This is a genomic window from Acinetobacter sp. ABJ_C1_1, assembly GCF_044684115.1.
Lineage (GTDB): Bacteria > Pseudomonadota > Gammaproteobacteria > Pseudomonadales > Moraxellaceae > Acinetobacter > Acinetobacter nosocomialis_A.
Window position 1 is genome coordinate 1 of record NZ_JBITPU010000014.1, and the last position, 115,343, is coordinate 115,343.

At 39.3% G+C, this 115,343-nt stretch carries 117 protein-coding genes, 3 tRNA genes and 3 pseudogenes (1 of these 123 running past the window's edge); 42 read left to right on the forward strand and 81 right to left on the reverse strand.

Annotated elements, in window-relative coordinates; all coding sequences use genetic code 11:
• Window positions 1-1,735: pseudogene (locus tag ACG59Z_RS14580) on the forward strand (hypothetical protein); the annotation flags it as partial.
• Window positions 1,736-1,790: 55 nt separating this feature from the next.
• Here ACG59Z_RS14580 and ACG59Z_RS14585 read toward each other — a convergent pair.
• The 4 genes from ACG59Z_RS14585 to ACG59Z_RS14600 all read right to left on the reverse strand — a co-directional run bounded on the left by ACG59Z_RS14585 (window position 1,791) and on the right by ACG59Z_RS14600 (window position 2,785).
• Window positions 1,791-2,384 (reverse strand): HAD-IB family hydrolase, encoded by a 594-nt coding sequence (locus ACG59Z_RS14585; protein WP_343568733.1) that lies wholly within the window; start codon window positions 2,382-2,384, stop codon window positions 1,791-1,793.
• A 107-nt stretch (window positions 2,385-2,491) separates the two neighbouring features.
• Window positions 2,492-2,568 (reverse strand) — tRNA-Arg (locus tag ACG59Z_RS14590).
• 39 nt (window positions 2,569-2,607) lie between these two features.
• Window positions 2,608-2,684, reverse strand: a tRNA-Arg gene (locus tag ACG59Z_RS14595).
• Window positions 2,685-2,694: 10 nt separating this feature from the next.
• Window positions 2,695-2,785 (reverse strand) — tRNA-Ser (locus tag ACG59Z_RS14600).
• 261 nt (window positions 2,786-3,046) lie between these two features.
• On the opposite strand from ACG59Z_RS14600, the gene rnr reads away from it, so the two are divergent.
• From rnr to ACG59Z_RS14620, 4 genes are all read left to right on the forward strand, one after another.
• Complete coding sequence (rnr, locus tag ACG59Z_RS14605) at window positions 3,047-5,467, forward strand: ribonuclease R (RefSeq protein ID WP_400199963.1); 2,421 nt, start codon at window positions 3,047-3,049, stop codon at window positions 5,465-5,467.
• 133 nt (window positions 5,468-5,600) lie between these two features.
• Entirely contained in the window at window positions 5,601-7,655 is a 2,055-nt protein-coding gene (locus ACG59Z_RS14610; RefSeq protein ID WP_400199965.1) for a M3 family metallopeptidase, read from the forward strand.
• Window positions 7,656-7,695: 40 nt separating this feature from the next.
• Entirely contained in the window at window positions 7,696-7,905 is a 210-nt protein-coding gene (locus ACG59Z_RS14615) for a YheV family putative zinc ribbon protein (protein ID WP_191001078.1), read from the forward strand.
• 11 nt (window positions 7,906-7,916) lie between these two features.
• The gene (locus tag ACG59Z_RS14620; protein ID WP_400199967.1) at window positions 7,917-8,348 is read left to right on the forward strand and encodes a hypothetical protein; all 432 of its coding nucleotides are present in this window, start codon (window positions 7,917-7,919) and stop codon (window positions 8,346-8,348) included.
• 149 nt (window positions 8,349-8,497) lie between these two features.
• Here the strand turns inward: ACG59Z_RS14620 and ACG59Z_RS14625 are convergent, their stop codons facing one another.
• The 5 genes from ACG59Z_RS14625 to ACG59Z_RS14645 form a co-directional block, all read right to left on the reverse strand.
• Window positions 8,498-10,693: a TRAP transporter large permease subunit gene (locus ACG59Z_RS14625; RefSeq protein ID WP_263614646.1), complete on the reverse strand. Its 2,196-nt coding sequence runs from the start codon at window positions 10,691-10,693 to the stop codon at window positions 8,498-8,500.
• 187 nt (window positions 10,694-10,880) lie between these two features.
• Window positions 10,881-11,447, reverse strand: a complete 567-nt coding sequence (gene rrtA, locus ACG59Z_RS14630) for a rhombosortase (RefSeq protein WP_004711824.1) — start codon at window positions 11,445-11,447, stop codon at window positions 10,881-10,883.
• Window positions 11,448-11,531: 84 nt separating this feature from the next.
• Entirely contained in the window at window positions 11,532-12,617 is a 1,086-nt protein-coding gene (locus ACG59Z_RS14635) for a hypothetical protein (protein WP_400199970.1), read from the reverse strand.
• Window positions 12,618-13,384: 767 nt separating this feature from the next.
• Complete coding sequence (locus tag ACG59Z_RS14640) at window positions 13,385-13,774, reverse strand: hypothetical protein (RefSeq protein WP_400199972.1); 390 nt, start codon at window positions 13,772-13,774, stop codon at window positions 13,385-13,387.
• Window positions 13,775-13,780: 6 nt separating this feature from the next.
• Entirely contained in the window at window positions 13,781-14,038 is a 258-nt protein-coding gene (locus tag ACG59Z_RS14645) for a succinate dehydrogenase assembly factor 2 (protein ID WP_002049719.1), read from the reverse strand.
• Between the two features lie 188 nt (window positions 14,039-14,226).
• Here ACG59Z_RS14645 and ACG59Z_RS14650 point away from each other — a divergent pair, with 188 nt between their 5' ends.
• Complete coding sequence (locus ACG59Z_RS14650) at window positions 14,227-15,399, forward strand: acyl-CoA dehydrogenase family protein (RefSeq protein ID WP_191010510.1); 1,173 nt, start codon at window positions 14,227-14,229, stop codon at window positions 15,397-15,399.
• A 49-nt stretch (window positions 15,400-15,448) separates the two neighbouring features.
• Here the strand turns inward: ACG59Z_RS14650 and ACG59Z_RS14655 are convergent, their stop codons facing one another.
• The 30 genes and pseudogenes from ACG59Z_RS14655 to ACG59Z_RS14800 form a co-directional block, all read right to left on the reverse strand.
• Complete coding sequence (locus ACG59Z_RS14655) at window positions 15,449-16,939, reverse strand: flavin-containing monooxygenase (protein ID WP_400199974.1); 1,491 nt, start codon at window positions 16,937-16,939, stop codon at window positions 15,449-15,451.
• A 181-nt stretch (window positions 16,940-17,120) separates the two neighbouring features.
• On the reverse strand, window positions 17,121-17,498 hold the full coding sequence (gene rplQ, locus ACG59Z_RS14660) for a 50S ribosomal protein L17 (protein ID WP_002049717.1): 378 nt from the start codon (window positions 17,496-17,498) through the stop codon (window positions 17,121-17,123).
• A gap of 18 nt (window positions 17,499-17,516) precedes the next feature.
• Complete coding sequence (locus ACG59Z_RS14665; RefSeq protein WP_004705386.1) at window positions 17,517-18,524, reverse strand: DNA-directed RNA polymerase subunit alpha; 1,008 nt, start codon at window positions 18,522-18,524, stop codon at window positions 17,517-17,519.
• 17 nt (window positions 18,525-18,541) lie between these two features.
• The gene (gene rpsD, locus ACG59Z_RS14670) at window positions 18,542-19,168 is read right to left on the reverse strand and encodes a 30S ribosomal protein S4 (protein ID WP_002049716.1); all 627 of its coding nucleotides are present in this window, start codon (window positions 19,166-19,168) and stop codon (window positions 18,542-18,544) included.
• Window positions 19,169-19,180: 12 nt separating this feature from the next.
• Window positions 19,181-19,567: a 30S ribosomal protein S11 gene (gene rpsK / locus ACG59Z_RS14675; protein WP_001040166.1), complete on the reverse strand. Its 387-nt coding sequence runs from the start codon at window positions 19,565-19,567 to the stop codon at window positions 19,181-19,183.
• Window positions 19,568-19,586: 19 nt separating this feature from the next.
• Complete coding sequence (rpsM, locus tag ACG59Z_RS14680; RefSeq protein ID WP_263614651.1) at window positions 19,587-19,943, reverse strand: 30S ribosomal protein S13; 357 nt, start codon at window positions 19,941-19,943, stop codon at window positions 19,587-19,589.
• Between the two features lie 106 nt (window positions 19,944-20,049).
• Entirely contained in the window at window positions 20,050-20,166 is a 117-nt protein-coding gene (rpmJ, locus tag ACG59Z_RS14685) for a 50S ribosomal protein L36 (RefSeq protein WP_000867907.1), read from the reverse strand.
• Window positions 20,167-20,186: 20 nt separating this feature from the next.
• A complete protein-coding gene (gene secY, locus ACG59Z_RS14690; protein ID WP_191001672.1) occupies window positions 20,187-21,506 on the reverse strand; it encodes a preprotein translocase subunit SecY in 1,320 nt (439 codons plus the stop codon).
• Between the two features lie 45 nt (window positions 21,507-21,551).
• Entirely contained in the window at window positions 21,552-21,992 is a 441-nt protein-coding gene (gene rplO, locus ACG59Z_RS14695; protein ID WP_002049750.1) for a 50S ribosomal protein L15, read from the reverse strand.
• Window positions 21,993-21,995: 3 nt separating this feature from the next.
• Window positions 21,996-22,172, reverse strand: a complete 177-nt coding sequence (gene rpmD, locus ACG59Z_RS14700; RefSeq protein ID WP_000849088.1) for a 50S ribosomal protein L30 — start codon at window positions 22,170-22,172, stop codon at window positions 21,996-21,998.
• A gap of 6 nt (window positions 22,173-22,178) precedes the next feature.
• Window positions 22,179-22,676 (reverse strand): 30S ribosomal protein S5, encoded by a 498-nt coding sequence (rpsE, locus tag ACG59Z_RS14705; protein ID WP_001141025.1) that lies wholly within the window; start codon window positions 22,674-22,676, stop codon window positions 22,179-22,181.
• A gap of 2 nt (window positions 22,677-22,678) precedes the next feature.
• A complete protein-coding gene (gene rplR, locus ACG59Z_RS14710) occupies window positions 22,679-23,029 on the reverse strand; it encodes a 50S ribosomal protein L18 (RefSeq protein WP_002049741.1) in 351 nt (116 codons plus the stop codon).
• 14 nt (window positions 23,030-23,043) lie between these two features.
• Entirely contained in the window at window positions 23,044-23,577 is a 534-nt protein-coding gene (gene rplF, locus ACG59Z_RS14715; RefSeq protein WP_004705382.1) for a 50S ribosomal protein L6, read from the reverse strand.
• Window positions 23,578-23,590: 13 nt separating this feature from the next.
• Complete coding sequence (rpsH, locus tag ACG59Z_RS14720) at window positions 23,591-23,986, reverse strand: 30S ribosomal protein S8 (RefSeq protein WP_002049732.1); 396 nt, start codon at window positions 23,984-23,986, stop codon at window positions 23,591-23,593.
• 11 nt (window positions 23,987-23,997) lie between these two features.
• Window positions 23,998-24,303 (reverse strand): 30S ribosomal protein S14, encoded by a 306-nt coding sequence (rpsN, locus tag ACG59Z_RS14725; RefSeq protein WP_002049689.1) that lies wholly within the window; start codon window positions 24,301-24,303, stop codon window positions 23,998-24,000.
• Between the two features lie 9 nt (window positions 24,304-24,312).
• Entirely contained in the window at window positions 24,313-24,849 is a 537-nt protein-coding gene (rplE, locus tag ACG59Z_RS14730; RefSeq protein WP_044119300.1) for a 50S ribosomal protein L5, read from the reverse strand.
• Between the two features lie 15 nt (window positions 24,850-24,864).
• Entirely contained in the window at window positions 24,865-25,182 is a 318-nt protein-coding gene (rplX, locus tag ACG59Z_RS14735; protein ID WP_002049703.1) for a 50S ribosomal protein L24, read from the reverse strand.
• A 9-nt stretch (window positions 25,183-25,191) separates the two neighbouring features.
• Window positions 25,192-25,560, reverse strand: a complete 369-nt coding sequence (rplN, locus tag ACG59Z_RS14740) for a 50S ribosomal protein L14 (protein WP_001982634.1) — start codon at window positions 25,558-25,560, stop codon at window positions 25,192-25,194.
• Window positions 25,561-25,652: 92 nt separating this feature from the next.
• Window positions 25,653-25,910 carry a 30S ribosomal protein S17 gene (gene rpsQ / locus ACG59Z_RS14745; RefSeq protein WP_001291845.1) on the reverse strand — a complete coding sequence of 86 codons (258 nt, stop codon included), beginning with the start codon at window positions 25,908-25,910 and terminating at the stop codon, window positions 25,653-25,655.
• Complete coding sequence (gene rpmC, locus ACG59Z_RS14750) at window positions 25,907-26,104, reverse strand: 50S ribosomal protein L29 (RefSeq protein WP_000849928.1); 198 nt, start codon at window positions 26,102-26,104, stop codon at window positions 25,907-25,909. The genes rpsQ and rpmC overlap by 4 nt, the downstream gene beginning before the upstream one ends.
• Window positions 26,104-26,517 (reverse strand): 50S ribosomal protein L16, encoded by a 414-nt coding sequence (gene rplP / locus ACG59Z_RS14755; protein ID WP_002049688.1) that lies wholly within the window; start codon window positions 26,515-26,517, stop codon window positions 26,104-26,106. Before rplP ends, rpmC begins: the two co-directional genes overlap by 1 nt.
• Window positions 26,457-27,273, reverse strand: a pseudogene (gene rpsC, locus ACG59Z_RS14760) (30S ribosomal protein S3). The gene rplP and the pseudogene rpsC overlap by 61 nt, the downstream one beginning before the upstream one ends.
• A 1-nt stretch (window position 27,274) precedes the next feature.
• Window positions 27,275-27,604, reverse strand: a complete 330-nt coding sequence (gene rplV / locus ACG59Z_RS14765; RefSeq protein WP_001982638.1) for a 50S ribosomal protein L22 — start codon at window positions 27,602-27,604, stop codon at window positions 27,275-27,277.
• An 11-nt stretch (window positions 27,605-27,615) separates the two neighbouring features.
• The gene (rpsS, locus tag ACG59Z_RS14770; protein WP_001138119.1) at window positions 27,616-27,891 is read right to left on the reverse strand and encodes a 30S ribosomal protein S19; all 276 of its coding nucleotides are present in this window, start codon (window positions 27,889-27,891) and stop codon (window positions 27,616-27,618) included.
• A gap of 13 nt (window positions 27,892-27,904) precedes the next feature.
• Window positions 27,905-28,729, reverse strand: a complete 825-nt coding sequence (rplB, locus tag ACG59Z_RS14775; protein ID WP_002049686.1) for a 50S ribosomal protein L2 — start codon at window positions 28,727-28,729, stop codon at window positions 27,905-27,907.
• A gap of 11 nt (window positions 28,730-28,740) precedes the next feature.
• Window positions 28,741-29,061, reverse strand: a complete 321-nt coding sequence (gene rplW / locus ACG59Z_RS14780) for a 50S ribosomal protein L23 (RefSeq protein ID WP_002049693.1) — start codon at window positions 29,059-29,061, stop codon at window positions 28,741-28,743.
• Window positions 29,058-29,660 (reverse strand): 50S ribosomal protein L4, encoded by a 603-nt coding sequence (gene rplD / locus ACG59Z_RS14785; protein WP_002049755.1) that lies wholly within the window; start codon window positions 29,658-29,660, stop codon window positions 29,058-29,060. Before rplD ends, rplW begins: the two co-directional genes overlap by 4 nt.
• An 11-nt stretch (window positions 29,661-29,671) precedes the next feature.
• The gene (gene rplC / locus ACG59Z_RS14790) at window positions 29,672-30,310 is read right to left on the reverse strand and encodes a 50S ribosomal protein L3 (RefSeq protein WP_263614652.1); all 639 of its coding nucleotides are present in this window, start codon (window positions 30,308-30,310) and stop codon (window positions 29,672-29,674) included.
• Between the two features lie 57 nt (window positions 30,311-30,367).
• Entirely contained in the window at window positions 30,368-30,679 is a 312-nt protein-coding gene (rpsJ, locus tag ACG59Z_RS14795) for a 30S ribosomal protein S10 (RefSeq protein ID WP_000070912.1), read from the reverse strand.
• 252 nt (window positions 30,680-30,931) lie between these two features.
• A complete protein-coding gene (locus tag ACG59Z_RS14800; protein WP_400199992.1) occupies window positions 30,932-31,660 on the reverse strand; it encodes a type 1 glutamine amidotransferase in 729 nt (242 codons plus the stop codon).
• A gap of 168 nt (window positions 31,661-31,828) precedes the next feature.
• On the opposite strand from ACG59Z_RS14800, the gene ACG59Z_RS14805 reads away from it, so the two are divergent.
• From ACG59Z_RS14805 to ACG59Z_RS14835, 7 genes and pseudogenes are all read left to right on the forward strand, one after another.
• On the forward strand, window positions 31,829-33,019 hold the full coding sequence (locus tag ACG59Z_RS14805) for a PLP-dependent transferase (protein ID WP_400199994.1): 1,191 nt from the start codon (window positions 31,829-31,831) through the stop codon (window positions 33,017-33,019).
• A 43-nt stretch (window positions 33,020-33,062) separates the two neighbouring features.
• Window positions 33,063-34,598 carry a helicase HerA-like domain-containing protein gene (locus ACG59Z_RS14810; RefSeq protein ID WP_311069738.1) on the forward strand — a complete coding sequence of 512 codons (1,536 nt, stop codon included), beginning with the start codon at window positions 33,063-33,065 and terminating at the stop codon, window positions 34,596-34,598.
• Between the two features lie 25 nt (window positions 34,599-34,623).
• A pseudogene (locus ACG59Z_RS14815) lies at window positions 34,624-34,742 on the forward strand (hypothetical protein).
• Between the two features lie 2 nt (window positions 34,743-34,744).
• Complete coding sequence (locus ACG59Z_RS14820) at window positions 34,745-35,509, forward strand: globin domain-containing protein (protein WP_263614656.1); 765 nt, start codon at window positions 34,745-34,747, stop codon at window positions 35,507-35,509.
• 85 nt (window positions 35,510-35,594) lie between these two features.
• Complete coding sequence (locus ACG59Z_RS14825) at window positions 35,595-36,032, forward strand: Rrf2 family transcriptional regulator (protein WP_145849729.1); 438 nt, start codon at window positions 35,595-35,597, stop codon at window positions 36,030-36,032.
• Window positions 36,033-36,140: 108 nt separating this feature from the next.
• The gene (gene yihA / locus ACG59Z_RS14830) at window positions 36,141-36,917 is read left to right on the forward strand and encodes a ribosome biogenesis GTP-binding protein YihA/YsxC (protein ID WP_005067265.1); all 777 of its coding nucleotides are present in this window, start codon (window positions 36,141-36,143) and stop codon (window positions 36,915-36,917) included.
• A 123-nt stretch (window positions 36,918-37,040) separates the two neighbouring features.
• Window positions 37,041-37,991 (forward strand): metal-dependent hydrolase, encoded by a 951-nt coding sequence (locus ACG59Z_RS14835; RefSeq protein ID WP_400200000.1) that lies wholly within the window; start codon window positions 37,041-37,043, stop codon window positions 37,989-37,991.
• Window positions 37,992-38,034: 43 nt separating this feature from the next.
• Here ACG59Z_RS14835 and ACG59Z_RS14840 read toward each other — a convergent pair whose 3' ends face one another.
• Both ACG59Z_RS14840 and ACG59Z_RS14845 read right to left on the reverse strand, forming a co-directional pair.
• Entirely contained in the window at window positions 38,035-39,300 is a 1,266-nt protein-coding gene (locus ACG59Z_RS14840) for a dicarboxylate/amino acid:cation symporter (protein ID WP_400200094.1), read from the reverse strand.
• 105 nt (window positions 39,301-39,405) lie between these two features.
• Window positions 39,406-40,278, reverse strand: a complete 873-nt coding sequence (locus tag ACG59Z_RS14845) for an acyl-CoA thioesterase II (RefSeq protein WP_004705360.1) — start codon at window positions 40,276-40,278, stop codon at window positions 39,406-39,408.
• Window positions 40,279-40,553: 275 nt separating this feature from the next.
• On the opposite strand from ACG59Z_RS14845, the gene plsB reads away from it, so the two are divergent.
• Window positions 40,554-43,127, forward strand: a complete 2,574-nt coding sequence (gene plsB, locus ACG59Z_RS14850) for a glycerol-3-phosphate 1-O-acyltransferase PlsB (RefSeq protein WP_400200002.1) — start codon at window positions 40,554-40,556, stop codon at window positions 43,125-43,127.
• Between the two features lie 42 nt (window positions 43,128-43,169).
• On the opposite strand, the gene ACG59Z_RS14855 is transcribed toward plsB, so the two are convergent.
• Together ACG59Z_RS14855 and ACG59Z_RS14860 are read right to left on the reverse strand one after the other, a co-directional pair.
• Window positions 43,170-44,165: a putative solute-binding protein gene (locus ACG59Z_RS14855; RefSeq protein ID WP_400200004.1), complete on the reverse strand. Its 996-nt coding sequence runs from the start codon at window positions 44,163-44,165 to the stop codon at window positions 43,170-43,172.
• A gap of 58 nt (window positions 44,166-44,223) precedes the next feature.
• Window positions 44,224-45,051, reverse strand: a complete 828-nt coding sequence (locus ACG59Z_RS14860) for an NAD(P)H-binding protein (protein ID WP_400200006.1) — start codon at window positions 45,049-45,051, stop codon at window positions 44,224-44,226.
• A gap of 20 nt (window positions 45,052-45,071) precedes the next feature.
• Here ACG59Z_RS14860 and recG point away from each other — a divergent pair, with 20 nt between their 5' ends.
• Both recG and ACG59Z_RS14870 read left to right on the forward strand, forming a co-directional pair.
• A complete protein-coding gene (gene recG / locus ACG59Z_RS14865) occupies window positions 45,072-47,117 on the forward strand; it encodes an ATP-dependent DNA helicase RecG (protein ID WP_400200007.1) in 2,046 nt (681 codons plus the stop codon).
• Window positions 47,110-47,745, forward strand: coding sequence for a ComF family protein (locus ACG59Z_RS14870; RefSeq protein WP_400200009.1), 636 nt, complete (start codon window positions 47,110-47,112; stop codon window positions 47,743-47,745). The genes recG and ACG59Z_RS14870 overlap by 8 nt, the downstream gene beginning before the upstream one ends.
• Window positions 47,746-47,750: 5 nt before the next feature.
• On the opposite strand, the gene ACG59Z_RS14875 is transcribed toward ACG59Z_RS14870, so the two are convergent.
• Complete coding sequence (locus tag ACG59Z_RS14875; RefSeq protein WP_400200010.1) at window positions 47,751-48,149, reverse strand: NUDIX domain-containing protein; 399 nt, start codon at window positions 48,147-48,149, stop codon at window positions 47,751-47,753.
• A 14-nt stretch (window positions 48,150-48,163) separates the two neighbouring features.
• A complete protein-coding gene (locus ACG59Z_RS14880) occupies window positions 48,164-48,745 on the reverse strand; it encodes a TIGR00730 family Rossman fold protein (protein ID WP_263614663.1) in 582 nt (193 codons plus the stop codon).
• Between the two features lie 157 nt (window positions 48,746-48,902).
• Here ACG59Z_RS14880 and ACG59Z_RS14885 point away from each other — a divergent pair, with 157 nt between their 5' ends.
• On the forward strand, window positions 48,903-49,916 hold the full coding sequence (locus ACG59Z_RS14885) for a magnesium and cobalt transport protein CorA (RefSeq protein ID WP_263614664.1): 1,014 nt from the start codon (window positions 48,903-48,905) through the stop codon (window positions 49,914-49,916).
• Between the two features lie 73 nt (window positions 49,917-49,989).
• On the opposite strand, the gene ACG59Z_RS14890 is transcribed toward ACG59Z_RS14885, so the two are convergent.
• The 8 genes from ACG59Z_RS14890 to dxs form a co-directional block, all read right to left on the reverse strand.
• Window positions 49,990-50,277: a lipid asymmetry maintenance protein MlaB gene (locus ACG59Z_RS14890; RefSeq protein ID WP_019457795.1), complete on the reverse strand. Its 288-nt coding sequence runs from the start codon at window positions 50,275-50,277 to the stop codon at window positions 49,990-49,992.
• An 11-nt stretch (window positions 50,278-50,288) separates the two neighbouring features.
• Entirely contained in the window at window positions 50,289-50,930 is a 642-nt protein-coding gene (locus tag ACG59Z_RS14895) for a phospholipid-binding protein MlaC (RefSeq protein WP_400200013.1), read from the reverse strand.
• A gap of 26 nt (window positions 50,931-50,956) precedes the next feature.
• The gene (locus ACG59Z_RS14900) at window positions 50,957-51,643 is read right to left on the reverse strand and encodes an outer membrane lipid asymmetry maintenance protein MlaD (RefSeq protein ID WP_311086489.1); all 687 of its coding nucleotides are present in this window, start codon (window positions 51,641-51,643) and stop codon (window positions 50,957-50,959) included.
• Window positions 51,643-52,419, reverse strand: coding sequence for a lipid asymmetry maintenance ABC transporter permease subunit MlaE (gene mlaE, locus ACG59Z_RS14905; RefSeq protein ID WP_004705340.1), 777 nt, complete (start codon window positions 52,417-52,419; stop codon window positions 51,643-51,645). The genes ACG59Z_RS14900 and mlaE overlap by 1 nt, the downstream gene beginning before the upstream one ends.
• Window positions 52,416-53,234, reverse strand: coding sequence for an ABC transporter ATP-binding protein (locus ACG59Z_RS14910; RefSeq protein ID WP_400200016.1), 819 nt, complete (start codon window positions 53,232-53,234; stop codon window positions 52,416-52,418). The genes mlaE and ACG59Z_RS14910 overlap by 4 nt, the downstream gene beginning before the upstream one ends.
• 404 nt (window positions 53,235-53,638) lie before the next feature.
• Window positions 53,639-55,501, reverse strand: coding sequence for a DEAD/DEAH box helicase (locus ACG59Z_RS14915; RefSeq protein ID WP_311069750.1), 1,863 nt, complete (start codon window positions 55,499-55,501; stop codon window positions 53,639-53,641).
• Between the two features lie 410 nt (window positions 55,502-55,911).
• Window positions 55,912-56,742 carry an inositol monophosphatase family protein gene (locus ACG59Z_RS14920; protein WP_000433617.1) on the reverse strand — a complete coding sequence of 277 codons (831 nt, stop codon included), beginning with the start codon at window positions 56,740-56,742 and terminating at the stop codon, window positions 55,912-55,914.
• A 121-nt stretch (window positions 56,743-56,863) separates the two neighbouring features.
• The gene (gene dxs, locus ACG59Z_RS14925; protein ID WP_400200018.1) at window positions 56,864-58,768 is read right to left on the reverse strand and encodes a 1-deoxy-D-xylulose-5-phosphate synthase; all 1,905 of its coding nucleotides are present in this window, start codon (window positions 58,766-58,768) and stop codon (window positions 56,864-56,866) included.
• 303 nt (window positions 58,769-59,071) lie between these two features.
• Between dxs and ribA the strand changes: the two genes are divergently transcribed.
• The 3 genes from ribA to aroE all read left to right on the forward strand — a co-directional run bounded on the left by ribA (window position 59,072) and on the right by aroE (window position 61,717).
• Window positions 59,072-59,674: a GTP cyclohydrolase II gene (gene ribA / locus ACG59Z_RS14930; protein ID WP_001121170.1), complete on the forward strand. Its 603-nt coding sequence runs from the start codon at window positions 59,072-59,074 to the stop codon at window positions 59,672-59,674.
• Window positions 59,675-59,801: 127 nt separating this feature from the next.
• A complete protein-coding gene (gene hemF / locus ACG59Z_RS14935; RefSeq protein ID WP_004884608.1) occupies window positions 59,802-60,752 on the forward strand; it encodes an oxygen-dependent coproporphyrinogen oxidase in 951 nt (316 codons plus the stop codon).
• A gap of 176 nt (window positions 60,753-60,928) precedes the next feature.
• Window positions 60,929-61,717 carry a shikimate dehydrogenase gene (gene aroE / locus ACG59Z_RS14940; protein ID WP_400200021.1) on the forward strand — a complete coding sequence of 263 codons (789 nt, stop codon included), beginning with the start codon at window positions 60,929-60,931 and terminating at the stop codon, window positions 61,715-61,717.
• 46 nt (window positions 61,718-61,763) lie between these two features.
• Here the strand turns inward: aroE and ACG59Z_RS14945 are convergent, their stop codons facing one another.
• Window positions 61,764-64,112, reverse strand: a complete 2,349-nt coding sequence (locus ACG59Z_RS14945) for a hypothetical protein (protein WP_400200023.1) — start codon at window positions 64,110-64,112, stop codon at window positions 61,764-61,766.
• Window positions 64,113-64,369: 257 nt separating this feature from the next.
• On the opposite strand from ACG59Z_RS14945, the gene ACG59Z_RS14950 reads away from it, so the two are divergent.
• Complete coding sequence (locus tag ACG59Z_RS14950) at window positions 64,370-66,193, forward strand: acyl-CoA dehydrogenase C-terminal domain-containing protein (RefSeq protein ID WP_400200025.1); 1,824 nt, start codon at window positions 64,370-64,372, stop codon at window positions 66,191-66,193.
• Window positions 66,194-66,296: 103 nt separating this feature from the next.
• Here ACG59Z_RS14950 and ACG59Z_RS14955 read toward each other — a convergent pair whose 3' ends face one another.
• Complete coding sequence (locus ACG59Z_RS14955; protein WP_400200026.1) at window positions 66,297-66,953, reverse strand: hypothetical protein; 657 nt, start codon at window positions 66,951-66,953, stop codon at window positions 66,297-66,299.
• Window positions 66,954-67,196: 243 nt separating this feature from the next.
• Here ACG59Z_RS14955 and ACG59Z_RS14960 point away from each other — a divergent pair, with 243 nt between their 5' ends.
• On the forward strand, window positions 67,197-67,451 hold the full coding sequence (locus ACG59Z_RS14960) for a PspC domain-containing protein (protein ID WP_002052345.1): 255 nt from the start codon (window positions 67,197-67,199) through the stop codon (window positions 67,449-67,451).
• Window positions 67,452-67,520: 69 nt separating this feature from the next.
• Here the strand turns inward: ACG59Z_RS14960 and ACG59Z_RS14965 are convergent, their stop codons facing one another.
• From ACG59Z_RS14965 to ACG59Z_RS14980, 4 genes are all read right to left on the reverse strand, one after another.
• Window positions 67,521-68,621: an HPP family protein gene (locus ACG59Z_RS14965; protein ID WP_002117107.1), complete on the reverse strand. Its 1,101-nt coding sequence runs from the start codon at window positions 68,619-68,621 to the stop codon at window positions 67,521-67,523.
• A gap of 132 nt (window positions 68,622-68,753) precedes the next feature.
• On the reverse strand, window positions 68,754-69,551 hold the full coding sequence (locus ACG59Z_RS14970) for a TIGR03915 family putative DNA repair protein (RefSeq protein ID WP_400200030.1): 798 nt from the start codon (window positions 69,549-69,551) through the stop codon (window positions 68,754-68,756).
• 2 nt (window positions 69,552-69,553) lie between these two features.
• A complete protein-coding gene (locus tag ACG59Z_RS14975; RefSeq protein ID WP_151823145.1) occupies window positions 69,554-70,816 on the reverse strand; it encodes a putative DNA modification/repair radical SAM protein in 1,263 nt (420 codons plus the stop codon).
• 109 nt (window positions 70,817-70,925) lie between these two features.
• Window positions 70,926-71,342: a lysozyme inhibitor LprI family protein gene (locus ACG59Z_RS14980; protein WP_400200032.1), complete on the reverse strand. Its 417-nt coding sequence runs from the start codon at window positions 71,340-71,342 to the stop codon at window positions 70,926-70,928.
• 29 nt (window positions 71,343-71,371) lie between these two features.
• Here ACG59Z_RS14980 and ACG59Z_RS14985 point away from each other — a divergent pair, with 29 nt between their 5' ends.
• From ACG59Z_RS14985 to glyS, 3 genes are all read left to right on the forward strand, one after another.
• Complete coding sequence (locus ACG59Z_RS14985; protein WP_104075323.1) at window positions 71,372-71,797, forward strand: hypothetical protein; 426 nt, start codon at window positions 71,372-71,374, stop codon at window positions 71,795-71,797.
• A gap of 89 nt (window positions 71,798-71,886) precedes the next feature.
• Window positions 71,887-72,864: a glycine--tRNA ligase subunit alpha gene (gene glyQ, locus ACG59Z_RS14990; protein WP_002044989.1), complete on the forward strand. Its 978-nt coding sequence runs from the start codon at window positions 71,887-71,889 to the stop codon at window positions 72,862-72,864.
• Window positions 72,864-74,933 (forward strand): glycine--tRNA ligase subunit beta, encoded by a 2,070-nt coding sequence (gene glyS, locus ACG59Z_RS14995; RefSeq protein ID WP_400200036.1) that lies wholly within the window; start codon window positions 72,864-72,866, stop codon window positions 74,931-74,933. Before glyQ ends, glyS begins: the two co-directional genes overlap by 1 nt.
• Window positions 74,934-74,985: 52 nt before the next feature.
• Here glyS and ACG59Z_RS15000 read toward each other — a convergent pair whose 3' ends face one another.
• Both ACG59Z_RS15000 and ACG59Z_RS15005 read right to left on the reverse strand, forming a co-directional pair.
• Complete coding sequence (locus ACG59Z_RS15000; RefSeq protein ID WP_400200038.1) at window positions 74,986-75,270, reverse strand: YciI family protein; 285 nt, start codon at window positions 75,268-75,270, stop codon at window positions 74,986-74,988.
• Between the two features lie 67 nt (window positions 75,271-75,337).
• Window positions 75,338-76,240 carry a DMT family transporter gene (locus tag ACG59Z_RS15005; RefSeq protein ID WP_400200040.1) on the reverse strand — a complete coding sequence of 301 codons (903 nt, stop codon included), beginning with the start codon at window positions 76,238-76,240 and terminating at the stop codon, window positions 75,338-75,340.
• Window positions 76,241-76,348: 108 nt separating this feature from the next.
• On the opposite strand from ACG59Z_RS15005, the gene ACG59Z_RS15010 reads away from it, so the two are divergent.
• On the forward strand, window positions 76,349-77,215 hold the full coding sequence (locus ACG59Z_RS15010; RefSeq protein ID WP_400200041.1) for a LysR family transcriptional regulator: 867 nt from the start codon (window positions 76,349-76,351) through the stop codon (window positions 77,213-77,215).
• A 152-nt stretch (window positions 77,216-77,367) separates the two neighbouring features.
• Here ACG59Z_RS15010 and ACG59Z_RS15015 read toward each other — a convergent pair whose 3' ends face one another.
• The gene (locus ACG59Z_RS15015) at window positions 77,368-79,125 is read right to left on the reverse strand and encodes a DUF262 domain-containing protein (RefSeq protein ID WP_400200043.1); all 1,758 of its coding nucleotides are present in this window, start codon (window positions 79,123-79,125) and stop codon (window positions 77,368-77,370) included.
• Between the two features lie 175 nt (window positions 79,126-79,300).
• Between ACG59Z_RS15015 and ACG59Z_RS15020 the strand changes: the two genes are divergently transcribed.
• Window positions 79,301-79,723, forward strand: a complete 423-nt coding sequence (locus ACG59Z_RS15020) for a hypothetical protein (protein ID WP_400200095.1) — start codon at window positions 79,301-79,303, stop codon at window positions 79,721-79,723.
• A 95-nt stretch (window positions 79,724-79,818) separates the two neighbouring features.
• Window positions 79,819-80,250, forward strand: a complete 432-nt coding sequence (locus ACG59Z_RS15025) for a hypothetical protein (RefSeq protein ID WP_400200045.1) — start codon at window positions 79,819-79,821, stop codon at window positions 80,248-80,250.
• A gap of 100 nt (window positions 80,251-80,350) precedes the next feature.
• Here the strand turns inward: ACG59Z_RS15025 and ACG59Z_RS15030 are convergent, their stop codons facing one another.
• Window positions 80,351-81,682: a S8 family serine peptidase gene (locus ACG59Z_RS15030; protein WP_311069768.1), complete on the reverse strand. Its 1,332-nt coding sequence runs from the start codon at window positions 81,680-81,682 to the stop codon at window positions 80,351-80,353.
• A gap of 35 nt (window positions 81,683-81,717) precedes the next feature.
• Window positions 81,718-82,026, reverse strand: coding sequence for a hypothetical protein (locus ACG59Z_RS15035; RefSeq protein WP_031945722.1), 309 nt, complete (start codon window positions 82,024-82,026; stop codon window positions 81,718-81,720).
• A gap of 581 nt (window positions 82,027-82,607) precedes the next feature.
• Here ACG59Z_RS15035 and ACG59Z_RS15040 point away from each other — a divergent pair.
• Window positions 82,608-83,336 (forward strand): hypothetical protein, encoded by a 729-nt coding sequence (locus ACG59Z_RS15040; RefSeq protein ID WP_400200047.1) that lies wholly within the window; start codon window positions 82,608-82,610, stop codon window positions 83,334-83,336.
• Between the two features lie 57 nt (window positions 83,337-83,393).
• Here the strand turns inward: ACG59Z_RS15040 and astE are convergent, their stop codons facing one another.
• The 8 genes from astE to ACG59Z_RS15080 all read right to left on the reverse strand — a co-directional run bounded on the left by astE (window position 83,394) and on the right by ACG59Z_RS15080 (window position 95,055).
• Window positions 83,394-84,368 (reverse strand): succinylglutamate desuccinylase, encoded by a 975-nt coding sequence (astE, locus tag ACG59Z_RS15045; RefSeq protein WP_400200049.1) that lies wholly within the window; start codon window positions 84,366-84,368, stop codon window positions 83,394-83,396.
• Window positions 84,369-84,380: 12 nt separating this feature from the next.
• Window positions 84,381-85,724: an N-succinylarginine dihydrolase gene (gene astB, locus ACG59Z_RS15050; RefSeq protein WP_400200050.1), complete on the reverse strand. Its 1,344-nt coding sequence runs from the start codon at window positions 85,722-85,724 to the stop codon at window positions 84,381-84,383.
• A gap of 17 nt (window positions 85,725-85,741) precedes the next feature.
• Window positions 85,742-87,211, reverse strand: coding sequence for a succinylglutamate-semialdehyde dehydrogenase (gene astD / locus ACG59Z_RS15055; protein ID WP_400200052.1), 1,470 nt, complete (start codon window positions 87,209-87,211; stop codon window positions 85,742-85,744).
• Window positions 87,211-88,242 carry an arginine N-succinyltransferase gene (astA, locus tag ACG59Z_RS15060; RefSeq protein WP_400200053.1) on the reverse strand — a complete coding sequence of 344 codons (1,032 nt, stop codon included), beginning with the start codon at window positions 88,240-88,242 and terminating at the stop codon, window positions 87,211-87,213. Before astA ends, astD begins: the two co-directional genes overlap by 1 nt.
• An 18-nt stretch (window positions 88,243-88,260) precedes the next feature.
• A complete protein-coding gene (locus tag ACG59Z_RS15065; RefSeq protein WP_151792877.1) occupies window positions 88,261-89,475 on the reverse strand; it encodes an aspartate aminotransferase family protein in 1,215 nt (404 codons plus the stop codon).
• 144 nt (window positions 89,476-89,619) lie between these two features.
• Complete coding sequence (locus ACG59Z_RS15070; RefSeq protein WP_134262440.1) at window positions 89,620-90,894, reverse strand: Glu/Leu/Phe/Val dehydrogenase; 1,275 nt, start codon at window positions 90,892-90,894, stop codon at window positions 89,620-89,622.
• Window positions 90,895-91,930: 1,036 nt separating this feature from the next.
• Window positions 91,931-93,364: an amino acid permease gene (locus ACG59Z_RS15075; RefSeq protein WP_311086502.1), complete on the reverse strand. Its 1,434-nt coding sequence runs from the start codon at window positions 93,362-93,364 to the stop codon at window positions 91,931-91,933.
• 413 nt (window positions 93,365-93,777) lie between these two features.
• Window positions 93,778-95,055 carry a hypothetical protein gene (locus tag ACG59Z_RS15080; protein WP_400200058.1) on the reverse strand — a complete coding sequence of 426 codons (1,278 nt, stop codon included), beginning with the start codon at window positions 95,053-95,055 and terminating at the stop codon, window positions 93,778-93,780.
• A gap of 127 nt (window positions 95,056-95,182) precedes the next feature.
• Between ACG59Z_RS15080 and ACG59Z_RS15085 the strand changes: the two genes are divergently transcribed.
• Window positions 95,183-95,977 carry a class I SAM-dependent methyltransferase gene (locus tag ACG59Z_RS15085; protein ID WP_400200060.1) on the forward strand — a complete coding sequence of 265 codons (795 nt, stop codon included), beginning with the start codon at window positions 95,183-95,185 and terminating at the stop codon, window positions 95,975-95,977.
• 15 nt (window positions 95,978-95,992) lie between these two features.
• Complete coding sequence (locus ACG59Z_RS15090) at window positions 95,993-96,526, forward strand: hypothetical protein (protein ID WP_400200062.1); 534 nt, start codon at window positions 95,993-95,995, stop codon at window positions 96,524-96,526.
• 48 nt (window positions 96,527-96,574) lie between these two features.
• Here the strand turns inward: ACG59Z_RS15090 and ACG59Z_RS15095 are convergent, their stop codons facing one another.
• Both ACG59Z_RS15095 and ACG59Z_RS15100 read right to left on the reverse strand, forming a co-directional pair.
• Complete coding sequence (locus tag ACG59Z_RS15095) at window positions 96,575-97,147, reverse strand: hypothetical protein (protein ID WP_199999870.1); 573 nt, start codon at window positions 97,145-97,147, stop codon at window positions 96,575-96,577.
• Window positions 97,148-97,286: 139 nt separating this feature from the next.
• On the reverse strand, window positions 97,287-97,754 hold the full coding sequence (locus ACG59Z_RS15100) for a Holliday junction resolvase-like protein (RefSeq protein WP_002048811.1): 468 nt from the start codon (window positions 97,752-97,754) through the stop codon (window positions 97,287-97,289).
• A gap of 160 nt (window positions 97,755-97,914) precedes the next feature.
• Here ACG59Z_RS15100 and ACG59Z_RS15105 point away from each other — a divergent pair, with 160 nt between their 5' ends.
• The 4 genes from ACG59Z_RS15105 (at window position 97,915) to yccS (ending at window position 102,841) form a co-directional block, all read left to right on the forward strand.
• Complete coding sequence (locus ACG59Z_RS15105) at window positions 97,915-98,559, forward strand: ParA family protein (RefSeq protein ID WP_400200065.1); 645 nt, start codon at window positions 97,915-97,917, stop codon at window positions 98,557-98,559.
• Between the two features lie 124 nt (window positions 98,560-98,683).
• Window positions 98,684-99,802 carry an AI-2E family transporter gene (locus ACG59Z_RS15110; protein ID WP_263614696.1) on the forward strand — a complete coding sequence of 373 codons (1,119 nt, stop codon included), beginning with the start codon at window positions 98,684-98,686 and terminating at the stop codon, window positions 99,800-99,802.
• Window positions 99,803-99,924: 122 nt separating this feature from the next.
• Window positions 99,925-100,494, forward strand: coding sequence for a superoxide dismutase [Cu-Zn] SodC (gene sodC, locus ACG59Z_RS15115; RefSeq protein WP_396462608.1), 570 nt, complete (start codon window positions 99,925-99,927; stop codon window positions 100,492-100,494).
• A 196-nt stretch (window positions 100,495-100,690) separates the two neighbouring features.
• Entirely contained in the window at window positions 100,691-102,841 is a 2,151-nt protein-coding gene (gene yccS / locus ACG59Z_RS15120) for a YccS family putative transporter (protein WP_400200067.1), read from the forward strand.
• A gap of 37 nt (window positions 102,842-102,878) precedes the next feature.
• On the opposite strand, the gene ACG59Z_RS15125 is transcribed toward yccS, so the two are convergent.
• Window positions 102,879-104,108, reverse strand: coding sequence for an MFS transporter (locus tag ACG59Z_RS15125; RefSeq protein ID WP_400200069.1), 1,230 nt, complete (start codon window positions 104,106-104,108; stop codon window positions 102,879-102,881).
• Between the two features lie 366 nt (window positions 104,109-104,474).
• The gene (locus ACG59Z_RS15130; RefSeq protein ID WP_400200070.1) at window positions 104,475-104,840 is read right to left on the reverse strand and encodes a hypothetical protein; all 366 of its coding nucleotides are present in this window, start codon (window positions 104,838-104,840) and stop codon (window positions 104,475-104,477) included.
• A 224-nt stretch (window positions 104,841-105,064) separates the two neighbouring features.
• On the opposite strand from ACG59Z_RS15130, the gene ACG59Z_RS15135 reads away from it, so the two are divergent.
• Window positions 105,065-105,652 (forward strand): NAD(P)H-dependent oxidoreductase, encoded by a 588-nt coding sequence (locus tag ACG59Z_RS15135; RefSeq protein WP_400200071.1) that lies wholly within the window; start codon window positions 105,065-105,067, stop codon window positions 105,650-105,652.
• 13 nt (window positions 105,653-105,665) lie between these two features.
• Window positions 105,666-105,980, forward strand: coding sequence for a putative quinol monooxygenase (locus ACG59Z_RS15140; RefSeq protein WP_174723203.1), 315 nt, complete (start codon window positions 105,666-105,668; stop codon window positions 105,978-105,980).
• A 46-nt stretch (window positions 105,981-106,026) separates the two neighbouring features.
• Here the strand turns inward: ACG59Z_RS15140 and ACG59Z_RS15145 are convergent, their stop codons facing one another.
• Window positions 106,027-106,395 carry a hypothetical protein gene (locus ACG59Z_RS15145; protein ID WP_400200074.1) on the reverse strand — a complete coding sequence of 123 codons (369 nt, stop codon included), beginning with the start codon at window positions 106,393-106,395 and terminating at the stop codon, window positions 106,027-106,029.
• 186 nt (window positions 106,396-106,581) lie between these two features.
• Here ACG59Z_RS15145 and ACG59Z_RS15150 point away from each other — a divergent pair, with 186 nt between their 5' ends.
• A complete protein-coding gene (locus tag ACG59Z_RS15150; RefSeq protein WP_400200076.1) occupies window positions 106,582-107,370 on the forward strand; it encodes a xanthine permease in 789 nt (262 codons plus the stop codon).
• Between the two features lie 66 nt (window positions 107,371-107,436).
• Here the strand turns inward: ACG59Z_RS15150 and ACG59Z_RS15155 are convergent, their stop codons facing one another.
• Window positions 107,437-108,846, reverse strand: coding sequence for an FAD-binding oxidoreductase (locus ACG59Z_RS15155; protein ID WP_151761640.1), 1,410 nt, complete (start codon window positions 108,844-108,846; stop codon window positions 107,437-107,439).
• A 378-nt stretch (window positions 108,847-109,224) separates the two neighbouring features.
• Here ACG59Z_RS15155 and serA point away from each other — a divergent pair, with 378 nt between their 5' ends.
• From serA to ACG59Z_RS15170, 3 genes are all read left to right on the forward strand, one after another.
• Entirely contained in the window at window positions 109,225-110,457 is a 1,233-nt protein-coding gene (serA, locus tag ACG59Z_RS15160) for a phosphoglycerate dehydrogenase (RefSeq protein WP_002116919.1), read from the forward strand.
• A gap of 98 nt (window positions 110,458-110,555) precedes the next feature.
• Window positions 110,556-111,440, forward strand: a complete 885-nt coding sequence (locus ACG59Z_RS15165) for an EamA family transporter (RefSeq protein ID WP_400200080.1) — start codon at window positions 110,556-110,558, stop codon at window positions 111,438-111,440.
• A gap of 92 nt (window positions 111,441-111,532) precedes the next feature.
• Complete coding sequence (locus ACG59Z_RS15170; RefSeq protein WP_400200082.1) at window positions 111,533-112,396, forward strand: EamA family transporter; 864 nt, start codon at window positions 111,533-111,535, stop codon at window positions 112,394-112,396.
• 7 nt (window positions 112,397-112,403) lie between these two features.
• On the opposite strand, the gene ACG59Z_RS15175 is transcribed toward ACG59Z_RS15170, so the two are convergent.
• From ACG59Z_RS15175 to truB, 3 genes are all read right to left on the reverse strand, one after another.
• Window positions 112,404-112,847, reverse strand: coding sequence for a hemerythrin domain-containing protein (locus ACG59Z_RS15175; protein WP_396520111.1), 444 nt, complete (start codon window positions 112,845-112,847; stop codon window positions 112,404-112,406).
• A 213-nt stretch (window positions 112,848-113,060) separates the two neighbouring features.
• Entirely contained in the window at window positions 113,061-113,837 is a 777-nt protein-coding gene (locus tag ACG59Z_RS15180) for a sulfite exporter TauE/SafE family protein (protein WP_400200084.1), read from the reverse strand.
• A 19-nt stretch (window positions 113,838-113,856) separates the two neighbouring features.
• Window positions 113,857-114,762 (reverse strand): tRNA pseudouridine(55) synthase TruB, encoded by a 906-nt coding sequence (truB, locus tag ACG59Z_RS15185; RefSeq protein WP_311086515.1) that lies wholly within the window; start codon window positions 114,760-114,762, stop codon window positions 113,857-113,859.
• A gap of 153 nt (window positions 114,763-114,915) precedes the next feature.
• Here truB and ACG59Z_RS15190 point away from each other — a divergent pair, with 153 nt between their 5' ends.
• On the forward strand, window positions 114,916-115,343 hold the beginning of the coding sequence (locus tag ACG59Z_RS15190) for a lipase secretion chaperone (protein ID WP_400200086.1). Its footprint extends 607 nt past the window's final position; 428 of the gene's 1,035 nt are visible here — the first part of the coding sequence; it begins with the start codon at window positions 114,916-114,918; its stop codon lies beyond the right edge, outside the window.

The window sequence follows — 115,343 nt, forward strand, 5'->3', positions numbered from 1 at the left end:
TGGCGGCGTAACTGGTGGTAATCCGCTTGGTACTGTTACTGATATTATCGGTGGTGTGACTGGCGGCGTAACTGGTGGTAATCCACTTGGTACTGTTACTGACATCATCGGTGGTGTGACTGGCGGCGTAACTGGTGGTAATCCGCTTGGTACTGTTACTGATATTATCGGTGGTGTGACTGGCGGCGTAACTGGTGGTAATCCACTTGGTACTGTTACTGACATCATCGGTGGTGTGACTGGCGGCATAACTGGTGGTAATCCGCTTGGTACTGTTACTGATATTATCGGTGGCGTGACTGGCGGTATTATTGGTGGTGGTACATCACCTATTTCCCCAGTTGTTGATGTGGTTCAAGGCGGCATCGATGTTCTTCAAGGTGTCGAAAGCCTAAAAACCAGCATTATTAATACAGGTATTAATACTGTTGCAGACACTGTAGTTGGTGTACTTCCTCAAACTGAACACCCTGTTACTGATATTGCTCACCTCGGCACTTTAACTTTCGAAACATCTCGCGACACTGTAAATGGTGCGCTTGAGGTTGTATCTGATTTAGTGGGCGGTAATATCCAAGGCGCTACTGATCATGCAACTGGTATCGTCAACACACTCATTACCAATGGCACAACTGCGACTGGTATTTTAACTGACATTCTTGGCGGTGTGACTGGTGCTATTGGTGGTGTGACTGGTGGCGTAACTGGCGGTAATCCGCTTGGCACAGTGACTGACATCATCGGTGGCGTGACAGGTGGTGTTACTGGCGGTAATCCGCTTGGGACCGTTACTGATATCATCGGTGGCGTGACAGGTGGTGTTACTGGCGGTAATCCGCTTGGGACCGTTACTGATATCATCGGTGGTGTGACTGGCGGCGTAACTGGTGGTAATCCACTTGGCACAGTGACTGACATTATCGGTGGTATAACTGGTGGCGCTACTGGCGGTAATCCACTTGGTACTGTTACTGACATTATCGGTGGTGTAACTGGCGGTATTATTGGTGGTGGCACTTCTCCTATTTCTCCAGTAATTGATGTGGTTCAAGGCGGCATCGATGTTCTTCAAGGTGTCGAAAGCCTAAAAACCAGCATTATTAATACAGGTATTAATACTGTTGCAGACACTGTAGTTGGTGTACTTCCTCAAACTGAACACCCTGTTACTGATATTGCTCACCTCGGCACTTTAACTTTCGAAACATCTCGCGACACTGTAAATGGTGCGCTTGAGGTTGTATCTGATTTAGTGGGCGGTAATATCCAAGGTGCAACTGATCATGCAACTGGTATTGTCAACACGCTCATTACCAATGGCACAACTGCGACTGGTATTTTAACTGACATCCTTGGTGGTGCGACTGGCGCTATTGGTGGTGTGACTGGTGGTGTTGGAGGTGACAGTCCTCTTGGTACTGTTACTGACATTATTGGTGGATTAACTGGTGGTAATCCACTTGGCACAGTGACTGACATCATTGGCGGTGTAACTGGTGGCGCTGCTGGCAGCAACCCTATTGGTGTCGTAACAGATATCGTAGGTAGCTTAACTGGTGGTGTAACTGGTACAGGTGGCACAGACGTTATTTCTAACTTATTAGGTGGAGTAACTGGCGGCAATGTAGGTGGAGTCACTTCTACAGTATCGAGCGTAACAAACACGGTTCATACTCTAGTACCTCAGTCATTACTTACTGACCACTTCTTAGATAATACTTTACATACAGTTTAATAATCTTCAAGAAAGCCACTAATAAAGTGGCTTTCTTTTTAAATATTAATTAATATTAATTCATTTCTTGCCATCTATAATATTTCTTATGTGCTAGCTCTAACATTGCATAATCATTAGGAGTATCACCATAAGCATAAATTGTAGAATACTGGGTTAAATCGTATTTATTTTTTATTCTATTTACTTTTTCTAAATAACCACAATCACCATCAACAAAATTACCAGTTAAAATACCATTATCTATTTCAAGTTGATTACAGATAACGTCCAAATCTAAAGACTGACACCAACTTTCTAAATAAACACCCAATGAAGCGGATACCACAACAACCTGATCTCCTTGCTGTTTATGCCAATGAATACGTTCTAAAGCATTTTCACGAATACAGGCAGGAATTACCGTTTTAGCAAACTCTTGTCCCATATATTTTAGGGAATCTGCATCGTAGCCTATATATCCCACCTGACAGAGCTTAGTTCGTATGGTCTTATCCGTTACCCATCCAAACTTATAGCCTGCAATATAAGGTGCAAGACGAATACCACCTAGTATTTGAGTTTTTCTGCTCAAAGAAAATTTAAGGAACAAACTGAAAGTATCGTTATGGGTGATCGTGCCATCAAAATCAAATAAAGCCAGATTCATTTATCGTTATCTCTAATATAATTAAAAAGTTATAAATTTAAATTTTTTAAAAATTACTAAACAACAGATACAAAAAAACCGCTATAAAAGCGGTTAATTCTTCAAGTTGGTGCGCTCAGAGAGATTCGAACTCCCGACCCCTTAGTTCGTAGCCAAGTGCTCTATCCAGCTGAGCTATGAGCGCGTAACTTGTGTGCCTTTCAGCGATTTGTTCTGTTTTACTTGGTGCGCTCAGAGAGATTCGAACTCCCGACCCCTTAGTTCGTAGCCAAGTGCTCTATCCAGCTGAGCTATGAGCGCATTAAGTAAATGGCGGTGAGAGAGGGATTCGAACCCTCGATACCAGTAATAGGTATGCTTCCTTAGCAGGGAAGTGATTTCAGCCACTCATCCACCTCACCGGAACGAGCCGCCATAATACAAACTAAAACCCTATTGTTCAAGTCATCATACTGAAATTTTCTTATTTTTTCGTTCAATGAATTATTTTTTAAGCAATTTCCTTATTATTTTCGTCTTTTTCGATCAAACGCTTGTTAAGATAGATATTATTTCTTCATTAAAATACAGTAGTGCATAACACATTATTGCAAACCTAAACGTGCAGTTCGGGTCTGCATGGCTTATGCTAAACTTATCTGCCAAGCGTGAAATCAAAAGACATGACAAAAAACTGGGCTGATCCCGAAGCGAAAGCTGAAGCTGAACGTTATGACAATCCTATTCCAAGCCGTACTCTAATATTAGATACGTTGGAACAATTGCAAACACCGCAATCTCATGCAGAACTTGTTGACCATTTTCATATTCAAGACCAAAAAAGTATCGAAGCTTTAAGCCATCGCTTAAGTGCAATGGTCCGTGATGGTCAAATCATGAAAGACGGGTTCAAGTTTCAGTTAGTGACAGACCAACCAACTTATGAAGCGACCGTCTATATTAATAGTAAAGGTTTAGGCACCGCACATATTGATGGTCAAGATGATCTTTTACTTCCTGAGCGTGAGTTACGTTTAGTCTTTAATGGTGATCGAGTCCGAGTTCGGCAGACCTCAGTAGACCGAAAAGGTAAACCGTGGGGGTTCATTACCGAGGTTCTACAACATCGTGTAAAACAGTTAATTGGTAAATTATCGGTACATGAAGGTGAATACTTTATTCAACCTAATAATCCAAATCAGCACCAACCTATTCCATTAGAAAAAGAATTAGTTGCACATGCCAAAGCGAATGTTGGTGATATGCTTCGTGTTGCCATAGATACCTACCCAACCCGTGAAGAGTTTGCAACGGCGCATATTATTCAATCTATGGCAGATAAAGCGGATACTGAAATTATTATTCCGCAGACTATTCTTGAGTTTGGCTTACCTTACGAATTTCCAGATGAAGTTATAAAAGAAGCTGAAAGTTTTAAAGAACCTTCTGCACAAGACCGTGAAGGACGAGTTGATTTAAGAGATTTAGCGCTCGTCACAATCGATGGTGAAGATGCTCGAGATTTCGATGATGCCGTGTATGCAGAAAAACGTCCAGGTGGTGGTTATCGCGTTGTCGTAACAATTGCTGATGTGAGCCATTATGTACGCTTAGATTCAGCTCTGAACGAAGAAGCAGAAGAACGTGGTACTTCGGTTTATTTCCCGCACTTTGTACTACCAATGCTACCAGAAGCATTATCAAATGGATTGTGTTCACTTAACCCGCATGTAGACCGTTTATGTATGGTCTGTGATTTGAAACTCTCTCGTACTGGCCGTGTAACGGGTTATGAGTTTTATCCATCGGTAATGCATTCAAAAGCACGTTTGACCTATACACAGGTAGCGCAATACTTTGACGGTGCAACCGACGCAATTCCAAAAGATCGTGATATTCACAAATCGCTAAATACGCTTTTTCAGCTTTATCAAATTCTGAAAAATTTACGTGCTGATCGTCATGCAATGGAATTTGAAACCATTGAAACGTACATGACTTTTGATGAGCTAGGCGGAATTAAAGAAATTTTGCCTCGTACACGTAATGAAGCACATAAGCTGATTGAAGAATGTATGTTGCTTGCTAACGTAGCCGCGGCTGAATATGCATTAGAACATGATGTTCCAATGTTATATCGCGTACACGAAGCGCCTGAGTTCTCACGTATTCAGAAAGTAAAAGACTTTGTTAAACTTCTTGGCTTACCTTTCCCAGATCAACCAACCCAAGCAGATTATCAAAAAGTTATTGAGGCAACTAAAGACCGTATTGATGCGCCAAGCATTCATGCCGTGTTATTACGCTCAATGATGCAAGCTTACTATGGTGCCAAAAATGCAGGTCACTATGGTTTAGCTTATGAAGCTTATACGCACTTCACATCACCAATTCGTCGCTACCCAGACTTATTGTTACATCGTGCTATTAAAGCTCATTTGAAACAAAAGCCTTATCCACTTTCTGGTGCAGCTTTAGATGATGCTGGTGAACATTTCTCTCAAACCGAGCGCCGTGCTGATGAAGCATCTCGTAGTGTAACGACTTGGTTGAAATGTCACTATATGCAACAGCACTTAGGTGATGAGTTCATTGGTATTGTGAGTGCTGTCACTGAATTTGGTCTATTCGTTACTCTTAAAGACCTCTATGTTGATGGCATGATTCATATTAGCCAGCTCGGCGATGATTTCTTTATTTATGATCAAGCAAGTCAAAACCTTATTGGACAAAACCGTGGTCAGGTCTTCGGTTTAGGCGATGAAGTTAAAATTCAGGTTGCTGGTGTAAATCTGGAAGAACGTAAGATCGATTTCCAACTTATTCAGCAAGTGACCCATGCTGGACGAGTAGTTCGTAGTCGTGCCCCACGTACAACCAGAACAGCAACACAAGCAACTGAAGAAATTTTTGGTAAACCAACTACTACTTCAAATGATGGCGAAAAACCTGTCCGCAAAAAGAAGGAAAAAGGTAAACCAAGTTCATATACTAAAAAGTCTGGTAAAAAAACCGCTACGAAAGCAGAGGCTAAGCCAGAAAAAGTAAAGAAAAAAGCAAAACCAAAAAAGAAAAAGTCGAATGCCAAATCTAAGGCTGACTAATTCATAGGTGTTTCTATTCTTTGTTATTAAGCTCCCAAACATGGGGGCTTAATATTTTTAGAACGTTTATTTTCAATTTAAGCTTGATTTCCTGCCTAACAATACCTACATCTAATACTATGTTTAAAAAATAATGTGGCTATTAGCAATGACTTTACAGCAAGCGACTCTACCTACTCCCCGCTTTGACCAAATTACATTAGATAATTTAAAACAAGATATTCAACAAGCGATTCAAGCAGGACAAGAGTTCTTAAACACACTTACAGCTGCACCTTCTGACACAGACCAGCAACTTGCTGTACTTGAACAAATTGATACCCTTGAAAATAATCTCAGTGAATCATGGGGTGTTTTATCGCATTTAAATGCAGTGATGAGTAATACTGAAACTAGAGAAGTCTATCAATCACTCTTACCCGCTTTAAGTGAATATTACACTCAGCTTGGCCAACACACGGCGCTGTACCAGACTTATCAACGCATTCATGATGGTCAGAGCTATTCAACGCTAAGTCCTGCTCAACAAAGTGCGATCCGTCTCGCATTACGTGACTTCAAACTTTCTGGCGTTGCTTTAGAAGGTGAAGAGAAAAAACGCTACGCAGAAATTTCTGCACGACTTTCACAGCTTTCTTCTGACTTCTCAAACCATGTACTTGATGCGACACAGGCTTACTTTAAACCACTTACAGAAGACCAGCTAAAAGGTCTTCCAGAAAGTAATGTTGAGCTATTAAAGCAGTACGGTAAACAGCGCGAGCTTGACCAAGCTGTAGCAACTTTAGATTTCCCAGCTTATTTTGCAGTCATGACCTATGCAGATGACCGTGCATTACGCGAAGAGCTTTATAAAGCTTATGTCACTCGCGCATCAGATCAGTCTGAACAAACAGAATTTGACAACAGCAAAATTATGGAAGAAATCTTGAGCCTTCGCCAAGAAATGGCAAAACTACTTGGTTTCAATAACTACGCTGAATATTCTCTTGCTAGTAAAATGGCTCCTGATGTCAAAACAGTTCACGACTTTTTAGCCGACTTAGCTGAGCATGCACGTACCCCTGCTCTCCAAGAAGTTGCTGAGCTACAAGCAATTGCCAAACAAGATAGGATTGATGAGCTCAAACCTTGGGATACGACTTACTATTCTGAAAAGCTTAAACAGCAACAGTTCAACTTATCTCAAGAAGCATTAAAACCTTACTTCCCTGCTCCGAAAGTCATTCAGGGCTTATTCCAGATTGTTCAGCGCCTATACGGCATTAACATCGTTGAACGTGAAGCTCCGGTTTGGCATCCAGATGCACGCTATTTTGAATTAGAAGACCAAGGCCAAGTGGTTGGTGGGTTCTTCTTTGATTTATATGCACGTACCGGTAAACGCGGCGGTGCATGGATGAGTGGCTTCCGCTCACGTATGCAAACTGTTCATGGTTTACAAAAACCAATTTGTTATATGGTGTGTAACTTCACTCCACCTGTAGGCAACCAACCAGCCTTATTGACTCATGATGAAGTCATCACCTTGTTCCACGAATTTGGGCATGGCTTACACCATATGTTAACTGAAGTAGATAATATCTCGGTTGCAGGTACTCACGGCGTCGCTTGGGATGCAGTCGAGTTACCAAGTCAGTTTATGGAATTTTGGTCATGGGACAAAGAAAGTCTTGATGTTTTAAGTGAACATATTGAAAGCAAGCAGACCTTACCTCAAGAGTTACTCGATGCATTATTAAATGCTCGTTTCTTCCAGTCTGGCATGCAAACTTTACGTCAACTCGAATTTGCACTATTTGACTTAACTATTCACACCAAGACTCCTGCGTTGAATAGTGAGCAAATTCAGCAGACTTTAAATGACATTCGCAAACAGTACGCAGTAGTTCCAACTGTCGACTACAACCGCTTCCAACATAGCTTTAGTCATATTTTTGCAGGCGGTTACGCAGCGGGTTACTACTCTTACAAGTGGGCAGAAGTTTTAGCGAGTGATGCATTTGACCGCTTTGAACATGAAGGTATTTTCAACACTCAAACAGGTAAAGAATTCCGTCAAGCAATTTTAGCTGTGGGTGGGAAAGACACTGCTCTTGAAGCATTTGTCAATTTCCGTGGCCGTGAACCAAAAATTGATGCGTTGTTACGTCATCAAGGTTGGACGAACGATAACAAAACCGCTTAAACTATGGGCCTAAATTGATCGTGTGGTTAGGGTGATAAAGATGAAAAAACGTTTCATTGCTGGGGCTAAATGTCCAAAATGTGAAGCCATAGATCGGATTGTCATGCTAACCACCGCTGAAGACGAATGGATTGAATGTATCGAATGCGGTTATAGCGAAAATCGTCCAACTCATATTGATGAGCCAGAAACACCTGCTATACCTGATGAAGTTGGAGTAATACAGTTCAAGCCTCGTCGTTCTGACTAAAGGTCTTAAACATGCCACTACAAAGAAAACAAAACTCAAAACTCTTGTGGATTTTAATTGGGGGCTTAAGCATTCTTGTAGTGCTTTTTTTCGCAGCACAATGGTTTTTCAAAAAAACCGAATCGTCAGCACCAATGGTTGATCCTCAACCTGTCTCGACACCTGCACCTCAAAAAACTACAAAACCATCTGCAAGTTCTGAGCCTATCGCTCAAACACAAACAGCTAACTCGCAACAACTTGTAAATGAAGATGTGCTCAAACAACCTGTCCCGGCTCAAGAGTCTTTAGCAAAAGAAGAAGTGTCTAAACTCAACGACATTCATCATCAGCTGCAAGATCAGGAAGAGACACTAAAAGCTCAACATGCTGATGCAGATCAACTGATTAAGCTAAAAGAAGAGCAAGTGAAGCTCCTCGAGGCTCAGGTTAAACAACAATAGTATTTGTTTAACTCTAAGTATGATGCAAAAAAGCTAGTTCATACGGAGCTAGCTTTTTTATTTATTAAGAATTTATCTACTCAAAATAACTCCGACATAAAAAAACACCCTCTTAAAGAGAGTGTTTTTGCTCGGCTTATATTTTTAAATTACTTGTACCAACCAAATAGTTTCAGTACTAATGGAGCATAAGTGACTAATACCAATGATGAGAACAAGACAATAATTGGTAATAACCAACGTTCATATCGGTAGTAGAAACTTGTATATTTCTCTTTGGCTTCTGCATCGGCAGCATTTACCTCATCATCACCAACGGATAACCGCGTGAGTAGATGGTTCAAGGCAACTGGTGGTGTTACATAACCAAACTCGAATGCAACCAATACAATCATCCAGAAGTGAATTGGGTGAATACCATTTTCGTAGGCTACAGGAGCAATCGTTGCTGCTACTAAAATTACAGCACCAAATGGATCTGTACACATACCAATAATGGCAAGTAGTAATGCAATAAATGCGAGCGAAATATAAATATTACCTAAATGGGTCGGCAACATTTCAACAATTTCAGTACGCTCGATTAAACCACCCACACTTGCAGACAACGCCATTAAAATAATAAGCGCACCAATATGTCCAACTGTTTCTGATGTTGCAAAACGTAATGCACCACCAAAACCTAGACGGAACTGTGAACTATGTGGATCGTGTGACTGTAAGAATGGAGATTTTTTCTCATGTTCACGAACAATTGCTTCATGAATATTTAAGGCTGGTGCCTCTTTAGGCATAACCATTTTATCGTACAAGATCATCGCAATGAGCACGAGAGGCAGAATCACTGGTGCAGTAAATTCGTTCATTCCTGTATCTAATGCATATTTATAAAATGCAAGAACAACCACAGTGATCAAGATGTATGGAATAACAGGTACAAAAGCACGTGCCATACCAGGAAGTGCTACTTTCGGTGAGTTCACACGGAACTTCTCTTCTGCCAAGAAAAGTGAGACACCCAAGAAAATAAATGCAGTTAACCAGAAGACATAAATACCATGTCCAAATAACTCATCAGACGTAACATGACGACTATCCAACATCGCAATTAGAACGACCAAGAGACAAGGACGTACTACTACACCTAGCGAACCAGACATTGCAGATACAGCGAGTGCATACTGACGGCGAGCGCCTGCATTCCAGACTTCTTTATAAATAATCGCACCGGCTGCGATAACGAAAATTCCAGAAGCACCTGTATAGGCAGTTGGTACAGCAGCAGCAATCAAAATTAACCAAGTTAAAGTTTCTGGTGCCAAGTTCCATGGACGAAGTACGTTTAGGAACAAATCCATTACACGTGTTTGCGTGAGCAACATACCTGCCCAAATAAATAAGGCAAGGTTTAAGAAAATGCCCGAGAACTCTACCAACTGACCAAGGTAAATCCCTTGCCCCATTGGGTAATCCATAAAGAACGTGAATGCAACACCTGTAATCACAGCCATATATGCATACAAAGGCACACATAATAAAGCTAAGCCAATATTGCCACCCTCACGTTTTGCTGGTGGGGAAACAAATAGCTGATAAAGACTAATTAAGGTAAGGACGACAAATAAAATCATCCATAACCAGTAAATAATGATTGTTTCATGAGTTGGAGAAACCCCTGAATTAATCACAGAACGGTACTGGCTAATTACTGAAGAACTAAGCAAAGCATTACCAAGCAACATAAAGAAAGCATACACTTTGTAGTCCAGCTTGGTTGCAGGGTTACGCAAACCAATATGGTGAAACTTCAACGATGCAGTAATCGCTGAGATTAAGACCATAAAGACTAGTAAAATTGCGCGGTTCTCTGTACCAAATTTAAATATGCCAAAGAAACCCGTTTCAATCGTACGATATGTACGCACCCCTGGATTTGCTTCAATATATTTAATGGTTTTATCGTAAGCCAGATATTTATCTTCACATTGCTGCTGTGCTGCTTGTAAGGATGCACGGACATCACTTTCTGAGGCAGCACCAAAGAAGCTTGCGAAATCATCAGATGCATTCGCTTTCATTTGCTCTTTTACTTGAGCATCAATATTTGGATGTCGATCACAAGACGGCTTTTCAGGCTCCGCACGCAAAAACGAATATTGCATGCCTATAGCAGGGTCACCATAAAGACGTTCCCCGATACGTAATAATTGTCCGTGGATCATTTCCCCGGTACCAATTATGAGCGTCATTAATAGTAAAATGAGGATCACGAATGTTGAGATCCATTCGTTCCATATATAACCCAGCAGACCTAATCCAGATCTTTTTTCTTGATATTCTTGCATAAATATTCCAATTTTGTTCTCTCAAACCCCTCATAACAAAGGCTTTGAGTCATGCAATTTCCTTGGTCAGGGGTATCGTCCATTCCCCTTCTACCAATCCCTTTATTCAACGATCAAATTTGCATCAAACTTTATCAATAAAGAATGACTAAAATCTCTTTTTTAACAGTTTGTATTGTCAATCTTTCTATTTGAACCTTTGTATAAGCCAATAGCATCCTCCAAAGATTGCACCGCCTATCGCCCCATATAAATGAGCTTCGGTTAAAACAGGACTCCCTATCAACTGTGCTGTGCCTGTTTGTCCAAAGGTGTTTTCCCAAATCAGCTTGGCAATAATTAACCCTAAAACCAGTAATGCAAAATTCCGTTCTTTACGGTATTGCAAATAAACTAAAGCAACAGCCGTATACAGCCCATGGAGTACTCCAGATAGACCGGCATATGCATCGATATAAGGCAAATAAAAATAGAACACCAAACTGATAAAAGGCGGCAAAAGAAAAAGAAGACTTAAAATGTGCCACACTTTGGTATGCGGAAATATGAAGGGCAAACATGCGAATGCCATCATATTTAAAAGAAAATGAATCCAGCCAACATGTACCCAGTGTGCTGTCCACAAACGCCAAAACTCACCGAGTAAGCTTTCACGCCAATAAATAAAATAGTCTGGAAATACTTGTAGACATGCAGAAACAGAAATGCACCCTGCGACCAAAAGCACTTTTTTATTGAGTACATGATCTTTCATAGCACACTCCTTTTAAAACTGAACCCCTTACGATTAATCAGAAAATAAGTAGCAACCGCAAGGAGTTAGTTTCTTCAGATCTGTTTACTGGGCAGGTGCAGAGGTCGCGTCAGCTGGAACTTCTGATGCAGCCCCACCATCAAATAACTCATCCAGTTCTGCTGAACCTTCATTTTTCTCATCCCAGAAATGAGACATACCATTATCACCCGTACGAACACCGGTATGCTCAGTCCAGTAGCGGTCAGAAATACTACGGACAATTAAACCCGCCATACTATCGATTAACTTGAAGTTCGGATTAACTGGCTTGTCATCTGCTTGAGATGCTGCATAAATTTTTAATGCATCACGGATTTTGGCGTCGTCACCACTCGCTTGAGCAGCTACAGCGTAGAGTGCATGAGATAAACGAACACCTTTTTGCTCACCGATTTGCACAGATTGTTTTAACGTCTCATACGGGTCTGGCTTACCTTCGTTAGCCCCTGGTAATAAAGTCCAGATCACCGCACGTGTTGCATTCGGCGCTCCCCAGAACTTTTGGTTATCAAGACAAACCATGCCACGTTCTACAATAGCAGCAATATCTTTCGGAACATTGACAGAACCACCTGAGTTAATGTCATTCGTCACCGCTTGAAGACCACTGATCATTCCAAGTAGATATACAGTCTGATCGGTATCACTACGCATAGTTGGACAAGAATCACCTAAATGGTACTTATATTTAGATTCCCAACGATCAGCGAATAATTTATAGCCGGTATATTGGCGTTCAGCAGCAATAGCAGCCCAACGCTTCTGCGCAATACGTGCATCTTGAGCTTCTGTTACTTGTCCTGCTTTTGAAGCGCGCAAATAACGTAACTCCTGTTCTAATGCTTGGTTTTCCGCACATACACCTGAAGCAGCATACATTAAGACAGCAACACGAGTAGGATCTGCACCCATACCTTTAGTCGACATGATTGCAGGAGTTAAGGCACTACCAGTATTACAAACCATTTCAGCATCTTGCATTGCCAAAATAGGTGGAACGACGTGCTTTTCCGTAAAACCTAAAGCAACATTTGCTCCGCTTTTCACGACGTATGAACAACCTGATAAAACTGAAGCTGCAAGAAAACTCATCGCCAAACCTTGGCTTATTTTTTGGACTTTAGACATCTTCCTGTCCTCGATGTAATTTGTTTTTTCCTTTTCAGATGTACATTAGCAGATGCATATCTTGAATAAAAGAGTAATTACTCTAATTGTAGCGCTTATACTTTGACACACTTCACAGCAGATAAAATTGACAGTTTTTCAGGGAAACAAAAATTTTAGGCAAAAAAAAGTAGCATTGCGACGGTTCAGCACATGCTACTTATTAACTGGGATAAGCTTTTAACGGCTTATATTATTGTTGTTCTATATAATCCTTGAGTAAAGTTCCTGCTCTTCCTACTACTACAGCCATAACAACTGCAATTAACAGAAACATCCACATTGAAATCTCCATGAGAGACCTCCTTACTACATTCGCACCCAATAAAACTGGACACTTGATGAAATTAATCGATTAACCAATTAAACTATTGACTGACCGACGACCTTTGCATCCTCTGTCTCTTAACTTTGCTATAATTAGCTTTATTAAGATGTTCCCTGAGTAAAGTTCCTGCTCTTCCTATCACCACTGCCAGAATGATGGCAATGACCAAGAACGACCATGTTGGCATCTCCATTTGAGACCTCCGACACACTTTACGTTGGTGTTTGTACTTTAACCGATAGAATAATAACCATATTGAGAAATTGTCGGACAATTGACTTTCTTGCTCTTTTTTCTGTATTTTAACTAGACAATTTAAATTTTCCGAAAAGAAATAAATCTTAATTATTTGATTTTTAATATTTTTAAATAAATATACAAATGTAGAATTGTCTAACAATTAATAGAATTTTTCTAAAGTCTTAAGCTGTTTCCATTGAGATAAGGACATTTGATCAAACCAAATCACAGAAGTTAGTGTTTCATGCCCTTCAAAATAGATCACTATGAAAATCTGATAATCAATTATTTTTAAAATTTCTACACGAGAAATGGTTTGTTCTGAATGAAAGCTAAGTGACCATAATTTCTGATCTAAATAAGCAATTTGAACGAGCTGTGGTCGCTTTAAAAAGAAAATAAAACTTATAAATAATAAACAGACCGCAACCAACCACCAGAGTATTGTTATCAGCTGATAAAACAGAACTGCTAAACTTAAGCCAATAAAAAACTGAAATATAATCGCGAAACGGCTATATTTCAGTTTAAAATTCAATTGGTTGACCAAAATTAATTAGCCATGAACATAATGCTTTAATTTATGGATGAAATCACGTAATTCTGTACGTGGCGGTTCAGATACTTCCATAAACCAGTCAAGTAAATCAGGATCTTCCTGCTCTACTAATTCAGCAAATAAAGCCTTTTCTGCTGGATCTGCCTTTAAATAATAATTTTTCACATACGGGTCAAAATAGACATCAATTTCCTTTAAACCGCGGCGTGCGCGATAAACTACTTTACGTTCTTCCAAGGTCATTTCTTCAGACATTTATTTCCCCATCTGCGTTGATAGTGCGCCTAGTTTACCTGATCACATAAGAAAGTTCGCTAAAAATATCAAATTGACCAAACTTATCACTTCATAGCTATAAATGAGCATTCATCACATTGTTAGACCTAGTGAGCTTCCCGTATTTTAGACTTATAACATCAAGCCCAAACCAAGGAAGAAATACAATGCAATCTGGTGCTATTCGTCCCATTCCAAATATGTTACCTCGCCATCTATTAAATGAAGAACATGAAGCTTTCCGAGAAACTGTACGCAAGTTTTATGAAAAAGAAGTGGTGCCAAATACTGAAAAATATGAGAAACAACAACATGTGGACCGAGATCTTTGGAATAAAGCGGGTGCGTTAGGTTTACTGTGCACAACCATGCCAGAACAATACGGTGGCTCAGGTGTAGACCGTCTATACAGTATGATTCTTATTGAAGAACAAGCCTATGCTATGGACTCAAGTACAGGTTTCTCGCTGCATTCCGATATTGTCGCCAACTATATCAATAACTTTGGAAACGAAGAACAAAAGCAAAAATGGCTCCCTAAAATGGCGACTGGTGAAACAGTGACCGCAATTGCCATGACAGAACCAGGAACGGGTTCAGATTTACAAGCTGTTCGAACAACAGCCGTCCTTGACGGTGACGAATATGTCATCAATGGTTCAAAAATATTTATTACCAATGGCTATTTGTGCGATATGGCCATCGTGGTCTGTAAAACAGGTAACAGCGATAAAGGCTCTGCCAATTTATCACTTATTATTGTTGAAGCTGACCGTGCCGGTTTTACCAAAGGTAAGCCACTCAACAAAATTGGCATGAAAGGCCAAGATACATGTGAACTCTTCTTCGATAACGTTCGTGTTCCTAAAGAAAATCTTTTGGGTATGGAAGGTATGGGCTTTATTATGCTCATGAAAGAATTAGCATGGGAGCGTATGTTGGTTGCAATTATCTGCCAAGCTGGTGCAGAAGCAGCGTTTGCACATACTGTTCAATATACAAAAGATCGTAAAGCATTTGGCAAGCCAATTAGTGCTTTCCAGAATACACGCTTTAAACTAGCAGAATTACGTACAGAAATAGATTTCTGTCGCACCTATTTAGATCGTTGTATGGAATTACAACTTGATGAAAAATTAAGTGTCGAAGCTGCCGCTGCCGCAAAATATAAAATTTCTGATATGTTTTCAAAAGTGGTTGATGAATGTCTTCAATTACATGGAGGCTATGGTTACATGCTGGAATACCCAATTGCTCGTGCTTATATTGACCACCGAGCAAACCGCATTTATGCAGGCACCAATGAAATTATGAAAGAGTTAATTTCTAGAACACTTTAATACCATAAATAAAAAAGGAGGCCATCTGCCTCCTTTTTTATTTCAAACCTTAAGACACTAGCTTTGGCTTACGTGTATTTACATCTGAATGTTTATGAAAATGAAGAATACCATCATCGAACTTAGCATTTTGTAATGACTTTCTATCTTCAAGATAGTTATTGGTTACTTGCCATGGAGCATGCTTACCTTGCTTTGGAAGCTCATGAGCTGCACGACTAATATAGCCAGAAGATAGTTTACCCATCACAGTATCTTCTTCCATTTCGTTTTTATTACCCGCTGGAATAACTTCGTCATAGTTATTCTTGTCCATATAGTTTAATAGACGGGAAATATAATCTGCTGCAATATCAACTTTTAATGTCCAAGATGCATTCACATAGCCAATAATCATGGCCATATTTGGAATATCACTTAGCATAATACCATTGTAAAGCATATGTTCTGAGGAGTTGATTGGCTTACCATCAACTTTAGCTTGAACACCACCCATAATTTGGACTTGTAAACCAGTTGCAGATACTATGATATCGGCATCAAGGTGTTTACCAGACTTTAATTGAATACCAGTCTCTGTAAATTTCTCAATCTGATCAGTTTCAACACTCGCCTTACCTTCACGAAGAATCTTAAATAGATCACCATCAGGTACAACACATAAACGCTGATCCCAAGGATTATAAGAAGGCGTAAAGTGTTTCATATCTACTTTACCCTTAAGCTGCATTTCAATTGCTTTTAAGAGCAAACGACGAACTGTTTTAGGATGCTTCTGAGACAATGCATAAATTGCGCGTTGCATACCAATATTACGTGCTCGCGTAAATTTGTAAGCCGCCTCTTCAGACATAAATCTACGAGTCTTTTCATAGATGAAGTCAATAGAAGGAACAGTTGCAATATACGTAGGCGAACGTTGTAACATCGTCACGTGACCTGCTCCACCTTTTGACATTGCTGGAACCAGAGTAATCGCAGTAGCTCCACTACCAATAATTACTACTTTCTTACCTGTATAGTCTAAGTTTTCTGGCCAATGCTGCGGATGAATAAGTTGACCTTTGAAAGCTTCTTGATTTGGGAAGGCCGGCGCATAGCCTTGGTCATAATTATAATACCCGGTACAACCTACAACAAAGTTGGCTACCCAAGTCTGCTGTTTTTTATTGCTATCTTCGACAACAACATTCCACTTCTTAGATGAAGAATCATAATTTGCAGAGAGTACACGATGACCAAAGTGAATTTTTTCTTTTAACTTAAACTCATCAATCACTTCGCCTAGATACCCTTTAATAGAAGCACCATCAGCCAATACATTTGCTTTACGCCATGGTTTAAAGTTAAAACCAAAAGTAGACATATCAGAATCTGAACGAATACCAGGATAACGGAAAAGATCCCAAGTCCCGCCAAAGGATTCACGACGTTCTAAAATTTCAAACTGACGTTGCGGAGAATTTTTAGATAAATGGGCAGCAACTCCGATTCCTGAAATGCCTGCACCAATGATTAAAATATCAACTTGCTTTTCCATTTTATTTTTATACCCATTGTTGAGAATATGACTTTATTAAAGCACAATTTTGACAATACACAATGTCAAGTTTGACCGTTTATCCGTTTTTTTATGTCACTTGAGGACATTTTTTTATTTTTATAGATCCCATAAAATAAAAAAGACCGGCATAAAGCCGGCCTTTTCCGAATAATATCAATTATTCAGCTGAAGTGTTAACTTCACGATCTACAAGCTCAACGTAAGCCATCGGTGCTGCATCACCAGCACGGAAGCCCGCTTTAAGAACACGTAGATAACCGCCGTTACGTTCTTTGTAACGAGGGCCGAGTACGGTAAATAATTTACCTACAGTTGCAGCATTACGAGTACGAGCAAATGCTAAACGACGATTTGCTACAGTATCGTTTTTTGCTAGAGTGATTAAAGGCTCAGCAACACGACGTAATTCTTTAGCTTTAGGCACAGTTGTTTTGATCAACTCGTGTTCAAATAAAGAATTAGCCAAGTTTTGGAACATCGCTTTACGATGGCTGCTTGTACGGCCTAATTTCACACCACTATTACGATGACGCATGGTGATAGTCCTACTTAATTAACGGCTACGATAGGCAAAACGGTCGTCCATACGAAGACTAGCTGGTGGCCAGTTTTCAAGACGCATACCGAGTTGTAAGCCTTTCGATGCCAAAACATCTTTGATCTCTGTTAACGATTTTTTACCAAGGTTAGGAGTTTTTAACAACTCAACTTCAGTACGTTGAACGAGATCACCAATGTAGTAAATATTTTCTGCTTTCAAACAGTTAGCAGAACGAACAGTAAGCTCTAGATCATCTACTGGGCGAAGCAAGATTGGGTCAACTTCTTCACGAGGTTCTTGAGCAACTGGAGTTTGGTCTTTCTGAAGATCAACAAAAATTGCAATTTGTTGTTGCAAGATTGTTGCCGCTTTGCGGATTGCTTCTTCAGGATCAACCGTTCCATTTGTTTCAAGATCGATTACCAGTTTATCTAAATCGGTACGTTGTTCAACACGCGCATTTTCAACGGTGTAAGAAACACGTTTAATTGGGCTATAAGAAGCATCTAATTGTAAACGACCTACAGGACGTGTTTCACCTTCAGGGAAACGAGAATCAGAAGTTTCATAACCACGACCTTGAGAAACTTTCAAGCGCATTTTTAATGAACCTGAAGCACTCAAAGTACCGATTAAATGATCTGGGTTAACCACTTCAACATTATGAGGTAAACGAAGGTCAGCAGCAGTAATATCGCCAGGACCTTGTTTTTCTAATGTTAAATAAGCTTCATTTTGATCGAACAGCTTAATAGACAATCCTTTTAGGTTCAGCAAGAGCTCGACGATGTCCTGCTGCAAGCCTTCTAAAGTACTGTACTCGTGCTCGACACCTTCTATCTCTACTTCAACCACAGCAGCGCCAGGTAAAGAAGACAATAGAATGCGACGTAAAGCATTACCAAGAGTGTGGCCAAAACCACGCTCTAAAGGTTCTAGAATCACTTTTGCCGAGGTCCCGCTAACCGCTTCGACCTTGATCGCTTGCGGAGTTAGAAACTCGTTTGCAGTACGCGTCATTATTGCTACCTCAAGGATTATTTAGAATACAATTCTACAATCAAGCTTTCGTTGATTTCAGCAGGTAAATCAGAACGATCTGGTGCAGCTTTAAACGTACCTTCAAGTTTAGAATGATCAACATCAATCCAAGCTGGAATACCACGTTGAGCAGCTAATTCAATCGCGTTTTTGATACGCAATTGTTGTTTAGCACCTTCGTGAACCGCAATTACATCACCCGCTTTAACTTGAATAGATGCGATGTTTACACGACGACCATTCAAAGTAATGCTACGGTGACTTACTAACTGACGAGCTTCTGCACGTGTAGAACCAAAACCCATGCGATAAACAACGTTATCAAGACGGCTTTCAAGCAATTTCAACAAGTTCTCACCAGTTGCGCCTTTAACACGAGCTGCTTCTTTATAGTAGTTACTAAATTGACGCTCTAACACACCGTAAATACGACGGACTTTTTGTTTTTCACGTAATTGTAGTGAATACTCAGATTGCTTACCACCGCGAGCCTGACCATGTTGACCAGGTGCTTTGTTAGCTTTTTTAGTTTTGACGTCAAATGGTTTAACGCCAGATTTAAGTTGCAGGTCTGTCCCTTCGCGGCGAGAGAGTTTGCATTTTGGACCAATATAACGAGCCATGAATGTTTCTCCTTACACGCGACGTTTTTTAGGTGGACGGCAACCGTTGTGAGGAATTGGAGTCACATCGGTAATGCTGTTAATCTTATAACCCACTGCGCCTAATGCACGAACCGCAGACTCACGACCTGGACCAGGACCTTTTACAAGGACGTCTAGGTTTTTCAAACCGTAATCTAAAGCTGCTTTACCAGCAACTTCAGCAGCTACCTGAGCAGCAAACGGAGTTGATTTACGTGAACCACGGAAGCCTTGTCCACCTGAGGTGGCCCAAGCCAATGCATTACCTTGACGATCGGTAATCGTAACAATGGTGTTATTAAAAGACGCGTGAATGTGTGCAACACCTTCAGAGACGGTACGAGTGACCTTCTTGCGTGTGCGAGTATCTTTAGCCATCTTTTAGCTTCCAGAAATCTTACTTTTTAATCGGTTTGCGCGGACCTTTACGGGTACGTGCGTTAGTTTTGGTGCGTTGACCACGGACAGGCAAGCTGCGACGATGACGAAGGCCACGATAGCAACCTAAATCCATTAAACGTTTAATGTTCATGGAAATTTCGCGACGTAAGTCACCTTCGGTAGGAACCTTAGCAACTTCTGCACGAATCGCATCAAGCTGTGCATCGTCCAACTCACGGATCTTAGTAGTCTCAGTAATACCAACTGAAGCTAAGATATTCTTAGCAGTGTGGCGACCGATACCAAAGATATAAGTGAGGGAGATAACAGCATGCTTGTTATCCGGAATGTTTACACCGGCAATACGAGCCATTCACTTTCTCCAAAAAGGCAGTAGAGATAATCAACCGCCCCACAAAAATCTTGAGGGGCGGATATTAACCCAATTCGCCTACTGAAATCAACAGGTCTTGATTAGATTAACCTTGACGCTGCTTATGACGAGGTTCTGCGCTACAAATCACGCGAATAACCCCATTACGACGGATAACTTTACAGCTACCACAAATTTTCTTTACAGAAGCTTGTACTTTCATGATGAAACCTCTAAGTGCGCTTATCCCTTAGGATGAGCAGTCGTTTTTCTCATTAATGTTTGATTGTCATATTGATGAGATGTTAAATGCGCTTGTAGCTGAGCCATAAAGTCCATAACAACAACGACTACGATCAGTAATGAGGTACCACCCAAGTAGAATGGAATACCAAAAGAACTTTGTAGAATCATTGGCATCAAACAAATGACTGTAATATAAATCGCACCAATAAACGTCAAACGATTAAGAATATGATCTAAGTAACGAGCAGTTTGCTCACCTGGGCGAATACCAGGCACATAAGCTCCGCTGCGTTTTAGATTTTCTGATACTTCCTTAGGGCTAAATACTAAAGCCGTATAAAAGTAACAGAAAAAGATAATTAACGCACCAAAGAGCACCAAATACAAAGGCTGTCCAGGCGACAATACCAAAGCTAAATCTTGTAAGCTACGTTTAATTAAACCAGCACTCGGATCTGCACTACCTACCCATTGACCAAGACTTGCTGGGAACAATAGTAAAGAGCTTGCAAAAATCGCAGGAATCACACCAGCCATATTAATTTTTAATGGTAGATGTGTTTGCTGAGCTGTAAATATACGACGCCCTTGCTGCTTCTGCGCATAGTTTACTGGAATACGACGCTGTGCTTTTTCAATAAACACAATCGCAGCCAATACACCAAGAGACAAAAGACCAAAGATAACAAGACCAATTAAACTTGTTTGACCATTATCTACAGATGACACTGATTGCATAATTAACTTAGGCAAACCAGCTACAATACCTGCAAAAATAATCATTGAGATACCATTACCGATACCTCTTTCAGTGATTTGTTCACCTAACCACATTAAGAACATAGTTCCAGCGATAAGTGACGTAACCGCAGGGATATAGAACGCAAGTCCTGTAGACAGAGTAATACCCTGACCAATAAGACCCGCACACATACCTACTGCCTGAACCACTGCAAGTAGTAATGTACCTTGACGCGTATATTGATTAATTTTTCGCTTACCTTGCTCTCCTTCCTTTTTCAAGGCTTCAAGAGAAGGAATCACCGTTGACATTAACTGCACAATAATTGATGCAGAAATATAAGGCATGATCCCTAAAGCAAGAATCGACATTCGCTCTAAAGCACCGCCAGAAAACATATTGAATAGCCCAAGAATAGTTCCTTGGTTTGCATGAAATAAATTTTCTAACGCAGCATTATTAATGCCTGGTACTGGAATATGCGCTCCTAGTCGAAAGACCAGCAATGCACCGATTAGAAAACTCATCCGGCGAATAATTTCACGGTATTTCACATGAAATGGCTGACCTTTCATCATGTTGACATGACCTGAAGAACTAGGAGACATAGACACTCGAGATTACTCCTCGACTTTACCGCCAGCTGCTTCAATTGCAGCTTTAGCGCCTTTAGTCAATGCAACACCTTGAACAGTGAATGCACGAGTGATTTCACCAGAAAGCACGATACGAGCACGAATTTGATCGCGACGAACAACATTCGCAGCTTTTAAAGTTTCAAGGCTAACAATGTCGCCTTCCACTTTAGTTAACTCAGACAAACGTACTTCAGCAGTTTTTAAAGCGATTTGGCTAGTGAAACCGAATTTAGGTAAACGACGATAAATCGCTGTTTGACCGCCTTCGAAACCTGGACGAACGCCACCACTTTTACGTGATTTTTGACCTTTGACACCACGGCCACCAGTCTTACCAACGCCAGAACCGATACCACGGCCTAAACGACGGTGTTCACGTTTTGCACCTTCTGCAGGTGCAAGCTCATTTAAACGCAGAGTCATGGCTTATTCCTCTACACTAACCATATAGTAGACTTTGTTGATCATACCGCGGTTAGAAGGCGTATCTTGCACTTCTACAGTATGACCAATACGACGCAGACCTAAACCTTGTAAGCAAAGCTTGTGATTTTTCAAGCGATGTGAAGAAGATTTAGTCTGGGTAACTTTAATCGTTTTCATGATTGATTACCCTTGAATTTCTTCTACTGATTTACCACGTTTCGCAGCGACTTTCTCAGGAGAAGTCATATCACGCAAACCTTTAAAAGTTGCGTTTACTACGTTAGCAGCATTTGTAGAACCATAACATTTAGCAAGTACGTTATGTACACCTGCAGCTTCAAGAACGGCACGCATTGCGCCACCAGCGATTACGCCAGTACCTTCTGAAGCAGGTTGCATGTATACACGGCTTGCACCATGACGAGCATTCACAGGGTGTTGTAAAGTAGTACCAGCAAGGTCTACAGTGATCATGTTGCGACGAGCAGCTTCAAGTGCTTTAGATATAGCAGCAGGAACTTCACGTGCTTTACCACGACCAAAACCAACACGACCATTACCATCACCCACAACAGTTAATGCTGTGAAAGAGAAGATACGACCGCCCTTAACAACTTTGGCTACACGATCAACGGCAACCAGCTTTTCAACAAGACCTTCGTTTTGTTCAACTTTAGCCATGATTAGAACTCCAAGCCGTTTTCACGAGCAGCATCAGCCAAGGCTTTGATACGACCATGATATTTAAAACCAGAACGGTCAAATGCAACTTTAGTTACACCAGCTGCTTTCGCGCGTTCTGCGATTAAAGCACCTACTTTAGTAGCCGCGTCTACATTACCTGTAGTACCGCTACGTAAAGATGCATCCAAAGTTGAAGCTTGCGCTAAAACTTTGCCACCATCTGCTGAAATAACTTGAGCATAGATGTGACGCGGAGTGCGGTTTACACACAAACGAGTCGCACCCAATGCACGAATGTGCAAGCGTGTGCTTTTCGCACGACGCAAACGGGATTGTTTCTTTTCGTTCATAAGAACCTCGCGCCTTATTTCTTCTTAGCTTCTTTACGAAGAATGACTTCATCCGAATAACGAACACCTTTACCTTTATATGGTTCAGGAGCACGGTATGCACGGATTTCTGCCGCTACTTGACCTAACAACTGCTTGTTTGCTGATTTCAAAATGATTTCAGTAGCAGTTGGAGTTTCCGCTGTTACACCTTCTGGTAAAGCGTAGTCAATTGGGTGTGAGTAACCAAGGTTAAGGTTTACAACAGTACCTTTAACCGCAGCTTTATAACCAACACCAACTAGCTGCAACTTACGTTCGAAGCCTTCGCTAACACCTTTTACAAGGTTGTTCAATACAGCGCGAGCAGTACCAGCTTGCATCCAAGCATCTTTCGATTCTTTAACTGGAGCAAGTTGAAGTTTACCTTCTTCCTGTTTTAGCTCGACCAGCGCATGCAGGTTGAAAGACAATGTACCTTTAGTGCCTTTCACTTCGACCTGCCGGCCGTTCTGAGTAACTGCTACACCATTAGGTACAGTTACTGGGGCTTTAGCCACACGAGACATGAGGAATCACCTATTAAGAAACAAAAGCAATAACTTCACCACCAACGCCCGCAGCACGTGCAGCGCGATCAGTCATGATGCCTTTGCTTGTAGAAACAATTGCAATACCTAAACCTTGCTTAACGCTTGGAAGTTTATCTTTACCACGGTATTGGCGAAGACCTGGACGGCTTACGCGCTTAACCATTTCGATAACTGGTTTGCCTTCGAAATATTTTAAAGTAATTGTCAAAGTAGATTTTGTCTCTTCTTGAGCAACTTCTACATTTGAAATATAACCTTCTTGTTGAAGTACGTTTGCAATTGCAACTTTCAACTTAGAAGAAGGCATAGAAACAGTTTGTTTCTTAGCCATTTGTGCGTTACGAACACGTGTTAGCATGTCGGCAACGGTATCTTGCATACTCATTTAGTCGCTCCTTACCAGCTTGCCTTAACAACGCCTGGTACATCACCCTGCATTACTGTGTCACGTAATTTGTTACGGCTTAAACCGAACTTACGGAAGTAACCATGAGGACGACCAGTTAAACCACAACGGTTACGAAGACGTACCGGAGATGCATTACGTGGCAATGCTTGTAACTTTAACATCGCTTCGAAACGCTCTTCTTCACTTGCATTTACGTTTGCAATCGTAGCTTTTAATTCAGCACGTTTTGCAGCGTATTTAGCAACTGTTTTTTCGCGTTTCAATTCGCGATTAATCATACCTTTCTTAGCCATATCGACCTCTTATTTGAACGGGAAGCCGAATGCACGCATAAGCGCACGGCCTTCGTCATCGGTGCGAGCAGTCGTAGTAATAGTAATATCCATACCACGAATACGATCAATCTTGTCGAAATCGATTTCAGGGAAAACGATTTGCTCTTTCAAACCCATTGAGTAGTTACCACGACCATCAAATGATTTCGAAGAGAAACCACGGAAGTCACGGATACGAGGGATTGCGATTGAGATCAAACGGTCCAAGAATTCGTACATTTGGTCGCCACGTAAAGTAACTTTACAACCAATCGGCCAACCATCACGGATTTTGAAACCTGCGATAGATTTACGAGCAAGTGTAATTACTGGTTTTTGACCAGCAATTAATTGCATGTCGACTACAGCGCCATCTAATAATTTCTTATCAGTTGCAGCTGCGCCTACACCCATGTTTAGGGTAATTTTTGTGATGCGTGGAATTTCCATCACGTTCTTAATGCTAAGTTCTTCTTGTAACTTTGCTTTAAGTTCATCGTTGTAACGTGCTTTAAGTCTGGCCATTGCCTTTTCAACCTATTACTTCGCTACCGCCACTGATTCACCATTTGATTTATAAACGCGAGTTTTCACGCCATCAATCACTTGGTAACCAACACGGTCAGCCTTCTGGGTTGTAGCATTTAAAATTGCCACGTTTGAAATATGAAGCGAAGCTTCTTGAGTAACTACACCGCCTTCAGCGCCAGTTACACGGTTAGGCTTTTGATGCTTCTTCACTAAGTTAAGGCCTTCAACCTTAACGCGGTCTTCAGAAACAGACAATACAGTACCCTGTTTGCCTTTTTCTTTACCTGCGATCACGATAACTTGATCGCCTTTTTTAATCTTAGCCATGATTGCCTCTTATAGAACTTCAGGAGCCAATGAAATGATTTTCATGAACTGTTCAGTACGAAGTTCACGAGTCACTGGTCCGAAGATACGAGTAGCAATCGGAGCTTTGTTGTTGTTCAAGATAACTGCAGCATTATCATCAAAACGGATCACAGAACCATCTGGACGACGAATGCCGAATTTAGTACGAACTACAACCGCATTCATCACGTCACCTTTTTTAACACGTGCGCGTGGGATTGCTTCTTTTACAGTAACTTTAATAATGTCGCCAACAGAAGCATAACGACGATGTGAACCACCAAGTACTTTAATACATTGTACGCGGCGAGCACCACTGTTGTCTGCTACGTCGAGCATAGTTTCGGTTTGAATCATTGCCCTACTCCAAAACCGAGCATCACCGGTCACAATTTCGAAAGGCTCAAAGAGTACTCGAAATTGACCGATGATGCAACAAGAACGTCGAATTACTCAGCAGCTGCTTCAACTACTTCCACTAAAGTCCAAGCTTTAGTTTTAGAAATTGGGCGGCTTTCTTTAATGGTTACAACATCGCCAATTTTAGCAACATTGTTCTCATCATGAGCGTGTAACTTAGTTGAACGGCGAATTGACTTGCCATACAACGGGTGTTGAACGCGGCGTTCAATAAGAACAACAATAGATTTATCCATTTTGTCACTTACGACTTTGCCGGTTAACGTGCGGACTGTTTTTTCACTCATTGTCCGTTCCCCTGTTTTTCGGTAAGGAGTGTCTTAATACGAGCAATTGTCTTACGAGCAACTTGCACTTCGTGCGATTTACCCAACTGACCAGTTGCTTTCGCCATACGAAGACGGAATTGGTTAAGCTGTTGCTCATCAAGCAAAGCTTTCAACTCTTCTACCGATTTTTCACGTAGATCTTTAGTTTTCATTACATTACCGTCCGAGTCACGATAGTGGTTTTAAACGGAAGTTTAGCAGCAGCTAAAGCAAAAGCTTCACGCGCTAATTCTTCGTTCACACCTTCAATTTCGTACAGGATCTTACCTGGTTGGATCTGGCAAACCCAGTATTCCACGCTACCCTTACCTTTACCCATACGCACTTCAAGAGGCTTTTGAGTAATTGGTTTATCCGGGAATACGCGAATAAAGATTTTACCACCACGCTTAATACGGCGGCTAATAGTACGACGTGCAGCTTCAATCTGACGCGCAGTCATACGACCACGTTCAGTTGCTTTAATTGCAATCGAACCAAATGATACTGTACTACCACGATGCGCTAGACCAGTGTTACGGCCTTTGTGCACTTTACGGAATTTGGTACGTTTAGGTTGCAACATGGATTATTCTCCCTTGTCAGCAGCACGGTCACCGCGACGACCACGACGCTCTTGACCTTCACCACGACCACGACCACGTTTAGCTGGACGATCTTCAGCAGGAGCAGGGTTCATGACTTGTTTCATGCCACCTAAGATCTCGCCACGGAAAATCCAAACTTTAACACCAATCGTACCGTAAGTTGTTTCTGCACGCATAGTTGCATAGTCAATGTCTGCACGTAACGTATGCAAAGGTACACGACCTTCACGATACCATTCTGTACGAGCAATCTCTGCACCACCTAAACGGCCAGACACTTCAACTTTGATACCTTTAGCACCAGCACGCATAGTGTTTTGAACCGCACGCTTCATAGCACGACGGAACATAACACGCTTTTCTAATTGAGAAGCAATTGCTTCAGCAACTAAACGCGCATCTAAGTCTGGGCGATCAATTTCGTTGATACTTACTTGCGCTGGAACACCCATAATGCTGGTAAGTTCGCGCTGTAATTTCTCAATATCTTCGCCTTTTTTACCGATTACGATACCAGGACGAGCTGTGCTAATAGTTACTTTAGCAGCGCCTGATGGACGTTCGATAAGAATATTGCTTACCATCGCATTCTTAAGTTTTTTAGTTAAAAACTCACGAACTTGAAGATCTTTAAGCAAGTATTCAGCGTATTGTTTCGGATTCGCATACCAGTTAGCGTTATGACGTTTCACAACACCTAGGCGGATACCGATTGGATGAACCTTCTGACCCATATCAAACCCCTACCTTAACGGTGATGTGACAAGTACGCTTAGTAATACGATCTGCACGGCCTTTAGCACGTGGCATAATACGTTTAAGGCTCATGCCTTCATCAACGTAAATCGTAGAAACTTTAAGATCGTCAACATCTAAACTGTTATTGTGTTCAGCGTTTGCAATCGCAGATTCCAATGCTTTTTTTACTAAAACAGCAGCTTTTTTATTGCTGAAGTTTAAGATGTTTAAAGCATGCGCAACAGATTTGCCGCGAATAAGATCTGCAACCAAACGTGCTTTTTGTGCCGAGATAGCGGCACCGCGTAATTTAGCAGTTACTTCCATCATGACACCTATTAACGTTTAGATTTCTTGTCAACACCGTGACCACGATAGGTACGAGTTGGCGCGAATTCACCGAGTTTATGACCAACCATATGCTCAGTAACAATTACTGGAACGTGATTACGACCATTATGAACAGAGATTGTTAAACCAACAAAATCTGGAAGGATCATCGAACGACGAGACCAAGTTTTGATCGGCTTGCGAGAGTTACTAGCAACAGCCGCTTCAACCTTAGCGAACAAGTGCGCATCGACGAATGGGCCTTTTTTCAGAGAACGAGGCATTAGTCAGATTCCTTTACTTGACGCGACGGTCGCGAATAATCATCTTAGTCGTACGCTTATTGGTACGTGTCTTGTACCCTTTAGCTTTTTGACCCCATGGGCTTACAGGTTGAATACCTTTGTTACGCCCTTCACCACCACCGTGTGGGTGGTCAATCGGGTTCATCGCCATACCACGTACGGTAGGACGAACACCACGCCAGCGTGAAGCACCAGCTTTACCCAATGAACGAAGGTTGTTTTCTTGGTTAGAAACTTCACCAATTACAGCGCGGCATTCAACGTGTACTTTACGCATTTCGCCTGAACGAAGACGAATAATCGCGTAAGAACCATCACGACCCAACAACTGAACAGAAGCACCAGCAGAACGCGCTAATTGCGCACCCTTACCAATTTTAAGTTCAACGTTATGAAGTGTAGAACCGATCGGCATGTTACGAAGTGGCAAGCAGTTACCTGGACGAATTGGAGCATCGTTACCAGATTGTACTTTATCGCCAGCACGTAAACCTTTAGGTGCAATGATATAACGACGCTCACCGTCAGCATATTTCAATAAAGCAATATGTGCTGTACGGTTTGGATCGTATTCAATACGCTCTACAACAGCTGGGATGCTGTCTTTGTTACGTTTGAAGTCAACGATACGGTAGTGTTGTTTATGACCACCACCAACGTGACGAGTAGTAATGTGACCGTTGTTATTACGACCACCAGTACGTTTTTTAGCTTCAACCAACGGTGCGTAAGGAGCGCCTTTGTGAAGATGGTCATGAACCACTTTCTCTACAAAGCGACGTCCTGGAGACGTTGGCTTACATTTTTGAATCGGCATAATTTTCGTCCTTATTCCGCTGCGCTTTCAGCGGTATCGCCCAAGTCAGCCATTTCAACATCTTGGCCGGCTTTCAGGGTGACGTATGCTTTTTTAACATCAGAACGACGTCCTAATGTACGACCAAAGCGCTTAGTCTTACCTTTAGTAATAGTTGTGTTAACTTTAACAACTTCTACACCAAAAAGTTTTTCAACTGCTTTTTTGATTTCAAGCTTAGTAGCATTGATGTCTACTTTAAATACTTGAACACCAACAGTATCACCTAAAACTTGTGCCTTTTCTGAGAAGACTGGTCCTTTAAGGACTTGATAGATACGTTCGTTGTTCATCCGAGTTCTACCTCAATTTTCTTAGCAGCAGCTACAGACATCACAACTTTATCAAACGCGATCAAGCTTACAGGATCGATTGCAGTTGCATCTACCACATCTACATGCGGAAGGTTGCGTGCTGCAAGATATAAGTTCTCATCTACAGCGTCAGTAACGATTAATGCACGAGCAGCATTTAAGTCGTTAAGTTTTGCAAGCAATTCTTTAGTTTTTGGAGCTGCAACAGCAAACTCTTCAACTAACACAAGGCGATCTTGGCGAACAAGTTCAGCTAAGATACATTGCATTGCACCGCGGTACATCTTACGGTTTACTTTTTGAGACCAATCTTGTGGACGAGCAGCAAAAGTTTTACCACCACCAACCCAGATAGGGCTACGAATAGAACCCGCACGAGCACGACCAGTACCTTTTTGACGGAATGGTTTTTTACCACCGCCAGAAACGTCTGCACGCGATTTTTGAGCACGAGTACCTTGACGACCACCTGCTAAATAAGCAGTAACAACTTGGTGTACAAGAGCCTCGTTAAATTCACGTCCGAAAGCAACTTCAGACAATTCAACAGCAGAGCCGGAAACAGTTTTCAAATTCACGGTATTTCCCCTCAGGCCTTGATGGTAGGACGTACAATTACGTCACCGCCAGTTGCACCAGGAATTGCACCTTTAACAACTAAAACAGAACGTTCAGCGTCAATAGATACGATTTCAAGACCTTGTACTGTTACGCGTTCATCACCTAAGTGACCAGCCATTTTTTTGCCTTTGAACACGCGTCCAGGAGTTTGGTTTTGACCTGTAGAACCTAATACACGGTGAGAAACTGAGTTACCGTGAGTAGCGTCTTGGGTACGGAAGTTCCAACGTTTAACACCACCTTGGAAACCTTTACCTTTTGATTGACCAGTTACGTCAACAATTTGACCAACTGTGAACAAATCAACGCCAATAGTACCGCCAACTTCACGACCGTCAAGCTCAGCTTCAGTAACACGGAACTCTTTAACTAAACGACCAGCAGCAACACCAGCTTTCGCGAAGTGACCTTTCTGAGCGTTAGTTACGCGAGATTCGCGACGTTCACCAGTAGTTACTTGAACAGCTTGATAACCATCAGTTTCAAGTGTTTTGATTTGCGTAATGCGGTTTGGATCGACTTCGATGACTGTAACAGGTACAGAAACACCAGCATCTGTAAAGATGCGAGTCATACCACATTTGCGACCGACTAAACCAATAGCCATGTGCATAAACCTCTAAAAAAGCGGCCTAATTAACTAATCGTTAATTAACCGAAAGCCTTAACCCAAAGCGATCTGAACATCAACACCAGCTGCAAGATCTAACTTCATCAATGCATCAACAGTTTTATCTGTAGGTTGAACGATGTCGATCAAACGTTTGTAGGTGCGGATTTCGTACTGGTCACGCGCATCTTTGTTAACGTGCGGTGAAGTAAGAACGTTGAAGCGTTCGATGCGAGTAGGCATCGGAATTGGACCACAAACTTGTGCGCCGGTACGCTTAGCGGTTTCTACGATCTCTTGAGCAGATTGATCAATCAGACGATGATCAAAAGACTTAAGACGGATACGAATTCTCTGGTTAGACATACCAGTAAACTCCAAGCCAAATATATAAAGAATCACCTTTGACGCATCTCACCTATTGGTAAGTGTCAAAGGCAGTGATAATCACCAAGGTCGTGATCGATGCCACGACTGTAATGCACATTTACTACTTTCTTCGCAGTAAATGCCCTCTTCTTGAGGGTCGCTCATTATAACGATTGTTTAAGTCTTATGCAATTCTCTTTTTCTATTTTTTGTTCAAATCCTGCTTTAGCCGAGTATGTGTAATTCATTCTATGCACTTATTACGAACTCGATCGCTTTATTTAAGAGTTGATTACCCTGTTCAAATTTTTGTGCTTCCGAATATTGCAGTTCTCTTGCCGATTGAACATATTCACCGTCAAAAATAGATAGCTCCTCTTCATTTTCAAGTAAGAGTTCTAAAGCTGCCGGTGTCATTTCCGGATGAAATTGAAAACCTAATACATTTTTCCCAATCTGATACATCTGATTACGACAAGCAACGTTCTCAGCTAAACGTATAGCGCCTTTAGGTATTTCAAATGTTTCACTATGCCACTGCATCACATTGATTTCTTCAGGTAGCGGAAAGCTTTCTTGGGGTAAGTTGGCAACTCTTTGAACTGTCGACCATCCAAGTTCTTGATAACGATTGCGACTAACAGCTGCACCTAATGCATTTGCAATTAACTGCCCACCTAGGCAAAGACCTATAGCAGGTTTTCCTGCCGCCAAATATCGACGCAACCATCTTTTTTCTATTTTAAGCCATGGATAGTTTGCCTCGTCATTTACACTCATGATTCCACCCATGATTAATAGTAAATCTACTTCTTCAATTCGTGGTAAAGCTTCTATTTCAAGTGACCGATCAACCGGAAGTGCAAAGAACTCCGTAGAGCTAATAGTGGCGTGATGAGCTTTTAAAAATGAATAACAGCTTCCAAACCCTTCGCCAGCAATATGTTGAAAATAGTGAACACGTAAATGCGACTTCATGCGCTTAAACCTATTGTTGTTAGAATGTTGGTTTGATCTTTGCAAAAATAAAGCCAAGTTTTTAGTGAATGTTACAGCAGTAACGAAACATCTTAGAATTAATCAAAAATCTAGCGAATAAGTGAGATTTCTCTTAATCTAATCTTATTATTTAAAGCATAGCGCCCCATGAAAAAGCATAACAATTTCCAAACCCGACTCATTCATGCACCACGAAAAGCACCTCAATTCATCGAGACCGTGCAACCTCCCTTATTTCGTGCATCGACTATTATTTTTAAATCGACTGCGCACCTTTTTGACCGTCATTGGACTAATCCTTATGACTATAGTTATGGTACACACGGTACACCAACAACGTTTACCTTAGGCGATAATATTGCCCAAATAGAGGGTGGTTCATACTGTTTACTTGCACCAAGTGGGTTATCTGCAATAAATCTAGTTAACTCTGCTTTTTTAGAAACAGGGGATGAAGTTTGGGTACCAGATAATATATATGGCCCAAATCTGGAGCATCTAAACTATTTAAAAGATCAATATGGTGTTAGCGTCAAAGTTTATAATTCAATTGATGCCTCAAGCTTTAGACCAACTGAAAAAACCAAACTTTTATGGATAGAAGCAGCAGGTTCTGTCACTCTCGAATTCCCTGATCTTAAAGAGTTAGTTAAAAAAGCAAAGGCACATGGAGTTGCAACTGCTTTAGATAATACTTGGGGAGCTGGACTTGCATTTAATGCTTTTGATTTCTCTGATGAGCACTTGTCAGTAGATTTAACTGTTCATGCGCTAACAAAATATCCAAGTGGTGGTGGTGATATTTTAATGGGAAGTGTTGTAACACGTGATGAGAAGTTACATTATCGTTTGTTCAGAATGCATGCTATTTTAGGAATTTCAGTATCTGGCGATGATACAGCTCAAGTTCAACGTAGCCTTGCCCACATGTCGTTAAGATATGAACAACAATCAAATAATACCAAAACACTGCTGAAATGGTTAAAGGAACAGCCGCAGTTTGCACAAGTTTTACATCCGAGTGATGAAGCTTCCCCAGGCCATCAATATTGGCAAGAGATTTGCACAACAGGTAAGAGTGCAGGATTAGTCAGTGTAATATTTAAACCTGATTATGACATTTCAGCAGTACGCCGTTTTTGTGATGCTCTTAAGCTATTTAAACTTGGCTTTAGCTGGGGTGGACCAGTTAGCCTTGTCATGCTTTATGATTTAAAAATGATGCGAAAACTTGAGAATACACATTTACAACAAGGTTTATTGGTTCGTTTGTGTATAGGTCTAGAAGATCCACAAGATTTAATTCAAGATATCGAAAGTGCACTGAAACATTTGTAAAACGACAACATCAATAGTGGCTCGCTCCAAGGGATAAAAATATATGGGTACACCGATTGTTATTGCTAAAAATATTAATGACACATCAAAAGAAATTGTTTTGCTTTCTCAATTTGCCAACCGGCATGGACTAATTGCAGGTGCTACAGGTACAGGTAAAACAGTCACATTAAAGGTGCTCGCAGAAAGTTTTTCTCGAATCGGTGTTCCCGTCTTTCTTGCCGATGCAAAAGGTGATGTTTCTAGCCTAGCAAAAGCTGGAGAGGCTTCAGATAAATTTAATGAACGCTTAAAGCTTTTACAAATTGATAGTGTTCCTTTTGCTGCCAATCCCGTTATTTTTTGGGATTTATTTGGGCAACAAGGCCACCCTATTCGGACCACTATTTCCGAGATTGGTCCAATTTTATTAGCACGTATACTTAACCTAAATGACACTCAAGAAGGTGTTTTATCTGCTGTGTTCCGCATCGCAGACGATCAAGGATTATTGTTAGTCGACTTTAAAGATTTAAAAGCCATGATCACATTTGTGAGTGAACATGCGGCAGAATTTAAAGCCGAATACGGCAATTTATCTCCAGCCAGTTTAGGAGCGATTCAGCGTAATTTGCTCGCTCTTGCCGACCAAGGTGGAGATCAGTTCTTTGGAGAGCCAGCGTTAAATATTCTGGACTTTATACAAACTGATGCTAATGGACTCGGCTATATCAACATTCTTGCTGCTGATAAGCTCATGAATACACCCAAGCTATATGCTACTTTCTTGTTATGGATGCTTTCTGAGTTATTTGAACAGCTTCCTGAAGTCGGTGATATGGATAAACCAAAACTCGTGTTTTTCTTCGATGAAGCTCACTTGTTATTTGATAATGCCAGTCAAGCTTTACAAGAAAAAATTGAGCAAGTTGTACGTTTGATTCGCTCTAAAGGGGTCGGTATTTATTTTATTACTCAAAATCCACTCGATTTACCAGAAAGTGTTTTGGGTCAACTCGGTAACCGCGTACAACATGCCCTACGCGCCTTTACACCTAAAGACCAAAAAGCAGTAAAAACCGCTGCGGATACTTTCCGCTCCAATCCTAATTTTAAAGTGGATGAGGCGATTACACAGCTAGCAGTAGGTGAAGCACTCATTAGTTGTCTAGATGAGCAAGGTACACCACAAATTGTCGAGCGCGGTTGGGTCATGCCTCCCTACTCTTCTTTTACGCCTATTACGCCTGAAGAACGGAAAACTCTGATTTCTCAAAGTATTATTGCTGGCGTCTATGAGCAAGCTGTAGATCGCGAGAGCGCCTATGAAATGCTTCAAAATAAAGTCGCTGAACGTGAGCAGCAAAAACAGGATGCTGAACTTGCCAAAGAGCAAGAAGCTTTAGCGAAGCAACAAGCTAAGGAACAAGAACGTTTAGCACGCGACCAACAGAAGGAAGAAGAACGCGCTGCGAGAGAACGAGCAAAACTAACTCAAGATATTGTTGGAACTTTTGCAAAAAGTGCTGCTCGAAGCTTAGGCGGCAGTACAGGACAGAAATTGGTACGAGGGCTACTCGGCTCATTATTTGGAAAATAAAAAAACTTAACTAGATCATAATTTTATTTTAAGGGATTTAATATCCCTTAATTTTTTTAAGGTTTTTGTAAAAAAGCTATTGCCACAATTTTTTTAAAGATGTACTTTAAATACATCTTATATAGCCAGATAATTAAGGTCTAGCCATGACTCCACAACAAATTGAACTCGTTAAATCTACTGTACCTGTATTACGTGAACATGGCGTTACGCTGACTACATACTTTTATAAACGTATGTTGAATAACAACCCAGAATTAAAAAACGTATTTAATCTTGATGATCAGACCAGCCTGCGTCAACCTCGCGCTCTTGCAGCGGCAGTCCTCGCGTATGCTGAAAATATTGAAAATCCTACAGTGCTTGCCAAAGCAGTTGAACGTATTACCACTAAGCATGTGAGTTTAGATATTCAACCAGATCAATATGCAATTGTGGGCGACAACTTACTTCATTCAATTAGTGAAGTTTTAAATGTTCCATTTGAATCAGAACTCATTGAAGCGTGGAAACAAGCTTACTTACAGTTGGCAGATATTTTAATTGGTGTTGAAAAACAAAAATATGAACAGCTTGAAAGCTTAAAAGGTGGATGGGCTGGCTGGCGTTCATTTGAAATTACACAAATTGATCCTCTTGAGTCTGGCAAGCGTTTTACATTAAAAGCGACTGATCATGAAGATGTACTGACTAGCCCAGCAAATGCTTTTATTTCAGTAAAAGTTCAGGTTCCAGATCAACAACTGGAACAACCTAAGGCTTTTAAATTTACAGAAGCTCAAGAGAACAATACTTATCATTTTGATGTTCAGCCTGAAGAAAACCATACAGAGTTTTCGGTCTCGAACATCTTGCTTGAACACTATAGAGTGGGTGATCAAGTACAAGTTTCAGCCCCTTTAACGCTGTAACTGAAAAAGCGCTAGCCTGAAAGTTTTATTCTTTAGACTTTCAGGCTAAGATGATCAACCTCTTAACCTTTAGTTTTTGGTGATCATGCAACTTAATAAATTTACCGATTATGCTTTGCGAATATTAATGTATGTCGCTCGCCCAAGTGACGCGCCCTACACAATTGCAGAAATCGCTCAAGATTTATATGTTTCGCAAAATCATCTCGTGAAGGTTGTCCATTTTATGGGTAAACAAGAGTGGATTATCACCATTCGCGGTAAAGGTGGTGGAATTCGCTTAAACCCCAAAGCCTTAGACTTAAAGCTCGGTGCAATTGTCCGAATTTTACAAGGTGACCATCAAATTGTTGAATGCAACACCCCACCGTGCGTTCTACGCTCGCATTGCGGTTTAAAAGGAATTCTTGATCAAGCTTTAGAAAGTTTCTATCAAAGTTTAGACCAATATACGCTGGGAGAAGTCTTACAACAGCCTAAATCTGCTTCAAACACCTCACCTATAGACTTTTTACAAATCTAGTGCCCGTAATTCTATTAATCTTTGCAAGCAAGCTTACTGAAAATTAGCAAGAATAACCAAGCTCCTTTATACTAGGCGCGAGCCCTCTCATTTAAAAAGTTATTTTTTATGCGTCGTAGTGAAAAATCGAAAGACACCAAAGCCAGACTCGCACCCAAGCAAAAGATCAGTTATGAAAAGAAACCAGATCCAGCAATCACAGCGTATGCTGTGCAATCTCTGAACTGGTTACGCCAAGCTGAATTTTTAATGAGTGCACCTAAATTGGCACTTTGTGTTGAAGATAGTGGCTACGAGATTGCTTTTGCAGGACGCTCAAATGCTGGTAAATCTAGTGCTATTAATGCTTTAACCAACAAAAAACAACTCGCACGTGCCTCAAAGAAACCTGGCCGTACTCAAATGATTAACTTCTTCAGCCTAGGTAATCCTGATCAACGCTTAGTTGACCTTCCTGGTTATGGTTATGCAGCTGTACCAGAAGATATGAAGCGTGTTTGGCAAAAAGAATTAGAAAATTATCTAATCCACCGTAAAAGCTTACAAGGATTAGTTTTACTTATGGATATTCGCCACCCTTTACAGCATTTTGACATGATGATGCTAGAGTGGGCTTATTCGCGTCATCTATTTGTGCATATTCTTTTAACCAAAGCAGATAAACTGAACCGCGGTCCAGCAAACAAAGTCTTGCTTGAAGTTAAACAACAACTAAAAAAAATGAAGCTTGATTTCTCTATTCAGCTTTTCTCATCACTTAACAAATTAGGTTTAGAAGAACTCGCAAGTGTGATGGCTGGACGTCTGCACTTTACGCTTGATCAAGAGCCAGAATTTGACGTTGACGCGATCCCTGAAGCAAGCGATGAGGATGCTGAAGAGTAAATCATCAAAACAGATACAATTTCTTTATTAAATTTATATTCAATTGGCCCCTATTGCTAAACACAAATGTAGGGGCTTTTTTTATACTCGTTATAACTTCATCGAGTTAAAAATCAGGACTAAATGATGAAATTGCTATCTTTTTTGAAGAATAAGGCTTTAGGTTCTTCTATTGATTATAAAATTCTTCCACGCAAGGTAAAATTTGACTGGAAAGATACCCCTGTAGACTGGATTCCAAACCAACCGTTTGCAAGTTATTTTATTAATGAAATTAATAATATCCTGCCTGCTGGAGAGTTCTGGTTCTGCCGACTCTATAACAAAGTTTTGCCTCGTATTACCGATGAAAAACTTAAACAGGATGTTCAAGCATTTATTCGCCAAGAAGCAATGCATGCCAATGCACACACTTCTGCCAATAAAGAATATTTAAGCGCACGTAATATTGATATCCAGAGAAATCTGGACATTATGAATTATCTATTTACCATCGCTTTGGCAGATAAACCTTTTGACAAAGAAGTTCCTCAATTCTTGCAAGAGCAATGGGATTTATTCCGTTTAGGCGTTATTGCCACTGTTGAACATATGACCTGTGTACTCGGTAAATATGCGCTTTACAACAAACGTTGGGAAGAATTAGGCGCAGATCCTGAAATGGTCGATCTGGTTAAATGGCATGGTTCAGAAGAAATTGAACACCGTACCGTAGCTTTTGATTTATACCGCCATTTAGGAGGTGGTTATATCCCACGTTACTATTTAAGCCTTGCAGTGATTGTACTGGTACTTGGATTATGGGTAGACGGCGCTGCACATATTATGAAGCAAGACCCTCGCTTTGCTGATGCTGCCAAGTCGAGATTTTTTCCAGCATGGGTTGCTGTAGAGTGGTATAAAATTAGCCGAAAAGATAATCAGGTTTTGCCAAACCCAATCTGGCTTATTGCTCAGCAAATTGACTACCTTATGCCTTGGTATGATCCGGTCAAAGAAGGTAGCACTGAAGATGCGGTAAGTTATTTATCTCAATCTCCAGCAGCAAAAAGAGCCGAGCTACAAGCCGCTTAAAAATAAAAAAGCAGGATATAAATCCTGCTTTTTTATTGAGTGATCAGATACTGATATCTTTATCTTTTGTATATCGATCTACAACCACACTAATCATCATATCGCCCTGAACATTTACCACTGTTCTTACCGTATCAAGTAGACGGTCGATTGGAAGTAAAATTGCAATCGCTTCTGCTGGCAAGCCTACAGACTGTAAAACCATAATCATGGTGACCATACCCGCGCTCGGGATTCCCGGTGCTCCAAGTGATGCAATCATTGCTGTTAAACACACGACAATTTGCTGGGTCAGATTTAAATCTAGTCCTACTAGATTTGCCACGAACAGTGCAGCTGCTGCTTCATATAGTGCGGTACCATCCATGTTGAGCTGCGTACCTAATGGAATCACAAAGCCCGCCGTTTGAGGACGTACGCCTAAGTTTTCTTGTGCACATTTCATACTCAGCGGCATTGTGGCAGAGCTAGAGCTGGTTGCGAATGCAGTAATTAAAGCTGTACGTGTGCCTTTGAAAAAAGTCCAAGGACTCATACGACCAAAAATCCAAAGCAGTAATGGTAGAACAACAGCACCATGAAAAATAGTAGTTCCGGTTACCACAACGGCAAATTCAGCCAGTCGACTTAATACTGAAATGTCTTCTGTCGCCATTAACTTAGCAAGTAATGCAAAAATTCCTAATGGCGCCAACTTCATGACCCAGCCTACTAGCATCATCATCATTTCAAAAAACTGATGACTCAATAAGCGGATACTCTTAAAGCGCTCACCACCATGAACTAAAGCAACACCCACAAATAGTGCAAACACGACAACCGCCAAGACATTTCCATCACTAAATGCTTTAAAGGGGTTAATTAAAGTATTTTGAATAAAATTAGTGAAGAAAGTTGCTGGGTTTAAACTATCAGGTGCTTGATAATTTTGCATAGATGTCTGAAAAATAGAAATATCTATGCCACGTCCAACCTCAAATAAATGAGCACAACTAATACCTAAAATTAGGGCTAAAGTCGTTGTAGTTAAACAGCATAAAAATGTAATTTTCCAGACTGGCCCTAGCTGCCCGCCCGCTTGTAGGTTTGATACCCCCACAACAATCGAACTGAAAATTAAGGGCACCAAAAGCATTTTAAGAAGCCCGATAAAAACACTACTTAATATTCCAAGCCCATATAAACTATGTTTTACAAAAGCAGTGTCTGGATACATGGTGAGTAGGAAGCCAAAGGCTAGACCTAAAATCGCGGCAATCAGAATTTGTGTATTTAAGTTCATATCAACATTATTTTTTTCAGTAGGCAATCCTTTTGCAAATATGACATGAGCTTGCTTTTCATTCGAGCAATTTTTTGTCACATCCTTTGAATTAAAAATAAAAAAGCCATCTTTTCGATGGCCCTTTATTATTTATTGCGTTTCAATTTCCCGCAAACGAATCAAACCCTCTTGCACCGTACTACATACAAGTTGGCCATTTTGCCACATACGGCCAAAATTCAGTCCGCGAGAAGCTGCACTAACCGTTGCCTCCATGTCATAAAGCATCCATTCATCAGCACGAAGTGGACGATGGAAATAAATGGCATGATCAATACTGGCGCATTGCAAACTTGGAGAAATATAGCTTAAGCCATGTGGTCTTAAAGCCGTAGTCATTAAAGTAAAATCTGAATAAAACGCCACAATTGCTTGGTGTAAAGCAATATCATCTAGCTGTTTTGGAATGCGATCATGGGTACGAATATAGTGCGCATTAAACGGCGCTTCTGGCTGAGGCTGAAATGGATTGACCGGATCAATCGGACGAATTTCAACATGACGCTCACGCATGAAACTTGCACGAACATTCTCTGGTACAAAATTAAGAATTCCTTCTTTCAGTTCACTTTCCGATTTTAATGTCTCAGGAGCTGGGTATTCTGGTTCTGAATGCTGGTAATTCAAACCTTCTTCAGGGTTGGCGAAAGACACCATTGCCGAGAAAATAACTCGTCCATGCTGAATTGCCCGAACTTGACGGCTGACAAAGCTTTTTCCATCACGCAAACGATCTACTTCATAGATGATTGGAGCATTAATGTCGCCACCATATAAAAAGTAAGCATGCATAGAATGCGCAGGACGATCTGTTGTATAAGAGGCAGCACGTAAAGCCTGACCTAAAACCTGACCTCCAAAAACACGTTTACCGACCAAATTACGGCTAATTCCACGGTAAATATTTTCTTCAAGCTTTTCTAAAGTGAGCAGCTCAACCAGTTCTTGGGTTAACGCATTCATGAGAGATACCTTCATATTGCAGGCAAAATTGGTATTAAAGGACAGATGTGTAGAATCTATTGTGCCATAAAAAACTATTTGCACATGGAACAATCAGTCAACTTCTGACGAACATTGCCCTTAAAACAGCTAAAAATACGATTTTTAACGATAAAAAATGCCAAAAGCATTATAATTTATAAGAAAGTAGCATATTGTTTTTTTTAATAAATGCCTCAAAATAATTACCCTCTGCATTTGGTGCCGGGATTTGTCTTTAAGAAGTAGGAGTTCTTATGTCCAAGAGTGGGTTTGGTCAAATGTATCGTCGGCTTTCGAGTAAGCTACTTGACCTCGTGGTAACACCACATGTTCTTGGGGAAGTTCCTACTGAACCAGTATCAGAAACAGCGGAAACTGAAGCAAAGACTGAGCGCCAAAAAGTGGTGTGTTATGTCTTACAAAACCATTCTCGCAGCAATGCTTTAGTGGTGGATGGAGAAACTCGCCGTTTAAATTTAAAGCCGGCTTTAGATCCGTTAGTGATCGGTTCTCATCAGGAAAAAGCATCAGTTTTATTTTTACAGCATAATGATGAAAATAACCTGTTAAATCCCCCTCCCCATGCTTTTCCTCCGCGCTTAATTAAACTGATTGAAGTTTTACAGGCAAATCCTGAGCTCGACATAGAACTGGTTCCAGTAACCGTTTTGTGGGGTCGTTCTCCAGATAAAGAAGACTCTTGGTTCAAGCTTTTGTTCTCAGATACTTGGGCAACACCAAGTACAGTTAAGCAGCTTGTGAATATCGGTTTACATGGTCGCCAATCTTATTTGGAGTTCCATGAACCACAGTCTTTACGTGATCTCGTTGAGTATGCTCAACAGCATTATCCAAATCTTTCACCAGCGACTTATATTGTTAGCACTTTAAATGACTACCTTGACCGTCAGCGTGAAGTGGTCTTAGGTCCTGACTTATCAGATCGCCGCAATGTGATGCAGTCAGTTGTAAAGTCTCGTGATGTGCAAGAAGCCATTCGACGCGAGAGTATTCGCGGCAAAATTAGCATGCTCGAAGCAGAACGTCGTGCAATTGGTTATGTCAATGAAATCGTATCTGACTATTCACACTCAGCAGTCCGTTTTGCAGATTTGGCATTAACACGCCTATGGACTCAGCTTTATGACGGGGTAGAGGTTCACAACTTTAGTACTGTTCGTGAACTCGCGAAAGATTACGAAATTGTTTATACACCATGTCATCGTAGCCATATTGACTACTTATTATTGTCTTATGTGATTTATAGACGCGGCCTAATGGTTCCGTATATTGCTGCTGGTGACAACTTGAACTTGCCTTTCGTAGGTCAGCTTTTACGTGGTGGTGGTGCTTTCTTTATTCGCCGCTCTTTCCGTGGTAATGGTCTTTATACAACTGTATTTAAAGAATATTTATATAGTATTCTTTCTCGCAATACGCCACTTGAATACTTTATTGAGGGTGGTCGTTCGCGTACAGGTCGTTTATTACCACCGAAAACCGGTATGCTTGCCATGACGGTTCATAGCCATTTACGTGGCCGTACAAAGCCAATTGTATTTGTACCAACTTATATTGGTTATGAGCGCCTGATGGAAGGTTCGACTTACGTTGGCGAAATGCAAGGTAAGCCAAAAGAAGCTGAATCTATTTTTGGTATTGTTAAAACATTACGAAAAATTGAACGCATTTTCGGTAAGGTACACGTTAACTTTGGTGAACCCGTTTTTCTTGATGATTTGCTTAAACAGCATAACGCAGAAAATGTATATATCGAGAAAAATGACGACCCAATCCCTCAAGCCGTTTCAGATGCTGTAAATAGCTCTGCACATGCAATTTTAGAAAACATTAACCGTGCGGTAGTCATTAACCCGGTTTCTTTACTCTCAATTATTTTGCTTGCTACTCCAAAGCATACGCTTGATGAAGAAATTTGTATTAAACAGCTTGAAGCTTACCGCAATTTAGCATCGAATTTCCCTTATGATCAGCGTACAGAAGTAACGCCATTATCTGGCAAGGAAATTATTGCTTACGGCTTAAAGCTTAAATTGATTAAGCGTGTACAACATGCGCTTGGCGATATTATTGCGATTGAAGATAACCAAGCAGTTCTGCTTACATACTTCCGTAACAACATTTTGCATGCTTTCGTTTTACCTTCATTGGTTGCATCGCTGGTTGAACATAACGGGAAAATTAGTCGTGCTGATTTAAGCAATGTCATCTATACGCTTTATCCATTCTTAAAAGCAGAACTATTCCTTAAATGGAAAAGCAGCGAGCTTAAAGAACAAATTGAGCAATATGCAGATGCCTTGGTTCAATCAAACCTTATTCAGCAAGATGACGAAGGTAACTTGATTAGCTCTGCACCAAATACTGAAGAGCACAATCAACTTGTAGTATTAGCAACACCTGTTAAGCAAAGTCTTGAACGTTATTACATGACTTTAGCTTTAATCACTCAACGTGGTTCAGGCAATATCTCAGCAAAACAAGTTGAAGAATTAAGTCATTTATTAGGACAGCGCTTGTCTGTTCTTTATGAATTTAATTCTCCTGAGTTCTTTGACAAAGCACTGTTCCAAAGCTTTATTAAAGTTTTAACTCAGCAAAATTATATTCGCACAAATGACCAAGGCCAAATCGAGTTTGATGATAATTTCCGTCAAATGGCAGCAGGCGCACAGTTAGTACTTGATGAAGTAACGTTACAGATGTTGCAACACATCACGACCTTTACTGATGAAGAATTAAAAGAAGCTCTTGAAGCAATGGCATCTCAACAAGCGAAACGTCGTTTAAAACGTAAAAAAGCTTAGAATTTTACTCAAAATAAAAGGCAACTTGGGTTGCCTTTTATTTTATCTACGCATTGAACATTCGAAGTAACGTGGATCATCAATACAACGTAAGCGCTTCATCAATTCAACAAAGTAAGCATCGTAATATCCAGAGCGAACATATTGATTGCGTATTTTGGCTACCATAATGTCGTAGCTCTGCTTTTCGTAAAAAGAAACATCTACCCAATAATAGGCAGGTAAATGGTTTTCCCACTGTATCGCTCGATTCGTTAATAATTGGCTATTTTGCACAAACCAAGCTCGAATTTTTCGGCCAAAATTGGCAGGATAAGCTTGAGGTTTAATAATTAGATTTACCCCGAAATAAGCCAATGGAAAGTTAATCACCTGAGTGTCTGGCCCAAAATCTTTCTGTAAGTTATAAGGTAAAAGCCCATAAATCGGTGCAGGCATAATATCAATTTTGTTTTGCTGAAATTGTGCAATCGCATTAGATAAATCGACATAGACTGGCTGTGCCCCTACACTTCTCACCAAAGCCTGCTGTGGCGGATTATTGGCTAACACCCCGACCCGTTGACCTCTAAGCTGTGCCACTTTCGATATTTTTTTGTTTTTCATGACCATATAGGCAGTTCCTACCGGAATCATACCAACTACTTCATAGTCTTGATTAATTAGTTTTTTCTCAATCGTCGGGTGATTTAAAAGCTGTAATAAATTTCGGGCGGTTCGGTTATTAGGTATAAGACCAATACCCGAACTGCTCCCCATAAAATGATTGTACTGATAAGTATTAAAGTTACTGGCTGCTAGACCCGAACATTTCCCCTCATCAAAAGCTTGTATAGCTTGCTGCTCTTTTTGATAACTGACAACTTTGAATTTGACATTATATTGCTGAGCATATAATCGGATGTCATTTAAACGACGCGTTATATCCCCTTGGGTACCCATAGGATCATATGTGCACCACAACTGATCCTCGGCCCAACTCGCAACAGACATTGCACTCAAAATAAGAGCTAAACAAAATTTCTTTACTTTCAACATTTTTATCTTTATCGGCAATTTATTTGCCTCTTCAGGTATTTCTATTGTTATTTAAAGTTTAGTCTAAATTTTGATTTGTACCATGAGCATTTAAACATAATAAATAGTCATTAAAGCAAATCGGGTGTTCAAGCTGAAAACCTGTTTCAAATAAATGTTTCGCATATATTTTTTTACCTGAAACATGAGCTGAATCCAAGGTAAGTAGCGGTAAGTCTAATTGGCTTTGAAACCAAAGGATGACTTCATGTAACGGTACAGGGGCATTATTGGCAACAAGATAGCTCTTATGCGGTTTTTCATAATCGGCTAAAAATGCTAAAAATCTTGCTAAATCCTCAATATGAATACGATTACTATAGTGAATATTTGGATAAGTTTCTGTATTCTCAGCCATTCGTTTTAATCGATCGACCGAAGCACCATAGATACCTGTAGGACGCACAATCACGCATTGAGCTGGAAAATATTTCTGCCAAAGCAATTCCATATTATGAAGGATATGCCCTTGAGCATCATTCGGATGAATCTCACTATGATCATCAATCGCTTCACCAGAATTTTCACCATATACCCGCGTAGATGACACGACAATCAATCTTTTGACTGGATGAGCTTTTAAAGCCTGACGAATAGGTTCAATACTGTCCACATAAGTATGTTGATAACCTTGAACTGTACTATCGTCTGGAGAAAGCAAAATATAAACTACATCTACAGGCGCAATTTCACTTAAATCGAGCGTAAAAACATCCTGTATGAGGTGTGTCCCGTAAGGATCTGTTTTTTCACTACGGCTAATTGTGGTAATTTGATGTCCTGTCTCAAATAGTTGTTTAGCAACACGCTGAGATGTTTTACCATAACCGATAAATAATATATGCATAGAGAACTCGTTGAGGGGACATGACTTCAGTCCATCAGTTACAAGGCGTTGGATCGGCTTCAGCAGCCCTACTCGAAAAACTAAATATTTTTACCACAGATGATTTACTGTTTCATCTGCCCCGTGATTATGAAGATCGCAGTACCATTATTCCTATGAATCAATTGGTGGTTGGTCGTAGTTATTTACTCGAGGGTGAAGTCAAATCTGTTGATTTCCCTCCAGGTAAACGTAAATCTATGGCCGCATTAATACAAGATGAATTTGGTAAGGTGACTTTACGCTTTTATCATATTTATAAAAATTTAACCGACAAAATAAAACCTGGTAACCGTTTACGTATTTTTGGTGAAGTTCGCGTGGGTGCACGAGGGCTTGAGCTTTATCATCCAGAAATTCAGCTCATTAATGAACATACACCACTGCCAAAAACACAGCTCACAGCAGTTTACCCGAGTACGGATGGATTAACACAACCTAAATTACGCGAATATGTTAAACAGGCATTGAAGCATCATAGTGATGCTCTACCCGAGTTGCTCCCTAAGCAATATACAAATGGGTATGCTCTCAAAGAAGCTTTACATTACATTCATGAGCCACCTGTCGATGCCAATATGCTCCAATTGGCCGAAGGATCTCACCCTGCACAGCAGCGTCTTATTTTTGAAGAACTGGTCGCCCATCAAATTAGCCTTCTCACACGACGTGCTTATATTCGTCAAATTGCCTCACCCGCTTTCCCAAGTAGTAAGGTACTGGCAAAAAAACTGTTAGAAGCCTTACCCTTTCAAATGACCAATGCACAAAAGCGTGTATCCAAAGAAATTTTAAGCGACTTAAAACAACACCAGCCTATGCTACGCTTGGTACAAGGTGATGTAGGTGCAGGGAAAACTTTAGTTGCGGCAGTTGCAGCATGTCATGCCTTAGAAGCAGATTGGCAAGTTGCATTAATGGCACCTACCGAAATTTTGGCAGAGCAGCATTATTTAAACTTTAAACGTTGGTTTGAACCTTTAGGTATTACGGTCGCTTGGTTATCAGGCAAACAAAAAGGTAAAGCGCGAGCACAAGCGGAACAACAAATTAAAGAAGGTCATGCCGAACTGATTGTAGGTACTCATGCCTTATTCCAAGATAACGTTGGGTTTGCAAAGTTAGGTCTTGTTATTATTGATGAGCAGCATCGTTTTGGGGTAGACCAACGGTTAGCCTTACGTAATAAAGGCGCTGAACAACTCACGCCACATCAATTGGTCATGACTGCAACACCAATTCCTAGAACATTAGCAATGAGTGCTTATGGCGATTTAGACACCTCCATTATTGATGAATTACCACCAGGTCGTACACCAATTCAGACAGTCACGATTCCGCTAGATCGTCGTGAAGAAGTGCTAAATCGAATTGCTACAAATTGTCGAGAAGGTAAACAGGCCTATTGGGTATGCACTCTGGTTGAACAGTCCGAAACTTTAGATGCTCAAGCCGCGGAAGCCACCTATCAAGAAATGAAAGAGCGCTTTCCTGAACTTAATATCGGTTTAGTTCATGGCAAAATGAAAGCTGATGAAAAGCAATCTGTCATGCAAGCATTTAAAAATAACGAATTACAGCTCTTGATTGCAACAACGGTCATTGAAGTAGGTGTAGATGTACCTAACGCTTCAATTATGGTCATTGAAAATGCTGAACGATTAGGCCTTTCACAGCTACATCAATTACGTGGCCGTGTAGGACGAGGTGCAAAAGCCAGTTTTTGTGTTCTTCTATATAAACCACCACTTTCACAAAATGGTCAGGAAAGACTGTCTATTTTAAGAGAAAGTAATGATGGCTTTGTGATTGCAGAAAAAGACCTTGAACTAAGAGGGCCAGGTGAATTATTAGGAACAAAACAAACAGGTGATATGGGCTTTAGAGTGGCGCGATTAGAACGAGATGACCACTTACTGAGTCAAGCGCATTATGTTGCACAACAAGTTCTAAAAGACTATCCAGAGCAAGCTGATGCCCTCTTGAAGCGCTGGCTTCCTGAAGCACCACGATATGCTTATGTTTAAGTTGTTCAACCCTCAATATCTGTTTCAGTTATTGTCCCCTTGCCTGTTATGTGAAATAGGAACGCGGGGCAAATACTCGCTTTGTAAAGAATGTTGGGAACAACTACCATGGCTCAAGCAAACAGTTCAACGTAATGATCAATCTGTTCTTGTGGCTTGCCACTACGCATATCCAATTAATCGCATAATTCAGCAGTTTAAATATGAACAAAAATTACATTACCAAACCTTACTTGGTGAAATTTTACAGCAAATAAAATTTCCTAAAGTACAAGCAATAGTACCCATGCCTATTTCTAAACAACGTTTAACGGAACGTGGTTTTAATCAATCATTATTACTTGCCAAACTTCTCAGCAAGCAATTAAAAATACCCGTTTGGCAGCCTGTCCAACGTCTAAATGAGCGCTCTCAAAAAGGGTTATCTCGACTCGAAAGATTTGAAAATATTGAACAGCAATTCGTTGCGATAACTCAAGAAAAACGGCGCTACCGTCGTGTGTTGATTATTGATGATGTAATAACAACTGGAAGTTCAATTTCCGCTTTAAGTCAGACACTCAAACAGCTAGGTTGCACATCTATTTATGCAAGCTGCCTAGCTGCTGCCTCATCTACATCGTATTAAAATAATCAAACTATAGATAAGTTTTGCTCACACCATGGAATCACAATTTCTTTAGTTAATGGCGCGAGTTTGGTCTCGGAATCATTAAATTTCACCCACTTCATTTCAGCAATTTCAGCTGCAATTTGTGGAGATTGTTTTAATCGAACCAAATATAAATGGCTAATCAGCGTATGGTCCGGTTCATTAGCAGCTGCTGTCTCAAAACGCCCTATAAACTGTTCTATTACACACGGGCTGCCTATTTCTTCCAAAATTTCACGTTGTATGGCTGTTTCCGGAGCCTCATTCGGCTCCAGCTTACCGCCTACTTGCATAAAAGCTTGTGTATTACGCTTTCTAACAAGCAATAATTCATTGTGTTCATTTAAGATCACCGCAGCGGCGACCGTAATTATTTTCACCTATTTAACCTCGTTTATGGTTGAACGTCTGCATTAGCCCATTTTGGAGCTGGTGGTTGATATTGTTCAAATTGTTGAAGAATATCCTCAATTTTATCCGATGCGATCAATTTATCAGCGAATCGCGCTTGGCTAAAACCTTTATCTACAGTTCCTTGAACCATTTTAAGCAAATCTTCATAAAAGCCCGCTACATTTAGAAAAGCACACGGCTTTTGATGAATACCTAATTGCGCCCACGTCCATTGTTCAAAAATTTCTTCCAATGTACCTGCACCACCTGGTAAAGCAATAAAACCGTCCGACAGATCTGCCATTTTGGTCTTACGCTCATGCATATTCTCGACGACATATAATCTTGTCAGTCCGGGATGAGCTAACTCGCGATCGACTAAAGCACGAGGAATGACGCCAATGACCCGCCCACCGGCTTGCAAAGCACTATCAGCGACAACGCCCATTAAACCTGAACGACCGCCACCATAAACGAGAGTTTTACCTTGTTTGGCAATAGTTTGACCGGTTAATTGAGCAATTTGTTGAAAGATTGGGTCTGAACCTAGAGATGAACCACAGAAAATGCAAATTGAATTCATAGTATAAAAACCGTTTTATTGAACTGTCATGCTGACAAACTAGACTATCGACAGAGTTTTTTTTTGCAAAATAGCGTATTGGCAAGTGTTTTTCGGCAAATCCTTGTCTAAAATACACCCATCGATTTCCATCAGACTGCGTGAGGAAAAAAGACACATGCTTGAAGCCTTTTATGCCACAGAACGCGGAAGTCTGGAAGATGCCACCATCAACGGTGGATTTGATCTACATCCCGAATTAGTATGGCTTGATCTAATTGCACCCTCTCAAGAAGAACAACAATGGGTCTTAGATGCCTACGATCAGAACTTACCTACACTAAAATCGCTAGAAGACATTTCATCTTCTGCTCGATTCTACCGTGATGATGACGGTATTTTGCATATCAGCACCTATTTTTTAACGAAAAATAAAAATTATCAGGTCGATGGTGATGCTGAAGAGTCATCGCATATGCTTGCCATGGTGCAAACCGTAGCATTCATTTTACACAAAGATCGCTTATTTACTTTGCGTGGTGAAAAGCTCGTTGCCTTTCGTGCGTTTCGTGCCCGAGCTCGCCGTAATGACTATGAAATGGACTATAAAGATCCAACTTGGATTTTATTAGGCCTGCTTGAAGCAAAGTTGGATGAGCTTGCGGATATCTTAGAAGATATCCACAAGGATCTAGAAAAATACTCTACTGAGGTGCTTAACAACCATCAACGTGAGAAAATTTTAGACCTTGATGACATGATTACCCGTTTGGCACAACAAGAAGACATGCTCGGAAAAGCACAACTTTGTTTAATTGATTTACGACGTGTCTTAACGTTTTTATCTCGTCCACGTGCCTTAGGCAGTCATATCTATGATGCCGATATTCGAGAGCTCAGTGAAGACGTCCGCTCGCTTGTAGAACATGATGCGTTCTTATTCCAAAAAGTACGATTCTTACTTGATACAACGTCTGGGTTCATTAACACCGAACAAAACGATACGATTCGTCGATTCTCGATCTTACCAAGTATGTTAGCGCCACCAATGCTGATCGCAAGTATCTATGGTATGAACACTGAAGTATTGCCTTTTGCTCATGGTAAAAGTAGTTTTATCGCTGTCTTATTAATTATTGCTGGCTTTTTTATTGGCCCTATCATTTACTTCCGCTGGAAAAAATGGATTTAAAGTCTGTTTTTATCCACCCATCCTTTATATAAAAAAGCACCTAAATTTAGGTGCTTTTTTTATTTTTGCATCATCAGACCAAATGTAGATCTTCTTGCAAATGGCAAGCTTGAATGATTTTCAGCATCTTCTCTGGAACATTTTTAAAATGTAAGCCAGCCTTCTGCGGAGTCTGACGTAGCCATTGGACTAACACCGCCAATGCCAACGTATTACCATGCTCAAGCTGTTTTAGATCGACAATTAAAGGAAAGCTTGTCTGCTTTTTAATAATTGCCAATCCAGCTTGGTATTGTTGTTCAGCATTTTCAAAATCGATTTTGCCTGAAACAACTAACTCTTGGTTAAGATACTGAACCACTCTTCACCTACTTATTTTTGTTTGTTCTGATTAACAGCAGCATCTGCATCAGGTTGGAATGTAGCAATTGCTTTATTTAAATCGCCACCATTACGTTTCACAGTTGCAGCAAACTGGTTGCGGAACTGTAATCCTAAATCAATGCCAGAAACATTGATGTTACGGATTTTCCACTGTGAACCTTTGTCAGCCAACTGGAACGACACAGGAATTTTGTCGCCATTGTGGTTGAAGTCTAAAGTCACAACAGGGTTTTTACCTGCAATCGCTTTATAAGGACGCATGGTATAAGTCTGGTTTGTATACTTAGCAAATGCGCTACCGTAATTCTCAATTAATGTATTACGGAAGTTTGTTTCAAACTGAGCACGCTGTGCAGCTGTACTATACTGATTTGTCGCATAAGTACCCATCACAATACGAGTGAACGCTTGTGAGTCAACATACGGATCTAAGTTCTGACGTATGATTGATTTAACCAAAGCAGGGTTGTTTTGTAACTTGGCATGATCTGTTTTTAAACGAGCAATCAAACCATCAGCAACACGCTTAATAAAATCAGGTGGTGCTTCTGAAGGTGCAGCAAAAGCTGTACCTGCAATCATAGTAGACAAAATACTTGCTGTCAGGGTTTGTTTAAACAACGTATTCACCTGGAACCACTCCTTCAAATAATCTCTTACTCAACAAATGACGGCTGTGCGCTGCTGTCAGTACTTGCAGGAGCTTTTTCTTCTGCTGAGGATGATGATGAACCAGCGGCAACTTTACCTGCGCCACCACCAGTAATAAATTTACTAATTAAATCTTCTAAATCCATCGTTCCTTGGGTGTTAGAAATTGTATCGCCACGTTTAAGGTAGTTAAGACCACCACCCGGTACGATTTTTAAATATTTCTCACCCAACAAACCATTGGTTGCAACCATTATATAAGCATCTTCATCAATACTGGTGATGGATGACATGTTACTGATCAGTTGCTGTTCCATTGTTTTTTGTTGCGCTGGAGTCGCTTGCGTATAATCAGAACTATAACGTAATTCGTCTAAAGCATTTTTTTGAACTTCTTTTAACTGCTGAGCATTAAAACTTGTCAGTTTTCCATCAAGGTCAAAAGTTACTGTAGCTAAACGTGTAACTGGATCAAGCGTAATTGAATCAACACGGCCAATTGTTACACCGCTCATCGTTACTTTAGCACGTGGTTTAAGTCCGTTAACGTTATCAAACTGAGCTTTCATGGTGTAACCTTCGCTCAAGTTTGTACCTACCAAACCACTTACTTTCATTGCTAAAAAGAATAAAGCGATACCGAAGATAATGACAAAGATACCTACGGCCAGCTCACTAGTACGTGATTTCATTAAATCCCTCCGAACATGACCGCAGTCAACACGAAATCAAAACCTAAAACACATAATGAAGAATATACAACCGTCCGGGTCATTGCCGTTGCAATACCTTCAGGTGTTGGATCACATGCATACCCTTGGAAAACTGCAATCCATGTACAAAGTAAAGCAAATACAATGCTCTTAATGATGCCATTTACGACATCATGGCCAAATTGAACATTATTTTGCATACCACTCCAGAAGGAGCCTTCATCAACGCCAAGAAAATCAACGCCAACCATTTTGCCGCCAACAATACCAATCGCAGCAAAGATAACAGTTAACATTGGCAAACTGACTATGCCAGCCCAAAGACGTGGTGATACGATTTGCTTTAAAGGATCAACACCAATCATTTCCATACTGGCAAGCTGCTCACTTTGTTTCATTGAACCAATTTCAGCAGTTAATGCAGAACCTGCTCGCCCAGCGAAGAGTAAAGCAGCGACAACAGGTGCAAGCTCACGCAACAAGGTTAAAGACACCATCGTGCCTAGCATTGATTCACTACCCACATTGACCAATATTGAGTAGCCTTGCAATCCGAGTACCAGACCAATAAATAAACCTGATACCGTAATAATAAGTAAAGACATTACCCCTACACGATGCATTTGATAGACGAAACGCCCAAAACCGCCCGATGAAGGTAATGAAAAAATAATCTGTAAGAGCATCAGTGCCGCAACACCAATCCCTCGAATCCGCTCAATAACGAGTCTACCTAACCAGGCAATCGTATTCATGGACGAACCTCGTTATCTAAATAAGCTTGGTGGCTAAACTGGTACTCAACCGGACCTTCTGCCGAACCGGTTAAGAACTGTTTTACAAAAGGAGAAGCATATTTTTGCAATTCTTCCGGCGTTCCCTCCCCTTGAATCTTTCCTTCCGCTACAACATAAATGTAATCGGCAATAGATAGGGTTTCAGGAACATCATGCGAGACAATAATGGTGGTTAAATCAAGTGCCTCTCGCAATGAACGTATGAGACGCGTTAAAACCCCTTTTACAATCGGGTCCTGCCCTGCAAAAGGTTCGTCATACATAATTAAATCTGGATCAAGTGCGATTGCACGAGCTAAAGCAACTCGTCGATTCATACCGCCTGATAGCTCAGTAGGCATAAGCTGTTCGGTTCCACGCAGGCCAACAGACTCAAGCTTTAAAGCAACCAGTTCAGCAATCAAATTTTCAGAAAGCTTGGTATGTGCACGGATTGGAAAAGCGACATTTTCATAAACTGACATATCGGTAAATAAAGCGCCACTTTGGAAGAGCATTCCCATACGTGCACGAGCGGCGAACAATTCCTGACGTGACATTTGAGCAATATCTTTACCATCAAGCAAAACTTCGCCTTCATCAGGAACAAGCTGTCCACCAATCAGACGCAATAAAGTCGTTTTACCTGTACCAGATGGTCCCATAATGGCCGTAATCTGGCCTCGACGTATATTTAAACTAATATTGTCATAAATGACGCGTTCCCCTCGGTTAAAACTCAAGTTTTTCACTTCAATCAGTGACTGAGTCGAGAGAGGAGTTTTATTATTCATAATGGCAATCATTCCTGCACTTTTATGCCCGCATACTATAACACTGAATTTTGGGAATCTTGTTGTAATTTTGACAAAAGCAAAAGCAAGCTCATTTATAAATATGAGTTAGATTTTAAAAAGAAATTTATTGATTAAGAACTTGAAATTGATCTACGAAATGGCCAGTTAACAAAGCATACGCAAAATAGATTCCATTGCACAAAGCGAGTGCAATAAAAAGGTATGGCAAACCACGTTGAAGTAATAATTTACTCAACCATGCCAATGGAGTCTCTTTTCGCTTACTTTTACGCATTATTACAATAAATGTTGAACTATTTCACATTTTGTTATTTTATAACAAAACTGAAAAATAAAAAAGGCCAGTATGTTAACTGGCCTTTTTTTAAATCTTTTTAAGATTAACGGTCGAATTTACGACGCGGTTTATCATCAAAACTACGACGCGGACGATCTTCACCACCGAAGCTACGTTTTGGACGATCTTCGCCACCAAACGCTGGACGCTCACCACGTGGTTTGTCGTCAAAGCTACGACGTGGCTTGTCATTAAAACCACCTTCACGACGTGGACGGTCTTCGCCACCAAAACTACGTTTTGGACGGTCACCGAAACCACCTTCACGACGTGGTTTATAGTCTACGCGGTTACCACGGTTGTCATCATTTGAATCAAAACGAGGCTTATCGTTAAAACCACCCTCACGACGCGGGCGATCAGAGTTGAACTCGCGACGTGGACGATCTTCACCACCAAAGCTACGTTTTGGACGGTCTTCAAAACCACCTTCACGACGTGGACGATCTGAATTGAACTCGCGACGTGGACGGTCCTCAAAACCACCCTCACGACGTGGGCGATCAGAATTGAACTCGCGACGCGGACGGTCTTCACCACCGAATGGACGATCACCACGTGGTTTGTCATCGAAGCTACGACGTGGACGGTCATCACGACCACCTTCACGACGTTTGAAGTTGCTTTCACCTTCAAAACGACGACCACCGCCAAAACCGCCACCACCACGACGGCCATCACGACCACCGTTGCCGCCACGACCACGACCACCACCATCACGACCTGAACGAGCAGGAGGTGGAGATGGCTCTAAGCCTTCAATTTCAGAAACACTTAAACGTGCTTCTAAATATTCTTCAAGTGCACGAATCTTACCGCGTTCACGATAAGTCGCTAAAGTAATCGCTTGACCAGTACGACCCGCACGACCTGTACGACCAATACGGTGTACGTAGTCTTCGTGCTTCATTGGTAAGCCGAAGTTAATTACGTGAGAAATAGTTGGTACGTCAAGACCACGAGCAGCAACGTCAGTTGCAACTAAGATCTTCGCACGACCTTCACGGATACTACGTAAACGACGGTTACGAACTGTTTGTGGCATTGCACCGTGAAGTGCAACAACTGAATGACCGGCTTCTGCAAGTTCTTCAGCCAACATATCAGTGTCTTCTTGAGTGCTTGCAAAAACTACAGCTTGATCTAAGTTTTCATCACTTAACCAGTGAGTAAGTAATTTTTTCTTGTGCTCAAAACCATCAGTCCAATGCAATGTTTGGGTAATATCTGTATTGGTTGAATGACCTGTTTCAATTGCGATACGCATTGGATCTTTCATCATACATGCTGCAAGACGAATAATACGATCCGCAAATGTTGCAGAGAACATTAATGTTTGTTTACGGTTAGCCGCTAATTCACTAATTGCTTCTAAGTCTTCAGAGAAACCTAGGTCAAGCATACGGTCCGCTTCATCAACGATTAAAGCATCTACTTGGTCTAATTTAATTTGACGACGATTTACCAAGTCAAGTAAACGACCTGGTGTTGCAACAACAACTTGTGCGCCTTTTAACTGTTGGATTTGTTTAGCAAACGGCATACCACCCATGATGGCAGCAATACGAACACCTTTCATGTGACGTACAAATGCGATTGCATCTTGGCTTACTTGTTGCGCCAATTCACGAGTTGGTGAAATTACTAAAATATTCGGTTGTGTTACAGCTTTCATGCGTTCTTTGAACGGAACGAAAGTTTCTTGACCTGCCAAGTTATTTAATGTCGGCAACAAGAATGCAGCAGTTTTACCAGAACCAGTCTGGCTAGAAACTAAAAGGTCTTTACCTTCTAAAGCTGCAGGAATAGATTGTTCTTGCACAGGAGTCGGGGTAGTAAAACCTAAACCTTCAAGCGCTTGTTGTAAGGTTTCATGCAAAGAAAATTCGGCAAAAGTTTTGCTCATAGAGAGTTTCACCCTAGTGGGTGCTCCATTTTTAATAAGTACAAAATAGACATCGGCACAAAGCGGCAAAGCAAAATTAGCTGAACCTTATTATTCAGCGGCAATCCGAGTAACGACGATGTGGATTAAACGCACGCTTGATTACGGCCGAACCTGAAGAATCGCTGAGCGATTGGGGCGCAAGAAATGGTCCTCTCTATGGACAGCGTGCGCTTACAATGAATAGAACAGAATGTTCAGGTAATGAACGGAAATTTAAGTGCGTGGGCGGATTATAGCAGAAAGAATTTAAAAGTCATGTGTTTTAATCAACTTTATCGTTATTTCTACTATTATTTGTATTTTACCGATCATTAAAAAGTTAAGACCCTCTATAAAAAGAGGGTCTTAACATTGAAAGCATTTCTAAATTATTTTGCAGCTTTGTCCCAAGCAGGAACAACTGTTTGCATTAATGGCTTTAACATTTTAAGTGAACATGCAATCACTTGACCATTTTCAAGTGAGTCATTTCCACCACGAGCATCAACCACTACACCGCCCGCTTCTTTAATAATAAGCTCACCAGCAGCGATATCCCATGGTTTTAAACCAAGTTCAAAGAAACCATCGAAACGACCAGCAGCAACATAAGCTAAGTCGAGAGCAGCTGAACCACCACGACGGATTTGAGCACCCGCTTGAGTCACAGCTAATAATGAAGCAAAGTGCTGCTCTGCATAAGATACGATTTCACCAGCACGTTTAGCACGGTAAGGGTGACCTACTGCCAAGAATGTATTTTCTAAGCTATCTTTTACATTTACACGAATACGGCGTTGGTTCATTACCGCACCGCGACCGCGACTTGCAGAGAACAATTCGTCACGTACAGGATCGTAAATTACACCGTGTTGAGTAACGCCTTTATGTTGAACTGCAATAGAGATACAGAAATGAGGGAAACCATTAATAAAGTTTTGCGTGCCATCAAGTGGGTCAATTACCCAGCACCAGTCTGCATCATGGCCTTTGCCTTCTTGCAAACCGAACTCTTCACCTAAGAAGCTATGGTTTTTATAACTTTTACGTAATGTATCAATCGTTAATTGTTCTAAATAACGATCTACACGTGTTACCGGGCCATCAATGCCTTTCTCTTCAACTTGCAAATCGAGTTTATGACGATTTTGATGCGCTTTTAAAAGCTCTTGACCAACTGTTTGAGCCGCACGCGCAGCCATAACCACCATAGGTTCCATTGAACACCCACTACAATACAAATTTGAAGATTTTGACAAAGAATAATGCATAAAAGCGCATACATTTTAGCAAATGAATGCGCTTTATGGGAAAAAATGTTTCAAAAATTTTATTAAAGGCTTAAACCACCTGATTTTGCTTAAGCCAAGCTCTCTCAATTGAGTTCAAAATACCCTTAGCATCTAGACCACAATCTTGCAGCATTTGATTATGCGAAGCCTGATGCAAGAATGAGTCTGGCAAACCTAAGTTAATGATAGGTTTCACAATTTGCTCTTGTGCCATAAACTCATTCACAGCACTACCTGCACCACCCATAATCGCGTGTTCTTCAACTGTTACGAATAAATGAGTATGTTCAGCCAAGTCTCGAATCATTTGTTCATCAAGCGGTTTTACAAAGCGCATATTTACGACACGCACACCAACATCGTGTTTTTGTGCAAGTTGCTCGGCAGCTTCTATAGCAACCATGACACGGCTACCGAATGCTAGAACTGTAATTTGCTCATCACTATTTGGTTTAATTTCTGCAATGATTTCAGCTTTACCTAATTCAAGAACAGTCATTTCTTTTTGAATTTCGACACCAACACCTGCACCACGTGGATAACGTACTGCGGCAGGGCCATTATAGGCATAAGCTGTATGAAGCATTTGACGACATTCATTCTCGTCTTTTGGCGCCATAATCACCATATTCGGCACAGTACGCATATAGGCATAGTCATATGCACCTGCGTGTGTTGGGCCATCTTCACCCACTAAACCAGCACGGTCAATCCCGAAAGTTACATCGAGATTTTGTAATGCAACATCATGAATAAGTTGATCGTAACCACGCTGCAAGAATGTCGAATAAATTGCAACAACAGGTTTTAGTCCTTCACATGCCATACCCGCTGCAAGTGTTACAGCATGCTGCTCTGCAATAGCTACATCAAAGAAACGTTGTGGGAATTGTTTGGCAAACTTAACCATGCCCGAACCTTCACACATGGCAGGCGTGATCGCAAGCAAACGCTCATCTTGAGCAGCTTCGTCACACAACCATTCCCCAAATACATCAGAATACTTTGGTGGTGTTTTCCCGCCTGAAGCAGCATTAATTTTGCCAATCGCGTGGTAAGTAATAGGGTCAGCTTCCGCTGGAGCAAAGCCTTTGCCTTTTTTAGTATAAACGTGAACTAAACGTGGGCCTTTACGTTTTTTGAGCGCATTGAACACTTGAACCAACTGAGTGACGTCGTGCCCATCAAATGGTCCAAAATAATCAAAACCAATTGCTTTAAATAGATTATCTGCTGCATCGGTTGCTGATTGGTGTAAGCGAGAGTTATAGGTCCATTTTGGATGTGGCTGAATGTAAGCCTCACCATGTTCATCTACATTGACTAAATGACCTTTTTCCCAAATTGCAGCTAAATGTTTAGCAAAGCCACCAGTACTACAAGAAATTGACATGTCATTGTCATTAAGTACAACAATCAAGTCAGCATCATGTGCAACAGCATCGTTCATGGCTTCAAATGCCATTCCCGCAGTCATTGCACCATCACCCACAATACAAACAACTTCACATGGGTCATTTTGATAGCGGCGTGCAAGTGACATACCCAAGCCAGCTGAAATAGCTGTTGATGAATGCCCTACCCCAAAGGTATCAAAAACTGATTCTTCTCTAGCAGGGAAAGCTGCTAAACCATTTTTTGAACGGATAGTTGTAATTTGTTCACGGCGACCAGTCAGGATTTTATGTGGATATGCTTGATGTCCCACATCCCAAACTAAACGGTCATTTGGTGTATTAAAGCAATAATGCAGCGCAACCGTCAGCTCAACCACGCCGAGGTTAGCACCGAAATGGCCACCACTCTGGCCTGCTGCATATAAAATATATTGACGCAACTCATCAGCCACTTGAACCAGTTGGCTATGCTCGAGCTGACGTAATTGTTGAGGATGATCAATTGCATCTAACAATGGCGTAACAGGGCGTTGAGTTGGAATTTCGGTATACAACATATGTGGCAAAGCCTTTATAAGCCTGGCAAATCCTAAGCTGGGTCAAAATGGGTCGATCATACAATCGAATGAAGTCACCTTCAATCAGCCACATTTGCGAACGAGATCATGCAAAGCAGTCTCTCATACATTATGGGTATGGTTGGCAGATTATCCTGAATAATCTGACTATTTATCAACTATTATCGTCTTCTTTATACAAAAAAGAAAACCTTAGTGTGCAAAATGATTATGACAATTCGACCAATCTCCCAGCATTACGCTATACTTTAAACCGTTTTCGGTTAAAAGATGAGTTAATCTGTGCCTATAGAGTTCATTGCAACATCAAAACTCCCGACCGCTTTTGGTGAATTCAATATTTCTGTGTTTCAAGATCCAGCAACAGGTGAAGAACATGTGGCACTTTCTAAAGGGTTAGAAAATCCACCAACAGGCCCTGTTTTAGTCCGTGTACATTCTGAGTGTTTAACAGGTGATGCATTTGCGTCATTGAAATGTGATTGTGGCCCACAATTGCAAGCAACTCAAAAACTCATCAATGAAGCAGGACAAGGCGTAATTTTATATTTGCGCCAAGAAGGTCGTGGAATTGGTTTAACCAATAAAATTCGTGCTTATGCCCTACAAGATCAGGGACACGATACCGTAGATGCCAATTTACTATTGAATTTACCTGCCGATGCACGTCGTTACGATATGTGTAGCATCATGCTCGACCACTTAAAAGTAAAAGAAGTAAAGTTAATTACCAACAATCCTTTGAAAATTCAGGCACTCAAAGATCAAGGTATTAACGTTGTAGACCGTGTACCGTTAACCGTAGGTCGTAATCCTTTTAATGAGCAATATTTAAAAACCAAACGTGAAAGAATGGATCACCTTTATCAAAAAGATGATTTTTGATTTCAAATCCAAAGTTTAAAAACAATGTCTAAGGGATTTTTTCAAGATTTAGAAAAAATCCCTTACTTTTTTTATGGTTTTATGTTTTGATGTATTTAATTTATATCAATCATCTTTGAGGGTCATTATGCAACATCCGACTTCCACAGATATTCAACGTGTCCGCGAATTTCTCCTCGATTTACAAGCCCGTATTTGCGCTGGTTTAGAACAACAAGAAAAAGCTGGCGGTGGTACGGCAGAATTTATTATTGATGATTGGGAACGCCCTGAAGGCGGCGGCGGTCGTTCACGTGTGCTGCAAAATGGCACAGTGATCGAAAAAGGTGGTGTGATGTTTTCTCACATCAACATTAGCAAACTTCCTGCATCTGCTACTGAACGTCACCCTCAGATTGCAGGCGCTAAAGCTCAAGCACTCGGTGTTTCTTTAGTTATTCACCCTAAAAACCCAAATATTCCAACTTCTCATGCCAATGTCCGTTTATTCGTTGCAGAACGTGAAGGACAAGATCCAATTTGGTGGTTTGGCGGTGGATTTGACTTAACGCCATTTTATCCAGATGACCAAGATGTTTTAAATTGGCACCAAGCTGCTTATGACCTATGTAAACCTTTTGGTGACAATGTTTATGCTGAACATAAGCAATGGTGTGATGACTACTTTTATTTAAAACATCGCGATGAACAACGAGGTGTTGGTGGTCTATTTTTTGATGATTTAAATTGCTGGGACTTCGAAACTTGCTTTAAATATATTCAAGCTGTAGGCAATGGTTATTTAAATGCCATTTTGCCAATTTTTGAGAAACACCGTGAACAGCCGTATACCGAAGCTCAACGAGAATTTCAGCTTTATCGCCGCGGTAGATATGTCGAATACAACTTAGTGTATGACCGTGGTACTTTATTTGGTCTGCAAACAGGCGGCCGTATTGAGTCGATTTTAGTGAGCTTACCTAATTTAGCTGCATGGTCTTATCGTCCTGAATGGGATGAAGACTCTCCAGAAAAACGTTTAACTGACTACTATTTAAAACCTCGTGATTGGTTAGGTTTAAAAGAAAAAGTCGCTTAATTTTTTGTTTTGGGGATTCTTTGGCTTCCACCCTAAAGAATCTCCTTTTTTGTTTTCAACTTTTCTACAGCCTCCAAATATTTTTTCTTGTGCCAATTTGACTTATAGTGAGGCCTGCTGAATATTCAGTATAGGCTTTATCTGCTTCATGCCATTTTAAAATTTTGGATACAAGAATGACCAAACAGTTTGCAGTAATTGGCAACCCGATCGAACAATCACGCTCTCCTGAATTGCATCATGCTTTCGCTGAAAAAACAGGTGTTGATCTAAACTATCAAAAACGGCTGGCCCCTCTCGATGGTTTTGAATCGAGCATGCGCAGTTTCTTTGCAGAAGGCGGAAGTGGTATGAACGTTACTGTTCCGTTTAAAGAGCAAGCTTTTGCTTTATGTGATGTGTTAACTGAGCGTGCTCAAATTGCTAAAGCTGTAAATACGTTATGGATGGAAAATGGCAAATTGCATGGTGACAATACCGATGGTCAAGGCTTAGTTGCGGCAATTCAAGCATTAGAATGGAATCTTGAAAATACAACTATTTTAATTTTAGGAGCTGGTGGTGCAACTCGTGGTGTTATTTATCCGCTTGTGCAAGCTGGTGCTAAAAAGATTGTGATTGCAAATCGAACTCTGGCACGTGCAGAGCAACTTGTAGACGACTTAAAAACAGCAGTTCCACAAACCCAATTAAAAGCTATTTCTCTAAATGACTTAGAGGGGAATTTTGATATTGTAGTTAATGCGACTTCTGCAAGCCTTTCAGGTGATGCTTTACAGTTACCTGAAAAATTACAATTCAAACATGCTTATGAAATGGCTTACGGCAAGCCATCTAGTTTCCTAGATCAAGCCAAGCAACGAAATGTGCCTTATGCTGAAGGTTTCGGCATGTTAGTTGGTCAAGCGATTGAAGCTTTTTATATTTGGAATGGTGTAAGACCAGACTTAAAAGATTTCTTATAAACAAAAAAAGAACCTACTTGATGTAGGTTCTTTTTTATCTTATTTACTATTTTTTAGCAGCAACCATTTGCTTATAAACATCTCGGAAAATTTCATAATCAATAAATTCATTATGTTCAGGCTTTAACTTCTGAATTGTTTTTTCCGTAAGCTGTTGTTTACGAGCAGCTACATAGACATTCCCTAAAATATCAGCTGTTTCTGATAACAAATGCTTTTCTTCAGAAGAAACACCGTTTTGTTTTTCAAATTCTAACTGATACTGTTTTGAGAAAAGTTGAGCTGGCTGTTTATATTGTTTCTGTAGTTTCTGCCAAGCTTCACGCCCTGCTTTACCTTGTATAGTTTCTATTACAATATGATCTACAGCACGACCTAATTCATGATCAAACTGCTCATCTTGCTCAAGATGATGCTTTTGCTGTAAAGCTGTAATACGTTCTAAAGCCTTTCCTTGAGGATTATAAGTATCTTCCTCAGAGAACCAGTAAGCATAAACCTCAGCAATTTCTAGTAGCTGTTGAACAGAGTAATACTTAATATATGACGGTTTTTCGGCAGTCAATTTGGCAATAAATACTGCTTTATAAGTTTTGTCATAAGCATGCGTTGCATCATAGGTTTTATCTGCAAGTACAGCCAGATTTGTATCTAAATCTTGTACATCACTATGTGTGCCTACTGGATGTTCTAACACATCACCTTGACCAAGTTTTTCTCCAAAGCCTTTAATAAAGTTTTCCAACATAGAGCCTTTACTTGCTTCAGCTACAGACTTGGCTTGTTTAAGTTGCTTTTGATCAATTGAAGTTGCTTTACCGTAGTTTAAAATTTGCATATCCGCTTTAATATTAAAGCTGTGTTTAAACTCAGCTGGCGTATAAGCAACATCATAAGCCATGTTCACTGCACGGCCTTTGTCATCTAAAGCCACATCAATCGTAATTGGATTTCTTTGCTTCGGTAAAGCTTGCTCAATCTCAGCTTTGTGTTTTAACCATAAAGCTTTGAATGCTTCATCATTGATAAACTGGTTTTGGTTATAAGCTTCAAATGTTTGTTTTAAAGCGTCTCGGCGAGACTTGGTTTGAACTTTTTCAGCACTTGCAGCGCTCTGGTCTAGCACATCAATGCCATAAACTTGGCAATAATTAATATCACCTAAAGCAACAGGTTTCTTCAGTGTTTTTAATTCAATACATTGATCTTCAGTGAGAGTTACAACATCTTCAGCTTGTGCATCTTGTACACCATCTGCAGCAGCTTCTTCACTGGCATCTTCGTCTTCAGAAACTGATGCATCTGCAGCTTCAGGAGCTTGCGCCGCCGCACTTAAATTATCTTCACCTTCATCATCGGATGAAAGAGCACCATCAAAATGTGCGTTGATTAAACTGTATAGTTCCTGACTTACAGCAGAGGCATCTTCCGAAGAAACTTTTTGTTCTTCTTTATCAGCAGCTCCTTTTTTCGCTTCAGCAGCAGCAAGCTCATTGGCTACCTTTTCTGCCATCTTTTCGTTGTCGAAACCTAAAACACTTTTTTGAAGGTACTTATCATTGACCTGACCATACAGCTCAACTTCTAAAAGTAATTCTTCAATCGTAGTTTTTAAACGAATTTTATCAACAGCTCCAGCCTTACGATCAGTATCTGTCAGAGATACGCGTTGTAAGTTTTGCGGGTCAGCCAAACGATATGACACTGCACTAGAAGCTTTAAGATATTCAACAAACTTCTTCATATCGACATTTTTAAAGAAGTCTTTGTATTTTGAAAAATCAATATAAGCTAAATTGTTTTGATTTTCTTTATTGACCAAATACGGCATTAAACCAAAGTAATTTACGTAAAACTTATAATTTTCTAAATCAAGCACCATTGGCAATTTTGCCTGAACCAATAGCGTTGGTTTTTCATATCTGGCAGTTAGGTTAAATGAACCCATTTTTTGACGATAATGAATTGAGCCGTCATAGCTAAACTGAAGATCATTTAATAAATTAATTAATACAGCATTTACTTTTTCAGAACGTGCTGATGAGGTCAGCCCCAAATCGCCTTGTTCATTTGCAATAGCTGCATATAAAGTCTGTTTCTGTGCTTTACTTAAGTCAACCTTTTGCTCACGTAGATACTGATTAACTTTCTTTTGTAATTCAGCATCAAGCTTAGGTGTATTTTCAGCTTTTGAGTTTTGCTTTATTTGTGATGGATCAACCGTAATTTTAAAGTTTCCGCGATAATCGTAACTTGGATATTCATACATCGCGTTAACGCTTTGAATAGCTTTTTGCTCTAAATTCGCAGATGCCACTTGTGGTCGCACACTGTGTTGCGCACATGCCGTCAAGCCCAAACTAAATAAACATAAACTGAGATATTTTAAATGCATAACCTTTTTTAAAACCTTATCGCTTTATCTTTTCAGCAAAACTTGCTAAAAATAAAAAAATTAGTTGTTTTTTCACATAAAAGTATAAGACCTGACTTTATCAGAAAATATAATTTCCAGTGTATTTATTTTCGACAAAATTCGCTTTTCTGACATTCTTTTCGGGTGTGATTAACATTGTATTTTTATCATGCGAGTGAATAATCAAATCATCGATTGAGATAATCCCACAATGATTCAAAATTAGGATTAAAGCCATGCCAGCATATAAAGCTCCCTTACACGATATCCGCTTCTTAATGAATGAAGTACTAGACTACCCTGCTCACTATAAAACTTTATCAAATGGTGAAAGCGCAGATCCAGATACTGTAGATATGATTCTTGAAGGTGCGGCCGATTATTGTGAAAACGTACTGTCACCTCTTAACCAATCTGGCGATGAAGAAGGTTGCCATTTTGACAACGGCGAAGTAAAAACGCCAAAAGGTTTTAAAGAAGCTTATGACCAGTTCGTAATGGGTGGCTGGCAAGGGCTTTCTTATCCTGAAGAATTTGGTGGTCAAGGCCTGCCAATGTCTTTAAACCTGATCAAATCAGAGATGATGGGTACTGCAAACTGGTCATTTACCATGTACCCAGGTTTAAGTTCAGGTTGTATGAACACTATTTTGCAATTCGGTACAGATGAGCAAAAACAAACATATATGCCTAAACTTGTTGAAGGTACATGGAGCGGCACAATGTGCTTAACCGAACCTCAATGTGGTACAGACTTAGGTCAGGTAAAAACTAAAGCTGAACCTCAAGCAGATGGTACTTACAAAATCACGGGTACAAAAATCTTTATTTCTGCCGGTGAACACGATTTAACTGAAAACATTATTCACATTGTGCTTGCGCGTCTTCCAAATGCACCAGCGGGTACACGTGGTATTTCTTTGTTTATCGTACCTAAATTTATGCCTACAGCTGATGGTGGTGTGGGTGAACGTAATACGGTAACTTGTGGTTCAATCGAACACAAAATGGGTATTCGTGCTTCTGCAACTGCTGTACTCAACTTTGACAATGCAACAGGTTATCTGATTGGTGAAGTAAACAAAGGTTTACATGCAATGTTTACCTTCATGAACACAGCGCGTATCGGTACTGCGGTTCAAGGTATTGCACATGCTGAGTTATCTTTCCAAGGTGCTCTACCATATGCCAAAGACCGTATGTCTATGCGTGCGCTTTCTGGTAAGAAAGATCCAGATAAAGTTGCTGATGCAATCATTCACCATGCAGACGTACGCCGTATGCTTTTAACTCAAAAAGCAATCGCTGAAGGCGGCCGTGCAATGATTTACTACGCTGCACAAATCGCTGACAAAATGACAGATGCGTTAACACGTGGTGATCAAGCTGCTTTTGAAGACTATGATGACAAACTTGGTTTCTATACACCAATTCTAAAAGGTTTCTTGACCGAGCTTGGCCTAGAAGCTGCTAACCACGGTATGCAAGTGTACGGCGGCCATGGTTACATCAAAGAATGGGGTATGGAGCAAATCGTACGTGATGCACGTATTGCGACCTTATACGAAGGAACAACAGGCGTTCAAGCTCTCGACTTGATTGGCCGTAAAGTGTTGTTAAGTTCAAAAGGTAAAGTAGTACGTGAATACACTGCTGAAATCTTAAAATTCTGTGCAGCTCACGCACGTAATAAATACTTACGCCGTTTTGCTTGGGACCTAACAAAACTTTGTGCACAGTGGAATACGTTAACAGTTCGTATCATGCTTGCTGCACGTAAAGACCGCGACATCGTATCTTCTGCTTCTGTAGATTTCTTGATGTTCTCAGGCTATGTCATGATGGCTTATTTCTGGGCACAACAAGCTGTGGTTGCTTCTGAAAAATTAGAAGCAGGTAACGGTCAAGAAACTCCTGAGTTCTATAAAGCAAAAATTAAAGTTGCTGATTTCTACTTCGACCGTTTATTGCCACGTGCACAAGGTCATGCAGAATCAATGGTGACTACGTCTCGTACACTTACTTCATTACCAGTTGAACACTTTAGTTTCGACTACTAATAATAAGTAAGTATTAAAATCAAAAGAGCGCAATATAAGTAAGTATTAAAATCAAAAGAGCGCAATATAAATTGCGCTCTTTTTTATTAAATTAAAATTAACTTTATTCTTTATTAAGCACATAGGCTTTTGTAGGAACAAAATAGTTTTGTTCTAGAAATTCACGGTTTTTACCATAATCGCTGTAGAACAGTTTCTCCAAATTTACGATTAATTTTTGTTTTGAAATAATATTAAAATAAAAATTAACATCTGATGTTGGACATTGAATCTTTAACTCATGAGCATCAGAATCAACTTTCCACGTCAAAGAAGGACATAATTGATTAATGGCTGCACTTTTTGCGCCGTCTTTATTACTGATTCGGCCAAAATGAATAACATTCCAATACGCAGTACCATCAGGTAATAAATTTAAAATATATTCTGCTTCACCTGTTTCACAATCAGCAAAATTATCTTCACACGAAATACGAGTATGGTAGCGACCCGCATATTGTTGATCTGTTTCAGATAATTTCGAAGTCTTGTCTTGCACACCATCAGGCAAGAAAGTTCGTCCCGCGGCATCATCCAAAGTTTTAACCACAGTCGTACTTTTAACTAAACTATCTTCATGTTTAGAGGTCGTTGCTACCGCTGAGTGATCCTTAGAATCGGCATGATTTGCATCACAGGCACTCAGTCCCATACATAAAATGGCAGCCAAACCTAAATGTTTCATTAAAAGACCAGACGACTTCAAAGATATATACATCATTTACATACAACAGCAATGCTACAGTTCAAACTAGGATTCAAGAACGATCTCATCACTGCTACAAACACTTTCAGCCCCGAAAGAGTGCATTTTAGTTGATGTTGCTTTCATTCATTTAAACCATTTACATATTTTAACTATTTTTAGTTTTACCGGACTTTAATTTGCTAATTTTGACGCCATATTTCCATTAACCAAGAGAAATAAATATCTCTTGTCATTTATATATTTGAGGAGAACTACATGACCAATTCTGGTTTATATCGCTCGAACCGACAAAGCATGATCGCCGGTGTAATGGGCGGTATTGCTGAACGTTTTGGTTGGAACGCAAATTTATTACGCATTATTTTCGTATTGGTTTCGGTAATGAGTGCGGCTTTCCCAGGGATTTTAGTCTACTTGGTTTTATGGTTAGTCATTCCTAAAAGACAGCCTGAACAAGTACAAGGTTATCAACAACCTGTTCGTACTGTACGAGAAGAACAAATACATTAAATAACTTAGTTTATTTTGGTCGCTACGGTTGCATCCCCTAATCAACCGTAGCTTTTTTTATTTTAAAAATTATAGTTTTCGATTTAACTGTTGCTGTAAAGCCGCGATCATATCTGCACGACTAATCATTCCTATAAGCTTACGATCTTCAACAACAGGAATGTAGTTAAACGACTTTTCAACAAAATATGGCACTAAATCTTGAATAGGTTGGGTTGGTAGTACAGTAACCACTCGTCGACTCATGATCTGCTTTACATAATGCTGCCAAGAGTTTCTTGGATCTGCTGCACCCTTAAACCACTCTACAACTTCATATAACGCTAAAGTTCCGACCAAATGGTTTTCTGCATTTACTACAGGTAGGCTCATTAAGTTCACTTGTTTAAACTTATCGAGTGCCTGATGAATATCATCATCTTCATGTAGCTTAATCACATCACGGCTCATAATATCCTGACAGATATATTGATTTACCATACGCTCATTGGCATGTTCCTGAGCTTCTAAAATGATTTTTTCTAAGTCGTATTGGCTAATATCTAAAAGTTCAGTGTGATGCCCTAATGCATACTCAATATCTTTCGGCTGAATTGATACTTTTTGAGTTGGCGTTGGGTCTTTACTACGTTCATTTAAATGTGCGGTAACTGGGTAATGTCGCCCAATCAATCGATTAAAGAAAACAGCGAACCCAAGTAGAAGTAACGAATTGAGTAAAACTGGATAAAAAATAAAGTAAAAGCCCAACTTATGAATTGCTGCCCCACCCAGCACGGCTGTAATCGCAACCGCTCCACTTGGCGGGTGCAAAGAGTCGGTGGTCATCATTAGAAAAATGGCAAAACCAACTGCGACACTAAAAGCTGTGGTTAAATCCGGAATCCACTGTGCACAGGCAACACCAATAATTCCAGCTAACGTATTACCAACAATTACATTCCATGGTTGGGCCAAAGGACTGGTCGGCACAGCAAAAAGAAGAACAGATGAGGCGCCCATTGGGGCGATGTACCATGCATTAATTCCCCCGAGAACATACCAGCTAATTAAGGAGGAAATTGCTAAACCACACAACGCTCCAATACCGCAAAGTAACCGTTCTTTTAAGGGTAAAACCTTAAAATTTGGCTTTAAAATCTGTAACCATTCTCGCTGTATAACACTCACAGTACACCTTAGGGGATATGCCGTCATTTATAACGGGCAAAAGTATACGCCCAAAGCCACATAAAGTGCATTTAAATTATACCTTTCAACAATAAGAAAACTGGCTGAATTACTCTTTATGATTTTAATACTTTAATATTCCATCAATTTTTCATTTAAATAACGCCAGTAACGCTTCGGCAAATATTGCACATGAAGTTTTATATTTTGGCGTTCAGTAATATTCACGCTGTTAAAATAATCTTTCCAAAGCTGGTCATATAAAACTTCCTGCTCATCAAGCTCAAGCTGAAAGCTTTGACTCATTCCATTTTTTAAATTGCGGTCAACTTCAGAAGCCTCGAGTGAAACTTCATGTATTTCTCGTAAATCATAATACAGTCCGAATTTACGTTTCTCATCATAAATCAGCCAACGCTGATCTTGATAACGCCGTTTAAAATGCGGCTGAATAAGCGGTAAAACATTAAAATCAGGACGTACTAAACTCAAAAAAAGCTCATCTTTGGTTTTCTTAAACCGAATAAAAGCTTCCATCCGATGCTTCTCTCGCCCGACCTTTTTCGTCCACTGTGCAATCGCTAAAACACTAGGATTTGAAAAATCTTTTTCTATGGAAATATGGCTAGTAAACACATAAATACAGTAATTAAATAAATGCTGATAGGCGTCTAAAGATTCAGATAAATAAGCAAAATAGAATTGTTTTAATGAAGAAGATGAAAGCTTTTTTTGTAGCGCTGACCAAACACGCTCGGCATGTTGCTCATTATTTGCAACCTCAATTTTATCAGCAAATAAGCCATGTTGAGCTGCATCATTCAGATGGAGCCTGACCTGTAATTCTTTAAATTGAAATGCACGAAAAACACAGCTCAGCAGCCCAACCATCGAACCATCAAAATAGTAAGCTACTTCATCATTAAACATGACTAAAACCCAAGGCTTAATTGTGGCGAGAGTTGCTGCACATATTTCGAAGATCCCTGCGTTAAAATCTGCTGCCGAATAAAACTTGATGATAGTTCTTTTTGGAATTTTGGACTGTCTTCACAGCGAATAAAGAATTTTGCACGCTGATAGGCCACGCCTAGTTTTTTAAGTAAATCGATATGGATTTTTCCAAAACGGCGAGCCTGAACAATTTTCTTCGCCGATTTCACTCCAATACCCGGCACACGCAAAATCATTTGATAATCGGCACGATTTAAGTCTACTGGAAACTGTTCAGGATGCCTCAAAGCCCAGCTTAATTTCGGGTCTACATCAAGGTCTAAGTTTGGGTGTTTTTCATTGACGATTTCATTGACCTGAAAACCATAAAAACGCATTAGCCAATCGCTTTGATAGAGTCGGTTTTCACGAAGCAACGGTGGTGCAGAACCCACTGCTGGTAAATAATTATTTTCAGTATTAATTGGGATATAACCAGAAAAATAGACGCGTTTAAGTTTAAATTCTTTGTAGTGCTTATCTGCCATAAACAAGACATCTTGGTCTGACTCTTGATGAGCACCCACTACCATTTGCGTAGTCTGTCCTGCTGGTACATATTTCGGCACATGCTTAATGATTTGGCGTTCATCTTTAAGCTGAATGAGCCTGTCACGGACCAAACCTAAATCTTTTTGCACTTCCTGATGTGATTTTTCTGGTGCAAAAGTTTTTAGCCCAATTTCGGTCGGCATCTCTAAATTAATACTCATCCGGTCAGCATATAAACCTGCTTCATGAATCAGTTCAGGAGATGCCCCCGGAATGGTTTTTAGATGAATATAGCCATTAAAGTTTTCTTCAAGGCGCAGCTTCTTTACGACTTGAAGCATACGCTCCATCGTGTGATCTGCCGATTTAAAAATGCCTGAGCTTAAAAATAAGCCTTCGATATAATTACGGCGATAAAAATTAATGGTTAAATCTACAACCTCTTGCACAGTAAATGCTGCACGCTGGACGTCGTTAGAACGGCGTGAAACACAATAGGCACAGTCAAAAATACAAACATTACTAAATAGAATTTTTAAGAGAGATACACAGCGGCCATCTTCAGTATAGCTATGGCAAATTCCTGAATGACTGGCATCCCCCAGACCTTTATTTTTGTTTTTACGGTCACTGCCACTTGATGAACAAGACACATCATATTTAGCAGCATCAGCAAGAATTTGTAGTTTTTCTCGAATGCGATCAGACATATCAAACGACTCATTTATGGCATCGTTTAAAAAATATCATTTCGCATGCGTAAATTTAATCCAGTGAAGTACGCTAAGCGTCATGAGGTGACGTTTAAAATAATCCGTCTTAATTAACGTATTCTTCAAGCTGTTTTACACGCTCGGCATACTCTTGCATTGGGCAATATGAATACATCGGTGAGCCAATGTATGAGCCTGCATTACTACATTCCTGATCTACATAAGCTTTCCAAAGTCGCTGAGATTTTAAAATATCTTGGTAACGTTCTGGCTGTTTGTATTCTTCGCTTTGTGTACGAATTTGATCAATCAGAGCAACTATTTTTTCCTCATAAGTCTTTTTAGCTTGTTCAGAACAACTATGCACAACCATATTGTTAATACTCTCAAGCTGCATTTCTTTAATAGTCTGCTCTACACATTGGTTGTATTCATCGTGCTCGCCAGCTTCGGTCTGCGGATATAGCCATGTACTACAAAAAAGGCTGGATAAAACAATGAGTTTGCAGCAAAATTTCAGCATAATTTATTCTCGATTCTATAATTTTTAATATGCTTCAATATAACAAAAAAACGATTATTCGCGCACTTGCGCTAGCTCCCATCCCTTTGTTGAGTATATCTGCCTTAGGAATAATCATCTTTAATGCGGAATTTAGTCTTTATTCAGTTGCAGTTATTTTTCTAGCCCATTTCTTATTTTATTTACTTTTTTATGGTCTTCTGGTTATTCCTTTCGCATATATCACTTCATATTTTCTCGCGCGTAAAAATCGTTTAAATCTGATGAGTATTTTTATCTGCGCAACTGTCATCTGGATTTTGATTAGCCCTATTACACGCTTAATTTTTGTCGGTTCATTCCCTTCTCCTTGGTGGCATATTTATAAGATCTATAGTTTTTATCTTATGATTTTATTTACCAGCTTTTGCTACTGGCTAGGCTTGGAATGGCTGAGGCGAAAACAAATCGGCTAAACACATATTCCTGTGATTAAGCCTTTGCCACTCCCCCACAAAATCCTTATACTTAGGGGCAATTTTTCTCATAAATTCGTGGATGCTACATGAGTCGCGCCATCTCGCACATTGATACATTTCAGGGCTTAATTCTTGCCCTACAAAACTATTGGGCCGAACAAGGCTGCGTCGTATTACAACCTTACGACATGGAAATGGGCGCTGGAACATTCCACACCGCAACATTCTTACGTGCTTTAGGGCCAGAGACTTGGAACGCGGCATACGTTCAACCTTCACGTCGTCCAAAAGATGGCCGCTACGGTGAAAACCCGAACCGTTTGCAACACTACTATCAGTTCCAAGTGGTACTTAAGCCAAATCCAGACAATATCCAACAGCTTTATCTCGATTCTTTAAAAGCAATCGGGATTGATACGCTTACTCACGACATTCGTTTCGTAGAAGACAACTGGGAATCTCCAACGCTAGGTGCTTGGGGCTTAGGTTGGGAAGTTTGGCTTAACGGTATGGAAGTAACTCAGTTCACTTACTTCCAACAAGTCGGTGGTGTTGAATGTTACCCAGTAACAGGCGAAATCACTTACGGTTTAGAACGTCTTGCAATGTACCTTCAAGGTGTAGACTCGGTTTATGACCTTGTTTGGACTAAAGGCCAATTTGGTACTGTAACTTACGGCGACGTATTCCATCAAAATGAAGTTGAACAATCGACTTATAACTTTGAATACGCTCCAGTTGAAAAACTATTTGAACTATTTGATTTTTACGAATCAGAAGCAAACCGTTTAATTGAAGCAAAACTTTCTCTTCCTGCTTATGAGCAAGTTGTTAAAGCATCTCATACCTTTAACTTACTTGATGCACGTGGCGCAATTTCTGTGACTGAGCGTCAACGTTACATTTTACGTGTACGTACTTTAGCGCGTGCTATTGCACAAAGTTATGTACAAGCACGTGCAGAGCTTGGCTTCCCAATGGCAGAACCACACTTACGTGATGAAGTATTGGCACAGCTAAAAGCACAAGCTGAAAGTGAAGCAGCAAAGGCGGAGAAAAACTAATGAGCAAACATACTGTTTTATTCGAACTTGGCTGTGAAGAGCTTCCACCAAAAAGCTTAAAAACGTTACGTGATGCATTACAGGCAGAAACGGTAAAAGGCTTAAAAGATGCAGGTTTAAATTTTGCATCTATTGAAGCTTATGCTGCTCCACGTCGTTTAGCGCTTAAAATTGTCGATATCGATGCTGCTCAAGCTGATACACAAAAACGTTTTGATGGCCCTGCTGTTCAAGCGGCTTACGATGCAGAAGGCAAACCAACTAAAGCACTTGAAGGCTTTATGCGTGGCCAAGGCATTACTGTAGACCAACTTTCTACTTTCCAAGCAGGTAAAGTTGAAAAAGTTTGCTATTTAAAAGATGTAAAAGGTCAAAGCCTTGACGCTTTACTTCCACAAATTTTACAAACTGCATTAGACAATTTACCAATTGCTAAGCGTATGCGTTCTGCTGCAAGCCGTACCGAATTTGTGCGTCCAGTGAAATGGGTTCTTTTACTCAAAGATGACCAAATTGTTGACGCGACTATTCAAGATCACAAAGCTGGCAATGTGACTTATGGTCACCGCTTCCATGCACCAGAAGCTGTGACTTTAGCGCATGCAAATGACTATTTAACTGCTTTAGAAAAAGCATACGTCGTTGCAAACTTTGAAAAACGTCAAGCAACCATTCAAGAGCAAGTGAAAAAGCTAGCTGATGAAGTTAACGCGACTGCGATTGTTCCGGCTGACTTACTTGATGAAGTAACAAGTCTGGTTGAATGGCCAGTTGCTCTTCGTGCAAACTTTGAAGAGCGCTTCCTTGCTGTTCCTCAAGAAGCACTCATTACGACGATGCAAGACAACCAGAAATATTTCTGCTTGATCAATAGCGAAGGTAAATTACAGCCTTACTTCATTACTGTTTCAAACATTGAGTCTAAAGACCCAACTCAAATTATTGAAGGTAACGAAAAAGTTGTTCGTCCTCGTTTGTCTGATGCTGAGTTCTTCTTCTTACAAGATCAAAAGCAACCGCTTGCATCTCGTAAAGAAAAATTAGCAAACATGGTATTCCAAGCTCAGCTTGGTACGCTTTGGGACAAATCAACACGTATTGCAAAACTTGCTGTTGCGTTATCGCCAATCACTGGTGCAAACCCAGCAGATGCTGAAAAAGCTGCATTACTTGCTAAATGTGACTTAACGTCTGAGCTTGTTGGTGAATTCCCAGAACTTCAAGGTATTGCAGGTACTTACTATGCACGCATTGAAGGCGAAAACACTGAAGTTTCTGAAGCTTTAGGTGAGCAATATTTACCAAAATTTGCGGGTGACGTTTTACCTAAAACCAAAACAGGTACAACCATTGCCCTTGCTGACCGTTTAGATACGCTCGTTGGTATTTTCGGTATTGGACAAGCGCCTACAGGTTCTAAAGACCCCTTTGCTCTTCGTCGTTCAGCAATTGGTATCTTACGTTTAATCATTGAAAATGAATTAGATGTAACCATTGAAGAGCTAGTGAGTCTTGCCCTGCAAGGTTATGGCGATATCGTTAAAGACCACGACAAAACCCGTGCTGACGCGGTTACATTCTTGGAAGGTCGTTACCGTGCTAAGTACGAAGACCAAGGTGTTGCTGTTGACGTACTTCAAGCCGTTCAAGCTCTTGCACCAAAATCTCCACTTGATTTTGACAAGCGTGTAAATGCTGTTAACCACTTCCGTACACTACCTGAAGCTGCTGCACTTGCTGCTGCAAATAAACGTGTTGCGAACATTCTTGCAAAAGAAGCAACACCTGAAGGTTCTGTAGTTGAAGCAAACTTGGTTGAAGACGCTGAAAAAGCATTATTTGCTGAACTTCAAGCAGTGACACCTGTGGTTGAACCATTACTTGCAGCAAAAGACTATACTGCTGCCCTTTCTAAGCTTGCAGCACTTCGTGCACCGATTGATGCATTCTTTGATGGTGTAATGGTAATGGCAGATGATGCTGACCTGAAAGCAAACCGTTTACGTTTACTGGCTCAGTTACGTAACTTGTTTACTGCAGTGGCTGATGTGAGTGTGTTGCAAGGCTAATTAGCTTATGACTAAATAAAGGGATCTTTTATAGATCCCTTTATTTTTTACGTTAAACAAATTCTTTAATTTCTTCTAAACTTTTTGATGGCTCAAACCACATAAAATCATAATCAGCCACATCATGAATATAAAACGGATCATTTTTCATGATTTCTTCGGCTTCTTGAATCGAAGAGCTTAAAACCAAAATCACCCCACCTACTCTATTTTCTCGACGCCCTGATGCCAGAAACTTCTTTTGCTCATAATAATGATCTAAAAATGCAATATGCTCTTTGAGTACAGCATCAACTTCGGTCAATGGTTTTTTATAGGTCAAGGTAATAACAATCATCTCATTCTCTTAAAGTAAGCAGCACATGACATAACATCAATCTATAGATAGTTTAATGATCTATAGCTTATTCGATAGTACGCCTATTCCCCCAATTCATCCACACCAAACTCCCCACAATAATCACTCCACCTAGCAGTACAATCATTGATGGTTTTTCATTTAAAAAAAGCACTGCCAAACTCATGGCGACAATCGGCGAGCAATATAAAAAATTCGATGCAATCGTTAACGGCATATTTTTAAGTACATAGCCCCACAGTACATAAGCCATCGCACTTGGAAAAATACCTAATAGGACAACTGACATATTGGCTTGCCAAGTGGCATGTAAAATTTCATCCGGTAGATTGGCGCTATAAAATAGTAAAGGAATGGTCCCGAACCAGATGATGTAGCACATCATGCTCAAAGCATCATAATTTAAAGCAAATTTTTTATATAAATTAAAATAAAGGCCCCACGCAATTGCAGCTAAAACAATTAATAAACTATAAGGGCTCGGTACACCAAAACCATGATCTCCGCTAACCACTAACACGGCGCCACAAAGGCCAAGCAAAATACACAACCACTGTTTGAAACTAATTTTTTCTTTAAAAAGCAAAGCTGAAATAATAAAAGTGAATAGCGGAATAGATTGACTCAAAATACTAGATGCAACCGCAGTCACATACTGCTGCCCTGTATTTATGAGTAAATGATGCAGCGTTACAGAGAAAAATCCTAATACAGCAAGCGCAGGAGCATCTTTCCACTTTAAAGGTTGAATGCCTTTTTTCATGATCAAAAGCAGTAAAAAAAACGATGCGATCAAAAAGCGAAGCAATGCAATATGCTGCGGTGTATATGAATGCAAAGCACTATGTACACCAATAGGTGAATAGCCCCAACAAAAGACAGTAATAGTAATACATAGGTAAAGCTTAAATGCGGGAGGCTGGGTTTCGGCAGTAAGAGAAATAGCCATGTTAAATCTGCACTAATGAAATGGAACTCTTTCATCATATGCGCATAGATAGTTGAATAAAATTAACTTATATTGAGTTAAGTATTCATTAAAAGTGAATGATAAAATATGGATATCGCCCAGTTAAAAATGTTTCAAACCGTGGTTGAATGCGGCACCATGGCTAAAGCATCAATGCAGTTGCATTGTGTACCGTCTAACATTACGACACGCATTAAACAACTTGAAGAAGAACTCGGTGCACCGCTGTTTTATCGTGAAGGAAAAAGCTTAAAGCTCACGCCATCTGGAGAAATCTTTCTCGATTATTGCCGTAAAATTTTAGCGCTCTGTGATGAAGCCAAACGAAGTATTCATCCTAATGCCCCACCTTCTGGCCCATTAAAAATTGGAGCTATTGAATCGTCTGCCACAACTCGTCTGCCTAACTTACTTGCGAAATATCATCAACGTTATCCAGAAGTTTCCATTCAAATTATTACTGGCACATGGAAACAGCTATTAGTCGATATTTCTCAGCACAAACTTGATGGTGCAATTGTCGCAGGCAATATTGAGTTCCCGATGCTTAATAAACTCAGTATTTATCAAGAAGACATGGTCCTAATTGCGTCCCATTCTTTGGGAGAAATTCATTGCCAAGAAGATCTGATTGGTAAAGAAATTTTTATGTGGACTGAAGGCTGCCCTTACCGTGCAGCTCTCGAAGATTGGCTTAAACTCAAGAATATTTCACTTCCCATCACCAGCATTACCAGTTATGCCACCATTATTGGGTGTGTGAGTGCGGGTTCTGGCGTGGCGTTAGTGCCTAAGAGTATTTATGAACAATATAAAAATTTAGCGCATATTCAGAGTTATAAGTTTGAACATCTTGCCTTTATGCAAAATCACTTTTTCTGGCATACAAATGTGAGCAACCACAAAGCAAGAGATACATTTATAGAGTTAATTAAGTCTGAATTTTATTTATGAATATTGGGAATAGTAAGTCTATTACTATTAAATGATGAATTCTCGTAATCAACTTGTTTAGATTTTTTAGCTCAGTTAGGTAACTCTTTACTGATATAATCAATATAAGGAAATTATAGAATTAATTAAAAAAACCGCCTTTCGGCGATTTTTTAAATTTTTGTTATCTCATAAACCTTCTTTGAAAGTTCATCTAACCTATTTGCAATTTCCTGATCTGTTCCTAAAAACTCTTCTTTAAGTAAGTTTTGCGCAAATGGATATTGTTTATTCTGCAAAATAACCATTTTTTCTTTTATTGATTTATTTGCTAAATCATTACTATTAATACTTGTCGATACTAAAATTAAATTTCCAAAACCTCCAACCATTTGCTCTTTTCCAAAGTTAATATCTTTTAATGTTGATTGTGAAACTAAATGTTCAATTGTTAAAGACTCATAATCTAGATTTAATGCTGGATTATTATCTTCCATAAGTAATGTAAACACATACTTAATAACATTACGATTTCTAGTTTGATCAGAAAGATAAATCAACTGTTTAAACTTAACATCAAACTCATCATATTTTGGCATTTTATCGGATAAATGATTATATAAATTATTATAAAATTTTTGAAAAGAATCATTATCTTTTACTGAATTTAGCTCTAATGCTAATTTTGAGTAACCAGTAGCAATAGATCCCGATGAACGCTTTGAAGCTATAGCATTATATTGAAAATGAAAGTGCTCAATAATTTTTAAAGATTTTTTTAAATTTTTAAGAGTTATATTTCCATTATCATATGCAGCTAACAAAGCTAAGACAATAGATGATTGTTGCCTAACATTGAATATTCTCAGACCATTTAAACTATTTTTAACACCTAACATTTCTTTAGTTGTTATGGTCGAATTAGGCATAAGCATCTGTAAATAATATTCAGAATACTGCCCCAACTCATTCAAAATTTTTTGAGCGTTATTATTATCAGAGTTTACATATTTTTTAACTTTAGCAAAAAGCTCTTTTTCCGTAGTATATTCTCTATTAGCCAACCAATAATGTACAACGTAGTTATCTACTACATCAGTTCCAGATTTAGATAATTTATTTACTATCGAATTCCAAGCTTCTTTGGGCTTATCTACACTCTTACTAGTAGACTTTATTTTTTGAAGTAATAAATTTTTAATCAAATCAGAAACTCGAAGATCTTTTCCTCTGGCATTGAGGGTTTCAAAAATAAGATAAGCATCTTCTTCATTATCTAAATTAATAAAAACTAGTTTTAGTGAGCGTATTTTATCACGTATACTTCTTAAGAATTCTGTTACTTTTTTTTGATCAGTATCCTCCAATAAAAAGTTATATTTTTTATCATTTAATTTATCAAATTCATATTTATTTTTTAAAACTAAATTTGTTAACTCTTTAATCAAATTACTTTCAATACGGTCAAAAGCGTTTTTTAAGTTTTGCTCCTCAACTCCTATATCATTTTCTGTTACTATAATTTCATCTGGATAAGCTTGTATTTGAGAGTGGAAATATGGAAATGATGTTTCTGCATTTAGAATATATTCATTTTCGTAATCTACATTTTCTCTTTCGATAAACTGATGAATACCTTTAGCTAAATTATCACTACCTAGTCTAAAGAAGGCATTCCTTAGAGCAGCCAGCATTAGTGTAATAGTTGTTAGCCTTTGTTGACCGTCTACAATCCCAAAGTAAGGTTTATTTATCTGAAATGCGACCATTGATCCGATAAAATAATCGGTAGTACTACCGTTAACTACATCATCCCAAAAGGTTTGTACTTCATCTAACTCCCAAGAATATGGACGCTGAAATCGTGGTATTTTGAAATAGCCTAGATTAAGTATATCCCCAATGTCCTTATCAGCAGCATCAATTTTCATTCTTGCACCATTATTTACTACATTTATAAATATTTCCAAGATATGGATTATACATTCTCTATGTAATTATTATATAAAAAGCAAACAAATATTCTATTATAAAAAATTACTTTTCAATCTATTAGCACCTAGAATTATTTTGCAAACTTTCTTACGTTTAATGGATAAAAAGATGATGAAAAAAGTACCAACACTGTATTTAACGTCTGTTCTGATAGCATCATCTTCTCTCTGGGCAGCTGAAACAACACAGCCTCAACAAGTAAATGAAGCAACATCTAAGACTCAACCTTATGGCGATAACCCAAGTTTAGGACGTGTCCTGTTATATAAAACAGGAAAAGGCATACAAAATTTAGGAGACTCTATTCAAGGTGCTTCAGAAAAAACCTCGAACAAAATTAGTGAAAAATGGAAAAACACCAAAGAATTTACAGCTGAAAAAGCAGAAGTCGTTCAACAAAAAGCAGATACAGCAAAAGTCTTTACTGAACAGAAAATAGAGCAAGCCAAACAAAATATTACCAGTAGTCGAAATGGTGAAAACATACCGATAGAACAAGGTGAGTTAAGCAAATCTAGCACGACGACCAATTAAAATTGGGTTTGAGGAGCGCGATCATGTCGCGCTTTTCAAAAATATATACTTTGAAAAAGAAATACACCCACCACAAAGAGCTAGGAATCTGCCTTATGAATAGTCAAAAACTTCTCTTTTCAACACTATGTTGTGTAGTATTAACTGCGTGTGCGACCACCAAATCTGTTTCTTCTTATTCTCAGGCACAAGTTTTAGAACAAGATACGAATATCGAAGCTTATCCAACCACCACTGGCAATGTCGCCAAACTTATTAAACATGATAAACAAGCTTGCATGATTGAATTTACGGGTTATTTAGGTGGAGGCCAAGTGACTGAGCACTGGATTTTTAACAATAAAGGACTGATTTCAGCTCAATCATTTACAGAACAATATCCAGATTCTTCTGGCATATTAAGTCAAGCCACCAACTCGACAACAAAAAGCTCAACCACGTTTAATATTCAAGATCCAGCAATTCAAAATAATTTTAAAAAGCTCCAGAGCAATTTTAGTAAAGCCAATTTAGAAAAATGTGATTAAAAATTTTCCATAAAAAAACTCGTTGCAGAAGTAATCTTTTGCAACGAGCCATAGCCATTTTAAATTTCTTGGACCTAATAAAAAATTATAAATATGCTATTTAATTAACGGTTAAACCATTGGTTGCCGCCAGTAAATCAATACGTGGGAAAACTAAGCCCGTTCTTGAGTCAGTAATAGGTTTACCCGTGGTTTTTAAACGGTTAATGGTCTGATCGATAGTTTCAGTTGGTGTAACACTGTTTGCTCTTAATAATGCAATTGCGCCAGCCACATGTGGTGTCGCCTGAGAAGTGCCTCCCATGGTATAGCCACCCGCAGTAATCATTGCTCCTGGTGCCAATAAAGTCACAAGGCTGCCCCCATTACTAAAGCATGCCACCTTGTCCGCTGCCGTGGTTGGGTCAGAACATTTCACTGGGTTCCCCCATGACACACCACCAATATTACTGTCATATACAGCACCTACTCTTACCGCTCCAGCAACACAAGCAGGTGAAGAAATACCATCAGGGAATGCATCATTACCAGTTGCAACTACTGGGACTACTCCAGCAGCTCGCGCATTTGCAAATGCTGTTCCATAACTACTATTACTACATTCAGATTTGTATTTAACACCAGGAACACCAAGGCTCAAATTTATCGCTTTAATATTGTATGTTTTAGCGTTATTTACTGCCCAGTTAATGCCCGCAATGATATCACTATCATAAGCTGAACCTGATCGAAAAACGTCTATTCCAATAATTTTTGTTTTGGTAGCAACTTTAGACACAATCGCTGAAACATTGCTACCATGACCATTATCGTCAAGTGAGCCATCATCTGGAGCACTATCAAATGAATAAACGACACGACATGTACTTGAAGGTGTATTCACCGCCGTACAGCCAAAATCCGAATGCAAATAATTTACCCCTGTATCCAGCACAGCAACACTCGAACCGGTTCCATTAAAACCTTTAGTATTGGCCTGAGGCTGATTAATTAAAGGCAGACTTTCCATCGTCGTAGGCTGATTGATTCGGTTTGGATAAACTGCTTTAACATTTGGATCATTAAGTAAATCAACTAAAGCTTCTCTATTACTAATTCGATAAAAAGCTAAAGGCAAATTATTGTAGTCTCGAAGTACTTGTACCCCTACACCACGATTAAACCTCGACTGTATATTCTTTTTATTTGCAGCAATATAACTCCGCCGTTCCAGACCTGAAGCTACACTTTCCGAAGGGATATTGTATTCAACGATAAGGTCATTAGAATCATTAGTGACCAAAGCATCTAAATCAATTTTACCCTGAAATACTTTTTGTTTTGCTGCCTGATTTAACTGCTGTTTAGCACCTTTAGAGTCCAAAGGAAGAGCAGATGCAGTCGTACTTAAGATCGTACATAGACCTAATAGAAATAACGTTTTACTTTGCATTATTTTTCTCCGTAGTCTTTCGACTAACAATTTACTTATTTCGCTTTTATTTCATTTGCTGGATCTTTTTCTGGATCAATCGGTTGAATAGAAAGATCACTTTTTGTGTCATAAAAAGGAACAGTATCTGCTGATACTGGGCTGGGTTGAGTTGAATTTAAAGATACGTTTTTCGGTTGAGCAGGCTCCTTAAGTTTAGAAAGTAAAGATGAAGTGTCTGGTTGTGATGAATTCGGCTTATGTAAAGCAGAATTGAACACCTCAGATGCACCGCTTGTTGGCTTAAAATAAAGAACAACGGCGACTAAGCCGACCAATATGAAAAGGGAAGCAATAATTTTCATCATTTAAGATCTCTGTTTTTTTGTTTATAGACATCTATATTTATTTTTGCTTATTCGAAATAAGGCGCTATTTCTTTAGATATATTTCATGTGAAATTTCTATTTCTTGAAATATATAAACATGAGAAAAGCGAAAACACCTTTTCCCGAATAAGCAAAAATACAGTTCTGCCCTGTGCGTTTATATTTCTGGCAGAATATGGTTCAAAAAAGCGCCAAAAAGCACCCTATTCTCATAATAAGCAATAACTATGCCGTTAACTCCAATAAAAAATGAAAAAAGAATCATCTTTAGAGATATAGAAAAATGGTTATGTTGAATGCTTTTAATTGTTTTTATTTCAGAGAACAAAAAGAGAGGAAATATTTTGCTGGTTTTAAATCATAAAATATCGATATCTATTTCACTTTATTATTAATATTTTTCTTTCTCCACAATTTCTCCCTTATGTGTTTATTGACTGTAATGCTGTTGTAACGTTTTGATGAAGATGATTCCCAAGCGAATCAAGGTTTGACTATGATGCGATTGCGTTTATGAAATACCTCACTAAAGGGTATATTCTTTGAAGGATATCGCAATGAAAATGATGAAAACAGCTATCGTGACTGCAAGTGTTCTTGCTTCTGCCTCTATTTTTGCACAAAGTCCGGGCGTTAATGCAGGTGCCTCTGCCCAAGTTAATGTACAACCAGGTGGGCTTGTTAGTGGCGTAGCCAATACAGTCAAAAATACTGCTCACACTGTAGGCCATACTGCAAAACATGCTGGTCATGTAGCGGCTGACACTACAGTTAAAGCAACTAAAAAAACAACAGGTAAAGTGACTGAACTTTCTTCTGATGCTGTAACAGGCACTAAACATTTTGCTACTGAAGCAGCAACAGGAACAAAAAATTTAGCGACTAAAGCCGCAACGGGTACTAAAAACTTAGCAGTTGAAGCTAAAGCTGATACAAAAGCGCATCTTGATGCAGTAAAAACTAAAGTTGCAGAAAAACAAGCCGACCAAAAAGAATTTACTGCTGAAAAACAAGCTGATGCTCAAGCACGTGTAGATGCAGTTAAAGCCCGCGTAGCTCAAAACCAAGCAGAGCAAAAAGAATTTGTTGCTGGCACTAAAGCTGATGCTCAAGCACAATTAAATGCAGCTCAACCAGCTCATGCAGTTAACGCTCAAACAGGTGTAAACGTTGGTGTTAATGTTGCTCCAGTTGGAATTAGTGCAAACGTAAATGCAGGTGCTCAAGGTTCTACACAAAAAACTGAAAAGAAATCTTTCGTTAAAGGTCTTCTCGGTACTAACTAATCAGTTATAAATAAAAAAGGGCAATTTATTGCCCTTTTTTATTGATCTAAAAGTTATTTAGCGTGTTTCAGTTAAAACCAAGCCTGCACGTAAACCGATCTTCACATTTGGGTTTGGAAATAAAATCCAGACCTGCTCTTGCTCAACTACATAATTACCCGAAGGTTGCATCGCAATGATTTCACCTTGGGTAAATGTCGAAAAGTTCGGAGCCTCAGCCGATAAGTTCATTTGGAAATCCTCATCTTTTTTAATTAAAGAGTCAGATACCTGAAACACTCGAATTTTCGATTTATGCCGCATCGGTAAAGCTTGTTCAGAAACCACATGACGAATGACTTCATCAATTGCAGCAAACTGGCTCAAGTCATTTTGTCCAAATGGCAAGGCTTTACCCAACTCCAAGGTGGCACTCGCAGCTTTAAAGCTCTCACTGGTAAAATGTGTGAAGGTTTTACCTGCAGCGCGGTGATAAACCAAAGCATCTAAATCAGCAGCATCAAGACTTGCTATCAAATCAGCATCGTAGTCATGGGTTTGATAAGGCAATAAAGCAAAGGTTGGTAATAATGAAGCCCGAATTGCCGTATGCAAATCATAGTGATAGCGCTTAGCATCACTCGCACTTTCCTGAAAGAAAGTGGCAACTGCGTGTTCCAAAACCTCAGCTCGCTTAGATTCCTCAGTCACGGGTAGAGTTTTATATCCACCACAAAACATTCGGTTTACATCATCATGCACATAACGCTTACCTTGACGCATTGCATAAGGGTTACCCAACACAAGCAGCAACCTCACAGCAAGGCTTAAACGTCCAGCAAATAAATCGGTGCAAAGTTGAGACAACAATTCAATTGGTGCTGTTTCATTACCATGTACCCCAGCTGACAGTACGACAGCTTTGTCGTACTGTGTATGTGGCGTACATTCAAGAAGTCCCTCACCTAACCAACGCCAAGAAAAATTTTCTTGTTTTCCCTCGCGTACTGTAGGTTGCTCACCTTGTAAGGTTAATGCTAGAAAATCTTGCATGTCACCTCCTCATTATTTTTGGAAAGGATAAACCGAACCCAAACCTAAAATTTTGGTGAGTTCATCAAGCGCCATACGGCTTTCCATAAGCAAATGCGGATCTGCCAAATCTTCTTGAGCTAAACGATCACGATAGTGTTTATCTACCCATTGATTGAGTGTGCCAAACAACTGATCATTCATGAGGACTTTTGGATTTACAGCATTTAATTCAGTTTCGTTTAAAGCTACACGCAAGCGTAAACATGCTGGTCCACCACCATTACGCATACTTTCACGTAAGTCATATACCTGAATAGCATCAATTGGTGTACCCATTTGAATCATATCGTTCAAATAGCTCCACACTGCAGCATTTTGGCGAGACTCTTCCGGTACAACAATAGTCATACCACCATCAGGACGAGTCAAAATTTGGCTATTAAATAAATAAGTAGCAACAGCATCGTCTACAGTAACGCGGTTTTCAGGCACTTCAATCGAAATAAAATCTTCACCAATGCTTGCCATTTTTTGACGAATTTCAGCAAAAGCCTGATCTTGATTTAAGAAAGCGTGTTGATGATGAAATAAAACCTGTTGGTTACTTACCGCAATCACATCGTTATGGAATACACCCTGATCAATTACATCAGGATTTTGTTGAACAAAAACGGTATGAGCATCATCTAAACGGTGCAAACGTGCAATAGCTTCACTTGCCTCGCGCGTTTGACGTGCTGGATAGCGCTTTGGTCCCGGTAAGCCATTATTTAAATGTTGTTGACCATAAACAAACACCTGAATACCGCGCTTAGCATAATCACCACCTAAACGATTGTGATTTGCTGCCCCTTCATCACCGAACAAAGCCACTTGCGGTAAAGCTTCGTGGTGTACAAAGTGACGTTCATTTTTAAAGATAGCTTGTAAAACTTGGCTCGTTGTTTCAGCTTCAATTGAACGGTGAAACTTATTGTTCAGGTTCGCTGCTGTAAAATGCACGCGCTCATCTTGGCTATCTGCCGAAGGTGAAACTGTTGCCGCATTTGCAGTCCACATTGGAGAAGCTGAACTTAAAGATGACAATAGCTCTGGTGAATAACGCATTGCTTGAGCAACAACGCTAATGTCATCTCCAGTAAAACCTAAACGGCGTAACATTGGAACATGGGGACGTTCATGTGGAGCAAGCACACCTTGTTTCATTCCCATATCAGCCAAGGCTTTCATTTTTAATAAGCCTTGTTTCGCTGCTAATTTTGGATTCGAGGTGTTATTACGGTTTTTGGTTGATGCTTCATTACCAAAAGACAAACCCGCATAGTGATGTGTTGGTCCCACTAAACCATCAAAATTTACTTCATATCCTTTCATTTTTTCTTTCCCTAGTGTTAAGGCAACACAATCCCTGGAGATAATTTTTCTGGCAAACTTAAGCTTTCACTTTCAAGTGAAGCCATTGGCCAAGCACAGTAGTCAGCAGCATAAAATGCACTTGCACGGTGATTACCTGAAGCTCCGACACCACCAAATGGTGCTGCACTCGATGCTCCTGTTAATGGTTTGTTCCAGTTTACAATCCCGGCACGTGCTTCAATGAGTAAGTCATCAAACAATTCACGTTTTGGAGAAACTAATCCAACTGACAAGCCGAAACGAGTTGCATTGGCAATTTTTAATGCTTCATCAAAACTGTCATAACGCTGAATAGTGGTAAGCGGACCGAAATATTCTTCATCTGGAATACCCGCTACACCTGTTACGTCAATAATGCCTGGAGTAAGTAATGAGCTGTCTTCTTGAGGACGTGTCATTGGCAACAAACTTTTTGCACCAAGCTCAAGCAACTTTTGCTGAGCATTCATCATGTTTGTTGCAGCAGCCGATGAAATTACGCCGCCCATAAATGGTTGTTGCTCATCGTTCCAACGACCAACTTTTAAGTTTTTAGCAACCTCAACAAAACGTTGAATAAATGCATCGCCTTGCGCACCATTTTTTACCAAGATACGGCGCGCACATGTACAACGCTGCCCTGCCGAAACAAATGCAGATTGAATAGTAAGGTTAACTACAGCATCAATGTCTTCAATTTCATCGATAATCAATGCGTTATTACCACCCATTTCAAGCGCAAGAATTTTCTCAGGCGCACCCGCCATTTGCTTATGTAAGTGGTAACCCGTATTTGCACTTCCGGTAAACAATAGACCATCAATTTCATGGGAAGCTGCCAAAGCTTCACCAGTAGTACGGCCACCTTGAACTAAGTTCATTACGCCATTTGGCAAACCTGCTTGTTGCCAAAGTTTTACAGTTTCTTCAGCAGTCCAAGGCGTTAATTCACTTGGTTTAAATACAACTGTATTGCCCGCAAGCAATGCAGGAACAATATGTCCATTTGGCAAATGGCCCGGGAAGTTATATGGACCAAAAACTGCAAGTACACCATGTGGACGGTGACGTAACGATGCTACACCATCTGCCATTTCAGTTGAGCTTTCACCGGTACGTTGGTGATAAGCACGAATCGAAATCGCAACTTTGCCAATCATTGACTGAACTTCAGTTAAGGTTTCCCAAAAAGGTTTACTGGTTTCTTGGCTAATGACTTCTGCTAAATGTTTTTTATTTTCTTCAAGCAGCTTTGCAAACTTTTCTACAATCGCTACGCGCTCAGCAAAAGGTAAACGTGCCCATGCAGGAAATGCTGTACGTGCCGCTTGGCAAGCTTTCTCAACATCACTAGCTGTAGCTTCAGTACCAGACCATACAGTTTGGTTATCAACCGGATTTGTTTTTACAAATGTTGTACCGCTGCCTTGTAACCAGACACCGTTTATAAATAAAGAGTTTGACATCAGGATACTTCCATAGGATTTAGTGATAACACACGAACAGCGTGACCATCTTGTACGCCGAGTTTTTCAGCTTGTTCATGGGTTAAATTTAGAGTGCTATCTACGAGATCAAGCTTCATTAACATAGCTCGATAGTCGTGATAATTATCATTGGCAACAAGGTATTGTGTTTTACCTACTGTTGTTTCATTTGTAATTTTGACTGTTAAAAATTGACTTTCTTTAACTGCGCGCAACTCATCAATATTGGCTTCAATGGTTGGACCCGCATCAAAAATATCGACATATCCTTGATAACGTAAGCCTTCTGACTCAAGCACATGATAAGCAGGCAAAGTATGTGGATGCATTTTTCCAATCACTTCTTGTGCAGCCTTTGGTAAAAGGTCTACATAAACTGGAAACCGTGGCATAAGTTCCGCAATAAAAACTTTTTGACCAATTCCACTTAAATAGTCTGCAGTTGAGAAATCCATATTGAAGAAATGGTGGCCAATCGCATCCCAGAAAGGCGAGCATCCATTTTCATCAGAGAAACCTCGCATTTCAGCAATGAGTTTTTTCTCAAAATATTGCTTAAATGCTGCGATAAACATAAAACGGATTTTTGATAAGAATTTACCGTTTTGGTTTTCACGACGTTCCGGATCTAAAAATAATGTACAGAGCTCACTGCTTCCTGTTCTGTCATTACTTAAAAATAGAGTAGGTAATGCTTTATAGACATTTAATGCTTTTGAAGCGTGTACTTGTGTTCCCACATGAAAGTTGTACCAAGGTTCGATTAAACCTACAGCAACTTCAATTGCACTCACCCCAATAACACGTTGAGCTTCTGTATCTTCAAGAACAAACAAATAACCTTGTTCGCTCTTATGAACATTACCATTTAAAGTATTGCGAGTACGTGAAATTCGAGCCGAAAGCGTATCCATATTTTGTGGCAAGGAAGTCAGGCCAACACCTGACTTACCTGCTAATTTATAAATATCTTCAAGGTCTCGAAACTCGGCATGACGGACAATCATCATGGCTAGCTTTCCTTTTTTTTATTTAGCCAACTTTGCCAAAGCTCTTTTTAAACGAGCAATTCCTTCATCAATATCTTGTTCAGGAATAATCAGAGAAGGAGTAAAACGAACCACATTTGGTCCTGCAATTAAAGCGAGTAGTCCTTCTTCGCCTGCCCAAGTTGTAATGTCTTTTGCTTTACCTGCATATTCAGCTTTTAATACACAGCCAATCAATAAACCTTGCCCACGAATTTCATCAAAAACTTGATATTCAGCATTTAAAGTATTTAATGCATCAAGGAAATATTGATGACGGTGTTTTACACCTTCAAGTACTTCTGGCGTATTAATAAACTCGAATACAGCACCAGCAACCGCACTTGCTAACGGGTTACCACCATAAGTTGTACCGTGTGTACCCACTGAGAAATGCGGTGCAAATTTATCAGTTGTTAACATTGCACCGACTGGGAAACCACCACCCAATGCTTTTGCAGTGGTTAACACATCTGGTGTAACACCATAGTTCATGTAGGCATAAAGTGAACCTGTACGGCCTACACCTGTTTGTACTTCATCAAAAATAAGTAAGGCACCGAACTCATCACATAGTGCACGTAAACCTTTTAAAAATTCGATGTCAGCAGGAATTACCCCACCCTCACCTTGTACAGGCTCTACAATCACGGCACAGGTTTGTTCATTAATGACTGCTTTGGCAGCTTCTAAATCATTGTAAGCAACGTGGCTAATGCCGTTTGGAAGTGGTGCAAAGTCTTGTGAATATTTAGGTTGACCACCTGCTGAAACGGTAAATAAGGTACGGCCGTGGAAAGCATTATTAAATGCCACAATACCGCTTTTACCTGCGACACCGCTGTCGAGTCCAACTTTACGAGCAAGCTTTAATGCTGCTTCATTTGCTTCTGCACCTGAGTTACAGAAGAATACTTTGTCTGCAAATGTATTTTCAGTGAGTTGTTTAGCAAGGCGTAGAACAGGTTCATTGGTATAACCGTTACCTACATGCCAAAGTTTTGTTGCTTGTTCTGTTAATGCATTTACTGCCACTGGATGCGCATGACCTAATGCGTTTACTGCAATCCCGCCTGCAAAATCGATATATTCTTTATTTTCTTGATCCCAAATACGTGAACCTTCGCCACGTACCGGAATGAAATTTGCCGGTGCAAAAACTGGAACCATCCAGTCATTAAAGTTGCTTCGAGTTACAGAAATTGGCTGTTCCATGCTTACCTCAGTATCTATTTAATTTATTTAATCTGTCTTACTGTCTTTCATTTAATTTATTTAGAAAAAGGGACTGAACAAATAACCCTATACATCCTTTATATTTGCTCAGCCCACTTTTCCTAAAAAGGTAATTTCCTCAGATTAGCCTGGGAAAATACCGCGTTCTTTACGAGCTTTTAAGATACGCTCACATGCCAAGATGTAAGCTGCTGTACGTAAAGTACAAGCATTGCTGTTTGCTGTATTCCAAACGTCATGCATAGCTTGAACCATCAACTTGTCTAAACGCTCGTTGATTTCTTCTTCGGTCCAGAAGTAGCTCGCCATGTCTTGAACCCATTCGAAGTAACTTACAGTTACACCGCCGGCGTTACATACCACGTCAGGAACCACAACAATGCCACGCTCAACTAAAATATCTTCAGCTTTAGGATAAGTCGGGCCGTTCGCGCCTTCTAAAATCAACTTAGCTTTAATTTTTTCAGCACGTTCAACTGTGATTTGACCTTCTAACGCAGCAGGAATAATGATGTCTACATCTGCAGTCCAGAAATCTTCATCAGCAATTGCTTGCGCGCCAGCGAAACCACCAACACCACCTTGGTTTGCATTTACGTGTTCACGTAATGCAACAAGATCAATACCGTCAGCATTGAAAATTGTGCCAGTGTGATCTTGAACGTGAGTGATTTTTGCTTTTGATTCAACAAACAAGAAAGCAGCTTCACTACCTACGTTACCAAAACCTTGAACAGCGATTTTCGCGCCTTCAATTGGTAAATTGATTTTTGCAGCTACTTCGCGACCTGTAACGAATACACCGCGACCAGTCGCTTTCACACGACCTAAAGAACCACCTAAGTGAACTGGCTTACCAGTTACAACACCAGTTACTGTATAACCTTGGCTTGTAGAGTAAGTATCCATCATCCAACCCATGATATTGGCATTTGTACCAACGTCTGGAGCAGGAATATCTTTCTGAGGTCCGATAATGTGACCAATTTCAGTCGTATAACGGCGAGTTAAACGCTCTAATTCACGATTTGAAAGTTTACGTGGGTCAACACGGATACCACCTTTTGCACCACCAAATGGTAAGTTCAAAACAGCAGTTTTAATTGTCATCCATGCAGATAACGCCATCACTTCATTTAAATCAACGTTTGGATGGTAACGTACACCACCTTTACCAGGACCACGAGACAAGTTGTGTTGTACACGGTAGCCTTCAAAGTGCTGAATAGAACCGTCATCCATCACGATTGGCACGTCAACAATAAGCGCACGCTTTGGACGTTTTAAAGTGTCGATAAACTCAGCTAAGTGGTCTAAGTACGGAGCAACACGGTCAATTTGTGCCAAGTAAGTTTGCCATGCATCGCTGTGTTCGTTTACGTATGAAAGATCTGACATCTTTTTTCCTATTTACCTATACAGACTCAGATGTGATAAATCCGCAGTCTTTATTATTCAGCAACCAAAACCTTGCAATAACAATGTCTTGATTTATTTATAAAATCTTCAGCTCTTCTAAAGCTTCAGACCTTTTAAATTCCATCTTGTGATATCAAAAGTACGATTTACTTTTATATATCGATATCTTTTACAATCTTTCTTTTGCCTCATCTGCTGTTTATAAAAACGTCTTTATAAAAGCAAAAGTTCCACCGCAATCAACTCAAACAAGTCGATCGTAAATAAGTACAAAAGAGGTGATATAACCGTTTGGGAGTTAAAAAGAACTAGGGTTCATAAAACGAAAAAACCATAAGTCCATAAAATTATTTTTGACTAATCGATAGATCCCTCCATTAGTCTTTTTAAATAAAAATTGTTCACTAATACTGCAAGCTTCACGTCACTACTCAAGCTGGTTAATCATGCTTTCATATAGACATAAAATCTTTAAGTAAATATAGCACAGCGCAAGGTAATTTAGAACATTTTAAAATAAACAAGCAGAGAAAAAATAATCAATTTTCTCTAAATTTTATAATAAAAAAGTAACTGAGCCTAAAAAAACCTTAAGCCATAATAATTTTATTTTATGGAAATTAAAAAAATATTAAAAATAAAAATGGTTAAAAAATTACCATTTAATAACAACAACTTAATTAACAAAAAATTTCAAAAAACCTGAGAAAAATTTAGAAAATTTCATAATATTTTTTTTGCACGGTCCAATTTAAAACAAAAATAAAAATATAAAAAACTCCTTACTATTAAATAATCATGTTAAACATGTACTTATTTAAAAACTTATAATAATTAGCTATTAATACCATTCCGACAAATGGTTAATTTATGAATCATTATTTGATTTAATTATTAAAATAAAAAAAACATTTTTAAAAAAAATATATAACGCCCCTCTCCCAAGCTTAATTTATCACCATAAAAAAAGGCCCCATAAAGGACCTTTAATCAACAAAATTAGCTAAGAAATGGCTTAGTTCGGAGCAATCTCTTTCTTACGATAAAAAACAAAATAGCTCACATAGCACAGCAAGATAAAAATAATGCAGCAGATAAAGCCAACCTGCATAGAGGGATCAAACACCATACTGACACAGGTAACAATACAGAATAGCCCACCTACAATTGGAGTAAGAGGGAAAAGTGGTGCAGCGAAACGTAAATCTTTTGCTGTTTTACCTGCTTTATACCATTGTCTACGGAAATTAAATTGTGAAACGCAAATTGCGATCCAGACCACCACCATTGTAAAAGCAGCAACACCTAGTAAATTTTTGAAAATTGTTTCTGGGGCAAATTGTTCTGAAAGTAACCCAGGAATAGCACCAAACATGGTCACAATAATGGCAACAATAGGTGTTCCTGATGGTGTGAGTTTAGCGAAAATTTTAGGTAATTGATTTTTTGCTGAAAGCGACCACATCATACGTGAAGCAGCAAACAAACCAGAGTTAGCAGCAGAAAGTAGAGCCGTAATAATTACGAAACGGATAATGTCTTCTGCATATGGAATACCAATATAGTTAAATACCGTCACAAATGGACTACTGCTCACATCATTTGCATTAAGACCTGCAAGATGGAATGGTAGCAAAGAGCAAATAACAACAATTGTTCCTACAAAAAATATAAGCAAACGCCAAATTGCTGCATTAATTGCTTTAGGAACAGTCTTCGCTGGCTCTTCTGCTTCACCTGCAGCCACACCAATAAGCTCAGTACCAGAGAAGGCAAAATTCACAATGAGCATGGTTGTAAAAATTGGAAATAATCCGTGCGGGAACCAACCTTGAGCCGTTAAATTACTAAACAATGGTGCTGTTTCATGCCCGTGATAAGGAATAAAACCAAAAATTGCCAACAACCCCAAAGTAATAAAGACAATAATTGTTATAACTTTAATCAGCGCAAGCCAGAACTCAGATTCAGCAAACAAACGCGTTGAACTGATATTGAGGAAAAAGACGAGACCACCAAAAAATAAAGTCCATGCCCAAACAGAAGTAGTAGGAAACCATTCCTTAACAAGTAAAGCTGCAGCAGTAAATTCAGTTCCTAAAGTGGCAGTCCAAGTTAGCCAATATAGCCAGGTGATCATATACCCTGTGCCTGGACCAATATAACGTCGTGCGTATTCACCAAAAGAGCCTGACTCAGGCACATGAACCGCTAGCTCACCAAGACAGAGCATAACGGTGTAGGCAATCAAACCGCCCAAGAAATAAGAGATAATTGCGCCAATTGGGCCTGCTTGAGAAATTACGTCGCCAGACCCTAAAAAAAGACCTGTACCTATGGCACCGCCAAGGGAGATCATCACCAAATGTCGAGTACTCATTGCTCGTTTCAAAGGTGCAGAACTTCCATGTTGCGATGCATCATTATTCCGATAATTTAATGATTGCATATAAAAAACTGTAACGACAATTTAGTAAAAAATCATTTTAGGAGAAAAAAATAAATATGCAATTATCTTTGAATAGTGAAGCTATTTTAAGCACACCTTCCCATCTCAAATAAAATATCAATTAAAAACAGTATCTTGATAATTATAAAAGTATTAATTGTATTTTAATTAACCCCATACTATTTCTTTAATTTATATAAAAATAAAAACCATTATTTTTTAAATATAATAATTTTTCACTTAATTTATCATGACTACTTTTAGTCCTATCTTTATTTAAAAATTAATCATACTATTTATTTAAATAATGACTTTTAATTTCATATACAAATAAATTAATAAAAAAATATTTTTCGAGCAAAAAATAAAGCCCAAATTTGAAGATTTGGGCTTTATTTAATCAATAAGGTAAATTAATAACTGGTCAGTACAAATTGTTGCGATGGTTGAACTGAACCTTCAATGTAGTCACAAACGCCTTGTTCATCACAATCTAAATTGAATTGCTTGTAGCTCAATGCAAAAAAATCAGAATATTGTTTAATGACAAATGGACTCATATCCGAGCTTAATGCATCACCTTGTTTAAATAATTTAATAATTTTTCTGTCATTCATACCTAACAAATAAATTTCATTATTTAATTCAATGTGTGCAACTCCAGTCTGCTCCGCCACGATCGGAATCAGATATGATGTATTTGTGAGCAACACATCTACAGCATAGCTTTCAAGTTTTAAATTAATTAAATTGAATACCAAGACTGTACCAGAATGAGTCTGCAAACCTTTTTTATAGCTTGCGGCTTTCTGGATGTACTGAATTTTAATGCCAAGTTTTTGGAAGTCTTGCTCAGTCGCCTGCTTTGTTTTTACAAGACTACGTGTAATGGCTTGCTTGAGCGGATTATCTAAATAACGCTCATCTAATTGAAAATTATTTTGTCGTAAAATTTTCAGTAACATGCTGTCATGATATGTCAGCACATTGGCAAGTACATTACGGTAATAGAATTTACTTTGTTTTTTGATTTTACGAACGTGTTGATAGAAATACGTTTCATCAAATTCATGTTCAATAAAATCATGTAAAAGACTTGAACTCGCCAATACAGATAAAGCTTCATGCCCTGTAAAAGGCAAATGAATCGTATGTAAACTTGGCAATATTTCTTTTATTTTTAAGTAATGTTCGCGATCGACCGAAAAGTAAGGGTCATAAACAATAATATATTCACGACTTGCATCTACATCTTGCTGCTGAATTTGCATGTCTTTATTTGCGACAGCATCAAAAAATTCAGCGTAGCGTCGATCTTCAACCTGTTCAGGGTCAATTGAATATTGAGGTACAAATGCAACGATTCGATTCATGTTTAAAAGGTTCGAATATTTGATTGCTGCATAGCCGCCCATTGAGCCGCCATAACCTACAATATTTTTAAAACGCTGAATAATAGGCAAAATGGCTTTGGCCATTTCAACCATACTGGCTTTTGGAAACCAAGATTTTTGTTTTGGCATAATCCCAATAACATTGTATTGGTACTTTATTAGAGACTTTTCAGCATTGATAGATAAGCCACTCGCTCGGGTAATCAAATCGCCAAAAGAGAGAACTAATGTATTAGAATCGCCTTGTAAAAAAATGGCTCTAATGTGTTCGTCTTCAAAAATAATTTGCTTATCCATGCTCACACCGAAAGAAAATTTACTCCCACATACATCGTCAAAAATGAAACAAAATAGGTGTTTTGCCAATTTATGATTGCGGAGTATCTTATTTTATAGATGCCAGTCAGATTAAAAAGCGCAAAATATGACACAATCCTTACATCCTGCCGCTCAAAAAGGATTCAGCTCCGCTGCGGAGCTTTATCAGCAAGTTAGGCCGAATTATCCAGCAGAAATAGTCAGTTGGCTACAAGAACGTCTCCAAATACATGAAAATTCTACTGTTATTGATCTTGGCTCAGGTACTGGCAAATTCTTACCCTACTTAAAACAAACCCATGCCAATATTATTGCAGTAGAGCCAATTGGCGAGATGTTACAACAGCTTCAGCAAACCTATTCTGATATTGAAACTTTACAGGCGTTTAGCCACGCTATTCCGGTAAACGATGAACAAATTGATGCTGTTATTTGTGCCCAATCTTTCCATTGGTTTGACAACATGGAAACACTGACTGAAATCCATCGTGTATTAAAAGCACAAGGACATTTGGGACTCGTTTGGAACCAACGTGATGAACGTACAGACTGGGTAAAAGCCTTAGCAGATTTTTTGCTACCTCTTGAAGGTGATACACCGCGTTACCATAGTGAAAAGTGGAAAAAGGTTTTTGAGAATCAAAATTTATTTACTTTTGATAGCTTAGAAACTTTTTCGCAATCACAGCATGGTACTGTCGAACAAGTGGTGAGTAAAAGATTACTCTCTACAAGTTTTATTGCAGCAATGACCGAAAAAGATCAATTACAGCTCAAAGCTCAGTTTGAAAAAATTGTTTATGATTTTACAGGGATAGGCCCACAAGATCAGATTGATTTTCCATATGTCACATATGCATATCACTTTCAGAAAAGTACGTCGTCAAATCATAGAGAATAGGTTCGGTTGAAAGCTATGTTTAAAAAAACGCCTCATATCATCTTAATGTCTTTGCTCAGCTCTAGCCTATTATTGACTGCTTGTAAAAAAGCAGATGAGCCAGCAAAGACCGAACAACATCAGACAAATTCATCTACCGATCAGGTGATGGAAAAGCTCAATGAAAGACCTGTTAAAAAGTTCGCGACCACTGCTGACGATGCGCATGACATTGCTTTATTAGAAGACTATGACCGTCGCTTTACTGAAATGAGTGATGAAATGGAAACTGAGCTAGAAAAAATGCATGAGGCAGGTACGCTCACCACAGAGTTTGAACAGAAACGTACGCTTGATAATGTGCGCTCAGCATTGACCATGTTAAAAGACCTCGACTTAAAAACTGAACAAGGTCGTTATATCCAAGGCTTGCTTTATCAATATTGGGAAAACCAAGAAAAACATTTGAGTGATAAACAAGCCAATAAAGATGAACAGGTCAATCAACTGGCTGATTACTTACAAGCACAAAACCAGTTGAAATACTGGAAAGCCTCACAGCAGCATTAATTTTATAACGTGCAATAAAAAGCCTTCTGATTAAGAAGGCTTTTTAATTTATATATTTTGTTTTTCAACCCAATGAATCGATTGAACACGGAATAACTCACAAGCACCATCACCTGTATCATTTGAAGTTAAAGATGATCGCCAAACTAAATTTTTATCTTTAATTTCGACCAACTCACCTTTGAGATAAACCAAGTCACCGCGTTTAACTTGTTTGATCTGCTGAGCAATCTGAGGACTAGCAGGAATGATATGCATATTAGATACCATCTGCATTGCTTGGTCAGCCGGTACTGGAAGTTTATTCATTTTCCAGTTTAAATAACGGTCATATTGTTTAACTGAAATGGTACGAGCAATATCTGGTTGAGCAAACAGCCCCCAACTTACCGCATAATCAATCGGTGAAAACTTAGCTTGTTCATCATTTTTATAAATTTTTGAACCTAAAATTCTAAAATTGCCTTGGAATGGCTGTAATACAGAAATCGATTGATCTTTTTCAATCGGTAACAAACCATTTGCAATATTATATTCACCAGAAGTAGATGCCGTCGAAGCAAAAGCTGAGCTGATACATAAAGAGGCCAATAAGCCTATCATTACATGTTGTTTTTTCATCGCTTTATACCTCAAATATTGCTAGATCAAATGCAGTAGATCTCTAATTTATGGTAGCTCTAAGCGATGAAAAAAATATCGGAATTTAGTAACAATACAGATCAATTTCGTCTATTTTTGTGCCTAATTAAATAGATTGTTAATCTTCAAAATCAATTCGTAAGGTTTCAAAACGAACCTTTCCTTCTTTTATTGCTTGAGCAATTGCTTGCTGCCCTTTGGTCAAACGCGCTCCCCCACTTTTGATATCAAGCAAAATAATCTGAATATCTTCAGCAGTCCCGTCCCCATCTCTAAAATCGGTATAGCCATCAAAAATAACGTAATCAACCGGATCACCCAAGAACTTGGCATCACTCGGCAAGTATTGAAACTCAGGTAAAATCGGAGCAAATTGTTCTGCCATTTTACCTTTTAATACGGCGCGGCTTGTATTCACACTCCGTTTTTGTGCCTGCGCTAATGCCTGTTGATGCTCAAGCTCTAACTCTGCAATATATTGCTCGTATTCAGCCTTAATTCGACCATTACGGGTATTTGATAAAATGAGTGTAGTGATAATGATACCAATACCAGCACCTATAAGCATGGCCAGCCATACGGACATAAATTTTCCTTAACAAATACATATCATCGCGATAGATGAGCAATCATATCTAAAATTACGGAGTAGCTTAAACTTTTGTCAAAGGTGGTCATCTACTTCTTATAAAAAGATGCTAAGGTATAAAACATAAACACATGTGCTGCTGAAAATAATTGGATTTATGAAAACGATACTTATTGCAAATCAAAAGGGCGGATGCGGAAAAACCATGACAGCCATTACGTTGGCAACAGCTTTGGCACAAAAAGGATATAAAGTAGCATTAGCAGACTCTGATAACCAAAAATCTTCTTTACAATGGTTAAAGCAACGTCCAGAAAGTGTAGCTGCGATTCAAAGCTTGGATTGGCGTCACGAAAAATCGATTGGTGATGCGCCTAAAAATTTAGATTATCTAATTATTGATGCACCGGGTGCTCTTTCGGACGATCATGCTGAACAGTTAGTCAGCGAAGCTCATGCCATTATTACACCACTTCAGCCTTCATTTTTTGATATCGATAGTACACGTCGTTTTCTCAAGCATTTGCAAGACATTAAGCGTATTCGCAAAGGCAAAGTACAAATTTTACTGCTTGCAAATCGGGTTAAACCAAACAGCGCTAGTTCAAAAGACATTCAGCAATTTTTTGAAAAAATCGAACATGACCCGATTGCGTGGATTGCAGAACGTAGTGCTTATGGCAGCTTAGCAATGCAAGGTTTGAGTGTGTTTGATAAACCACAAAAAAACTTTATTGCAATTCAAAGCCAGTGGCAACCGCTTTTAAATAAACTGATTGAAGATAAATCTGAGTGGTTCTAAAAATAACTTTTTATTTTTGTTGAGCAGGAATGTGTACATTAGCATTTCTGCCTAAAATTTGCCTCAGGTCATTTTTCAGTTAATATGGCCTCACCCTATTTAAAAAATTTGAGAATTTTTGTTCGTGCATCAATACGCTCCTACTTTACAGCGCGTTTTATTGTTTGGGCTGTTTTTTATCCTGATGTTTTTAGGATTTAACATCCTGAAGTACTTTATTGTACCTGTAGTTTGGGCTGCTATTATTGCCTACATGACTTGGCCTATTTATTTAAGAATCCAGCGCTTTTTTGGAGAAAATCGTAATAATTTAAATGCTACAGTCATGATTAGCTTAGTCATTTTAGTTGTTGGTGTTCCCCTTATATGCGCTATTTTTATTTTACAACATGAAGGCCGCAACCTTTATCTTGATTTACAGCGCCAAGTTTTTTCTGGTCATTTAAGTGTTCCTGATTTCATTAGAAATCTTCCTTTTATTGGTAAAGAAATAACTAGAACACTAAACGATATAAACACCGACCCCAACAGCACGATTCAAAGTATTGCAGCTTGGGTACAAAGCCATTTAAGTTATGGGCGAGTGTTACTCAATGAAATTAGTAAAAATATCGTCAAACTTGGTTTTGCAATTTTAACGCTTTTCTTCTTTTATCGTGATGGCCACAATATCTTAACTCAAGTAAGTAAAGCCTTAGAAATGGTGATTGGCCTACGTATTCACCATTATCTCGATACGATTTCAGAAACAACGCGTGCAGTTGTCTATGGTGTTGGCTTAACTGCAATTGCTCAAGCAGTCCTTGCTGGATTAAGTTATTTCGTAGCGGGTGTACCCAATCCGATGGTACTCACGATTGCGACGTTCTTATTAGCACTCATTCCTTTCGGCACCCCTGTCTCCTATTTAGGCGTTGGTCTATGGTTGTTCTCTCAAGGACAAACCATGGAAGCCATTGGCGTAGTTTTATGGGGTGTTCTGATTGTGAGTAGTTCAGATAACGTGATTCGTCCACTCGTGATCTCTGGTGCGACCCAAATTCCGTTTTTATTGATTATGTTTGGTGTATTGGGTGGTATTGCGAGTTTTGGTTTAGTTGGTTTATTTATTGGCCCTGTTATTTTAGCTGTTTTATTAGCGATTTGGCGTGAATGGCTTCATGAAACAATTGATCCTGAACCAATGCCAAAAACAACTATGATTTATGATTCGGATGATGATTTACCACCATCTAAAAATTAAGCCAATGATTTAAAAATGTTTCAGGATACAAAGTGACTATTTAAATTAACTTGTAGGGTTTACACACCTTTGCTTGAATAAAAAAATCAGATTTATATCTATAAGGACATCTAATAATGCCAATATTAAATAAAATGAGTGCAGTATGTGCACTCACAGCTTTACTAACAGTTGGTTGTAGCACGGTAAGCAAAACAGTATCGGAAACGACTCATGCATTAACAACGATGCATACCAAAAAAGTAGTCGATGTGAATGAAGTAACAGCTAGTGGGATTGGTAAAAAAATCGGGACAATTAGCTTTCAAGACAGTGATAAAGGCTTGATTATTACCCCTGCTTTAGCAGATTTACCAAGCGGTACTCGTGGTTTCCATATTCATGAAAATGCATCGTGCGCCCCTGCTGTTAAAGATGGAAAACCAGGTGCTGCTTTAGCTGCAGGTAGTCACTATAACCCTAACCAAGCGCCACATCATGGTACGCCTACTACAGGACACCTAGGCGACTTACCAGCATTGGTTGTTGATAATAATGGAGTAGCTACCACGGCTGTTATTGCACCACGTTTAAAACTTGCTGATATTCAAGGTCGCGCTATCATGATCCATGCTGGTGGGGACAACTATTCAGATTCTCCTCTACCTCTAGGTGGTGGTGGAGCACGAATCGCCTGTGGCGTAATTCAATAATTTGTCATTTTTTTAAATTGTGGGTATCTAAAAAGATATCCACAATTTTGCTATTTTATTAAGCAGTTTAGATCACTTAATTATTATAAAATCTTAAAAAATTAACTGACTTTTTTAGACAAAACGCATAATATTTTTCAAGCAATAAAAAATTAAATACCCCTTATCACGTATCCTCTCATTTAGAAAAAAAGCCGTGAATTATCTGACTCAACTATTCAATCGTTTTAAAGCGAATTCAATTTTAATTTACTGTCTGCAAATTTTAATTGTACTCACAGGCACAACTTTAGGCTTACTAGAGTTAGGTCATAACGAACTCATCGTTCCTGTGACATTAGGTGCGATCGCCGCTGCACTTACCGATTTTGATGATCGCTTAAGCCTTCGATTACGTAACCTGCTCTATGTCTGCATACTCTTTTTTACTGTCAGTACTATTCTTGGTTTTTTAGCACCGTATAAACTTTTATTTATTTTATATCTTTCAATTTCAAGTGCTTGTTTCATTTTATTGGGAGCCTTAGGCCAGCGTTACGCAACCATTTCTTTTGGTACGATTTTACTCTCGATTTACAGCATGTTTGGTTTAGGAGAATATGCTCACTGGTACCAACAGCCTACTTATTTTGTCTATGGCGCACTGTGGTATGGCCTAACATCTATTTTATTTTTTCTTTTAAAACCAACACTTCCTTTACAAGATAAGCTTTCGCAAATTTTTGAAGAAATCTCTGCCTTACTTCAAGCTAAAGCCCGCTTGTTCGATCCAGACAATAAAGAAAATGTTGAACAGCTTTTATTTGAATTATCACTCCAAAATACGCAAGTCGCGCAAAGTCTTAACCAAATACGTAGCTCTTTGCTCACTCGTCTTAAGGCATCACGAGTCAGTAATAAAAGTATTTACTGGTTAAACCTGTACTTTTTTGCCCGCGATATACATGAGCAGGCCACCTCTAACTATCTACACTATGAACATATTCAACAAAATTTTAGCCGTAGCGATCTCATTTTCCGTTTTCAGAAAAATCTGCGTTTACAAGCCCAAGCTTGCCATGATTTAGCCCAATGTATTTTGCATAACCAGCAATATCAACCTTCTCAAAAAGGGCAAATTGTTTTAAACCATCTGGAAAGTTCTTTAAAAGACTGGATACAACAACATCCTCAAAATTTTGAAGTTAAAAATTTAAAGCTGATTTTTAATAATCTAAAAGGCATGCATGAACAGTTTGAACAACTTCAATATGCTCAGCCGTTTAATGAAACACTAAGTCAAAACAAGCAAGATCACCTCAATTTACTTGATGATGATATTCAAGATTTTTCAGATCTTGTTTTAAAAATTCGCCAGCAACTGACACCACAATCGGCCCTGTTTAGACATGCAATACGAATTGCAGTCGTGTTCGCCGCAGGTTACGTCATTTCATTATTACCTTTTGCCCAACACGGTTACTGGATTTTGCTCACCAGTTTATTTGTTTGCCAAATTACTTACTTTGCAACGAAAAGCCGTTTAAAACTCAGAACAATTGGAACCCTACTTGGCGTTTTATTGGGTATTCCCATTCTGTATTTTGTTCCAAGCATTGAAGGTCAGCTCATCCTCACCATTATTTGTGGGGTTAGCTTTTTCTACTTGCGCCAGAAAAAATACGCCTTGGCAACGCTGATGGCAACCTTAATGGTATTGCTTATTTTCAACTTAAAAGGCGCAGGTTTCAGTATTATTTTACCTCGCCTAATCGACACCTTATTAGGCTGCTTTATTGCATGGCTTGCTGTTAATTTTATATGGCCAGACTGGAACTTTCGTAATATTCCAAACAATATTAAAAAAAGTAGCCAAGCCACACTGGATTATTTCAATGTAATTGTTGAGCAATACCAGCATGGTAAAAATCAGGACATTGAATATCGCAGAATTCGCCGCGCTGCACATAACGCACAAATTGAGCTGTCGAATATGATTTCGAGCTTAAGTGCTGAGCCTAACCCCAAACCAGAGCTGATTCATTACGCCTTTCGTTATTTAGTTTATAGTCATAGCCAGTTGAGTTATGTCGCAGCATTAGGCAGCCAAAGACAAAAAATTGAAGAACAACAGGTATTACAGCTTTTACTGGATTGTCAGCAAATTCTTAACCAAAGTTTATTTGAACAAGCTTCTGTTGATTTTAATTTTCTTGAGCAAACTTTGAAGCAAATACAAAGTTTAACAACTCATGAGCACTTTTCAGAAAGCTACACTCTTGTTTTAAAACAAATGAGCTTATTATTAGAAACCTTGCCTGAACTCTTAACCTTAAAAGGTAAACTTTTAGAACAAGAGATTAAGTAATATAAAAAAATACCGGAATATAAATTCCGGTATTTTTTTAATGTAAGTCTTGTGCAACTCTTTCCTGCATTTCCCGTTTTAAAGCTAAATGTGGTTGAGTAAACCACAGCGCAATAAATGCAAAAGCAGATAACACGAAAGCCCATAAATGAAATTGAGTATAGAGATAACGCACCAACTCAATCATTGCAAAAAAGCTTGTCATCAATAGCATTGAAACAGCAGCAGCCACAGTTCCTTTCGATACTTCAGATGACATAAGTGCAAAGCGGTACAATACAGAAAAGCTAATTCCTTCACCAAAGCAAATGAGCGTCATACCCGTAAGCAAACAAGGAATTAAATAGGTTTGCCACACCACACCTAATATTAAAATAAGTGTACCAGTGAGCATAATCGGTAAACCAATTAGGACTGTTTTACCTAAAGCCAAACGGTCAATAATTTTAATTAAAACAATGTTGCCTACAATTAAGCCTAGAAATACCGGAAATTGAGCTAAACCATATTGCACACTGGTTAGCTTGAGTTCATCGACCAAAATAATGGGCGATAATGCAATCCAAAGCATAAGCGGCATACCTACAAGCGGTAGCGCGAGTGTTAAACCAAGGAATTGCCGATTGCTAAACACTTTTTTAAAGTCATCAAAAAGATAGCTAAAAGGTTGTTTAGTTACACTCACCTTCTGACTCGGCATTTGTTTCTTTAAACCAACCCAACTCAGCAGTGCAAGTAAAGCAATTGCCACAAAGCCCCAATGCCAAGACACATAATCAATTAAGAAGGCTCCAAGTACAGGTCCGAGCAAGGGTGCAAGCAATGAGATATTTGCCATCAGTGCCATAACTTTAATAGCATCACGCTCGGCAAAATTTTCCTGAATTGCCGCATATCCCACTGCTGAAATTACACTTAACCCAATACCTTGTAAAAAGCGTAATGTCAGAAAGTATTCAATTTTTCGCGTTAATAAAATTAAAAAACAACACAAGGCAAAAAATAAAACACCAGTTAAAAGAACTTTCTTACGACCTAATCGATCTGATAAAGGCCCAAGTAACCATGCAACAGATGCACCACCTAATAAATAAAATGACATTGAAGAGGGTGCCCAAGTTGCACTTACACCAAAATCTTCAGTAATTGCCAACATCGCTGGCTGAATCAGGTCATTACCAATATAAACCGCAAATTCAAATAGCACTAAAGCTAAAGGAAACATCAACGTTGTACGGTTCAACGCTGTCGTTTGAATATTATTCATGAGTTGTACACTTCAAAATAGCGGCCAAAATGTCTCAACAACTACATATTGAAAAAAAATGTAGTCATGACGATGACAGTATGGGCACTCAATCTTTAGTTAAGTTGTTATATGCCGTGAGAGTGCATGTTTAGAATGTGAAACACCGTATTCACAAGGTGTCTAAGACAAGAAAAAATGTATGACGTGAGATTCGGTAATTTTTACCATTTGGCTTAATTGCCGGATGACACAATATCACTTTTTAAATTGATCAGCAATCGGACAGTTTCATCCATTTAAAATTCTATATTTTGATTACCACCAACTCATTTTTATATTGTGAATAACCTTAAAGTTATCCACATACCTGATAGAAGTTCGGCTTTAAGGACAAGGATTAACTTGAAAGTCTGTTGTTTCCTGCCCTTTTGTACATTGATAGCTTTGCTTTTTATTTACGATTTTCCAAACGGTTTGATCACGTTTTAATAAATATTCGGTACGTGTTTTTGATATAGCATCTTCACTAGGCACAGTCTGCAAAATCGTTACTTGCGCATTAGATGCGTCATTCAAAGCATTCATTTGCTGTGAAATACTTAAATTACTCGCATTATTTAAAAGGTTGGGTTGATCGAGCAAAACAGCTTCTATCGGGCTATTGGCTTGGGGTGTAGGTGGCTTTGTATTCGGTGCACATGCACTCAGAATCAATAAATTACACATCATGAGTAAACCAATCTTTTTCATACTCAACTCCACCACAACTTCACCTTGATGCTAAAGGCTACAAATAATTTTTTCCGTTCAACTTTGTAAAGTATTTGCCATTAAAATAAAGAAACCAATATAAGGTATCAAACCAAGATTAATGATTTTTAATCAATAATATTTTTCCGATTACTACATTTTTCTCTAAGAGTGAGTTCTTTAAAGTAAGCATCAAATTTAGGAATTTAATTAGAGTAACTCTCATGAGCAATATTTTAGTGATTAATGGCGCCAAACAATTTGCCCATTCAAATGGTGAATTAAATGACACACTCACGGCATTGGCAACCGACCATCTCACTGAACTGGGCCATGAAGTTCAAGTGACTCGTGCAGATAGTGACTACAATGCAGAAGCCGAAGTAGAAAAATTCTTATGGGCCGATGTCGTGATTTATCAAATGCCTGGTTGGTGGATGGGTGCACCATGGACAGTCAAAAAGTATATTGATGATGTCTTTACCACTGGTCACGGCTCACTATATGCAAATGACGGTCGTAGCCGTTCTGATGCCTCAAAAAAATATGGTTCAGGTGGTCTAATTCATGACAAAAAATATATGCTGTCATTGACTTGGAATGCTCCAATGGAAGCATTTGAAGATGCAGATCAATTCTTCCACGGCGTAGGTGTAGATGGTGTTTATTTACCATTTCACAAAGCCAACCAGTTCTTAGGCATGAGTACCCTTCCGACATTTATCGTAAATGACGTAATTAAAATGCCTAACGTTGATCGTTATGTTGAAGAATATAAAGCACACTTAAATACTGTATTTGCAGCAGCCTAATAAGGAGAAATCCATGCTAACCATTATTGCGGAAATTCGTACTAAATCGGGTGGACAGCATCGCCAGAACGTATTGGATGCATTTCAAAAAATCATTCCAACTGTTTTAGCAGAAGATGGTTGCCATGGTTATGAACCTTTAGTTGACCACAAATCAAATGCGAGCTTCCAGACTCAAGAGCCTGACACGATTGTCATGTTAGAAAAATGGGAAAGTGTTGCACATCTTGAAGCTCATTTAGCTACACCGCATATGCAAGCGCATCATGCAGCCGTTAAAGATGATGTCGTTGATGTCAAAATTAAAATTTTAGAAAGCGGCGTATAATTTAACGCATTAAAAAAGACGATATATTTATCGTCTTTTTTATTTTTTAAGAGCAAAGCTGGGTTTGAAAACCTCTCGAACTCTTCCCTCGCGCACATTGGTAGCTCTTTTGCTTATTCTGCAATTGCCACTTTTCATCAACCAATTTAAATGAATATTCAGTTCGGATTGCAGAAACAGAATCATCCATTAAACCTGTTTGGATAACGGTAATACGGGAAACTGTTGGAGATTCTACTCGGTTAAATACTTGCTGAACTGAGGTATTATTGTGCTCTTTTACGATCTCAGGTTGAGCTTTAAGAACTTGTTGCATCGGGGTTTCGGAGCCCATAAAAGGAATTAATTTACTGGTCGTCGCACACCCAGTGAAAAGTCCAGCACAGAGCGCTGAAATTAAAAATAAACGTTGCATTTTTATCACCAAAAACAAAAGGCATAGCTTTATGATGCTATGCCTTGCTCGGTTACTCTGTAGAAACTATGTAGTTCTAAGGATAGCTACTCTTTTACAGATCAAATAATTGTTCTTACTCACTCAACTTTAACGACAATCGTTTGATAAAATTAATTTCTATTACACATAACAAATAGGATCATTATGCAACTGACGTATGCGGGGCAAGTTTTCTTGGTGGTCGTTGCATTTTTGATGATTTGGTCATTTGTACTCACCAAGTTTTGGGTCAAGCGTTTAGCTAAAAATCGTAAAAGTAGTAAGTTTGAATTTGCTTATTTATTTGCCGTGGTTTTTAGTATTAGTGCTTTATTTTTCCCATTTACTTATTGGGTTTCTCAAGCAGTCTACGGCTTAGTAACCAAACCAACTTACGATGCAACTGTAGTGAGTTATACTTCTGAATGGGTAGATACTGAACGTACCGACTCAAATGGGCGTAAATATAAAACTAAAACACTCATGCATACTGCTCAGGTTCAATTTAAAGATAATCAAAACAGAACTATAACTTTAGATAATTCAGTTCGCTCTGGTGATGTACCTATAGTTGGTGAACATATTACTGTTGTTTATGAATCAGGTGATCACACCGCACAAGAAAAGAGCTGGCGAACAATTCTATTGTTTGCAGCCGCTTTATTTATGCTGTTTATTTTAGGTTATGTGTTGCTCATGATTATTGCCTATAGTCTAAAGCGCGACATGGAACCCTACAAAACATTTGCTAGCACGTTAATTTTTAAAGTCACGCTTCCACTTGGAACAATGGCGATGTTTTCGATGTTGTCTTATTCTATTTTTGCCTATTTCTTTTTAGGTAATCCAAGGGATTTACCTGTGTGGGCCATTGGACTTTGTTTCTTTTTTGCTCTTAGTCTTTTACCGTTGATTTATCATATTCTGACGGGTTGGACAGCGTACAAGGAATAGAGCTTTTAATAAAAAAGCGCATCTTTCGATACGCTTTTAACAGAGATTCTTTTATTCAATCAAGCATTAAAGATCAAATAATTTACCCGGATTCATAATGCCATTTGGGTCAAATACTTTTTTCAAAGCTTTCATATATTCAATTTCTTCAGCTGAACGTGAATATTCCAAATATGGCTTTTTCGTCATACCTACGCCATGCTCGGCAGAGATTGAACCATCGTATTTTTTCACGGTATCAAACACATATTTATTCACAACCTGACACTTCGCAAAAAACTCATCTTTGGTTAAGTTTTCAGGTTTTAAAATATTTAAGTGCAAGTTACCGTCACCAATATGACCGAACCAGCAAATTTCAAAGTCTGGGTAGTTTTCTTGAACAATCGCATCAATCTCACGAATAAATGCAGGTACATGAGTAATTAATACTGAAATATCGTTTTTATATGGAGTGAACGGCGCGATTGATTCAGAAATATCTTCGCGTAAACGCCATAAGCTTTCTACTTGGTCAAGACTCTGGCTCATCACGCCATCAAGTACCCAACCTTGTTCCATACAATGCTCGAAGATTTCCATTGCTTTGTCGATAATCGGCTCATATGGCGCTTCAAACTCAAGCAATACATAGAATGGACATTCAGTTTCAAATGGACGTTGTACATGACCATTGTTTAAGACTTTTTGCATTGCAAGTTCACCAAAGAACTCAAATGCTGTTAAGTCGATATCTTTTTGGAACGCATGTAATACAGGCATTACTGCGTCAAAATCAGGAACACCTAAAACTAAAACTTGTAAGTTTTGTGGCTGACGCTCAAGTTTAATTTCTGCTTCCGTCACTAAACCTAAAGTACCTTCACCACCAATAAACAAATGCTGTAATGCATAACCAGTGGCATTTTTAACCATGCCTTTGTTTAAACGCAGGATGTCACCCTTACCAGTAACAACGGTTAAACCAAGTACCCAGTTACGTGTCATGCCATATTTAATGACTTTAATACCGCCAGCGTTGGTACCGATATTACCGCCTATTTGGCTAGAACCTGCTGACGCAAAGTCCACTGGGTAATACATCCCTTGTTCTTCTGCATAATTCTGCAATTGTTCAGTCACAACACCAGCTTGAACACGGACCATACGGTCTGCTGGGAAGAACTCAAGAATCTGGTTCATTTTGTCCATACTAATGACAATTTCACCATTGGTGGCTACCGCGCCAGCAGAGAGACCTGTACGACCGCCAGACGGAGTAATAGCAACATTGAACTGGTTCGCAAGCTTCACAACAGCTTGAACTTGTTCAGTGGTCGATGGGAAAACGATGACCGATGGGTTCGGATTAAAATGCTTGGTATGATCTTTACCCCAGTTTTCGAGACTATCAGCATCAGTTTTAATACGGTTTTCACCGACGATTGCTGTTAATTGGGTGAGTAACTCAGGTGTTAAAGCGACTGGAGCATTCATCGTTTGCAGACCTAGCAAGAAGTAAACTATGGTGGGACTATGACTTCATATTCTCAAGGTTTTCACCTGAGCAAAGCCATAATGTTCAAGGAACTCCTATATTCTACATGTATCCGCACAAGCGATAAAGTTCAGAATAGAGATACTGTCAATACAAAACATGTTTAACGCGAATAAATGCGTTTTTATAAGGCTTCCAGATAAAAACATGCTTTATTAATCTGCCAAGCATATTTTGAAACACTCGACAAGCCATAAACAGAAGTGATTAGACATAGATAAAATTGCCATAAGGCGATGGTATAAACGAAATATCTATAGCACCGCCCAATATGTTATTATACCGCCACCAAATTTGGCCTTTGTAGCGGAGCCGTAATGAGCCAACATCTTTCACTACCTAAAGATAAAATCCGTTTCCTTTTGTTAGAAGGCGTTCACCAAAACGCAGTCGATACTTTAAACGCTGCGGGTTACACCAATATTGACTATCGTAAAACTGCTCTTGAAGGCGAAGCGCTTAAAGAAGCAATTAAAGATGCTCACTTCATTGGTATTCGTTCGCGTACCCAATTGACTGAAGAAGTTTTCGAAGCTGCAAACAAATTGATCGCAGTAGGTTGTTTCTGTATCGGAACAAACCAAGTTGATCTTAAAGCAGCGATGGCACGTGGTATTCCTGTATTCAACGCACCGTATTCAAATACGCGTTCGGTTGCAGAGCTTGTACTTGCTGAAACAATTCTTCTTCTTCGCCGTGTTCCTGAAAAGTCGGCGGCTTGTCATCGTGGTGGTTGGGACAAATCTGCTGTGGGTTCTTTCGAAACTCGTGGCAAAACTTTAGGTATTGTGGGTTACGGTTCCATCGGTTCTCAACTTTCAGTTCTTGCTGAAAGCATGGGTATGCATGTTATTTATTATGATGCAGTAACTAAGTTACCAATGGGTAATGCTCGCCAAGTTGGTTCTTTAGATGAACTTTTAGCAACTGCAGATGTTGTAACGTTGCATGTGCCAGATGTTCCGTCTACACGTAACTTCTTCACTAAAGAACAATTTGCGAAAATGAAAGAAGGCGCGATCTTCTTAAATGCTGCACGTGGTACATGTGTAGTGATTGAAGATTTAGCCGATGCAATCAAGTCTGGTCACATTGCTGGTGCAGCGGTTGACGTATTCCCGAAAGAACCAAAAGCAAATGGTGAAGAATTCCAATCTCCACTTCGCGGCTTAGACAACGTGATTTTAACTCCTCACGTTGGTGGTTCAACTATGGAAGCACAAGCAAACATCGGTTTAGAAGTTGCAGAGAAATTTGTTGCTTACTCTGACAAGGGTATGACGCTTTCTGCGGTAAACTTCCCAGAAATCGCGTTACCATTAACTGCTGGTCAACACCGTTTATTACACATCCACAAAAACGTACCGGGTGTATTGTCTAAAATCAACAACTTGTTTGCTGAACAAGGCATCAACATTTCTGGTCAGTCACTCATGACTAAAGGTGACATCGGTTACCTCGTCATGGATGTTGACGCTTCTGCATCTCAAGAAGCTTTAGATATGTTGCATGAAGTTGAAGGTACAATTCGCGTGCGCGTATTGTTCTAATACGAACTGTAAATTTAAAAGCCACAGCAATGTCTGTGGCTTTTTTATGGGTATTTACATTATCATGTGAAAAGTATACCAATTGAACAAATAATAAAATGTCTACTTTAAGCCAGAAATCTCAACTACATGCTTTGGGGTTTCTTATTCTTGCCATGTTAAGCGTTCAAAGTAGCGCATCTTTAGCTAAAATTTTGTTTGAGAGCTTTCCCGTTTTAACAGTGTCTGCAATGCGTCTATGCATTGGAGCATGTATTCTGGCTTTAATCTTTAAAATATGGCGAATTAATTTTAATCAGGTTCGATGGAAAGCGATTTTGGCTTATGGCTTTGCTCTTGCAGGCATGAATGCCCTTTTCTATTTATCTCTTGAACGTTTGCCTATTGGTATTGCGGTCGCATTTGAATTTATTGGCCCCTTAAGTGTAGCTCTGTACCACGCACGCCAAAAATACGATTTTGTCTGGGTCACTTTTGCGATTGTTGGCCTCATATTACTTTTCCCTTTCAATCAGGCACATAGTCTGGATTGGATCGGAGTATTATTTGCAATTAGTGCTGGCGCATGTTGGGCACTTTATATTATTGCTGGACAGAAACCGTCAGGTATATCAGGCAATCACACTGTGTGTTTAGGAATGAGTGTGGGCGCATGCATCTTATTACCCATTACTTTTTTCTCAGGCTCAATAGGGCAAGTTATAGAGCTCCCCTATCTTGTTTATTTTATTGGTTTGGCAATTTTAGCCAGCGCATTACCGTTTTCTTTAGAAATGTTAGCCCTACGTAATTTAACGCCCTTAAGTTTCGGAACATTGATGAGCCTAGAGCCCGCAGTTGCTGCACTTTCTGGTTTTATCTTTTTAGGTGAGTATTTGTTATGGAATCAATGGTTGGCACTTGCAACAATTATTGCAGCTTCGGTCGGTTGTACCATAACCACTCAAAAAGCACGTCAGGAACGTGAAAAAATAGTAAGTTAAATCGACTAAAACCACGAGTTAAAACATGGCATTCGCTATAATTAACCCTTGTTAGTTTTAAATAATATTAGATGAGTCCCTAGAGTATTTCCATGCAGAATCTTCCCATTATTGCTGTGCTATATATGATTCTGTCGATGGTCTCATATCAAATCAGTGCTTCATTTGCTAAGCAACTCATTTCAATATTAGACCCTCTTACCGTTACAGTTTTAAGGCTGAGTTTTGCAACGGTTATTGTCGCTATTATGTTCCGTTCATGGAAAATCTGGTCACGCTTACCCTATTTAAAATGGCGTGATTTATTGATGTACTGCGCATCTTTGGGTCTCATGAATATTTTATTCTATACGTCACTTGGGAAGTTACCTCAAGGAATTGCCGTGGGCTTAGAGTTCATTGGTCCTTTAGGACTAGCTCTACTTTCCATTAAACAAAAGAGTGACTATATTTGGGTGGCATTTGCGATGTTAGGTATTGCATTGATGGTGCCTTGGCAAGACCCAACACAACACCACTTTTCCTATATCGGTGCTGCCTGCGCGCTAGGTGCTGGATTTTGCTGGGCATTCTATATTTATTTTGGTCAGAAAGTTGTGACCCAAAATATAGGAATGCATGCTTTAACCATTGGAATTGGATTATCTGCTTTAACCTTACTACCGATTAGCATCTGGCATAATGCTCCTGCATTACTTGAAACACAGTATTGGGGTAAAGCATTACTTATTGCTATTTTAGCAACGGCTATTCCATATGCACTTGATTTAATGGCACTCAAACAACTCAATAAATTAACTTACGGTACTCTAACGAGTTTGGCACCAGCATTAGCAGCATTAACAGGTTTCTTATTACTTCATGAAGAAATCAGCATGCTGCAATGGGTGGCTTTGGCTTGCGTAATGCTAGCCTCTATTGGGGTTACTTTAAGAAGTACTAAAAAAGCTGCATAGGTTTACTCTACTGCTGCTTTTTATACTTTTTATATTCCTTTAAATATTTATTACCCAGCGTTTCTTTTTCGCTGTCTTTAAGAATTTTTCCAGCTTGTTGAAAAAACTTATGCTCTTCTTCTTTTAAATGGTGATGGACTTTCTCACTTAACTGTTTGGCGGTTGCTAACCAGCTCGGGCTACTCATATCGGTTTTTTCGAGCTGCTCCACCAACTCATCCATTTCATGATGTTCAGCTAAGGCATGGCGAGTGATATCTAAACCGACATCATCAAACATCAAAGGAATATATAAATAACGATCTTCGGCAACTGAATGGGCATAAAGTTCATTTTTTAATGCATCAAATAATTCTTTTCGTTCTTCGGTTAAACCATGTGTCTGGATTAATTGTTCAGAAAGGTTTCGTTGATTTTCATGGCTTTCTCTTAATGCTTCGAAAATATTCATTCTCTTCCTCATTTTTTAGCTAAAAAATCTTTTTTATTTCAAGGTTTATGATACGTTGAAATTTATATTGTTTACGTAGCTTAAAATGAGACTATTTTTTACACAGTTTTCTTTCTAGTAAATTTCTGTAATGATTTTTATATTTCTAATTTTAGATGATACATAAAAAGTATGAACTGTCCGCGAGAATCAGCTCATACTTTTAAAGTTAATTTAGCCCGTCACAAAAATTTGATAACCTAAACGGCAAATCAAAATACTCACTAAAATTAAAAAGATAATACGCACAAAACCACTACCGTATTTGAGCGCAGTACGCACCCCAACAATAGAGCCTATAACGTTTGCAGCCGCCATCATTAAACCAATATGCAAAATAGCGTGACCAGTCGGAATAAGAAAACTCAACGCTGCAAGGTTAGTCATGAAATTACCGATTTTTGACAATGCTGAAGCATATAAAAAGTCGACTTGCAAGAAGCGGATAAAGAAAAAGATAAAGAAGCTTCCAGTACCCGGTCCAAAAATACCGTCGTAGAAACCAATCGCCAAACTACCAATACCTGCTAAAACTAGCATTTTCGTAGTAATTTTTTGCTCAGTATGAACTTGTCCAAAGTTCTTTTTAACCAAGGTATAGATGGCAATTACGATCAGCATTACAAACACAAAAGGACGTAATACAGATTGAGGAATAAGCGATAAACAGGCTGCACCAGCAAATGAGCTAATCAAAGCACAAATGGCAATGACAGCTAAAAGCTTCCACTGCAACTTCACTCTTTTTGCAAAGGTATAAGCAGCCGATGCAGTACCAAAAATGGATGAGACCTTATTTGTACCAATCACCGTAGCAGTCTGCATGGTTGGAAAAGTGCTCATGATACCGGGAATCTGGATGAGTCCACCGCCACCAACAGCAGCATCAATTGCTCCCGCAGTAAACGCAAAAAAGATCAAACTAAGGATAACATCCCATTCCATGCCCATGCTCTATACTCTACATCTACTACAAATTTAAGATACGCTTAGGTACCAACCGTTTTTTATCAGTAATCTCAGCCAAACCTAAACAGCGCTCACCCGAAAAAACCAACACTTCTGCTTCTGCAGAATGATCAATATTGCTTTCTAAACCATTGCAAAAATATTTTTCCCGTCCTTCGGGAACCTGTATTTTTAAGAAATGATCAATTGGCGCATACACTGGTAGTAACAAAGCTTCTCTTTGCTCTTCCGTTAAGCTTTCTAAATATTCAATGGTGTAACTTGGGATTAATTCAAAATGCCCAGTTTGAATACGGTGAAGCATTGTCAAATGACCACCACAGCCAAGTGCTTCACCAATATCTTCACCTAACACACGAATATATGTTCCTTTAGAACAGGTTACATCCAGAGTGATACTATTTTCGGTAAACTCAATAAGCTCTAAAGCATAAATCGTAACTGGACGCGCTTCACGTTCAATCTCTATCCCTTTTCTGGCAAGCTCATATAATGGCTTACCCTCTTTTTTTAATGCCGAATACATCGGTGGAACTTGTTGAATATCACCTCTAAATTTTTCTAGAGTTTGCTCAATAAGCTCTTGGCTAAGAACAGGAACAGAACGTTCTTGTAAAATCTCGCCTTCTACATCGCCAGTTGTTGTAGTTTGTCCCAATCGAACAGTCGTTTGATAACGCTTTGTTGAGTCCAGCAAATAATGTGAAAACTTGGTCGCCTCTCCCAAACAGATAGGAAGTAAACCGGTCGCTAATGGATCTAATGCGCCAGTATGACCCGCCTTTTGGGCACGATACAGCCAACGCACTTTTTGCAAAGCGGCGTTTGAACTAAGCCCTAATGGTTTATTTAATAGAAATACACCACTGATATGGCGACGAGAAATTTTTTGATTTTTTGTCGTCATTTTTACTGGAACACAAAGCTAGAGAAAAGTGCCGACATGTTAGCAAATTCGACAAGATATTTTCACAATATTTAGGTGCCTTTTCACTTATTTTATGGCACATTAATGATCGAGTAAAAAAACAACAAATTAAAACTTAAGGAAGATATCTTTATGCAAAGGATGCAGAAAAAGATATGGTGGTGTGTGCTCGGATTTTTTATTTTGAGCCTCATTGCATGTGTATATTGGCTAAGCCCAGACTCAAAAAATACTTCACCTCGGCTCAATCAGGATGAGGCAAAAAGCTTAGCATCTACTCCTCAAACCACTTCAAACTCATCGTTAAGTGGAAATGCTTATTTAAGCCAAAGTCAACAAGATACCCAAGTTAACTGCCAGTTAAAAATTGATAGCTCTCAACATTTAGTTGTAAATAGTCAAACTCGGGACTGCTTTGAATATTTTATTACGCAGTATGGGGAATCCAATTTACAACAGGTTAAAACTCATTTTGATAAATTTATACAAGATCAGTATTTAGAACCAGCCCGTTCACAGATTATTGACTTGTGGACCCGTTATTTAAAATACCGCGAACA

What these genes read in the sequence shown, in the direction of transcription:
- rplX (WP_002049703.1), bottom strand. Translation starts at nt 25,182, where the DNA reads ATGGCTAAGATTAAAAAAGGCGATCAAGTTATCGTGATCGCAGGTAAA.
- serA (WP_002116919.1), top strand. Translation starts at nt 109,225, where the DNA reads ATGAGCCAACATCTTTCACTACCTAAAGATAAAATCCGTTTCCTTTTG.
- rpsN (WP_002049689.1), bottom strand. Translation starts at nt 24,303, where the DNA reads ATGGCTAAGAAAGGTATGATTAATCGCGAATTGAAACGCGAAAAAACA.
- rplR (WP_002049741.1), bottom strand. Translation starts at nt 23,029, where the DNA reads ATGAACGAAAAGAAACAATCCCGTTTGCGTCGTGCGAAAAGCACACGC.
- rplO (WP_002049750.1), bottom strand. Translation starts at nt 21,992, where the DNA reads ATGACTCTGCGTTTAAATGAGCTTGCACCTGCAGAAGGTGCAAAACGT.
- glyQ (WP_002044989.1), top strand. Translation starts at nt 71,887, where the DNA reads ATGAGTCGCGCCATCTCGCACATTGATACATTTCAGGGCTTAATTCTT.
- ACG59Z_RS14650 (WP_191010510.1), top strand. Translation starts at nt 14,227, where the DNA reads ATGCAATCTGGTGCTATTCGTCCCATTCCAAATATGTTACCTCGCCAT.
- rpmD (WP_000849088.1), bottom strand. Translation starts at nt 22,172, where the DNA reads ATGAAAACGATTAAAGTTACCCAGACTAAATCTTCTTCACATCGCTTG.
- ACG59Z_RS15175 (WP_396520111.1), bottom strand. Translation starts at nt 112,847, where the DNA reads ATGAATATTTTCGAAGCATTAAGAGAAAGCCATGAAAATCAACGAAAC.
- ACG59Z_RS15085 (WP_400200060.1), top strand. Translation starts at nt 95,183, where the DNA reads ATGACACAATCCTTACATCCTGCCGCTCAAAAAGGATTCAGCTCCGCT.
- ACG59Z_RS14980 (WP_400200032.1), bottom strand. Translation starts at nt 71,342, where the DNA reads ATGCTGAAATTTTGCTGCAAACTCATTGTTTTATCCAGCCTTTTTTGT.
- rpsJ (WP_000070912.1), bottom strand. Translation starts at nt 30,679, where the DNA reads ATGTCTAACCAGAGAATTCGTATCCGTCTTAAGTCTTTTGATCATCGT.
- ACG59Z_RS14820 (WP_263614656.1), top strand. Translation starts at nt 34,745, where the DNA reads ATGACTCCACAACAAATTGAACTCGTTAAATCTACTGTACCTGTATTA.
- ACG59Z_RS15100 (WP_002048811.1), bottom strand. Translation starts at nt 97,754, where the DNA reads ATGTCCGTATGGCTGGCCATGCTTATAGGTGCTGGTATTGGTATCATT.
- ACG59Z_RS15080 (WP_400200058.1), bottom strand. Translation starts at nt 95,055, where the DNA reads ATGGATAAGCAAATTATTTTTGAAGACGAACACATTAGAGCCATTTTT.
- ACG59Z_RS15105 (WP_400200065.1), top strand. Translation starts at nt 97,915, where the DNA reads ATGAAAACGATACTTATTGCAAATCAAAAGGGCGGATGCGGAAAAACC.
- ACG59Z_RS14945 (WP_400200023.1), bottom strand. Translation starts at nt 64,112, where the DNA reads ATGCATTTAAAATATCTCAGTTTATGTTTATTTAGTTTGGGCTTGACG.
- ACG59Z_RS14950 (WP_400200025.1), top strand. Translation starts at nt 64,370, where the DNA reads ATGCCAGCATATAAAGCTCCCTTACACGATATCCGCTTCTTAATGAAT.
- rplQ (WP_002049717.1), bottom strand. Translation starts at nt 17,498, where the DNA reads ATGCGTCATCGTAATAGTGGTGTGAAATTAGGCCGTACAAGCAGCCAT.
- rplF (WP_004705382.1), bottom strand. Translation starts at nt 23,577, where the DNA reads ATGTCTCGTGTGGCTAAAGCCCCAGTAACTGTACCTAATGGTGTAGCA.
- astD (WP_400200052.1), bottom strand. Translation starts at nt 87,211, where the DNA reads ATGTCAAACTCTTTATTTATAAACGGTGTCTGGTTACAAGGCAGCGGT.
- rpsE (WP_001141025.1), bottom strand. Translation starts at nt 22,676, where the DNA reads ATGGCTAAAGTTGAACAAAACGAAGGTCTTGTTGAAAAGCTGGTTGCC.
- ACG59Z_RS14825 (WP_145849729.1), top strand. Translation starts at nt 35,595, where the DNA reads ATGCAACTTAATAAATTTACCGATTATGCTTTGCGAATATTAATGTAT.
- ACG59Z_RS15135 (WP_400200071.1), top strand. Translation starts at nt 105,065, where the DNA reads ATGAGCAATATTTTAGTGATTAATGGCGCCAAACAATTTGCCCATTCA.
- ACG59Z_RS15090 (WP_400200062.1), top strand. Translation starts at nt 95,993, where the DNA reads ATGTTTAAAAAAACGCCTCATATCATCTTAATGTCTTTGCTCAGCTCT.
- ACG59Z_RS15030 (WP_311069768.1), bottom strand. Translation starts at nt 81,682, where the DNA reads ATGCAAAGTAAAACGTTATTTCTATTAGGTCTATGTACGATCTTAAGT.
- ACG59Z_RS14665 (WP_004705386.1), bottom strand. Translation starts at nt 18,524, where the DNA reads ATGACGCGTACTGCAAACGAGTTTCTAACTCCGCAAGCGATCAAGGTC.
- ACG59Z_RS14835 (WP_400200000.1), top strand. Translation starts at nt 37,041, where the DNA reads ATGATGAAATTGCTATCTTTTTTGAAGAATAAGGCTTTAGGTTCTTCT.
- ACG59Z_RS14915 (WP_311069750.1), bottom strand. Translation starts at nt 55,501, where the DNA reads ATGAGCAAAACTTTTGCCGAATTTTCTTTGCATGAAACCTTACAACAA.
- ACG59Z_RS15010 (WP_400200041.1), top strand. Translation starts at nt 76,349, where the DNA reads ATGGATATCGCCCAGTTAAAAATGTTTCAAACCGTGGTTGAATGCGGC.
- rpsM (WP_263614651.1), bottom strand. Translation starts at nt 19,943, where the DNA reads ATGGCTCGTATTGCCGGTGTAAACATTCCGGATAACAAGCATGCTGTT.
- truB (WP_311086515.1), bottom strand. Translation starts at nt 114,762, where the DNA reads ATGACGACAAAAAATCAAAAAATTTCTCGTCGCCATATCAGTGGTGTA.
- astB (WP_400200050.1), bottom strand. Translation starts at nt 85,724, where the DNA reads ATGAAAGGATATGAAGTAAATTTTGATGGTTTAGTGGGACCAACACAT.
- ACG59Z_RS14970 (WP_400200030.1), bottom strand. Translation starts at nt 69,551, where the DNA reads ATGTTTAATGATGAAGTAGCTTACTATTTTGATGGTTCGATGGTTGGG.
- astE (WP_400200049.1), bottom strand. Translation starts at nt 84,368, where the DNA reads ATGCAAGATTTTCTAGCATTAACCTTACAAGGTGAGCAACCTACAGTA.
- rpsS (WP_001138119.1), bottom strand. Translation starts at nt 27,891, where the DNA reads ATGCCTCGTTCTCTGAAAAAAGGCCCATTCGTCGATGCGCACTTGTTC.
- astA (WP_400200053.1), bottom strand. Translation starts at nt 88,242, where the DNA reads ATGATGATTGTCCGTCATGCCGAGTTTCGAGACCTTGAAGATATTTAT.
- ACG59Z_RS15065 (WP_151792877.1), bottom strand. Translation starts at nt 89,475, where the DNA reads ATGGAACAGCCAATTTCTGTAACTCGAAGCAACTTTAATGACTGGATG.
- ACG59Z_RS15005 (WP_400200040.1), bottom strand. Translation starts at nt 76,240, where the DNA reads ATGGCTATTTCTCTTACTGCCGAAACCCAGCCTCCCGCATTTAAGCTT.
- recG (WP_400200007.1), top strand. Translation starts at nt 45,072, where the DNA reads ATGACTTCAGTCCATCAGTTACAAGGCGTTGGATCGGCTTCAGCAGCC.
- ACG59Z_RS15170 (WP_400200082.1), top strand. Translation starts at nt 111,533, where the DNA reads ATGCAGAATCTTCCCATTATTGCTGTGCTATATATGATTCTGTCGATG.
- rpmJ (WP_000867907.1), bottom strand. Translation starts at nt 20,166, where the DNA reads ATGAAAGTACAAGCTTCTGTAAAGAAAATTTGTGGTAGCTGTAAAGTT.
- ACG59Z_RS15165 (WP_400200080.1), top strand. Translation starts at nt 110,556, where the DNA reads ATGTCTACTTTAAGCCAGAAATCTCAACTACATGCTTTGGGGTTTCTT.
- rplP (WP_002049688.1), bottom strand. Translation starts at nt 26,517, where the DNA reads ATGTTGCAACCTAAACGTACCAAATTCCGTAAAGTGCACAAAGGCCGT.
- hemF (WP_004884608.1), top strand. Translation starts at nt 59,802, where the DNA reads ATGCAACATCCGACTTCCACAGATATTCAACGTGTCCGCGAATTTCTC.
- ACG59Z_RS15070 (WP_134262440.1), bottom strand. Translation starts at nt 90,894, where the DNA reads ATGTCAGATCTTTCATACGTAAACGAACACAGCGATGCATGGCAAACT.
- ACG59Z_RS15180 (WP_400200084.1), bottom strand. Translation starts at nt 113,837, where the DNA reads ATGGGCATGGAATGGGATGTTATCCTTAGTTTGATCTTTTTTGCGTTT.
- ACG59Z_RS14645 (WP_002049719.1), bottom strand. Translation starts at nt 14,038, where the DNA reads ATGTCTGAAGAAATGACCTTGGAAGAACGTAAAGTAGTTTATCGCGCA.
- ACG59Z_RS14800 (WP_400199992.1), bottom strand. Translation starts at nt 31,660, where the DNA reads ATGAAGTCGCATTTACGTGTTCACTATTTTCAACATATTGCTGGCGAA.
- rpsH (WP_002049732.1), bottom strand. Translation starts at nt 23,986, where the DNA reads ATGAGTATGCAAGATACCGTTGCCGACATGCTAACACGTGTTCGTAAC.
- ACG59Z_RS14885 (WP_263614664.1), top strand. Translation starts at nt 48,903, where the DNA reads ATGCTTGAAGCCTTTTATGCCACAGAACGCGGAAGTCTGGAAGATGCC.
- secY (WP_191001672.1), bottom strand. Translation starts at nt 21,506, where the DNA reads ATGAAAGGTCAGCCATTTCATGTGAAATACCGTGAAATTATTCGCCGG.
- ACG59Z_RS14860 (WP_400200006.1), bottom strand. Translation starts at nt 45,051, where the DNA reads ATGCATATATTATTTATCGGTTATGGTAAAACATCTCAGCGTGTTGCT.
- rplC (WP_263614652.1), bottom strand. Translation starts at nt 30,310, where the DNA reads ATGGCTATTGGTTTAGTCGGTCGCAAATGTGGTATGACTCGCATCTTT.
- ACG59Z_RS15150 (WP_400200076.1), top strand. Translation starts at nt 106,582, where the DNA reads ATGCAACTGACGTATGCGGGGCAAGTTTTCTTGGTGGTCGTTGCATTT.
- mlaE (WP_004705340.1), bottom strand. Translation starts at nt 52,419, where the DNA reads ATGAATACGATTGCCTGGTTAGGTAGACTCGTTATTGAGCGGATTCGA.
- ACG59Z_RS14955 (WP_400200026.1), bottom strand. Translation starts at nt 66,953, where the DNA reads ATGATGTATATATCTTTGAAGTCGTCTGGTCTTTTAATGAAACATTTA.
- ACG59Z_RS15075 (WP_311086502.1), bottom strand. Translation starts at nt 93,364, where the DNA reads ATGCAATCATTAAATTATCGGAATAATGATGCATCGCAACATGGAAGT.
- rnr (WP_400199963.1), top strand. Translation starts at nt 3,047, where the DNA reads ATGACAAAAAACTGGGCTGATCCCGAAGCGAAAGCTGAAGCTGAACGT.
- glyS (WP_400200036.1), top strand. Translation starts at nt 72,864, where the DNA reads ATGAGCAAACATACTGTTTTATTCGAACTTGGCTGTGAAGAGCTTCCA.
- ACG59Z_RS15125 (WP_400200069.1), bottom strand. Translation starts at nt 104,108, where the DNA reads ATGAATAATATTCAAACGACAGCGTTGAACCGTACAACGTTGATGTTT.
- ACG59Z_RS14975 (WP_151823145.1), bottom strand. Translation starts at nt 70,816, where the DNA reads ATGTCTGATCGCATTCGAGAAAAACTACAAATTCTTGCTGATGCTGCT.
- ACG59Z_RS14615 (WP_191001078.1), top strand. Translation starts at nt 7,696, where the DNA reads ATGAAAAAACGTTTCATTGCTGGGGCTAAATGTCCAAAATGTGAAGCC.
- rpsD (WP_002049716.1), bottom strand. Translation starts at nt 19,168, where the DNA reads ATGGCTCGTTATATTGGTCCAAAATGCAAACTCTCTCGCCGCGAAGGG.
- rplB (WP_002049686.1), bottom strand. Translation starts at nt 28,729, where the DNA reads ATGCCGATTCAAAAATGTAAGCCAACGTCTCCAGGACGTCGCTTTGTA.
- rpsK (WP_001040166.1), bottom strand. Translation starts at nt 19,567, where the DNA reads ATGGCTAAAGATACTCGCACACGCAAGAAGGTCACTCGTACCGTCTCT.
- rpmC (WP_000849928.1), bottom strand. Translation starts at nt 26,104, where the DNA reads ATGAAAACTAAAGATCTACGTGAAAAATCGGTAGAAGAGTTGAAAGCT.
- ACG59Z_RS14880 (WP_263614663.1), bottom strand. Translation starts at nt 48,745, where the DNA reads ATGAATTCAATTTGCATTTTCTGTGGTTCATCTCTAGGTTCAGACCCA.
- ACG59Z_RS14960 (WP_002052345.1), top strand. Translation starts at nt 67,197, where the DNA reads ATGACCAATTCTGGTTTATATCGCTCGAACCGACAAAGCATGATCGCC.
- ACG59Z_RS15155 (WP_151761640.1), bottom strand. Translation starts at nt 108,846, where the DNA reads ATGAATGCTCCAGTCGCTTTAACACCTGAGTTACTCACCCAATTAACA.
- ACG59Z_RS14610 (WP_400199965.1), top strand. Translation starts at nt 5,601, where the DNA reads ATGTGGCTATTAGCAATGACTTTACAGCAAGCGACTCTACCTACTCCC.
- ACG59Z_RS14855 (WP_400200004.1), bottom strand. Translation starts at nt 44,165, where the DNA reads ATGTTGAAAGTAAAGAAATTTTGTTTAGCTCTTATTTTGAGTGCAATG.
- ACG59Z_RS15130 (WP_400200070.1), bottom strand. Translation starts at nt 104,840, where the DNA reads ATGAAAAAGATTGGTTTACTCATGATGTGTAATTTATTGATTCTGAGT.
- ACG59Z_RS15040 (WP_400200047.1), top strand. Translation starts at nt 82,608, where the DNA reads ATGAAAATGATGAAAACAGCTATCGTGACTGCAAGTGTTCTTGCTTCT.
- yihA (WP_005067265.1), top strand. Translation starts at nt 36,141, where the DNA reads ATGCGTCGTAGTGAAAAATCGAAAGACACCAAAGCCAGACTCGCACCC.
- rplN (WP_001982634.1), bottom strand. Translation starts at nt 25,560, where the DNA reads ATGATTCAAACCGAAACTATGCTCGACGTAGCAGACAACAGTGGTGCT.
- ACG59Z_RS14985 (WP_104075323.1), top strand. Translation starts at nt 71,372, where the DNA reads ATGCTTCAATATAACAAAAAAACGATTATTCGCGCACTTGCGCTAGCT.
- ACG59Z_RS14810 (WP_311069738.1), top strand. Translation starts at nt 33,063, where the DNA reads ATGGGTACACCGATTGTTATTGCTAAAAATATTAATGACACATCAAAA.
- ACG59Z_RS15025 (WP_400200045.1), top strand. Translation starts at nt 79,819, where the DNA reads ATGAATAGTCAAAAACTTCTCTTTTCAACACTATGTTGTGTAGTATTA.
- ACG59Z_RS15095 (WP_199999870.1), bottom strand. Translation starts at nt 97,147, where the DNA reads ATGAAAAAACAACATGTAATGATAGGCTTATTGGCCTCTTTATGTATC.
- rpsQ (WP_001291845.1), bottom strand. Translation starts at nt 25,910, where the DNA reads ATGAGTGAAAAAACAGTCCGCACGTTAACCGGCAAAGTCGTAAGTGAC.
- ACG59Z_RS14900 (WP_311086489.1), bottom strand. Translation starts at nt 51,643, where the DNA reads ATGAAATCACGTACTAGTGAGCTGGCCGTAGGTATCTTTGTCATTATC.
- ACG59Z_RS15020 (WP_400200095.1), top strand. Translation starts at nt 79,301, where the DNA reads ATGAAAAAAGTACCAACACTGTATTTAACGTCTGTTCTGATAGCATCA.
- ACG59Z_RS14620 (WP_400199967.1), top strand. Translation starts at nt 7,917, where the DNA reads ATGCCACTACAAAGAAAACAAAACTCAAAACTCTTGTGGATTTTAATT.
- ACG59Z_RS14870 (WP_400200009.1), top strand. Translation starts at nt 47,110, where the DNA reads ATGTTTAAGTTGTTCAACCCTCAATATCTGTTTCAGTTATTGTCCCCT.
- aroE (WP_400200021.1), top strand. Translation starts at nt 60,929, where the DNA reads ATGACCAAACAGTTTGCAGTAATTGGCAACCCGATCGAACAATCACGC.
- ACG59Z_RS14910 (WP_400200016.1), bottom strand. Translation starts at nt 53,234, where the DNA reads ATGAATAATAAAACTCCTCTCTCGACTCAGTCACTGATTGAAGTGAAA.
- ACG59Z_RS15015 (WP_400200043.1), bottom strand. Translation starts at nt 79,125, where the DNA reads ATGAAAATTGATGCTGCTGATAAGGACATTGGGGATATACTTAATCTA.
- ACG59Z_RS15140 (WP_174723203.1), top strand. Translation starts at nt 105,666, where the DNA reads ATGCTAACCATTATTGCGGAAATTCGTACTAAATCGGGTGGACAGCAT.
- ACG59Z_RS14655 (WP_400199974.1), bottom strand. Translation starts at nt 16,939, where the DNA reads ATGGAAAAGCAAGTTGATATTTTAATCATTGGTGCAGGCATTTCAGGA.
- ACG59Z_RS14805 (WP_400199994.1), top strand. Translation starts at nt 31,829, where the DNA reads ATGAAAAAGCATAACAATTTCCAAACCCGACTCATTCATGCACCACGA.
- ACG59Z_RS14920 (WP_000433617.1), bottom strand. Translation starts at nt 56,742, where the DNA reads ATGGAACCTATGGTGGTTATGGCTGCGCGTGCGGCTCAAACAGTTGGT.
- ACG59Z_RS14635 (WP_400199970.1), bottom strand. Translation starts at nt 12,617, where the DNA reads ATGTCTAAAGTCCAAAAAATAAGCCAAGGTTTGGCGATGAGTTTTCTT.
- rplW (WP_002049693.1), bottom strand. Translation starts at nt 29,061, where the DNA reads ATGAACAACGAACGTATCTATCAAGTCCTTAAAGGACCAGTCTTCTCA.
- ACG59Z_RS14845 (WP_004705360.1), bottom strand. Translation starts at nt 40,278, where the DNA reads ATGAATGCGTTAACCCAAGAACTGGTTGAGCTGCTCACTTTAGAAAAG.
- ACG59Z_RS15145 (WP_400200074.1), bottom strand. Translation starts at nt 106,395, where the DNA reads ATGCAACGTTTATTTTTAATTTCAGCGCTCTGTGCTGGACTTTTCACT.
- ACG59Z_RS15035 (WP_031945722.1), bottom strand. Translation starts at nt 82,026, where the DNA reads ATGAAAATTATTGCTTCCCTTTTCATATTGGTCGGCTTAGTCGCCGTT.
- rplE (WP_044119300.1), bottom strand. Translation starts at nt 24,849, where the DNA reads ATGGCCAGACTTAAAGCACGTTACAACGATGAACTTAAAGCAAAGTTA.
- rplV (WP_001982638.1), bottom strand. Translation starts at nt 27,604, where the DNA reads ATGGAAGTAACTGCTAAATTACGCGGTGCCGCTATCTCGGCACAAAAA.
- ACG59Z_RS14585 (WP_343568733.1), bottom strand. Translation starts at nt 2,384, where the DNA reads ATGAATCTGGCTTTATTTGATTTTGATGGCACGATCACCCATAACGAT.
- rrtA (WP_004711824.1), bottom strand. Translation starts at nt 11,447, where the DNA reads ATGAAAGATCATGTACTCAATAAAAAAGTGCTTTTGGTCGCAGGGTGC.
- ACG59Z_RS15000 (WP_400200038.1), bottom strand. Translation starts at nt 75,270, where the DNA reads ATGATTGTTATTACCTTGACCTATAAAAAACCATTGACCGAAGTTGAT.
- ACG59Z_RS14625 (WP_263614646.1), bottom strand. Translation starts at nt 10,693, where the DNA reads ATGCAAGAATATCAAGAAAAAAGATCTGGATTAGGTCTGCTGGGTTAT.
- dxs (WP_400200018.1), bottom strand. Translation starts at nt 58,768, where the DNA reads ATGTTGTATACCGAAATTCCAACTCAACGCCCTGTTACGCCATTGTTA.
- plsB (WP_400200002.1), top strand. Translation starts at nt 40,554, where the DNA reads ATGTCCAAGAGTGGGTTTGGTCAAATGTATCGTCGGCTTTCGAGTAAG.